Below are 100488 nucleotides of genomic sequence, written 5' to 3' on the forward strand. Positions count from 1 at the left end.
ATATAGATTTTTACCGTTGATAAAAAGCTCAGTTTTGTGTTGATTTTCCGGCTGCAATTTTGGTCGGAAATATATTTTTTAAATAAATTTTGAAATATCATTAACAGCTGTAAATTAGGCCTATGTGTAAATCACTATAATATTTAACCAAATTTTTATACTTAAACGAGCTTCAAATATGAGAGTATTTTACCTGTTAAAACAGGGGCTTTTGGTGCTGTTAGTTTTTTCAGCATTAATGGTAAAAGCACAAACCGGATCGGTGTCTGGTAAAGTGCTTGATGAAACCGGCCTGCCATTACCTGGCGCTTCTGTAGTTGTAAAAGGAACGACAAGAAGTACATCAACTGATGCGAATGGTAATTATAAACTAGGAGGTTTATCGGATGGTTCGATAACCTTATCTGCAAGTTTTGTCGGTTATCAAACCCTTGATAAAGCCGTAAGCATTTCAGCAAATGCTACTGTTAATTTTCAATTGGTACCCGATGCACAAAAACTGAACGAAGTTGTGGTGATCGGTTACGGTACTGCAGAAAAGAAAAACCTAACCGGATCTATTACCACCGTAAGTGCGAAAGATTTTCAAAAAGGCGCAATTACCACACCTGAGCAATTAATTCAGGGTAAGGTAGCAGGGGTGAACATCATCTCTAACAGCGGTCAACCTGGAGTAGGTAGCCAGATCCGTATCCGTGGTGGAGCATCATTGAATGCCAGTAACGATCCGTTAGTGGTAATTGATGGGGTGCCATTTAGTGGTAATACCATCGATAATGCGCCAAGTCCGTTATCGTTGATTAATCCGAACGATATAGAAACCTTTACCGTACTGAAAGACGCAAATGCAACCGCTATTTATGGTTCAAGGGCATCAAACGGGGTAATTTTAATCACCACTAAAAAAGGTGGTTCTGGTGCACCTGTAATTAACTTTAGTACCAATAACTCCATTGCAACAGTGGCCAGAAAAGTAGATGTACTGTCTGCTGATCAGGTTCGCGCCTATGTTAATGCGAATGGCAATGCGACACAAAAAGCCTTGTTGGGAACGGCAAATACCGATTGGCAGGATGCCATTTACCAGCGTGCATTTACCTCTGATAATAACCTGAGTATAGCAGGTTCGTTCAAAGGTGTGCCTTACCGTGTTTCAGCAGGTTACTTAGATCAGGATGGTTTATTGATTACCGATAAGTTAAAACGTGGAACAGGTTCAATTACTTTATCACCAAGATTGTTTAAAGATCATTTAAAGATCGATTTAAACTTAAAAGGATCGTTAACCGATTCGCATTTTGCAAATGCTGGTGCAATTAACTCAGCTATTCAGTTCGATCCAACACAGCCAATTTATGCAGACAATAAATACGGTAATTATTTTGAATGGACACAAGGTACAGGAAGTGCAATGGTTCCGAACCCAAATGCACCACGTAACCCTGTTGCATTAATCAGATTACAGGATAATAACGGTAATGCTGCACGGAGTGTAGGTAACGCTAAATTCGATTACTCATTTCACTTTTTACCAGAATTACACGCGAACCTAAATCTTGGTTACGATGTATCTAAAGGTTATGGTAGCATTGCTGTGCCAACTTACGCTGCTCAATCTGCAGCAACAAGCGGCTCATTTTCTAGGGCTTTAAAAACAGAAGCTGATAAATTTTCTGAGTTCTATTTAAATTATGCACATACCGTAGAAAGCATTAAAAGTAGATTTGATGTAACTGCTGGTTATGGTTATTATGATATTGCCACCACTGGTTATAACTTTACCAACTACACCGGGTTAGGTGTACCAATCGTTACCCCGGTTTTCCCATTTTCTGTAGAACGTAATAAAATGCTTTCTTACTACGGAAGATTTAACTATACTCTTGCTGATAAATACATCCTGTCGGCTACGATGCGTGCCGATGCTTCTTCAAAATTTGCTGAAAGCAATCGCTGGGGATATTTCCCTTCAGTGGGTTTTACCTGGAGAATTATCGGAGAAAATTTCCTTAAAGACAGCAAAGTGTTATCTGATCTGAAATTGAGATTAAGTTATGGCGAAACAGGTAATAAGGATGGTGCTGATATTGGTAACTACAATTACATCGCTAAATATTATGCCAGCAGCAATACAGGTCAATACCAGATTGGCAATACTTTTTACAATTATTATGCCCCGGCTGGATATGATCCTGATTTGAGATGGGAAACCACTACTACTTATAATGCAGGTTTAGATTATGGATTTTTAGGCGGAAGGTTATATGGTAGCATTGATGTGTATTATAAAAAAACTGCCGATTTATTAAGTAAGATTACCATTCCGGTAGGAACAAACTTTAGCAATGAACTGGTTACCAACGTAGGTAATATGGATGTTAAAGGTGCAGAAGTAAGCTTAAATTTTACGGCCGTTAAAACTGAAAATACCACCTGGGATTTTGGTGTAAATGCCTCTTACAATAAAAGAAAGGTAACCAATTTAACCCTGAACCCGAACTCTGGATTTAAAATCGATGCTGGTGATATCTCAGGCGGAACCGGTATCCACTTAAAATACAATGCGGTTAATCAGATTCCTCAATCCTATTTTGTGTACAAACAGGTTTATGATGCAGGCGGCAAACCATTAGAAGGTGTTTATCAGGATTTAAATGGTGATGGTACGATTACTACTGATGATCAGTATTTCTATAAATCACCGGATCCTCAATTTACTTTTGGTTTCAATACCTCATTTACCTACAAAAAATGGAGTGTTAATACGGTTTTAAGAGCCAGTTTAGGCAATTACGTTTATGATAACGTGAGTTCGAACTTTGGTATCAAATCAAACCTGTTAAGTTCGGTAGGTATCCTGAATAATGCCAGCAGTGATATATTGAATACTGGTTTTACCAATACGCAATACCTGAGCGATTACTATATCAAGAATGCATCCTTTCTGAAAATGGATAATTTAGGTTTAGCCTATAATATTGGCAAACTATCTAAAGATGGAACCGCAACGATGAGAATTTCGGCAAACTGCCAGAATGTTTTCGTTGTAACGAAATACAAAGGTCTTGATCCGGAATTAGCTACAGGTATCGATTATAACCTGTATCCACGACCAAGAACATACACGCTAGGTTTAAACGTTGGTTTTTAATAGAAGAAAATAAAATGAAAAGCTCATTTAAAATAATATTGGCATCGGCGGTTTTAGTGTTATCATTAAACGCATGCAAAAAAGACGCATTAAATCTAACACCAACCAACGATGTAACAGCAGATATTGCTTACGCTACGCCTGCAGGTTACAAACAACAGTTGGTGAGGTTATATGCAAATTATGGATTAACAAGTCCATCGGGTTCAGATAACAGTGATGTTGGGGGCTTAAACTCAGGTTTTGCAGATTTTTTAAGGTTATTCTGGACCTCGCAAGAATTGGTGACAGATGAAGCAGTGTGTAACTGGGGCGATACCGGTATTCCTGAATTAGATAATGCAACCTGGTCTACCGATAACCAGTTTTTAAGGGGGTTATACTCACGCAGTATTTCGCAAATTACCCTGGTTAACGATTATTTACGTCAAAGTACTGCCGATAAACTGGCTTCACGTAATATTACCGGAGCCGATGCAACTAATGTTGCACGTTATCGTGCAGAAGCCCGTTTCTTACGTGCCTATCAGTATTGGGTATTGTTAGATGCATTTGGAAATCCGCCATTTGTTACTGAAGCTGATGAAATTGGAAAGGTTAACCCTAAACAGATTCAGCGTGCAGCCTTGTTTGCTTATGTGGAATCAGAATTGAAAGCCATAGAAAGCGACCTTGCTGAACCACGTGCGAACGAGTATGGCCGTGCCGATAAAGGCGCAGATTGGGCATTGCTGGCCAGGTTGTATTTGAATGCGCAAGTTTATACCGGTACTGCAAAATACACTGAAGCGATTACCTATTCAAGTAAAGTTATTGCGGCCAGTTATACTTTAAATCCGAGTTATGCCAATCTGTTTAAAGCAGATAACAATATCGGAAACACCGAGAATATATTAACCATTAATTATGACGGTGTAAACGGAACCAATTACGGAGGTACCACTTTCCTGATCAACGCAGCAGTTTATGCATCAGCTGATGCTGCAGGTATGGTGGCAGGTGACTATGGTGTGCCAAATGGTGGTTGGGCCGGTAACCGTACCCGTCAGAATTTACCAGCCTTATTTCCTAATACTACAGGATCTATTGATAAACGTGGTGTTTTTGTTGGACCGAAAGCCACAATAGATGCCATTTCAGATCCTAATGATGGTTTAAAGGTAACCAAGTTTAAAAATGTAACTTCCGGCGGAACAACGCCTGCATCATTAAACGGAACATTCAGTTCTTTAGATTTTGCCCTTTTCCGTTTGGCAGAACAATATCTTATTTATGGAGAAGCAGTCGCCAGAGGCGGTTCGGGTGGTAATGTAACAGATGCTTTAACTTACGTGAATAGATTACGTCAAAGAGCTTATGGCAATGCAAGCGGTAATGTTAGCGCAGCAGCTTTAACAACTGATTTTTATTTAGATGAAAGAGGTCGCGAGTTGTATTGGGAAGGTCACCGTCGTACCGATTTAATCCGTTATGGCAAATTTACCGGCGCTACTTATTTATGGCCGTTTAAAGGTGGTGTAAAAGCTGGTACTAGTTTGCCTGCTTACCGTAATCTATATCCGATTCCGAATGCCGATTTAATTGCAAATCCGAATCTGGTTCAAAACACTGGTTATTAATCTCATAACATATGAAATCAATATTATTTAAATCCTTAGCGGTATGCTGTTTAGCGGTATCGCTTTGGTCTTGCAAAAAAGACGAAACGCAGACGGTTTCGAATGTAAGCCCTGCGGGTACACTTACTGCCTCGGCTACGAGCTTAAGCTTAGTACAGGCAAATGGAACAAAACCTGCGTTGACCTTAACATTTCCTGCATCAACCGTTACGGGTTACACGGTTCCGGTAACCTCTACCATTCAGTTTGATATTAAAGGAAAAAACTTTGCTTCGCCTAAAGAATATGTAATCAGTACAACTTCCTATTCGCCTACGGTAAACGATTTTAATACCATGATGTTAGCACTGGGTGCAACTATCGGTACACCGGCGCAGGTAGAAGTAAGGTTGAAATCAGGTGCTGCGGCAAATGCCATGACCTATTCTAATGTAATTACGTTAAGCGCTACCCCTTATTTAGCATCGGCATGGATTTATGTACCTGGCAATTATCAGGGCTGGAACCCTTCAACAGCTGATAGTTTGGTGTCCTTAACCAGCAATGGCATTTATACCGGAATCATCAAGTTTGATGGTAGTCCGTTTAAAATTACACCAGAAAAAAAATGGGATGTAGCTTATGGCGATGCAGGTGGTGGTACAATTAGTACCTCTGGAGGCGATATCAGTTCAGTATCTGCAGAATTCAAACTACTAACCGTTGACTTAAATAAGAAAACCTATACCATTGCAAAAGCCGACTACTGGTCTGTTATTGGTAGTGCAATTCCTGGCAGTAACTGGGCAGTAGATACCGATTTAAAATTTATTAATGATGGAAAAGGCACCTGGCAAGCGAAAATTGCTTTAACAGCCGGTGCTTTTAAATTCAGATTAAACCACGATTGGACAACCAGTATTGGCAACAATGGCGCTGATATCATGGTAACCGATGCCGGAACCTATACTTTAACCTTAACCGTTAATGCTGATGGTAAAACCGGATCATACACCATGGTTAAAAATTAATCATTAACTAAACTATTCCTGTAGAGATCGTTTGATCTCTGCAGGATTTTTAAAATCATTAAAAAGTTTTAGCATGATAAAATCGCTTACCTCAGCTACCTTTTCTTCCGTTATTGCCTCTCCCTTTAATGCTCAAACTAAAATCCACGCAAATGTGCCGGGATTAAAAAAAATATTCATTGTCCTGGTTGTACTGTTTAGCAGTATCAATCTCTTCGCCCAAAAGCTGGAGCGTGTAGAGCCCATGTTCTGGTACGTGGGGATGCATAATCCTAAATTACAGTTACTCGTGCACGGCGATAACATTGCCCAAACCACAGTAGCCTTAACTTATCCAGGCGTTAAGCTGGTTAAAGTAAATAAAGTAGAAAATCCCAATTATCTATTTCTCGATTTAACAATTGCCGCTACCGTAAAATCGGGTAGTTTTCCAATCAATTTTTCTGTAAATGGCAAAAAGATATTCAGTTACACTTACGAATTAAAAAACCGCGATAAAAGCGCGGGTAGAATTCAGGGCGTAACCAACAAAGATTTTATTTATCTGCTTATGCCCGATCGTTTTTCGAATGGCGATAAAAGCAACGATGTAGTTCAGGGTTTAACAGAAATGGCATTAAACCGCGATAGCATGTACTACCGTCATGGTGGCGATATACAAGGCGTAATTAACCACCTCGATTACCTGAAAGATTTGGGTGTAACTACAGTCTGGATGACTCCGGAGGTAGAAAACGATATGCCACAGGCTTCTTACCACGGCTACGCAGTAACTGATCACTATAAAATAGATCCCCGTTATGGCACAAATGCACTTTACAAAAAGTATGTAGAGATTGCCCATGCCAAAGGATTAAAAGTAATTAAAGATATTGTACACAACCACATTGGTACACAACATTGGTTTTATAAAGATTTACCAATGAAAAACTGGTTAAACCAATGGCCAAAATATACCCAAACGAGTTACCGCGATCAGACCGTGATGGATGTGCATGCCTCTACGGCAGATCGTAAACAGATGTTAGATGGTTGGTTTGTACCTTCAATGCCCGATTTAAATCAAACCAATCCTTATGTGCAGAACTACCTTACCCAAAATCACATTTGGTGGATTGAATATGCTGGTATTGATGGTTTGCGTTTGGATACTTACGGGTATAACGATCCCGTTTATATGGCCGATTGGGCTTTAAAAGTTCAGGCGGAATTCCCTCATCTATCTGTTTTTGGTGAAACGTTGGTGACTGCAGTGGCCAACCAGGCCTTTTTTACAGGAGGAAATACCGTTAACCGTGGTTTTGATACACACCTTCAAGGTATAACCGATGCCACTTTGAAAGATGCCATTTACGAAGGAATAAATGGCAAGAACGGTTGGGTTGACGGAATTAACCGTTTGTATGCCACATTAGCGCACGATTTTCTTTATAAAAATCCAAATACCAACTGCATCTTTTTGGATAACCATGATATGAGCCGCTTCTATTCGATGGTGGGCGAAGATTTAGATAAATATAAAATGGGAATGAGCATCCTGTTAACCATGCGCGGCATTCCTGAAATGTATTACGGAACAGAAATTTTAATGAAAAACTTTTCCAATCCCGATGGTTTAATCCGTTCTGATTTCCCTGGTGGATGGGAAGGCGATAAAAAAGATAAGTTCATCGCTAATGGCCGTACCAATAAAGAAAATGATGCCTTCAACTTTGTTAAAACCTTGGCAAATTTTCGCAAAAGCAGCGCAGCACTACAAACAGGTAAACTGATGCAATTTGTCCCTCAGGATGATATTTATGTTTATTTCCGCTACAATGCAGAACCAAAAGGAACAGTAATGGTTATAGTAAACAATATTGACAAAGAAAAAATAATAAATACCGATCGTTTTGCCGAAAGAACAAAAGGGATTACAGCCGCTAAAAATGTAATCACAGGTGAAAACATCGATTTTAAAAGCATTAAAGTGCCTGCTAAAACAACATTGGTTTTAGTATTAAATTAATTCCCGTCGACTTAAGTCGACGACTACAGATAAAAAATATGCTAGAAATACTCCCGACTTCGGACTCCGGACTTCCGACTAAAATCAAGGCTTGTCTTTTTGACCTCGATGGCGTCCTGGTTGACACCGCCGTTTATCACTACAAAGCCTGGAAACGTTTAGCCAACACCATGGGTTTCGATTTTACAGAAGAGCAGAACGAACAGTTGAAAGGTGTTAGTCGCGTAGAAAGTTTGAATAAGATTTTGGCCTGGGGTGGTATAGAAAAAACAGATAGCGAAAAGGATGAGCTTGCTGGCTTAAAAAATAGCTGGTATGTAGATATGATTACTAAAATGACACCTGCAGAAGTTCTACCTGGAACGGTTGATTTCTTAACGGCGATTCATAAAGCGGGTTACAAATTGGCTTTAGGCTCGGCAAGTAAAAACTCAGGAATTATTTTGGAGAAAACAGATCTTGCTCATTTCTTCGATAAGATTGTTGACGGAAACATGGTGACCAAATCAAAACCCGATCCGGAAGTATTTTTAAAAGGAGCCGAACTCTTAGGCTTCGCACCTGACGAATGTGTGGTTTTTGAAGATGCTGTTGCGGGTGTAGAGGCTGCAAAAAGAGGCGGAATGAAAGCCATCGGTATCGGCGAAAAAAGCGTGCTTACCCAGGCAGATGTAGTCGTAAGCGGATTAGACAAATTAACAGTTAAAGACCTAGAAGAATTGTAAAGGAGTAGCAAGTATTAAGTAGTAAGTATCAAGTAGTAAATTTATCTTGATACTCAATTCTAATTACTTGATACTAGTTACTCGCTACTTGACTAAATATGAAAAATTACATTAAAGCAGATGAGTGGAATATTATCGAAGAAGGCTTTGATCCACATTTAAATAAAATTTCCGAAAGTATTTTCAGCTTAGGTAATGGCCGTATGGGCCAGCGCGCCAATTTTGAAGAAACTTACACCGGAGAAACCTTACCTGGAAATTATGTTGCAGGTGTTTATTATCCAGATAAAACCCGTGTGGGCTGGTGGAAAAACGGGTATCCGGAATATTTTGCAAAAGTATTAAACGCAGCAAACTGGATAGGCATTGAAGTAAAACTAGATGGTGAAATCCTTGATCTGGCAACAGCTGAGGTAAGCGATTTTAAACGTGTGTTGAACATGCATGCCGGATACCTGGAGCGTACTTTTACGGCAAAATTAAAAAGTGGTAAAACCTTAAAAGTTAAATCAACCCGTTTTTGCAGCATCGCTGATGATGAAGTGGGTGCCATCCGTTATAGCATTACGCCGTTAAATTTCGATGGCAGATTAACATTAATGCCTTTTATTGATGGCGATGTTAAAAATCAGGACAGTAACTACGACGAAAAATTCTGGGATAAAGTTGCAGATGAAATTTCTGGAACAGAGGCTTACATTAAATTAAGAACTAAGAAAACTGAATTTGAGGTTTGTACCGGGAGTAATATTGAACTATATAAAAATGCGGAGAAATTAGCGATTAACCCAGAGGCGGTTCGCAAAGAGAAATTTGTGGGGCAAACTTTTTCTCTTGAGGTAAAAGCAAACGAAGAGATCAGTTTGGTCAAAATTGCGGCGAATTTATCTTCAGAAAATTATCCAAAAGAATCACTTCTAAAAGAAACAAAATCGATAATTGCCAAAGCATCTGCCAAAGGTTTTGATACTTTATTAAAAGAACAAACTGAAGCCTGGGCAAGCAAGTGGGAAGAAAGTGATATCATTATCGAAGGTGATGTTTCAGCCCAACAAGCCATTCGTTTCAATATTTTTCAGCTTTTTCAAACCTACACTGGTAAAGATGACCGCTTGAACATCGGTCCGAAAGGTTTTACTGGCGAAAAATATGGGGGCTCTACCTATTGGGATACAGAAGCCTATTGTGTGCCTTTTTACCTGGCAACAGCCCCACAGGAAGTAAGCAAAAACCTATTAGTTTATCGCCATAAACAATTGGGCAAGGCAATAGAAAATGCAGCGAAATTAGGCTTTAAAGATGGTGCCGCACTTTATCCAATGGTGACGATGAATGGTGAAGAATGCCATAACGAGTGGGAAATTACATTCGAAGAAATCCACCGGAATGGGGCCATCGCTTTTGCCATTTTCAATTATATCCGCTATACAGGCGATGAAAGTTATCTTTCTGATTTTGGTTTGGAAGTATTGATCGGTATTGCCCGTTTCTGGAAACAACGTGTTAACTGGAGCAACGATAAACAGCAATACGTAATGCTTGGCGTAACTGGTCCAAACGAATACGAGAACAATGTAAACAACAACTGGTACACCAATATTTTGGCTACCTGGTGTATGAAATATGCAACCGAAGCTGCCGAAATCGTGAAAACGCAGCAGCCAGAAAAATATAACAGTTTATTAAAAAGCTTAAATTTCGATCAAAAGGAATTTGCCGATTGGGCAGATATTATCGAAAAGATGTATTATCCGCAGGATGAAAAATTGGGTATTTTCTTACAACAGGATGGCTACCTCGATAAAGAACAAACTTTAGTTAAAGATCTGCCGGCGAGCGAACGTCCGATTAACCAGAAGTGGAGCTGGGACAGGATTTTACGTTCGTGTTTCATTAAACAGGCTGATGTTTTACAGGGATTATATTTCTTTGAAGAAGACTACGATCTGGATACTTTGAAACGCAATTTCGATTTTTATGAACCGCGTACCGTACACGAAAGCTCATTATCTCCTTGTGTACACAGTATTTTAGCGGCAAAATTAAATGACGAAGCACGCGCCTATGAATTTTATCTGCGTACTGCCCGTTTAGATCTGGATGATTATAACAACGATACCGAAGATGGTTTGCACATCACTTCGATGGCAGGAACCTGGATGAGTGTGGTAGAAGGTTTTGCAGGTATGCGTGTGCGTGAAGGTAAACTGCAGTTTAATCCTTTCTTGCCAGGCAAATGGAAATCTTTTTCGTTTACCATTGGTTTCAGAGGCGCTACCTTAAAGATCAATATTACCGAGAGCGGCATCAGCATCAAAAACAATGCAGCGGTTGATTTAGAAATCGGCATCAGAAACCAGCTTTATAAATTGGCGGGAAATACCGAAATTGAAGTGAATAACGCAGAATTGGTATGAGAAAGGTAGAGGGTTTAAAGGTGGAAGGTAGAGGGTTAAAATCACTCGGTTTAACTAAACGAGATAACAGTCCCGCGTTTCATTTGTCCCCCTCTAGAGGGGGTAGGGGGATGATTATATCACTTTCCCTTACCTTTGCAATTCTCTCACTATCATCCTTTGCACAAAAACAGTCTACAAAAATGAACGATAAGCAGATCGTTATTTACCAGTTATTGCCCCGTTTATTTGGGAATAAAAATACAACCAATACCCCTTACGGAACCATTGAACAAAATGGTTCTGGTAAGTTTAACGATATTACCGATAAAGCTTTAGACGGTATAAAAGAACTCCATGTAAACTATGTGTGGTATACCGGCGCATTGGCCCATGCAAGTTTAACCGATTATTCGGCCTATGGAATTAAACCTGATGACGCCGATGTGGTAAAGGGTAGAGCGGGATCTCCTTATGCCATCCGCGATTATTATGATGTAGATCCCGATCTGGCGGTTGATGTTAAAAACAGAATGAAGGAGTTTGAAGCACTGGTGAAAAGAACACATGCTAAAAACTTAAAAGTGCTGATCGATTTTGTTCCCAATCACGTAGCCAGAAGTTACCATTCTTATGCAAAACCAAAAGATGTAGTCGATTTTGGTGCCCAGGATGATGTAACCAAAGCTTTTAGCGCCAGCAACGATTTTTATTATAGCCCTGGTCAGCCTTTTGCATCGCCAACTGGTGGGGCAACACAAACACCGCTTTCGGTTTTGCAGGACGGTAAGTTTAATGAGAATCCGGCAAAAGCTACCGGTAACAATGTATTTTCACCACAGCCTAAATACGATGACTGGTACGAAACCATTAAATTGAATTATGGGGTAGATTATCAGAATGGCGAAAAACAATACTTCAATCCCATTCCTCCGGTTTGGTTAAAAATGCGCGATATTTTAACCTATTGGACCAACAAAGGCGTGGATGGTTTTAGATGTGATATGGCCGAAATGGTGCCTATTGCGTTTTGGAACTGGGTAATTCCACAAGTGAAAAAAGTGAATCCTGATTTGATTTTTCTGGGCGAAGCCTACAATCCAAAAGTTTACAAACAATATTTAGATGAAGGTAAATTCGATTACCTCTACGATAAAGTGGGTTTATACGATGGACTTAAAAAACTGATCAGAAATGAACCAACTGCAGATGTAGCGGCGATTAAACACGTGTGGCAGGTAGAGAGTGCTGGTTTTGGCAAACATATGTTGCGCTTTTTAGAAAATCACGATGAAGAACGTATTGCATCAGCAGGATTTGCAGGCAAGGCCGAGCTGGCTTTACCTGCAATGGTTGTTTCGGCAACATTAGGTGCTGGTCCGGTGATGCTTTATTTCGGGCAAGAGGTGGGTGAGCCCGGAAAAGGACAAGAGGGTTTTGGCGGAGATGATAACCGAACCACTATTTTTGATTATTGGGGTGTTCCAAGCCACCAGAAATGGATGAATAATGGCGCCTTTGATGGTAAAAAATTAAGTGAAAACGAGCAGAAATTACGCGCTTATTATCAACAGTTATTAAAAGTTACTTCATCGAGTGATGCCGTAATGAATGGTGAAATTTATGAGGTGCCGGTTACAGGTAATATGAATAATCGCATGTATGCTTTTATCCGTTACTCAGGTAAACAACGTTTATTGGTAGTGGCCAATTTTGATCGGACACAAACCTTAACCGCCAATATCGAAATCCCTGATCAGATTTTAAAAGTTAAACATTCATCTCCGGTTACAGATTTGTTAACAGACAGAAAATTAAATATCCCGGCCGGAACAAGCATACCCGTAAGCCTTGCACCCGTTAGTGCACAGGTGATTGAATTTTAACCAATTGCCATGCGTTAAGCGTCACGCGTTTGGCGGTAGAGAATGGTGTAGATGAAATATTTAAATTAATTTATTAACCGAATAGGACGCCATGCGCCCAGCGCTAAGCGCTTAAACTAAACAAAATGAGCTTAAAAACAATATTCGAGAACCCAAAATTAACACTTGTACAAATCATCAACATGAGTGTTGGTTTTTTTGGGATTCAATTCGGTTGGGATTTACAGCGTGCAAACATGGGGCGTATTTACGAAAACCTTGGTGCCAATCCCGATCAGGTTCCTTTATTGTTTTTGGCTGCGCCCTTAACCGGATTATTGGTGCAGCCGATTATTGGTTACCTGAGCGATCGTACCTGGCATCCAAAATGGGGTAGAAGAAGACCTTATTTTATGATTGGGGCCATTGTGAGCAGCATTGCTTTAATTTTTATGCCGCATAGCAGTGTGCTGTGGATGGCAGCTGGTTTGCTTTGGATCCTGGATGTTTTTGGGAACATTGCCATGGAACCTTTCCGTGCATTTGTGACCGATAAATTACCCGATAGTCAGGTGAACCGCGGTTTCATTATGCAAAGTATGATGATTGGTTTGGGTGGAAGTGTAGCTTCGGCCTTACCATGGATTATGAACAATGTATTCCACTTAACCAATACCGCCGAACAGGGAAGTATTCCTGAAAATGTAAAGTTCTCTTTTTATATAGGCGCTTTTTTCTTCTTTGCTGCCGTATTGTGGACGGTTTTTACCACCAAAGAATATCCTCCGCAAGATGTAGATTTTAAAGAAAAAGTAAAAGAAAGCAATAAAGGTTTTGGTGGTGGTGCAAGGGAAATTTTTCATGCCTTAAGGAACATGCCAAAAAGAATGCAGATTGTTTCTTTGGTTCAGTTTTTTACATGGCCAGGTTTGTTTTTAATGTGGTTTTATTATACCACAGCTGTTGCCGTGAACGTTTTTGGTGGGAAAGATGCTGCCGACCCGGTTTACGCACAAGGTGCCGATTTTGGCAGTTTAACCCTCGCTTATTATAGCGTAATTACTTTTCTGTTTGCTTTGGTATTGCCAAAAATTGCAGATGCGCTAGGGAGAAAAACCACACATGCTTTATGCTTAATTTGTGGGGCAATTGGTTTAATCAGTGTGGCCTGGGTTCATGATAAAAATATGCTGTATCTCTGTATGACAGGGGTTGGTATTGCCTGGGCCAGTATCCTTTCTATGCCTTACGCCATGTTAAGCGGTTCTTTACCTAAAGATAAAATCGGGATCTACATGGGTATTTTTAACTTTTTTATTGTGCTGCCCGAAATTATTGCTTCACTTGGTTTTGGCTGGTTAATGCGCAATGTACTTAATAACGACAGGCTTTTAGCTGTTCAATTGGGTGGTGGCTTAATGATTTTAGCCGCTGTAATCTGTTATGTATTTATCCGTGAACCCAAAAAAACGGATGAAGTTTTAGCTGCCAAACTTGGAGTAGAAGAAAATAGATCAGTATAGATATTCCATGGTCTGTGCCTCCCACAGACCATTTGATTGATGTCCGTGGTTTGTGTGCTCACAAACCATTAGCGGGTATTTCGGTTTGTGAGCGCACAGACCGATAGAAAGGTTCGTCATTGAGAGTAGGAACGACTGCCTGTCCCGACTTTTCGGGGAAGCAATCTTAAAGCGATCGTGGTAAGATTGCTTCGGGCCTCGCAATGACGTGAATTAATAAAACCCCTAACCAAATGAAAAAAATAATTTACCGTCTTGGTTCGTGTCTGCACGAAACAAAAAAAGCAAAAAAGATAGTCTATCTATTGCTATTGGTAACAGCGTTCAATACCGCCTGTAAAAAAACATCAACAGATAGCGGTTTGGATCCTTCGCCAACAAACCAAACAGCAGCTTTACCAGCGGGAGCCAAAGATGGGGTGGTATTTATCAATAACGGAACATCGGCTATTGTAACCCTATATGCACCGGGCAAAAAATCAGTTTCCCTCATTGGCGAATTTAACGATTGGTCTGCAGCAACAACACCAATGAAAAATACACCTGATGGCAGTTATTGGTGGGTTCAGGTAGATCATTTAAACCCGAATACAGAATATGCCTACCAGTTTTATGTAGATGGTAACTTAAAGGTTGCCGATCCTTATTGTGAGAAAATACTCGATCCGAACAATGATCAATACATTACTGCCGCGACCTATCCAAACTTAAAAGCCTATCCAGCAGGTAAAACCACAGGTATTGTAAGTGTCATGCAGGCAAATCAGCCAACTTACACCTGGAAAAATGCCAGTTTTGTCCGTCCGGCTAAAGATAACCTGGTCATTTACGAATTGCTCATCCGCGATTTTACCACCGAGCATAATTATACCTCAACCTTAGCCAAACTCGATTATTTAACCGCTTTGGGGATCAATGCCATAGAGCTGATGCCGGTAACCGAATTTGAAGGTAATTTAAGCTGGGGTTATAATCCGTCATTTTATTTTGCACCTGATAAATATTACGGTACCAAAACGGCCTTGCAAAATTTTATCGATGAATGCCATGGCCGTGGCATTGCCGTGATTATGGACATGGTATTGAACCATTCCTTTGGCCAATCGCCTATGGTGCAATTGTATTTCGATGGCTCAAAACCTACTGCAAATAGCCCATGGTTTAATGTTGAGGCTAAACATCCATTTAATGTAGGTTATGATTTTAACCACGAGCATTTAGCGACCAAAAAATTCTCGAAAGATGTGATGAAGTTTTGGATGCAGCAATATAAAATTGATGGTTTCCGTTTCGATCTTTCGAAAGGATTTACGCAAAAGCAATCAACTGATGATGGACAGTTTAGGTTATATGATGCTGGCCGGATTGCGACCTGGAAAGACTATAATGGCTATATCAAAAGTATTGATCCGAATTTCTACGTGATTTTAGAGCATTTTGCTGAAGAATCAGAAGAAAAGGTATTGGCCGATGACGGTATGATGCTGTGGAACAACATGAATTACAACATGAACGAGGCTACAATGGGCTGGTTAGATGGCTCTAATTTTCAATGGGGTTTTTATGCCAATCATGGTTTTACGAAGTCTGAAAATTTGGTTGGTTATGGTGAGAGTCACGATGAAGAGCGGTTGAATTTTAAAAACATCAGCTATGGTAATGCTTCGGGCAGTTATGTAATTAAAGGAAACTTGGCTACTTCGTTAAAAAGAGAAGAACTGGTTGCTGCTTTTCTATTTAGTATCCCCGGACCAAAAATGATCTGGCAGTTTGGTGAATTGGGTTATGATATCAGCATCGATTTTAATGGAAGAACAGGTGAAAAACCAATTAAATGGGATTATTATACCGATCCGAACCGTAAAGCTTTGTACGATGCCTATGCTAAATTGATCAGGTTGAAAAAGAATAACAGCATTTTTAATTCAACAAACTCAAGTTATAACCTGGCTGGTGGAATCAAGTATATTAAACTAATAGAGGGTGCAAATACGGTAGTGGTGGTTGGAAATTTTGATGTGGTAAGCCAGACGGCCAATATTGATTTTGGTTCATCGGGCATTTGGGTCGATGCGGTTGGAAGCAGTATTGACCTTTCATCAAATAGCTATAACAGAACTTTGGCCCCTGGTGAATATCATATTTTCAGCAAAACGGCTTTAAAATAATATTCAAACCTATCAGGTTTTCGAAACCTGATAGGTTTTTTTAATTGATCGAAATCTGTACGTAATAATCTTGTTGTTTTTAGTTAATATTGTGATAACAACTAACAATTTTAATGGATAACAAATTAGCGCATCACTTATTATGGGAACGATTACGGGTTGGCGATAAAGATGCGTTTTTTGATCTCTATGCGGCACTTTATTACCCGCTTGTAAATTTCGGGATCAGGGTTTGTGCCGATGCAGATACTTCCAGTGAAGCTACGGACCTTGTATTTACCACCATTTGGGAGAAACACGAAAGCCTAAGCCGTGTTGATCATGTTGAAGCCTATCTGCGTACCTTCCTTAAACGCAAACTGCTCAGGATTTTAGAAAGGAAGCGCAAAATTAACGATGCACTTTTTAATGCTGGCGCCGATGGTGAGTGGATGGAAATGAGTTACGAAGAGTTTATTGTTAAAGTACAAAGTGATGAACTGGTGCAACATCAGCTTAAAAATGCCCTCGAAAAACTGACCTTTCGCCAAAAACAGCTTATCCATTTGAAGTTTTTTGATGGATTAAGTTATGAACAGATCGCCGAGCAAAGTAATCAGACAATAAAAACAGCCTACAATACCATTTACGATGCGCTTAAAATCCTGAGAAAAGAATTTAATGCGTAAATCTCCGCATTTCGTCATCTCGATTGCAGCGCAGCGGAATGGAGAGATCTTTTGCAGTTAGTTCAATTCCTTTATAAACTTCTGATTTGGGCAGAAAATCTGCGTTAACGATAGGAGCGGCATCCTTTTGGTGATCCTGAGCCAGTTGAAGGAAAGCCAAAAGATACAGCGGATAGCGTGTTAAAACGCCCCAAAAATTAATAACTTAAATTTCTGAAGTCTTTCTATTCTCACAGTCTGCCAGTTTGAGATAGTGGTTTTTATATTTTGAAAACGAACATCCCTGTCTCCGTGGGTGCTATAGTCCCGATATACACTCCAATCTTTTTATTGCAAATAAACGTTATAGTTAAATATGGTTGTAAGCAATAAAAAGGATTTCCGTTTCTACCGCCTGCCTGCTGCAGGCAGGGGTTTAGGAACAACGGGCTGGTGCTACTTGGCGGCTTCCCGTGCAATTGCTTTCCAAAAAACATAAAAACTACTTAAACCTTGAGCGGATCAACTCCTTTGTGTTTCTTAAGCTGCATTCCTGCAAATTAAATTTCTTCATTTAATCTGCTTTCAGCGCATATATTCGGCTGTGTTAAAAAAAAGTTAAAATTTCCTTAGGAAAAAGTAAAGCTTTTGGGCACTGATATATAAAAGGCAAATTAGAATGGTTGATAGAAGTAAATTCAATGCAGAAGATTTTCTTGTCGATAGCACTTTTCAGCAATATTGCGCTGGAACCGACAAGCTTTGCATTGGATATTGGGAGAAGTACGTTAATGCCCACCCCGAGCAGGCTGCAGTAATTGCAGAAGCAAAAAAACTTTATCTGATATTGAGTGGCAATAAACGCCCCTTAACTAAACAGACGGAAAGTTTGAAGGAAAGTATGTTTCCTGAAGAAAAGGTAGTTAAACTGAACCGTTATTTATGGCTTAAAATTGCAGCCGCATTGGTTTTTGTGCTGGGCTCGGTTTTGGTTTACAATAGCTACTTTAATAACAGTAATACCAAAAACGTGGTGCAGGAGGTTTATACTTTTACTACAAAAAGTGGTGAACGTAAAAAAATTAAGCTTCAGGATGGAACATCGGTACTCTTAAACGCAAAAAGTTCTTTATCTGTTACCAAAGGTTTTAACGATCAGTGCAGAGAGGTGACCTTAACAGGCGAGGCTTTTTTTGATGTAGCCCATGATAAAAATAAACCTTTTAAAGTACATACAAGTGATTTTAACATCAATGTACTGGGTACTGCTTTTAATGTGAAAGCTTATCCTGATGAAACAACGTCAGAAGCCACTTTAATTCGTGGCTTAATTACCATGGAGGCGATAAATGGAAATGGCGGAACCATTACTTTAAAACCAAGTCAGAAAGTTACTTTTTACAAAAATGTTGCGCCGCAACAAAAAAGTAAATTGCTTAAGCCTACAGCCTTACAGCCCGAAATTACGATCAATCATTACACCAAGATTAAAGATAGCACCATTGTAGAAACCGCATGGACGCAGAACCGGATCGAAATATACGATCAGGATTTTGATGAGATTAAGAATGTTTTAGAAAAATGGTATAACGTAGAAATTAAGTTTACAGATCCTTCAATAGAAAAATACCGTTTTACGGCAACCATCACCAACGAAAGTATTGAAGAAGTTTTACACGCCTTAAAAGCAACTGAAAATAATTTTAAATATGAGATAAAAGGAAAACAGGTAACCATCTCGAAATAGGAAGATAAAAAGGACGGTGTTGGAGCACCGCCCTTAACAATTTCTCTTTTGATTAATTAATGGCAGTTTATGCGCAAACAGATTGCTGCCAAGAACTTTATGCAACCAAAAAAACAAAAATATGATTTATTATTACTTACTGCAAGGGCGCCCAAAATATAAAGCGCTTCTAAAATTCATTATGCTAATGAAACTAGCCTGTATTATGGTTTTCATTACCTGTCTTAATGTTTCGGCATCGGTTTTTTCTCAGGAAAAAATTTCTTTAGATGTTAAGAAAACAAAGCTAGCCAGGGTATTACAGATTATTGAGCAGCAAAGCAGTTACCATTTTGTTTACAGCTCTTCTTACGTTCCCGTAAATAAGGATGTAAGCATTACTGTAACCAATACTTTGGTTACTGACGTATTGGCTGCCATTTTAAACAGAACGAACCTGAAATATTCTGTTTCTGATGGTGGCTTGATTGTCATTAGCAAAAATAAAGAAGTCCCGATTTCGGGAACAGTTAAAGATGCACTTGGAGGTGCTTTACCTGGTGCAAGCGTTAGGGTTAAAGGAACAGGTATTGGTACTTCTACCGATGTAAACGGTAAATTTGCTTTAAATGCTCCTGAAAATGCTACGCTGGTTATTTCTTATGCTGGTTTTCAAACCAGGGAAATTGCTATCGGTTCACAAACCAATATCGATGTTGTACTCTCAGAAGATACCAAACAGCTTACTGATGTGGTGGTTACGGCTTTAGGCATCAAAAAAGAAAGAAGGGCCCTGGGTTATTCGGTAACACAGATTGGTGGTGAAACCTTAACACAGGCCCGCGAAAATAACATTACCAACTCTTTGGTGGGTAAAGTAGCAGGTTTGGATATCGCCGGTACTTCTGGAGGTGCAGGGGCAGCCACCAATGTGACTATCCGTGGTGTTTCCAGTTTAGGCCCATCAAGTCAGCCATTGTATGTGGTAAATGGTATTCCAATGGAAAGTGCACCGGTTGGTTTTGGAAGCACCATTGGTATTGGTAATAATGGAGGTCAATACGATAATGCACCAGATTTAGGCGATGCGATTAGCAACTTAAATCCTGATGATATTGAGAGTATTTCGGTATTGAAGGGCGCTGCAGCTTCTGCACTTTATGGTAATAGGGCCAAAGCAGGTGTAATTTTGATTACCACCAAAAGTGGAAAAGGGAACAATATTGAGTTTAGCAGTAATTATGTTGCCGAGCAGGTGATGGATAGAACCAACTGGCAATATATATACGGACAAGGTGTAAACGGCCAGAAACCAGCTACGCAACTGGCTGCTGCTTCTACCGGAAGTTCGAGCTGGGGTGCCAGGTTAGATGGTTCTAATGTGGTTCAGTTTGACGGGGTAAGCAGACCTTATTCTGCTCAGGAGGATAACATTGAAGATTTTTACAGAACAGGAGGAACTTTTACCAACACCCTGGCCTTAAACAAATCGTTTACGGGTGGAGTAATGCGCTTATCGGCAAGCGATTTAACCAATAGGTCGGTTGTACCTAACTCGGGTTTAAACAGACAAAATTTTACCCTCTCTGGTACTTTCGATCCAATCAAGAACCTGGTGATTGATGCCCGTTTCAACTATATTTTAGAACAGGCCAAAAACAGGCCGATGGTTTCAGATGGTGCAGGTAATGCCAATTATAATGCCGCATTTTTGCCAACTAGTGTAAATATTGAAACACTAAAGCCGGGTAAAAAACCTGATGGAACGGAGCTTTCATACAATACCGGTAATACCTATGCAACCAATCCCTGGTTTGCAGCTTATGATTTTATACACAATACCAAAAGAGAACGTTTATTAAGCTCTATCAGTGCAAAATATACCTTCGATAACGGATTGTTTTTACAGGCGCGTGCAGGTAGAGATTCTTACAACGATAATTACGTTGCGGTTACGCCGTCTGGTACAGCTTATGATGCTGACGGAGGTTACACCGAACAGATCAGTAAATTCTCCGATATCAATGTAGATGCATTAATTGGTAAATCTTTTAAAATAGATGATTTCTCCATTACCCCTAATTTTGGAGCAAGTTATCGTCGTACCAAAGGTTCAGGAACCACCAATACCGGCGGATCTTTCCAGATTTTTGGCGTTTATAATTTAGCCAATACCGGAGGTAAAGCAGTTGCTGTTTATCAGACCGATCAGGAAACTCAATCGGTTTATGGAACGTTAGAAGTAACCTATAAAGATATTTTATATTTAACAGGAAGCGCACGTAACGATTGGTTTTCTACATTGGCAACACCGGGAAGAGATAATAAATTAAATACGATTTATCCATCCATAAGTGGTTCATTCGTTTTCACCGAATTATGGAAACCTTCTTTCTTAAGCTTTGGTAAATTAAGGGCGGGTTATGCAAACGTTGGGCAGGCAACTACCCCTTTCCAAACACAGCTTTATTATAATTTACGTAGTGAAACCATTAATGGTAGCTCGCTCGGAAATATTGTAAATGCTGCAATCCCGAATGCTACTTTAAAAGCATCTAGTGCCAGTGAGCTGGAAGTTGGTACGGAAATGAGGTTTTTTGGCGATCGCCTTAGTGTAGATTTTACCTGGTACAATAAAAAATCGAAAGATGAAATCCTTGCTGTTCCTACTTCAACTACAACCGGTTATAACGGCGCATTTTTAAATATTGGTAAGTTGCAAAACCGTGGGGTTGAAGCCTTAGTGTCAGGCGTTGTTTTAAAAAATAAAGATTTCAGCTGGACCTCAACCATAAATGGTTCATATAACGATAACAAGGTAATTACATTGGCACCAGGTACCGCCTCGCAACCTTTGGCAACCTCCAGAAGTAATGTTGGTTTCTTACAAAACCTGGAAGGACTGGCTATTGCACAGATAATGGCTTACGATTATAAATATGATGCCAATGGCAATATTATAAAAGATACCAACGGTATTCCGGAAAGAGGAGACTTGAAACCTTATGGCTCAGCCTATAACAAGTGGACTGCTGGTTGGAACAACGAGTTTAACTATAAAGGCATTAACTTTTCATTCCTGATAGATGGTAAATGGGGCGGTAAAATTTTCTCTGCAACTGATTATTATGGTTATGTGTTTGGCTTGCACCAGGCTACGCTGGAAAACCGCGATGCTCTAGGCATAAATGCAGCAAATTATTACAGCACTTTCGCCAATAATGTATCAAAACAGTTTGTTCAGGATGCCAGTTTTATCAAATTCAGACAGGTTATTCTGGGTTATAATTTCCCTGGAAAACTGTTCAATAATAAGATTAAAGGTTTAAATGTGAGTTTTGTTGGTCGTAATTTATTCATCCTGATGAAGAAAACAGACAACATCGATCCCGAGTCGAGCTATAATGCAACCATTCCGGGTATGGAGCTGGGCGGAGTACCACCGGTGCGCACCTACGGTTTAAATTTAAGTGTTAAGTTATAATCCTTTAAACGAATTGAAAATGAAAACGATCATAAAATTATACGTACCACTTTTATTATCTGGATTAGCCCTGATAGCTGGTTGTACCAAAGACTTTGAAAAAATTAATACAGATCCAACCTCAGTTGGACAAGAGCAATACAATCCGAACTTTCTTTTATCTACAGCCCAGTTAAATTATACCGGAAGCATCGATTTTGCTTACGAAACCTGGCGGGGAAATTTAATCTATGCTTCTACCATGATGCAGGGCATGTCGTCGGTAATTGGTTATTGGGCAGGTGATAAATATATGCTTAATGAAGGTTACACAGCAGCTTATTGGGAGAAAGCTTATCCTGATCAGGTTAAATATGCTGCAGATTTAGTGGAGTTTACCAAAGGAAAAAACCAATATAATAACGTTTATCAGATGGGTAGAATCTGGAAAGCCCTGATTTTTGAGCGATTAACAGACTTATATGGCGATATACCTTATTTTGATGCAGGAAGAGGCTATTATACGGCAAATTTATATCCTAAATATGATGCACAACAAGCCATTTATACCGATCTGTTAAAAGAGGTTGATGAAGCGAGTACTGCCTTAAATGCCAGTGGTGATAAAGTAACAGGCGATCTTGTTTTCGCCGGCGACATTGCAAAGTGGAAACGTTTTGGAAATAGTTTGATGTTACGTATGGCCATGAGGTTAACCAAGGCTGATGCTACTCTGGCCCAGACCTACATCAATAAAGCAGTTGGTAAAACCATGACAGGCGATGCAGATAATGCTTTATTTAAACATGATAGCAATGGTGCCCGTGTAACACAGAACAGAAATGCACAGGTTTTATTGGGCGATGGTGGTCAGGAGAATTATTACACCAGGTGGAGCAGTACCTTCATCAATTATTTAAAAACAAATAACGACCCACGTTTAGGCAAGGTAGCGGTAACCAAGTTATATTTAACGGATGGGACCAAGGATCAGAACCCTGCTTTCGTTACGAATCCTGCGGTGCAAAAAGGAATGCCTAATGGTAAAGATTTAAGTGGTATTGCAGGAAGAGATGTTCGTCAGGATCCTTCTTACACTGATTTTACAGATTATTCTTCTCCAAATCCAGGTATGTTAAAAAGAGATGGCAACACTTTTATCCTCACCTATGCCGAAACAGAACTGCTATGGGCAGAGGCGGCACAACGTTATGGTATTGGTGGTTCGGCAGCTACACATTATAATGCTGGTGTAACTTCTGCAATGACCTATCTTTCTCAATATGATGCATCAATGGCTATAAGTGGAACCGATGCTGCGGCTTATTTAACCGCCCATCCATATGTAGCGGCCAATGGTTTAGAGATGATTGGCACCCAATACTGGGCGCATACCATTACCATGCTCGATTTTTATGAAGCCTGGTCGAACTGGAGAAGAACAGGTATCCCTGCGCTGGTACCTATTGTATATCCGAACACCAACACGGGCGGTTCAATTCCACGTCGTTTTCCTTACCCACTTTTCGAAGGGGTTACCAATGCCGTAAACTATAAAGCGGCATCAGCAGCTGTTCCGGGAGGCGATAAGCTGGTGGGAAAAGTATGGTGGGATAAATAAAATAATTAATATCATCCCGATTTTTACCAGCCGATATTGCATTTTGCAATGTCGGCTTTTTTTATGGTCTGTATTTTAGGCCCATCCATTTGCGATAATGATCAACTTGTTAAAGTTCTATATTCATCAAACGTTTGCGCGAAACTTGCTTGAGCGTATCAAAAAGTTTAGTTTATCTTTAACTCACATGAGCACCATCTTCAGCATTAAAACTGTGATCTGCTCAACAGAATAAGCTAAACGCTAATAATATTAATTCAGTATTTACACATGAAAAGCATGCTATTTACGGTTGGTTTCATTATCACCGCTCAAAGTCTTTTATTCGGTCAAACCGACAGCACGGTTATTAAATCAGTGCCTAATATTAAAGAACTAAAAGCCGGCGATAAGAAAGTTGTTTTCCCCGAAAGCCCGAAAGGTTATTCGCTGGTATTCAAAGGAAGTAACCGCACCCCGATTATCGATGAATCTGGAAGCATAACCACGCCTTTGGTGGCAACAAATGTCAACTTGTACTTCCAGCTGGTTAGTCAGGTAAGCGATTCGATAAAATATGATGTATCCAGGCAGGTTGTTGTTCCAGGCAAATTCTCTGATTCGGGTGTTAACCCACAACCCTTTGTAATTCCTGCCTTGCGCGAATGGCATGGCGGCAAGGGTGAGTTATTTTTAACGGCCACCAGCAGAATTGTTTTAAATGCAGCGAATGAAAAACAATTGCAAAACGCTGCCAATATTTTAAAACAAGAACTGAAAGATCAGTTAGGTTTTAACCTGTTAATTGTGAAAGGTAAGCCTAAAAAGGGAGATGTTTTTTTAACCTTAAACGCAAATGATAAAAGCATTGGCGAAGAAGGTTATTACTTTGATACAGATGAATATGTTACCATCAGTGCAGTAAAATATCAAGGATTATTCTGGGGAACGAGAACTTTATTACAGTTATTGGAGCAGAAAAATGCCATTCCAAAAGGATTAGCAAGAGATTATCCAGAGTTTAAAGTCCGCGGATTTGTACTCGATGTAGGCCGTAAGTTCTTTAGCCTTCAGTTTTTAAGAGATTATGTGAAATTCATGTCGTATTACAAATTGAACGATTTTCAGATTCATTTGAATGATAATGGCTTTAAAAAATATTTCAACGATAACTGGGCCGATACCTATTCGGCTTTCCGTTTAGAAAATACAACCTATCCGGGGTTAACCGCAAAAGACGGTTCCTATACCAAAAAGGAATTTATAGCATTACAACAACTGGCCGATCAGTATGCTGTTCGCATTATTCCAGAAATTGATGCACCAGCACATGCACTGGCCTTTACCAAAGTGGTTCCCGAAATTGGCAGTAAAGCATATGGTATGGACCATCTCGATCTCCATAATCCACTTAGTTATACGGTTATGGAAAATGTGTTTAAAGAATATATTTCTGGTAGCACACCCGTGTTTACCGGTAAAGCAGTTCACATTGGTACCGATGAATATGCTAAAAAAGATGCCGAAGTTTTTAGGGCTTTTACCGATCGCATGATTAAATACGTAGAAGGTTTTGGGAAAGATGTAAGGCTTTGGGGAGCGTTAACCCATGCAAAGGGTACTACTCCTGTTAAAGTAGAAAATGTGGTGATGAATACCTGGTACAATGGTTATGCAAATCCTATTGAAATGAAGAAACTGGGCTATAAGCAAATTAGTACGCCTGATGGATGGTTGTATATTGTACCGGCAGCGGGCTACTACTACGATTACCTGAATATTAAAAATCTTTATAATAAATGGACGCCTTCGATGATTGGAAACGTTCAGTTCCCATCAGGCGATCCGACCATATTAGGTGGTTCTTTTGCCGTATGGAATGATATTGTAGGCAACGGAATTACAGAGAAGGATGTACACGACAGGGTATTCCCGGCAATGCAGGTGTTAGCACAAAAAATGTGGGGAGGCAGTAATACCACTTTAAAGTTCGATGATTTTAATGTGTTGAGCAAAAAGATAGGAGAAGGACCCTCGTTAAATATAAGTGGAAAGTTATCTAAAAACGATGTGCCATTTACAGCTCAATTTAATTTTGATAAAAAGGATAATCAGATCAAAACCACTGGCGCGGCATATGCAGAAGGATATGCAAAAAATGCGTTATCATTTTCAGGAAAGGATAGTTACGCCAGGTTGCCTTACACTGAAATAGGATATAACTATACGGTTTCTTTTTGGGTAAATCCTGCAAATAACAATGCAGATGGTGCAGTGTTATTCAAATCGCCTAATGCAACTGTAAAATTAAAACAAACAGGTACCGGTAAACTTGGCTTTTCAAGGGAGGGTTATGATATCGATTTCGGATATGTTTTACCTGAAAATAGCTGGACCCACGTAGTGATAACCGGAACCAATAAGGGTACTAGTCTTTATGTAAATGGCAAACTTGAAAAACGCTTGTACGATAACTGGATCACGTTTACGGATAAAGACAAAACGAAAGTACGTAAATCGGAAACTTTGTTTTTTCCGCTTCAAACCGTAGGTGGATTTAAAGGGAAGATAGATGAATTACAGGTTTGGAACAAGGTATTATCAGATGAAGAGATCCTGGCCTTAAAATGATAAAAAAGAATTAAACAATACCCGTCTCGATTAAATTAGTTTTTACCAGCCGATACCGCATTTGCGGTATCGGCTTTTTTGTTCTGCATATTTCGGATAACATTTTAGGCAAACGTTTGTGCTGTACCAATTTCCGGCTTTATTTTCTGATGCTTAAACCCTATCTAAACTGTAATATTAAACAGTCGCAGGTGTTTGATTTGGTTGTATTTTTTGATTTTGTATCCTCTTATTAATCAAACGTTTGCGCGTTGATTCGGAAAAATATCTTCGCTGCAAACCATTATCTTTAATTAACAGGCTGCGATATCACCACGTAATTTAATGTTTGTTCATTTTAACTACCTTGGTAAGATTGTAGTTGTATTTTCTGGCGCAATACACAAATGATTTTTAATTAATATTTAACCAATTTAAACCAAAGAAAATGAAAAAAACAATTGCTTTACTAGTCGCTACCTTAGCTTTTACCGTTTGTCTGTTTAGTAGTTTTACGCCCGAAAAAGTAGCCCTTGCTCCAAAAAAGGTGATGCGTAGAGGTGTAGTTACGGTTACTAAAAATTTTACCACCAGTAATGGACTGGCTGCTGTGGCAACACTTCAGTATACTACAGGTCAGGTATATAACAGCATCACCGTAACCATACAGGGAGAAGGTAACGTTCCGTTAACTTCGGTATCACATTCCTCAGGCCCGATTTATGCCGATACTTTTGAAGGTTACAAAGCCGGATCTTATTATGAATATTTTGTAGATGTATTGGTTACCGGAAACCAAACTATAGGCTGGCAAATTGCAGATGCAAGCGCCGAAGCGGTTGTTATTTAAATTGTAAGCCTAAATAAAGAGTCTACTGCTTCATAGCAGCAGTTTTTTGCAGAACCGGCATTGCCAAAAGCAGTGCTGGTTTTTTTATGGTAACATTTCTAATGCGCTTTTTGATAAACGCCACAATAGTTTGATATTTAGGAACCAAACCAAAACGATGAAATTCAGATTTATACTTGCTACATTTTTAAGCGTAAGCGCTTTTGCCTATGCACAACAGGGGCCAAGAAAAAGCCAATCTAAAGAAACTGTAACCACCACCCAGGTTACCGTTAAAGACGAGCCAAAATCTTCGGCAAACGAAAGAACCATTAAAGTGGAGAGCTCGGTAGTTACCAATCACGCGGTAACCATTGATGGTAAATCCGTTCCGTATAAGGCTACAACAGGTACGCTGCCCGTTTGGGATGAAGACGGAAAACCGATTGCAGGTTTGTTTTATACTTATTACGAACGCAGCGATGTGCAAAATCGTGATAAGCGACCTTTAGTCATCTCTTTTAACGGTGGCCCGGGCTCGGCTTCAGTGTGGATGCATATTGCCTATACGGGTCCTGTGGTTTTGAATATTGATGATGAAGGTTATCCTGTACAACCTTATGGTTATAAAGAAAATCCATATTCTATTTTAGATGTTGCCGATATTATCTACATCGATCCGGTTAACACCGGCTATTCGAGAGCAGTAAGTAAAGATATTCCCACCAATAAGTTTTTTGGGGTGCGTGCCGATATCAAATACCTGGCCGAGTGGATCAATACTTTTGTAACGCGCAACAACCGATGGGCCTCTCCAAAATTTTTAATTGGCGAAAGTTATGGTACCACACGTGTTTCGGGCTTGGCTTTAGAGCTGCAGAACAGCCAGTGGATGTATTTAAATGGTGTGGTATTGGTTTCGCCAACCGAACTCGGTATTGAACGGAGCGGTCCTGTTGATGCGGCTTTGCGTTTGCCGTATTTTGCTGCTACAGCCTGGTACCATAAAGCTTTGGCCGCCGATTTACAAGCTAAAGATTTAACGGCGATGCTTCCGGAAGTGGAAAGTTTTACCATTAATGAATTGATCCCCGCTATTTCGCAGGGTGGAATGTTGAGCGCCGATAAAAAGAAAGCCATTGCCGTGAAAATGGCCCGTTACGCTGGGCTTTCAGAAAAAGTGATATTAGATTATAACCTCAATGTACCAACCGATTTCTTTTGGAAAGAATTGTTGAGGGATAAAGGTTTTACGGTGGGCAGGTTAGATTCGCGCTACCGTGGTATCGACAAAATGAGTGCCGGCGAAGGACCGGATTATAATGCAGAACTAACTTCCTGGCTGCATTCATTTACGCCAGCCATCAATATGTACATCCGTAATGAGCTGAATTATAAAACCGATTTGAAATACAATATGTTTGGCTCAGTTTATCCATGGGATCAAACTGGCAATCAAACCGGCGATAACCTCCGTCAGGCCATGGCACAGAATCCATATCTGCATTTATTGGTGCAATCGGGTTATTACGACGGGGCCTGCGATTATTTCAACGCGAAATACAGCATGTGGCAGTTAGATGCTGCGGGTAAGTTGCAGGATAGAATGAAATGGGAAGGTTACCGTAGCGGCCATATGATGTACCTACGTAAGGATGACCTGAAAACGGCTAATAACCATATCCGTGAGTTTATTAAAAAAGCATTACCAAAGCCTGGCGAAGCCGCTAAGTTCTAAGATTTTAGAGTTGACAACTTTTAATAGCAATGTGTATAGGAAGTTGTCAACTCTCTTAGCCAAAGCTCTTACCTAAGAGACTCTTTTTTTTGGAGCGCAGAGGCAGTACAATAATTAACGTTCGTCCTGCTTTGCGCTTCGATCTTTTTTGCCCTTTCACTTCGTCCAGGCTGACAAAAAAGGATCTCCGCTTCAATCAGGGCTAGATGGGTTGGGCCGGGGGCACGGAAAACCCTCATCGATGCAAGAACAGGTGTAATCTAAACCTGACAGCCGCGATAGCCCAGATTTAAGCACGGTCTGTTGTTTTTATGGTGTGCTTGCTTATTTCACAGGTTTCATCTGGGCTAAAGCAAATGGCAGGACTGTTCTAACCGAAGCGCTACAGGAATTGCTTTCCAAACCCTAATTTAAAGTGTATAAATTCTTTTAATGTGTCAACACTTTTTGATTAATTTGAAGCGCAGCTGCAGCATAAATATTATCGTTTGTCCTGCTTTGCGCTCCGATCTTTTTTGCAGTTCCACTCTGCTCAGGCTGACAAAAAAGGATCTCCGCTTCAATCAGGGCTAGATGGGTTGGGCAGTGGCATGGAAAACCCTCATCGGTGCAAAAACAGGTGTAATCTAAACCTGATCGTACGGATGCCGATTTTTCGTCGGCAGTAGGAAGAGCAGGACGGAACCTAACCCAATAACCACTGAAACTGCTTTCCAAAAAAAATAAATCATATATATAGCGTTCTTTTATCGGCCTTGCTAAAGCGATTTATTCCCTCCAAAAATGCAAACGAAAAACTGTTGGTTACAAACTAAAAATAATTACTTATTTTTGTGGTTCAATTATGCAGCAAATAAAAACATCATTCGATTTTGAAAAACCTATTGCCGATTTAGTTCAGCAGATAGAAAAGGTTAAGCAAGTTGCCGAAAAAACTAAGGTAGATATGTCTGCCACGTTAGACGAGCTTGATGGTAAATTAGATGAAACTACCAATAACTTATATAAAAATTTAACCGGTTGGAACAAGGTTCAGATGAGCCGTCACCCTGATCGCCCGCAAACCCTTGATTATATCAATATGATCTGTGATGATTTTATTGAAATGCATGGCGATAGAACGGTTAAAGATGATAAGGCAATTATTGGCGGTTTTGCTTCTATAAATGGTCAAACGGTAATGGTTATCGGTCACCAGAAAGGTAAAAATACCAAAGAGCGTCAGTTTCGCAATTTCGGTATGGCCAACCCTGAAGGTTATCGTAAAGCATTACGTTTAATGCGCTTGGCAGAAAAATTTAATAAACCGGTTGTTTCTTTTATCGATACGATGGGTGCTTACCCTGGTTTAGAGGCAGAAGAACGCGGACAGGGTGAGGCGATTGCCAGAAACTTACTGGAAATGTCTATTCTACGAGTACCCATTATCTGTATCGTTGTAGGCGAAGGTGCTTCCGGAGGTGCTTTAGGTATCGGTATCGGCGATAAGGTTTATATGTTAGAACACACTTGGTACTCGGTAATTTCTCCTGAATCTTGTTCATCTATTTTATGGAGAAGCTGGGATTTTAAAGAGAAAGCTGCTGAATGTTTGAAATTAACTTCTGATGATATGTTTGGCAACAAGCTAATCGATGGCATTATTCCAGAACCGCTTGGAGGTGCACACCAGGATCCGGAGTTAATGGGCCGAACTTTAAAAGATTACCTTGTTAAAGATTTAGCGGCATTGGGTAAATTAAAAACGGATAAACTGATTGAACAAAGAATTGAAAAATTCTGTGCAATGGGTGTAGTAAACGAATAATCATTAACTAAAATAAATTTGAATCCTGTTTGGCCATGCTGAACAGGATTTTTTTTGTTACTGAAATCCATCTATAAACACCACATATATTTAGCCCCGTCATGCTGAATTTATTTCAGCATCTATCAATGCGGTAAAGACCCTGAAATAAATTCAGGGTGACGTATCTCGCGATATCTTAAACCTATCAGGTTTTTAAAACCTGATAGGTTTGGTCAACAAAAAAGCAGCTACAAATTAATGCAGCTGCTTTGTAAGTTATTGTTCAGATTCGTTTACTGTTGCGGTCCCTGTTGTGGGAAGAACATCGACAAACGACTTTCTAAACTGTTAAATGTTTTCTGCAGCTTATCGCTCAATTTATCCTGACCTGCAGCTTTACTGGTTTTAATCATTCTGTCCAGGTAGTATAATCCGGTTTGAATGTTCTGCGAGCCGGTTAAACCTTTTGATTGTGAAATATCAGCCAGGTAGTTTAATTCCTTGTTGATATAATCGCCAGATTTGTCTAAAATATCATTGGCTCGGGCAGTTTCGCCTAGTTTATATAAGTTTTCAGCCATGTAGAATTTCACTACAACTGTACGGATGCCGAAGAATTTATCAGGCATTACCGCAAAATATTTATCGACTACTTTTTTGGCATCAGCAATTTTACCTTCTTTAATTAAGCTGTTGGTTAAGCTACTGAAGATATTAGTGAAAATGAAAGTATCGTCTGATGATTGCGGATCTAAATATTTAGCGGTTTTCATATTTCCCCACTTAAATTTAGTCATCACATTATTATACAGAACAGGCGTATTCAATTGCTCTGGTCTATCTTCCGATGCCGTAGTGTCGGCTTTAAGCGGCAATAAACGCATTGCTAAACCTTCGCTGTATAAATACTTATCTAAGCCATTATATTGCTCAGAAGGCACGGTAGAAGCAAAATAAATCGGGCGTTTCCAGTTGTTATGTGCCAGGATATCGAACATAGCCAAAGTTCCTTTAGTTACATAACCCTTATTAAACTTCCAATCCATTGTGGTTGTGATTTTTGAAGCATCGGCTGCAGGTACTGTTCCTGTACTGATTACTTGCTGTGGATCTACCGTAATTTTAAGGTTTTTAGTTGGCAGGAAGTTAGATTTTGATCCATCCTGCATCGGTACTTTATCGCTCTCATCGTTTGATAACAATAAATCAACTACGTTTTTAAGCTCAATACTACCTGCAATTTTGTAATCATCGTATGGCATTACATCCCTTTCGCCCTGTACATACTGCTCAGGTTTCATCGAAATTGGCAATGGAGCCGATTCATTTTGTTTTTGTCTCAGGCCATTGATGTACCAATCTGTATCGAATAAACTTAAGTTTACGATACGTACATCAGGACGAACATTTTCTACCTCCTGGATATACCAAAGTGGGTAGGTATCATTATCGCCGTAAGTAAATAAGATGGCATTTGGCGCACAAGATTGTAAATAATCTAAAGCAATATCGTGTGGAACCAGTTTCGTAGAACGGTCATGGTCATCCCATCCCTGCTCGGCCATAATTACCGGTGCAGCTAATAATCCAATCACCGTGGCACCAATGGCACCGGCAGTTGGGGTTAGTTTTTTAAACAGCCATTCTTTAATGGCGAGTGCACCAAGTCCGATCCATATCGCAAAGGCATAGAACGATCCAACATAAGCATAATCCCTTTCGCGGGGCTCTAATGGCTTCTGATTTAAGTATAATACAATGGCAATACCCGTGAAGAAGAATAATAAGGCCACTACTCCGGCATCTTTCTGGTTGCGTTTGAAATGCCACAGGGCACCAATAACACCTAAAATTAATGGTAGAAAGAAGAAGCGGTTATATGCTTTATTATCAACTGTTGAAGGCGGCAGATTGGTTTGGTTACCTCTCAACATGGCATCAATTGGTTTAATGCCGCTAATCCAGGTGCCCTCATGTCCGCTACCCTGACCTTGCTCATCATTCTGACGGCCGGCAAAATTCCACATGAAATAACGCATGTACATGTAGCCAATCTGATAGCTAAACAAGAAACCGACGTTATCCACCAGATTAGGGTTTTTAGAATCGTCTAAGCGCATCCATTCTTTATAAAAAGCGGCATGTTTAGGGTCATCGCTATACATACGTGGCAACAAAGTATTGTTGTTATACTCGTAGTCGGTTTTTTTACCCGCTACCTCGTACTTGTCTTTTCCTTTTCTCCAGATGGTTTTACCTTCAGTTACACCTACTCTTTCAGAGTTATAATTCGGGCCATAACCCAATGGCCTGTCGCCATATTGCTCACGGTTTAGGTAACTTAAGAAAGAGAAAGCATCTTTAGGTGCGCTGTTATTTAAGTTCGGGTCTGCCTTTGCCCTGATGATGATCATCGAGAAAGATGCATAACCGAAAATGATTAATACGGTAGAGATTAAACCTAAGTTTAATAATTTCTTTTGGTGTTGGATCGAATAGCGGATTCCCCAAACCAGGGCGCCGATTAATAAAATGGCGAAGAATAAAACACCCGTTCCAAAACCCAGACCTAATGTATTTACAAAGAATAAATCGAAATAAGCACCGAATGAAACCAGGTATTGGATAATACCATATTGGATTACCGCTAAGATTAAAATACCAACAACAAGGGTTTTGATAATTCCGGTTGGGGTTGCTTTATCGGTTCTTTTGAAATAATAAATGAAAGCAAGTGCCGGGATGGTTAACAAGTTTAACAAGTGGATACCAATTGATAAACCCATAATATAGGCAATAAACAATAACCAGCGATCGGCACGTGGCTCATCGGCATGTGCTTCCCATTTAAGGATAGCCCAGAATACAATCGCCGTGAATAATGATGATTGTGCATAAACCTCCGATTCTACTGCCGAAAACCAAAAACTATCAGAGAAAGTATAAGCCAGCGCACCAACGGCACCTGCACCCATAATACTGATTAATTTGCCGGTCGTTAATTCCTCACCAGCTTTCAACACTGTTTTTTTAGCCAATGCGGTGATGGTCCAAAATAAGAATAAGATAGTTGCCCCGCTCGAAACAGCCGAACCTACATTCATCCAGTAAGCGATTTTGGTCAAATCTCCAGCTGCAAAAATGGAGAAGAAACGTTGGATCATTAAGAATAGAGGCGCACCAGGCTGGTGAACCACCTGCATTCTAAATGCCGATGCGATAAATTCACCGCAATCCCAAAAACTGGCAGAAGGCTCTAAGGTTAAAACGTAAGTTAGTGTAGCAATTAAAAAGCAGATCCAGCCTACTATATTATTAACTTTTGAATAATTCATTGGTTTGTTTAATGATATTAAAAATTGTTTTCACATAAAAATGCTGCCGAAATTAACTATTCTAGTCGATAAAACAGGTAAATTTTTGGATTGATTTAACAATTTTTAACGGCTTAAGGCCTTTAACATAAAGGATTTTAATTTATATGGGAAGCAAAAACCCATAAGCAGAAAGATGAAATCTGCCTATGGGTTAAAATTTAGTATGTTTTTTGCTTAGCCTGCTGCAAAAGGGGTAAACCTTGTAATCAGGTTGTTGTATTGTTTTTCCAGGCTTTTGCTCAGCCCCACCTGTTTAAATACCTCGGTTAATTTTACCATTTGTCCTAAATAGCCTAGATAAAAACGCACATCCTGCTCTGATGATAGCTGGTTTTTGCTTTCTGAAACATCAGCCAGGTGGGTCAATTCCTTACCTACATAATCGGCCGTTTTTTTGATCATGGCATTTGCACGGTTTAAATCATTTAAACGATATAGACTTTCGGTGAAATAATAAGTGCTCATTACCTGGCGCATACTGTAAAATTTAGCTGGAATCACCTCGTAATATTTGTCAGCCACTTTTTTGCTCTCGGTAATTTTACCTTCGTTTATTAAACCAGTTAATAAACCGTTAAACATATTGGAGAACATGGTGACATCATCAGCAGACTGCCTGTCTAAATGATTGGCATTTTTAATGTTGCCGAAGCCATACACGTTCATTAGGTTGTTGTACATCGGTTTTAGGTTAACCCGGTCAAAATCCTGTGTGATTGCGGTATCTGGTTTTAAGGGGAGTAACCTTTTGTTGAGGCCTTCTGAATAGAGGTATTTGTTAAGCCCGATGTATTGCTCATTTGGCATGGCGCCGCTGAAATAAATCGGTCGTTCCCAGTTATTATGTGTTAAAATATCAAATAAAGCTAAGGTGCCTTTGGTTACAAAATTAGAATTGTAGGTCCATTCCATGCTGCTTGCAATTTTGCCTGCATCTTCTTTGGGTACAGTGCCGGTATCTAAAACCTGTTGCGGACTTACGGCCATTTTAAGGTTTTTGGTAGGCAGTACGTTGTATTTGGATCCATCCGTCATGGTTACCTTATCTTCATCATGATCGGATAGGAGCACGTCTAAAATTTCCTGTAACTCGATATGTTGCGCAATCTTATAATCCTGATAGTACATGATATCCCTTGTACCTTCAACATATTGCTCGTGTTTTAAGGTAATGGGTAGGGGAGCCGATTCATTTTGTTTTTTCCGCATCCCATCGATGTACCAATCGGCTGTAAATAAACTTAAATTTACCACCCGCACATCCGGACGGATATTTTCTACCTCTTGTGCATACCACACCGGATAGGTATCATTATCACCATAGGTGAATAAGATGGCGTTAGGGGCGCAGGATTTTAGATAATTAACCGACATATCCCGCGCCAGGTGACTGTCAGAGCGGTCATGATCATCCCAGCCCTGATTGGCCATAATTATCGGAGCACCCAATAAAGCAATAACCGAAGCAAAAACACTCGCCCGCAGTGGCGTTAATTTTTGGAAAACCCAATCCTTTAACCCAAATACACCTAAACCTATCCAAATGGCAAAAGCATAAAACGACCCTACGTAGGCATAATCCCTTTCGCGTGGCTCCACAGGAACAGAGTTAAGGTAAACTACAATAGCCACACCGGTAAAAACAAAGAGTAGACCGATAATGCCCGCATCTTTCTGGTTTCGCTTAAAATGCCAGACAGCACCAATTAAACCGATAATTAATGGCAGGAAGAAAAATCTATTGTATGCTTTATTTTCTACAATGGAAGGTGGCAGATTTTGTTGACTACCAAGCCTGATGGCATCCAACGGTTTTACACCACTAAGCCAATTACCATCTTTTCCGCCAAACTGCCCATCTTCATTATCCTGCCTGCCAACAAAATTCCACATAAAATAACGCATGTACATTTGCCCGGTCTGGAAAGAGAACATGTATTTTAGGTTATCCATTAAGGTAGGTTTGTGCTCATCATCAAAACCCATATAACTTTTGTAAAAGTTAATGTGTTCGGGTTTATCACTGTACATGCGGGGCAGCAAAGTTTTATCGGCAAAAACATATGCCGATTTTGTGCCCGCAAGTTCATATTTCTTGTCGCCTTTACGGATAATTTTGCCGGTCTCTTTAATGTCGGTTTTTTCTGAATTGTAGTTCTCCCCGTAAAATAGTGGCCTGTCGCCATACTGGTCGCGACCAACATACCTCGAAAAAGAATATACATTATCTACATTATAGTTGTTTAGGTTTGGTTTTGCCTGCGCCCTGATAATAAGCAGTGCGAAAGAGCTGTATCCGAAAAGTAGTAAAACAGTAAATAACATGGCCAGGTTTAAAACCCGTTTATTTTTCAGGATGGAATAACGGATACCATAAACCAAACTCCCAATAAGAAGTACGGTGAAGAACAGTATGCCTGTTCCAAAGCCTAAACCCATGGTGTTTACAAAAAAGTAGTCGAAATTTGCCGCAAAAGATATAACATACTGAATGATACCAAATTGCACCACCGCCAGTACAGCAATCGAAATCATAAATACTTTTAAAACGCTTTGCCAATTGGGTGACGGGTTCTTTTTAAAATAATAAACAAATATTAAGGCAGGTATGGTAAGCAGGTTTAAAATGTGTACACCAATAGAAATCCCCATGATGTAAGCCACAAAAAGTAACCAACGTTCTGACTTTGGTTCATCAGCCTGCGATTCCCATTTTAATATGCCCCAAAATACAATCGCACTACAAAGCGACGACATGGCGTAAACCTCTGCTTCTACGGCCGAAAACCAAAAGCTATCAGAAAAGGCATAAGCTAAAGCCCCAACAAAACCTGCACCCATAATACCGATGATTTTTTGGTTGGTAATTTCTTCTCCTTTTTTAATAATCGTTTTCCTGGCCAGTGCTGTAATGGTCCAGAATAAAAAGAGAATGGTACCTGCACTTGCCAGCGCCGAAGAGATATTAACAAAATAGGCTACTTTGGTTTTATCGCCAAAAGCAAGCGCCGAAAATAACCTTTGGATCATGGAGACTATTGGAGCACCTGGCTGGTGAACCACCTCCATTCGGAAGGCTGAAGAAATAAATTCGCCACAGTCCCAGAAACTTACAGATTGATCTAAAGTTAAGATGTACGTGAGCGCGGCAACGATAAAACAGAGCCAGCCTCCAATGGTGTTGATCCTTGAGTAATTCATAGTTTAATTTTAGTCTTTGATAATAAATGATTTAAGTGGTTCGTAGTAAAAAAAGTCGCATAAAAAAAGAAAATGTTGCACGCTATATGATGATTTTTTTATCTTTGCATCGCAAACAGGAACAGCAGGAAAGAAATTAAAAATATTTTAAAATCACTCTTGCATATTTAAAATAAGGTTCCTACATTTGCATTCCCTTTCGAGGAGAATATCCTTGAGAAGTTTTTGTCCGATAGTATAAGGGTAGTACAACGGTTTTTGGTACCGTTTGTCTTGGTTCGAATCCAGGTCGGACAACGAAAATTTAACGTCGGATCATGTTTTAAATAGACATGATCCGATTTTTTTTAACCGTAAACTACACGAACCCATGCCATTGCAGTTTAACCCGGTAAAACTTTTTTCCGGAACAGGTTCTAGGGGATTATCACTTAAGATTGCCGAACATTACGGCAAGCCACTTGGTAGCGTAACCATTCACAAATTCAGTGATGGAGAGTTTCAGCCTTCCTTTGATGAGTCAATTCGTGGTAGTGATGTTTTTCTAATCCAGTCTACTTATCAGCCCAGCGATAATTTAATGGAACTTTTGTTAATGGTTGATGCTGCTAAAAGAGCATCGGCACATTATATTACAGCAGTAGTTCCTTATTATGGTTTAGCCCGTCAGGATAGAAAAGATAAACCGCGTGTAGCAATCGGTGCCAAATTGGTGGCGAACTTATTAAAATCAGCAGGTATCCACCGCATTATGACGATGGATTTGCATGCTGCACAGATACAGGGTTTCTTCGATATTCCGGTTGATCACTTAGATGGATCGGTAATCTTTGTACCTTATATCAAAAGCTTAGGCTTAAAAAACTTAACTATTGCATCGCCAGATATGGGCGGTTCGTACAGGGCACGTACTTTTGCCAAGTTTTTTAATGCTGAGGTAATTATTTGCGATAAACGCCGTAAACGTGCCAACGAAATCGAATCAATGTCGATTATTGGTGATGTGACCGGACAGGATGTGGTATTGATCGATGATATTTGCGATACTGCCGGAACCTTATCAAAAGCTGCGGCTTTGATTATGGAAAACGGTGCAGCAAGTGTAAGAGCGGTTTGTACACATGCGGTATTATCAGGCAAAGCAATTGAAACGGTAGAAAATTCGGTATTAACCGAATTAATCGTAACGGATACCATTCCATTAAAACAGGAAAGTCCAAAAATCAGGGTGCTAAGTACAGCCGGTTTATTTGCGAGGGCAATTGCCAATGTAAACGAGCATGGTTCGATTAGTGATCTGTTTAGAGTATAAATAAGGTTGAAGGTAGAGGGTTAAAGGCTTAAGGTCTTGATACTCGACACTTAATACTGATTACTAATAAATAAGGCGGTAGGTAGAGGGTTAAAGGCTTAAGGTCTTGATACTCGATACTTAATACTAACTACTAATAAATAAGGTGAAAGGTAAAGGGTTAAAGGCTTAAGGTCTTGATACCCGATACTTAAACTTGATACTAATAATTAAATAAAAATAAAATGAAAACAATCGCAATTAGCGGTTCTCCAAGAGAGAACGTAGGGAAACGCGATGCCAAGGAACTTCGTTACGAAGGTAAAGTTCCGGCGGTATTGTATGGTGGAAAAGAGCAACAACACTTCGCTGTAGTTATTGCTGACTTAAGAGATGTTATTTATACCCCGGATGTAAACTTTGTGGAGATTGATGTGAACGGTACTAAAACTAAAGCTATCGTAAAAGACACTCAATTTCACCCACTTACCGACGTATTAATGCACATCGATTTTCTTCAGTTATTCGACGAGAAAGAAATCGTTATGGAGATCCCGGTTAAATTAACAGGAACTTCTCCAGGTGTTAAAATGGGGGGTAAATTAATCCAGAAATTACGTAAACTACGTGTTAAAGCATTACCAGCTGATATGCCACAAAACGTAGAAGTAAGCTTAGAGAAATTAGAAGTAGGTAGTTTATTCCGTGTTCGTGACCTTAAAGGTGATAAATACGTAATCACTAACACTCCTGAAGATACTATCGTTTCTGTTGCAATGTCTAGAGCATTAAAACAAGCAGAAACTGAAGCTGCTAAAGGTAAAAAATAATCAGGATTCTTAGGGTTTCTTGATTTCAAGATGAAGCGTTTCGATTTAGTTCGGAACGCTTTTTTTATTTACACCAGGATTAATCCGCTATCCGCCTCACGCTATCCGTTACAACCTGTCTGGAAATGAATGAATTAATTCGTAGTATAGACTCCCGACTTCGGACTCCGGACTTCGGACTTTTTTTTATCTTTGCGCCATGAAATATCTTATAGTTGGCTTAGGAAATATCGGACCAGATTATGCGCACACCCGGCATAACATTGGTTTTGATATTGCTGATGAACTGGTTAAAAATTTAGATGGAAGTTTCGAGAATATCCGCCTGGCTTATTATTCGGAAGTGAGCTTTAAAGGACGTAAACTCCACGTTATTAAACCAACCACTTTTATGAACTTAAGTGGTAAAGCGGTAAACTATTGGATGAAAGAGCTAAAAATAGCACCAGAAAATGTTTTGGTTATTGTTGACGACCTTGCATTACCGCTGGGTAAGCTAAGGTTAAAGCTGCAGGGCTCCAGCGCTGGCCATAATGGTTTAAAAAGCATCGAAGAGGTTTGTGGCGGACAAAACTACGCGCGTCTCCGCTTTGGCATTGGCAGCGATTATCCGAAAGGCAGGCAGGTCGATTTCGTTTTGGGTTTGTTTGATAAGAATGAACAATTGGAGCTTCCTGCATTGATTGATAAGAGCGTTGAGCTGATTAAAAGTTATGTAACCGTTGGGCCTGCCCACACCATGACGGCTTTTAATAAGTAATGGTTAATTGGTTAACTGTTCTTGCTGTCATCCTGAATGCAGCAAGGAATCTTTTATGACGAAGGAATTCCCTCGAGGGATAAAACAAATTTAACCTTATATGTTCCTCATTGCCTTATGTGGTAATAAGTGGCAAGGTTCCGTTAGAAAGGATAATTTGGAAAGCAATTGCAGAGGCTCTTTTTATTGTTCGTCCTGCTTTTCATTGCAAGTCCTCACCCGATAAAGGATCGGGCTCCGGGCTTTCCATTTCAATCAGGTTTATAGGGCAGTGTCTTTGCTGCTGTTAAAGATTGAATCGCATGGTTTTATAGATGTTCTTTTCTGCACCATGTAATTTCAAATAGTATTGCTGGCCGCGCCACCTAAACCCGATTACAGCGAACATCCCGATTTTAAGCACTGTTTTTTTTGCTTTTTATGGTGTGCTTGCTTGTTTCACAGGTTTCATCGGGATAAAGCGTAAAGCGGGGCCATCTCATCAAAAAAATAGCTGCCCCTGATTTTCAGAAAAACAATGATTATTAGAATAGCTCGTCTATCGTTAGGCGCGCAACCCAATACAGAAATAGATTTGTCATGTTGAGCCTGTCGAAGGATCTGCTATAATACATCGCAAAGCGTTTCGACAGGCTCAACATGACAGATCCGAACAGATATCAATCTTTTGAAACTGCCTTAAAGACCGATTGATGAATATTCAATAAACAAAAAAAGACCATCTTTCGATGATCTTTTCCTAAATATGTTTTAGTTAATGATTATTTAACTTTTTCCTGAGCTCTTGCAATGTAAGCATCAATTAATTGTGCTTCTGCGCTCTCCGGATATTGAGTTTTTACTTTAGTATAAGCTTCAACAGCACCTTTGAAATCATTTTGGCTTTCGTTAACCAAACCTAATTTCTTTAGGAACATTGGTGAAGTAAATTTACTTGCTTTATCTGCCGCTTTTTTATAGTAAGTAGCTGCTTGTTTGTAGTCTTTCAATTCGCTGTAAGCATCACCTAATAAACCTAAAGCCAATGGATCTGCAACCGGGCTGCCAGTAGCGCTATATTTACCTAATGATTCAATCGCTTGTTTGTACTCGCCTTTACGCAAATAAATACCACCCAAATAAAGGTTCGCTAAGTTTGCCGATTTTGTGTTATCGTATTCTTTAGCAATCTGCTCTAAGCCTGGGTAGCCACCTTCGCCTTTAACCGCTTTGTTCGATAATGAATCTACGCCAACAAATTGCTCTGCTTTGTACATTTTGCTAGCGGCTTCTTCAGCACGACCTTTTAAATACACGCCTTGATACCAAAGATATATTAAAACTAATAAAACTACAGCACCTGCAATAAACAGTAAGCTCTTATTATTCTCTTGTAAAAATGAACCTTTTTTAGTTGGTTGAATTGTCTGGTTATCTGTTGTAGACATGTTTGTTTAAAAAATTTAAGATTGCAAAAATACATTTTTCAATCAAAGTATCAATCTTTATTTTGAAGTATTTGATTAAACATTAGTTATTTAGGCGTGCAGATTGTAAAATCGTGATGAACATTAGCGTAACAAGCTAATTAATGTATTAAACCAGGTTTGGTTATCACTAAAAATACCGGTGTGGTTAATCACCAAATAGATCGTTTGACTTTCAGAGCGGCTCAACGTTGATCTAATTCGGATGGGTTGCCAGAATGCGCCGAAGTTTTTGGCCGAGGAAGCCGGAAATAAATCGTCGAAGCCCATATAAACCTCTTCTATATGGGATAATGGGAGTTCTAATTGTTCATCCCCGGTAATAAAAAGGCCGTTAGAGGCCAGCAGGATATTGCCCTCGTGATTATGAATTGGCTTTAAAAACGAAAATAAACCTGCTATTTTTTTAATCCAGCCTGAGCTTTTCTCATTGGTAAGTTCATGATCGTAAGACCACAGAACATTCCCTTCTAACATTTTTTGTGCAACCATCTAATTTTCCTTGCTATGAAAGTACAATTTTTTTAAGTGTTATTAACGTTTATTTTAAACAATGGGTGTTAAGAGGCTAAAAAACGGTAAATTTGTGACATATTTATGTGGTTAAAAAATATTACCCTTCTAAATTTTAAGAACTATACCGATGCAGATCTCCATTTCTCGGAAACTGTGAACGTTTTTACGGGTAATAATGGCTCAGGTAAAACGAATATGCTCGATGCCATTCACTATCTCTGTCTATGTAAAAGTTACTTTAACCCCATCGATAGCCAGCAGATTAAAACCAATGAAGAGGTTTTTATGATCCAGGGCGATTTTGACCGCAATGAAAAAAATGAAAAAATTTCCTGCGGTGTAAAACGTAATCAGAAAAAACAGTTCAAACGCAATAAAAAAGAATACGAGAAACTGGCCGATCATGTTGGGCTTTTTCCGGTGGTGATGGTTTCGCCTTATGATGTAAACCTGATTATGGAAGGCAGCGAGGAACGGAGAAAGTTTATTGATAATGTGATTTCGCAAACCGATGCACATTACCTCGATCAGCTGATTACCTATAACCGCATTCTGTTAAACCGGAATGCTTTGCTAAAACAGATTGCGATTACCAGAAAGTACGATCCTACGCTGCTCGAAATTTTGGACGAACAACTGGTTTTTGCCGGCAATAAGATATTCGCTATCCGTAAAGCGTTTATGGATGAGTTTATTCCGCTGTTTAACCAATATTATACCTACCTTACCGAAAACAAGGAAATTGTTGAGCTGAATTATCAGTCGCAATTAAATGAGGCTACTTTCGAAGAACTGTTAAAAAAATCAGTAGAAAAAGACCGTGTACTGGAGCGGACCACAACCGGTATCCATAAAGATGAACTGGCTTTTGTGATCAGCGATATGCCTTTAAAGAAGTTTGGCTCACAGGGTCAGCAAAAATCATTTTTAATTGCTTTGAAGATTGCTCAATACGCTTACCTTGCCAAAAACAAAGGATTTAAGCCTTTGCTTTTGCTGGATGATATTTTTGATAAGCTGGATGATAACCGCGTTCAAAAACTTATGCAAATGGTTTCCCACCATGATTTTGGGCAGATATTTATTACAGATACAGGAAGAGAAAGAGTAAAATCAATTTTTGAAAAAATAGAAGTTGATGTAACTTTGTTCGAAGTAGATAACGGAACTATACAAAATGCGTAAACCCAATGATGTTACTGTAAAAGATGCCATCAGCAAAATGCTGGATGTATACCGTTTGCGCCGTAAATTCGACGAAACTTCCATCTTGTCTATCTGGCCGGAAATTATGGGCACCGCTATAGCCAACAGGACCAAACAGATTTACATCCACGATAAAAAACTATTTTTACGTATCGAATCTTCAGTCATTAAAAATGAATTGGTGATGGTACGCCAGGGCATTATCCAGAAACTGAATGAACATGCCGGTAGTGTGGTCATCACCGAAATGATTTTTTTATAGGTATAAAGACCTGTAGGATTAATATATCATTGTCATCCGGAGGGATAATTATTCTATAAAAACCAATATAAATTGATTTTTTTGCAGATAGGCTTCGAGGTAGCGTCATTCCCAACTCGATTAGGAATCGTAATGCAAGTGCACTAAGATTCCCGCCTGTGTGGGAATGACGATCAGGTCATTAAAATCCTGTCAAAGGTAACTTGTCGATGGACCTGCTTAAATGTAGTTTCAAGTGCTTTGACGACCTGTGCCGATTCATCGGCAGGCGCTATGTGACAGGTAGAAAAATTAACCCCTTCCTCCAAATACCTTCGATAAAATCCAGATGAGCAGTGCAACCACTACCACTACAATAATAATACCCGACCAAACGCCGGCTTTAAATATACCTTCTACGAGTTCACAACTGCTTAAGGTGCTGCATAAAAATGCGATCAGTGCTAAAGGGAATGCTCTTTTCATATTCATGTTAATTTGTAATAGCTAACATCGAATAAGAGAGAAAGTTTTGGTAAACGTCAAGATTCGTCCTGCCGAACTTGTTTCAGCATCCCAATTTGCTAACATCTAATTGCACATTTATGGCTATAGCCGTTCGGTAATAAACCCGACAAAGCGGCATAGCCCGCATCCCGATATTTCATCGGGAGAGGACTATAAGCGGTGGCAGGGCTACACTGGCCACCTAGCATTAACATTGTTTTCCAAAAAAAAAGCCTGCTCAATAAATAAGCAGGCATCTTCACTATAATTTTTAAAGATTGTTATTTTCCGTTCACTTTTAACAATTCCACCTCGAAAATTAAAGTGCTGTATGGCGGAATATCCTGTCCTGCGCCACGTTCGCCGTAAGCCAGGTTGTAAGGAATAAAGAATTTATATTTCGAACCCGCAGGCATTAACTGTACGCCTTCTGTCCAGCCTTTAATTACCTGGTTTAAAGGAAAGGAAATCGGTTCACCTCTGTCGTAAGAGCTGTCGAATTGTTTTCCGTTTAATAATGTTCCTTTATAATGAACCAGTACCGAATCGGTTGCCAATGGTTTAACGCCAGAGCCAGCCGTTAAAACCTCGTATTGTAAACCGCTTGCAGTTGTTTGTACACCTGCACGTTTTTTGTTCTGTTCTAAGAAATCTTGTCCTTCTTTCATAATTGGTGCGTATTTAATTTTATTTGCGGCTTCTTCAGCTTTGTTTTTTACTGATGATGCCTTGGCTAATGCCTCGTTAATACATTGTTGTGCCTGTTGTTGCGTTAAAATAACCTTACCTCCTGTAAAGGCATCTTTTAGTCCTTTTAACAGTACTTCGTAATTTAGGGTAGAAAGGCCGGTTGTTTTTAAACCTGCGCCGATGGAAGTACCAAAAGCATAACTGGTAGAATCTAAGGTAGATTTTAAACCTGCAGTAGTGCTTGATGTTTTACTTGCAGCTGTGGTCGGTTTTTGGGCAACAGGTTTCTTTGCTGTTGTTTTGGTTTGTGCATAAGATGCAACAGCGATACCGGATAGACATACCGCTAAAAAAATTCTTTTCATTGATTATTTTATGTGTAATTAATTCCAACAGGTTTAAAATGGTGGATGATATTTTAAGGCCGAAAGATACAAAATAGATAAAACAATAAAACCCCGAATGTTCGGGGTTTTATTGTAAGTTTTTTGTGTTGGGAACTAGAAACGTTCGTCTGCTTTGAAGAAGAAGTTACCTTCAATTTCTGCATTCTCATCAGAATCTGAACCGTGAACCGCATTTGCATCGATTGATTTTGCATATTTCTGACGGATAGTACCTTCTGCAGCCTCAGCCGGGTTAGTCGCACCGATCAGTTTTCTGAAATCTTCAATGGCGTTGTCTTTTTCTAAAATAGCAGCAACAATAGGTCCTGAAGACATAAAGCTTACTAAATCTTTGTAAAAAGGACGCTCAGCGTGAACAGCATAAAACTGACCAGCAGTTTCGTCTGTAAGTTTAGTATATTTTAATGCGATGATTTTGAAACCTGCATTAGTAATGTCGTTAATGATTGATCCGATATGGCCGTTTGCTACTGCATCAGGCTTAATCATGGTAAAAGTTCTGTTAGTGCTCATTGTGTTTTTGATATCAAATTTTTTGCAAAAATACGTTTTAATTGATGAATAATCAATAAACATTGTTTTTCAGTCGCGAATCGAGGTTAGTAATGGATAATTAGGCTTAAAATGGCTAACTGAGCTTTTTTATGCTGTATAATCCTGTTAATCTCCATCTCTTTTAAAACTATGATCCTACTAATCCTAAAATCCTTTAATCCTAATCTAAATTTACTTAGCTTTGCAGCGCAAAAAATATATGCTTACACTAACTGAATTAAAAACATTATTGGCTACGCCACAACGAATTGTGATCACTACGCATCACAAACCCGACGGCGATGCGATGGGTTCATCTTTAGGTTTATATGGATATTTAATTCAAAAGGGCCATCATGTTAAGGTAGTCACACCCACAGATTATCCTACCTTTTTGCATTGGATGCCTAATAATGGCGATGTTATTATTTTTACGGAGCAGCAAGAAGAAGCAGCCAGGTTAGTGGATGAAGCTTCGGTTATTTTCTGCCTTGATTTTAATACCCTAAGCCGCATTAATGAGTTAGGCGAATTGGTTAGGGCAGCGGGCGCAAAAAAAATCATGATCGATCATCACCTCGAACCTGAGGATTTTGATGATTACCGTCACTGGGATATCAATGCCTGTGCTGCTGCGCAGTTGGTTTACGATTTTATTGTTAACCAATTGGAAGATAAAGCTGGGATCAATAAAGATGTTGCTGCTTGTTTGTATACCGGTATTATGACCGATTCGGGATCTTTTCGTTTCCCATCCGCAACAGCGGAGGTTTATCGTATTGCAGCAGATTTGATCGATCTGGGTGCAGAGCATTGGAAAATCCATCAATTGGTATACGATAACGCGAGCGAAAATCGTTTACGCTTTTTGGGTTATTGCCTGTCAAACAAGTTAGAGGTAATCAGAGAATACAATACGGCCATTATTTCAGTTACCAAAGAAGAACTGGCACAATACCATAGCGCAACCGGCGATACGGAGGGCGTGGTGAACTATGCTTTATCAATTAACGGGATCCGTTTAGCCGCATTAATTGTTGAGCGTCCGGATAAGGTTAAATTATCGGTGAGATCAACAGGCGATTTTCCAGCCAACGAAATCTGTAAAAAGTATTTTAATGGCGGTGGGCACAGAAATGCAGCAGGTGGTGCAGCAGAAAAACCTTTAGCTGATGTAATAACCGAATTTAAATCGATATTAGCAGAATATAAAGAACAATTGATTGCTTAGAAACAAGAAATAAAAACAATAAAAACTTAAAAAAGTCAAATTAAATAAATGAAAAAGGGAATTATTATTCTAGCAGCAGCCACTTTAGGTTTAGCGGCATGTAACAAAGAGAAAAAGGGAGCTGGTGGGTTATTGTATACCATCCACCACTCTGCAGGTAACGAGAAAATTAAAGAAGGCGATATCGTTAAAATGAATTTTATTCAGAAAAACGATAAAGATTCAGTTTTATCAAGCACTTTCGATAGCGAAACTCCTGCAGTATTTCCTGCACAGAAAAAAATGTATGCTGGTGATATGAACGATGTTTTAACATTGTTTGGAGAAGGCGATAGCGCTACTTTTAAAGTAAACTTAGATACTATGGCACTTCATAGTAAACAACCTAAGCCAGAGCAGTTCAAAAATGATAAATACATCACTTTTACAGTAAAAATCGAAAAAGTATTCAAGAAAAAAACTGGCGAAGCTGATTCTACTTTTAACAAAAGAGCACAGGAATATTTCCAGGCTGATTATAAAGCTACTACAGAAAAAAGAAAAGCTGCTGAACCTGCTAAACTTAAAGCATATTTAGAAGATACTAAACTGGCTACCAAAACTACTGCAAGTGGATTACATTACATTATAGAACAAGCAGGTAGTGCAGAAAAACCAGCTTTAGGCGATACTGTATTAATTGATTATACTGGTAGAGTAACTAAAAAAGGTAAAGATGATAAATACAAAATCTTCGATACAAGTGATGAGAAACTGGCTAAAGCAGAAAACGAATTTAAGCCAGGTAAACCTTACGGTCCTCAAAAAATGCCAGTTGGCGGTACAATCCCAGGATTTACTGAAGCTTTACAGTTAATTGGTAAAGGTGGTAAAATTAAAGTGATTATCCCTTCTAACTTAGGTTATGGAGAGCAAGGTGCACCACAAGTAGGTATTATGCCTTTCAGCCCAATTGCTTTCGATTTAGAAATCAAAGATATTATCAAAGGAAAACCAGCTCCAGCGGCTCCAGTTGCTCCGGTAGTTAAAAAATAATTTCTTAACCAATATTTTAAAATCCTGCTTATTTATTTAGGCAGGATTTTTTTTTGCCCGTATTTTTTTGATACTGAACCAGGAAATAAAACATTTCAAAGATTTATAAAAACTTATTATAACCTATCTTTGTAGTGATCTAATAAAATAGCAGGTATTTTGAAAAAGGATAGTCCAGCTGTTTTTAAATAAATAAAACTTAAATGAAGAACAGAATTATTATTCTCTTGGCAGCAGCATTAGGCCTGTCTGCCTGTAACAAATTCGAAAAGGGTGAAGGAGATATGACTTACAAGATCTATAAAAGTGATGGTAAGCCAAAAATTCAGGATGGCGATTATGTAAAGTTAAACGGCGTTCAAACGGTTGAAACCAATACTAATCCCGATTCGGTAATGGTAAATACCTATGATAATGAACGCCCTGCTTTCTTTGCCATTAGTAAATCGATGTTTAAAGGCGATTTAGCCTCGGGCTTAAAACTGCTTGGCGAAGGAGATAGTGCTGTTTTTAAATTGAACCTGGATTCGATGGAGAAATATTCAGGTCAGCCTAAACCAAAAGGACTAAAATCAAACATTGCTTCTTTTACGATTAAAATTGAGAAGGTGTTGCACAAAGGGAAAGATCCCGATTCGATTTTCGAAGCGAAGAAACGACTTTTCTTTGAATCGGAATACAAAGCACTAAATGAAAAAAATAAAGTAGTAGAGCCTGCTAAAATTGCCAAATATATTGCCGAGAACGATTTAAAGGTAACTACTGCGCCATCTGGATTGCAATATGTGATTTCTGCTCCGGGAAACTCGGAAAGAGCAACTTTAACCGATACGGTATTAATGGACTACACGGGCCAGTTTACCAACAAAAAATCGAACGGAACATTGAACGTTTTTGATACTTCGAATGCTAAAATTGCAAAAGAAGCCGGGATTTTCTCTGAAAGTGTTCAATATGTGCCACGTAGCTTACCCTTAGGCCAATTGCCACAAGGCGTTATCCAGGGTATTCAGCTTATTGGTGTTGGCGGTAAAATCAAAATGATTTTGCCATCAAGACTGGGTTTTGGTGAAAATGGCGGCGGACCAATTAATCCATTTACCCCACTGGTATTTGATGTAGAACTGAAAGGCATTATTAAACCAAATGTAGCAGTACCGCTAGCGAAGTAAAATATTTACCATCACAAAAAAAAGCGCAAGGATCAGTAAATTATCATACTGGGCTTGCGCTTTTTTTATATTAAGAAATTGATAATTATAGTAGCAAAATAAAATTTTTGTTTAAATTAGATTAACAAAACAATTAATCATCCCTATTATCACTATGCGCTCAAACAGTACTACGATGTTTCTGGGCCTGAAATTAATGCTGTTTAGCATATTTTTCAATCTTTTTATAAAGGATGGATATTGTAGACAGGTAATGGCTTTATATCATTACCCAAAGTGCCGTAAAAATAACCACCGTATTTCCAAATCGCTTCACTCAACCGCTATGCAAAGGCAGGATGTTAATTTATTGGAAAATACTGAAAACAAATTGCTACTTACCTTAGTTAAAAACATAAAATTTAAAGCTTTTGATAGGATATTGGGTAGATTTTGAAAGAAGTTAAACTTAATTTAAAATCTCTTCAAATTTTTTGCCCAAAATGCTGGTGAAAAAGGATTAACGTTTTAAAACTAAACTTTATGGAAAAGATCAAGGTCTTTTTAATTCACGATTATGATGCATTAATGGATAGTGTTGAATCCATTCTGAGTGATTCTGAAAGTATTGTTGTTGTTGGTAAGGCCAATTCTGCCGCGCTTGCCGAGCGATTGATTAGAACTAAAACGCCAGATATTGTGGTTGCCGATGTTAGTGTTTGCGAGAAGATCGGAGCTGATTTAACTAAATTGATTAAAAGAGAATTTCCGAAAATTAAAGTTATTGTGCTTTCTATGCAGGATGATTTTATCAATATTTCGAAAATGATCAAGTCGGGGGCGACCGGTTATTTATTAAAAAATGTAAAGTTTCAAGAATTGCATAAAGCCATTAATAAAGTGATGCTTGGCGAAACTTATATACAAAATTCCATTACAGCTAAATTTATTAATGGTTACCAGCGGGAAAATCATACTGAAGAAGTAAATATTTTGTCGCCGCGTGAAATAGAGGTTATCAGGTTGATTGCTAAAGAATATACTTCGGCAGATATTGGCCGGATGCTGTTTATTTCTGAGCATACCGTAGAAACCCATCGTAAAAACATCTGGCGCAAAACCGGTGTAAAATCAATTGTTGGTTTACTGAATTTTGCGCACGAACATCAGCTGATTTAATTATAAAACAGACCTCACAGGTTACAGCAACCTGCGAGATCCGTTCGCATTTTTAAGCTTGTGCTTCCAGATACTGGGCATAACAATAGCCTTCTTCGCCATCGTTGGTGCGAACCAGCCACCATAAATCGTTGCTTCTGTTTACGAGGGTAATTACCTCGCCATGGGCAGCTTTACCTACAATGGGTTGATCCGTTCCCGGGCCGTTACGGATATTTAAATTACTGCTCTGCGTAATCACTTTGGCATGGGTAACGGCGGCATCAATAGCCACATTTACATTCAGAACCAGATCGCCAGACGTAAAGTTTGGATCAATCTGATTATAAACTTCCCAAAGGTGATCTTTAGTTGCGCCATCGGCAGCAGTCCCGTCGATGTATAAAATCCCGTCCTGTTCCCTTACTGCTAAATCTGCTATGCCTGCCGCAGTTGCTGCGTCAGTTAATGCTTTGTATTTATCTGCTAATGCCATGGTCGGTTTTATTTAACGGTTAATTTATTATCGATTTTTTTAGGGTTTAATGCACTCAAATGTTGCATCAAAGTAATTAACGAGGCCTTTTTAATTTCGCCTGTCAGGAGAATCACACCATCTTTAACTTCGGCTTTTACCGTCGGAAAATCTTTGGTAGCGTCAGCAACATTTTTAATTAAAACGGGGTCTTCGGCAATTACGACAGGCAAATCTGCTGGTTTAACCGTTAAGTTGTTGATTACAGATTTCACGCCTTTTTCTGCCTTTGCAATTTCTTCTGCTTTGGTTTTTGTAGCTTCATCGTCAACCTGTCCCGTTAAAGTTACTTCGCCTTTAGTAACAGCCACGGTAATACCTGCTGCTTCTTTCGCTTGAATTGCAGCCTGGATTGCCGCATCTTTTGGTTTACAGCCTACAAAAAATAGTGTAGTTGCAATAACCATGCTTAGTAATAATTTAGTTGTTTTCATCCTTTTGGTTTTATATTGATATTATTTGATAATACAATGCTTAGAAATTAAAATAATTTCCGCTTTACCGGTGGGATGATTTCGATAAAGCTAATATATGAAATGCGTTTAACTAGAAAGTGAAATCTATTAATTATTTATAAAAAAGGCGCTGGATATAAAAAGACCTCACAGGTTTTCAAACTTGCAAGGTCTATAGGTTGTACTAAATCCAGTCTTTAAATGGCTTTACCGTTAAATTGGAATTGTAATATTTTTCTTCTTCGGTAACTTCTTTGCTTACCCAATCCGGGACGTCGAATATTTCGTCTTCACTTTCAAGTTCAATTTCGGCAACAATCAAGCCTTTGTTATCACCTAAAAATACATCTATCTCCCAAACTTTACCGTTAACCGTAATTTCATAGCGTGTTTTCGAAAGTTCAGATGAAGCGAAATTATCCAATAATTCTGTGGCCTCAGCAACCGGGATTTCATATTCATATTCCATCCTGGTGGCACCAATCGTTTGGCCTTTTATCGTTAAAAAACCTGTGGTTTCGGTTGCCCTTACGCGCACCGTTTTGTCTTTATCGCTCAGTAAATAACCTTGTCTAAAAAGTTTTCCTGCTGGTTTGCTTAGGTTATCCCACTTCTGCTGATTGATCAAAAATTTACGTTCTATTTCTTTACCCATTAAGTTTTCTTCTTTGATCAATTCTTTTTTAGTTTTTCATAAACCTGTTCAAGGTCATCTTTTGCCGTAGTATATTTAAAATATTGCGGCATATATAGAATAGAATTATAGTATATCTTCTGGCCCTCTTCTTTTCCTTTTAATTGAGTTGTGGCTACAAATTGCACCATAAGCGTATTATACAAATTATTAACATGAACAACATTGTAATGTTCTGGTTTATCATACCCAGTCCATTCGAAATCATCGTAGCCAAAATCTTTATAGTGGAAATATGGTTTATTGTTGAAAGTCGGCATCTTATTATAAAATTCTAAGATTTTAGCATTATTCTTCATCATACTAAGAACTTTAAAGCGTTTTCCGATTAGTTCATCTACTATGCTTAAGAAAAATATTCCCTTTTCAGCGTTGTTTTTTAAGCCAAAACTTTCAATATCAATATTTATATCGCTCAGGTCATGATTATTAAACAACATTGCTATACCACCATGTAAGCGGTAATAATAGTTGTCCAACAATAGTTTTTCATCAATTTTGGTGTTTAATGTTTCATTGGCTATAGTTAAAGAAGGCCTGTCCGTTTTGGTTTTGCCGCTGTTATTGTAGTGTATCTCCCGAAGCACGTACCACATCATCAATTCATCATTGTCAGGTCGTTTTAAATGTGCCAAGATTTCTTTTCTGCCTTTACCAACTTCCAGTAATACATCGACAAGATGAGATAACTTTGGTGTTCGTAATGATTCAATTGACTTTGCAAATTCATCACCTGTTGCATTTACATTTGCCGAATAGATTTCTGAAATGGCAACAAGATTTGTTAAATCTTTAGCTTCCAGTTTTATTTGGGCACTGCCGAAAATGCTAAAAAAGCTTAAGATCAATGTGAGCGTTATTTTCATTTTAATTGGATTTTTATCTCGCCCTTTTCTGTAAATCAGCAATAGGGATACTAATCAGTCTTCCAATCGGTTGTTTCCCGCGATAAGTGATTACACGTAACATACTGGCATCTTTTGGCACCTGTAGTGCGGCTGTGTATTTCGGGTAAAAGCGGTCGGGAGTAGAGTTGTCAAAGCTGTAATAAATGTCTAAACCGTCTATTTCCGGGGTTAATTCAACCATTAATTGTTTGTCGGCACTGCGTTTTACCGTAAAAATTGGATCGTAAATGGCAGGTGAATATTTAATCTCAGCAAAATCTAATCTTTTGAAATGCTGTTGCGTACGATCAACAAAATTGGTCCAGTTTTTCTTTTCAATCGGACTCCATATGGATTCAGCAATAGCAAATGCACGTGGATAAACCATATATTCTACCTGGCGGAAGGTAAATACCTGTTCTGTCCAAAGATTGGCCTGTGCACCAATAACATATTGTGCGTTTACGCCCGCCGGAACAGGATTAAACTGATAGGCTTTATTTAACCTGAGCGAAGCATAAACTTTTGGCTCGGTAATGGCATCAGCCTGCATATAATCTAAATAAGCAAAATCAGTCGGGCTCATTACCACGTTGTGTTTTTCGTTCGCCGCCTCAATACCATATTTCATCCCCCTCCAGCTCATTACGGCTGCTGTTGGCGATACACCTCCTTCAAGAATTTCGTCCCAACCCATAAACTTTTTGCCTTTTGAAATGACAATTTGCTCTACCCGTTTTTCAAAATAGGCCTGTACCTGAGGTATGGTTTTTAAACCTTCGCGTTGCATCAAAGCTTTAACCTGGTCATTCTTTTCCCAGAAATTATGCGGGGCTTCGTCGCCACCCATATGAATGTATCCGAAAGGGAAAAGTTTAGCCACCTGGGTAAGTACCGAGTCTAAGAACACATAAACTTTCTCATTTGCCGGGCAAAGGGTATTATCAACCAAAGCTGTTGGCGGTGCACCACGGCTCCAATCCATTATTTTCTCGCCTGAGCGAACTTTATAATTAACGGCGTCAGGCGTGCACGATAATTCCGGGTAAGAGGCGATAACAGCTAAACTATGCCCCGGAACATCGATTTCCGGTAATATGTTTACAAAACGTTCTTGTGCATACTGAACAAGCTCTTTAATATCTTCCTGGGTATAAAAACCACCATAGGTGCGGGGCTCATCAGCAGCAGGGGGGATGAAATCGCCGAAAGTTCCGGTTTTCTTAACGCTCCAGGCACCTATTTCAGTTAATTTAGGTAAGCCTTTAATTTCAATTCTCCAACCTTCATCATCTACTAGGTGCAAATGCAGGAGGTTAAATTTATAACGTACCATATCGTCGATAAACTGCTTTACCTCCTGTTTAGTGAAAAAGTGACGGGCAACATCGAACATTAAACCCCTCCAGCCCAATTTTGGATAATCTACAACATCAACACAAGGTGCTTTCCATTTGATGCCGCTTACCTGTTCTTTACTTTCTATCTCGGCCGGGAAAAGCTGAAGTAGCGATTGGACACCATAAAAAATACCTGCAGGCTGATTGGCGGTGATGACCACCTGGGTTGGATTAACATTTAATTTGTAACCTTCTTTACCCAGTTGCGCATCTTCCTGCGTGTTTAAGATCAGTTTGATTGTAGGATGGCTCGAATTGCTTACAGTGCTTACGAATTTGCCTGTAGCTGTAGTAATCCGGTCAGAAAGGTATGCGATTGATTGTTTTAATTCTCCACTTTTAAGCGTCTGGATCGTTACATTTTCAGGCAAGGTGAAAGTACCTGCCTTTTTCATTAAAGATACCGGCTCTGGTATAATGGCAATTGGTGTTGGTGACACTGCGCTTTCAGCATCGCCGATTTCAGTTTCTGTAACAATAGATTGAGCGAAAGTATTGGCTGCGAAAAAACAGCAGGAGATAATCAGGAATAATTTTTTCATTAAAATAATTAAAACGGGTTAACCGGATAAGTATAATCCGCAATTTATTAAAAAAGATTTTAATTGAGTAAATTTCAGCATAGAGAAATGAGCAGAGGGAGTAGAAGACTAACTACAGCGCTGTGGGATTGATTAAAGCCATTCATTGCCCTTTTCTTCTCATTAATATGGTTTGGACAACGCTGTACAAAACTCTGGTATTCCAATCATCTAGGTAGCTGTAACCTTTATTGATAATTGATGGGGCTTGTTTCGAAAAGATAGCAAAATAGGTTTGGTAATCTCTGGTGCCTACATCAATCCAGGACAACGACTTTTCTTCTTCTTTAATAAAGTTTACGGATTTAATTTTAATGCCAAATTCATCAAATCCCACATTAGCCAAAGTAAACGGTGTTTTTTGTTCGAAAAGTGCCAGATATTGATCAACTAAGCCATCGAAATAGCTTCGCCACAATTGGTTTAATATTTCGATATATTGGTTAAACAATGGAATTTTATTTATGCCATAATAAGAACCAAAGCTTATTTTGATCATTTCGCTATCTCCGTTCTTAATAAATAGCTGGTACTTTCTCCCAACGGTAAATTCAAATCCTCTGATCCATTTAATACCAAAACGATATTGTATTGGCTCTTCTTTTGATAGGTCGATTGCTATAGGTAATGCTAATTTTTGATTGCCGAACTCAATTGATTGGGATTTAAATAACAGTGTTTTTGGCTGCCGGTCAAAATAACCTTTTTTTATTAACCAGGTATTTACATGATTTTTCGGAATGCTCATGTTTCTAAATTTTTTGCTGTTATACTATTATGGGAGTTGAAAACTACTTTTTATACAGCGTATCTGCCAATTTAATGGCCTGATCGATATTCTGTCTTAAATTTAAAATAGACTTTTGGTTTGGCAGGTTTTCTTTCTGGTATTTTTTGATCAGTGGGAATGTTCTGGAGATTTTTAAAGCCAGCTCAAGGTCGTTTAAAGAAACCATTCTGGTATTTACCGTTTTAACCAGTTCTCGATGCGATGAAACCTTGTTGTTATATTCTTCGAGATTTTTGGCTATCAGTGCGGTTAAACTTTTTCTTAATAGAGAATCTTTGATCTCTTTTACATGGTAATTGGCAGAAGTGAAGTAATCGTGGTTTTTTCCCTCATAAATATCAAACTTCTTTAGCGAATCAGTTTTTCCATCCCTGATTTCATTGACACTTTCATCTAATTTCTTTAGCGCAGAATCTTTACTTACCGCATCGGCATATAAACTTTCTATTAAATCGCTACTACCTCTTTTAGAAATGATGTTGTACGATTTGTCGTCCTGCAGTGCAGCAGGTGTTTCTTTATTATCGGTTTGTTTTTCTGCATCCCTGCACGAAAATGCCGTGCAGAGCATAATGCCGTAAATAATATTTTTTTTCATGGAGCGCTAATATATTAGTAATACTTAATGATACAAATAACAGTTTATTTATAAAAACTGTGTTAACCATGCCCTGGCTTTCTCATCATCAGTAAAAGATTTAATCGGGATAGGTGGGTTTTGAAATTTAAACAGGATCTTCATAATCAATTGTGCTAAACCAGGTTTCGACACCATGGCCATCGCGGTATAAATCTGAGGCAACTGCTCAGTAGAAAACTTTCGTGTTTCTTTGTCCGGAACAGGAGAATTTTTTAAGTAAATTAACAATGGAACCTTTTTGTTATTGGTAATTTTCTTCACCAGTGCCACATTGGCCGAAATATTTTCTACTGTACGTAAAATACTTTTACTGTAAGAAATCAGTATCCCATCATCTGTCAATAAATAATCGGCAATTTCGCCTTCGATAAGTTGTTTGTCGCTGTCGTTTTCCATTTATTACCTCCTTAAATGATAGCCCTTTGGTTTGGTAAAAGCCCTTATGCCCTGATGGGATAGGGTCGCGCCAATACCCGAATATTTTCTTCCACTCCAGGGTAGGGCTGCGCTTACCCGATCGCAGCAATTCCAGTAACCCGAACCGGCATCTAACTGGGCCAATATTTTTTCGGCCCTTTCCTGGCTGGCAGTATAAACCGATGCTGTTAAACCATAATCTGTATCTTTCATCATCTTTAAAGCTTCGGCATCATCTTTCACTTTCATGATGCCGATAATTGGTCCGAAACTTTCTTCCTGCATCACCAGCATATCATTGGTAACATCGGTTAACACGGTTGGTTCAAAATAATAACCCTTTCCCTCAACAGCTTTACCGCCTGTTAATAATTTTGCACCTTTATTTAAGGCATCTTTAACCTGATTTTCCAATACCGAAATTTGTTCTTTCCGTGTTAAGGCACCAATGTATACACCCTCGGCGGTGGGTATGCCGGTTTTCCAGCTTTTAACCTCGGTAACGAAAGCGTTGCAATAATCATCGTAGTTTTTCTCCTGCACATAAATACGTTCTACAGCACAGCAGCTTTGTCCGTTATTGTAAAAAGCACCATCGGCAGTACCAATAGCCGCCGCAGCAACATCGGTTACATCGTCGGTAATGTACAATGGATCTTTTCCACCTAATTCCAATTGACAGGGAACCATTTTTGCCGCTACTTTTTCGTAGATCAATTTCCCGGTTTTGTAGGATCCTGTGAAGAAATAACCATTAAAGTCCATGTTTAATAAAGCTGATCCTGTTTCTTTTGCGCCAATGGCGATATGGAAGACATCATCAGGTACACCTGCTTTTTTTAATAACTTTTCAATCTCGATGCCGGTTAAAGTAGCATATTCGGATGGTTTATACATTACGGTATTGCCACTGAGTAAAGCTGGAATGAATACATTTACACCAACCAGATAAGGGTAGTTCCACGCTGAGATATTACAAACTACACCTAATGGTTCGTATTTAATGATTTCTTTGATCCCTGGTTCATCTGTCATTACTTCATCGGCCAGGTATTTTTCGGCATTGGCCAACATCCATTTGATGCGGGCCCTTGCACCATTAATTTCGTTGCGCGATTGCTGTAGCGGTTTACCCACTTCGGAGGTTAACACTGAGGCGAGCTTTTCTATTTCAACTTCCAGTAAATCACTAAAATGAGTGATCACAGCAATCCTTTCCTGAAGGGTTTTACCTGCCCATTGTGGCTGTGCTTTTTGTAAAGCATCAAATTTTAGCTGAAGTGTGGATAAATTATCCTCTTCTAAACTGGTGATGATTTCTGCTGTTGCTGGGTTGATGATTTGCATCTTTTATGTGATTTGCAGATTAAAGTGATTACACAGAATTAACTTTAATTTATTTGTTTTGGATCTTGAAATCCAATCATCCGTTAATCCTAATTGAATTTATAAATGCATCGTGTATGTTTTTGCTAAAAGGGCCCTGCTGGTTTTTTAACCTTTCGGGATGCCATTGTACAAATAACAAAAATGATTTTCCTTCGGGCTCTATCCGCTCCATGGCTTCAGTAACACCATCTGGCGAGATTGCACTCACCACCAGGCCTTTCCCTGTTTTATCAGTACTTTGGTGGTGGTTACTGTTTACTAAGCCTTTATCGGTATTTACGATCTGGTTTAGCCACGAGGAAGGATTGACCATAATTTCATGATAGCGGTCTGATTTATCGTGCATTTTGGAATGATCAAATTTTCCCCAGGTTGGAATATCAGGGATCAAAGTCCCTCCAAAAAATACATTGCCTACCTGCATACCGCGGCAAATGCCCAAAACGGGAACAGAATGGGCTTCAGTATAGGTTAGAACCTTAAATTCAAACTCATCACGTTTCTCATCAATATCATCCTCATAACAGTAAGGATAATATTCGGGATGGTTGTAAAAGCGGGGGTGAACGTCTTCACCACCGGTTAAAACAATGCCATCACATTTTTTGATTTCTTCGAAATTGTTGAGCTTGTACCCGAGCTGGATTACCTCCACACTTTTGTTGTAAGACAAAACCCAATCGCGATAGATGTCGAATTTGCTACAGTCACTAACTCCAATTATTATTTTATCAGACATATTAATTAATTACACTGATTTATCTTCTTTTTCCTTCGGAATGATTACACCGATTCTTTTAATCCTGATCTATAGTGCAGTTAAATACAATTGTTTAAAATCTGCCCTGCTTACCGGTTTAGGATTGTTCGGATGTGCAAAATCTGCAAAGGCTAAATCGGCAAGTGTTTCGATGTGTTCATTTTTAACGCCAATATCACTCAATTTATGCGGAATATTCACCTTTGTGTTTAAATCGAACAGATATTTTACAACAGCTTCGCCATTTTCATCTTTAAGGTCTAACGTTCGGGCAATTTTTTTAAAACGGTCTTCAAAACCTGCAATATTAAACTGCATGCCATAAGGAATATTCACTGCATTGGCCAAACCATGATGGGTATCTAACAATGACGAAAGCGGATGCGCCAGTGAATGCACTACGCCCAAACCTTTTTGAAAGGCGATGGCGCCCATCATCGAAGCCATTAACATTTTACTGCGGCTCTCTAAATCAGGATTGTTGGTTGCCCGTTCCAAAGCATCTTTGATCAATGAAATGCCCTCCAGTGCGATTCCATCACACATGGGGTGGAAATTTTTGGCCAGATAAGCTTCCATGTTATGCGTCAGCGCATCCATACCTGTTGCGGCAGTGATAAAGGGCGGTAAATCCATGGTTAACTCTGGGTCTGCAAATACAATCTGCGCCATTAATTTTGGCGAGAACAGGATTTTTTTCTGATGGGTTTCATCATCGGCAATAATGGCACTGCGGCCTACCTCGCTTCCGGTACCCGACGTGGTTGGGATGGTGATGAAATGTGGAACATCGTTCGTTACATAAATATCGCCACCAATTAAATCATCATATTTGAATAAGTCTTCGCGGTGGTTAACGCGGAGTACAATTGCGCGGGCAACATCTAAAGCAGCACCACCGCCAATCCCAATAATACTATCGCGGTTGGTGGCATCCCAAACTTCGGTTCCTTTGTAAACATCGCTCTTTACGGGGTTTTTGTGGATGTCGCTAAAAACTTCTACAGCAATACCCTTTGCCTTTAAATCTTCAGCAATTCTTTTGAAAAACGGAAGTTGTGCGATGGTAGGGTCGGTAACAATTAATGGCGCCTTTAAATTGTGCTCGCTTAAATAGGCCGGCAATTCTTTTACCGCCCCTGCACCAAAACGGATGGTTGTAGGGAAATTAAACTGATGGATTTTATCAAATATCATGACAATTAATTTATCTTTTGTTTCTCAAGTTTACGTCATGCTGAATTTATTTCAGCATCTATTCTGCAAAAGATTCTGAACCAAGTTCAGAATGACGACTATTAATGTTCAGCATGACGGTTCTACTAAATAATCTCTAAATACCTTTTCAGCTCCCAATCGGTTACCACTTTGGCATATTGTTTACATTCCCATTCGCGGGTCATGGTAAAATGATCAACGAAATCTTTGCCCAATAATGTTGCGGCTAAGTCAGAATTTTTCATCTTTTGTGTCGCCTCGAATAAATTTCGCGATAACACGCCATTCGATAGATCTGTATATCCATTTCCCTTCGTGGCGGCTTGGTTCAATTTAAGTTTGTTTTTAACGCCAAACATTCCGGCAGCTAAACAAGCCGAGAGCGCCAGATATGGATTGGTATCTGAACCCACAATCCGGGTTTCTAAACGAGAAGCCTTTTTGCTCCCCGGTAGTGCGCGTAAGGCGGTTGTGCGGTTATCAATTCCCCAGGTTACTGTAGTGGGTGCCCATGCACCTTCAACTAAACGTTTGTAACTGTTTATGGTAGGGGCAATCATAGGTAACAGGTATGGGAGACAGTGCAGCTGACCAGCGATATAACTTTTCATTGTATCGCTCATTTGAGCTGCATCTTTTTCATCGTAGAATAAGTTGGTTTTTTTGTCCGCATCCCACAAGCTTTGATGCACATGACCACTACATCCTGGTAAATTTTCGCTTATTTTAGCCATAAATGTGGCGAGGATACCATGTTTATAAGCGATTTCTTTTACGGCGGTTTTAAATAATATCGCCTGATCGGCAGCTTGTAAAGCCGGAGCATATTTGATGGCTGCTTCGTAAACCCCCGGTCCGGTTTCAGTATGTAAACCTTCAATCGGGATATCGAATTTGTTCAGCAGATCGAACAGATCGCTCATAAACTCATTTCGGTAGGTGCTTCTTAAAATGGAATAGCCAAACATACCCGGACTTAAAGGTTTTAAATTGGCAAAACCTTTCTCGTGGATGCTTTCTGGTGTTTCCGAAAAATTAAACCATTCAAACTCCTGTGCAAATAATGGAGAGAAGCCTTCGTTTTCACATTCGGTAATCACTTTTTTTAGCAACTGCCTCGGACATACAGCATTTGGCTGATCCTGATCGTTAATAAAATCGCCCAAAAAGAAGGGTACCTCATTTTCCCAGGGAATTTTTCGGAAGGTAGTCAGGTCGATTTTAACCTGTGCATCGGGATAGCCAGTATGCCAGCCTGTATATTTTCCGTTTTCGTAAGCCACATCACCCGCATCCCAACCAAAGGTAACGTCACAAAAACCCAGGCGGCCTTCAACCAGTGATGCAAATTTTTCGGCAGCTACATATTTTCCCCTTAAAATACCGTCGATATCGGCAACCGCTAATTTTACTTTTCCAGAGGGATGATTTTTAACGTAATCCAGAATTTCTTTGCTCGTACTCATTAATCTGCCTTTTTAAAGATTTTGTATAGAAGAAATATGCCTAAAACAATGCCCGAATAAATTAAACCTAATTTAAGATTATAAATCAGCATTGCGATGAAAGAAACGCATGAAATAATCAGGGCAATGATGGGAAACAACGGATAAACAGGGGTTTTGAAAGGTCTTGCCATTTCAGGTTTATTTTTCCGCAGTACCATAACCGAAATCATGGAAATGATGTATAAGGTTAATGCGCCAAAAACAGAAATGATAATAATTTCTGCAGTTTTACCTGATAAAAGCGCAATGATACCAATTACCATATTGCCAATTAATGCATTTGCAGGGGTTTGAAATTTTGGTGAGATTTTACCTAAAATAGCTGGAATGCTTTTCACCCGTCCCATCTCGTAAGTAGAGCGTCCTGCAGACAAAACCAAGCCATGGAAGGAGGCCACCAAGCCAAATAAGCCCACGGTAATCAGTAAGTGATACATCAGGTGATTATCGCCTGTGATCATCGAAAGTGCAAGCGGTAGAGGCGAATCAGAGGTTTCGCCCGATTTACCATTTTTATATACAATGGCTTCCCAGCCGCCAATACCAATGGTGGAAATAAAAACAAGCACACATAAAACAACCAACGTAAATATGCCCCAGCCAAAACCTTTACTGATATCGCGCTGCGGATTTTTGGTTTCTTCAGCTACATTTGCAACGCCTTCTATACCCAGAAAAAACCAGATGGCAAATGGAATAGCGGCAAAAACACCACTCCAGCCATTTGGGAAATTATTGTGGATCAGGTTTTCTGCATGAAATTTAGGTAGGGTAATTCCAGAGAACAAAAGCAGTTCGCCAACGGCCAAAACGGTAATAATCACTTCGAACGAAGCAGCAGCTTTTACGCCATATACATTTAGGGCAGTAAAGATAAAGTAGACCGCAATTGCACTGGTAAGAATGGGGACCTGTGGAAAGAAAGCATTAAAATAAGCACCAATGGCAAAGGCAATGGCAGGTGGCGCAAATATAAATTCGACCATTTGGGCAATACCTGCAATAAAACCGATGTTTTTACCCAGGGCGGTATTGGCATAATCGAAAACACCACCGGCTTTTGGTATTGCACAGGCGAGTTCGGCATAGCTGAAACTAAAAGTAACATACATTACCATAATGGCAACCGTAGCGATGGCCATACCCAGTGTGCCGCCTTTTTCAAGACCTAAGTTCCAACCGAAATACATCCCCGAAATCACATATCCTACACCAAGCCCCCACAGCATAAAGGGCGTAAGGGTTTTCTTTAAGCTATCTTTTTGTTCCATTGACAGGATGATAAGATTAAAATAGGTTTATATTAATTGCTCGAAAATGATAAACTATTAGCCTCGGTATCTGGTGTTTAAAGTAGTAATTATTTTCGAATCATTTCACTACCACTGGCAATTGCTGCAATAATTTATTGTTATTTTTTTTGCAGCGCTTTTAACCGTTTACCAGTTTTGTTATATTGCGTAACCAAACAATATTTTTATGCACGAAAACGCTCTCCAGCCATCTGCAAATTTTAAAAAGATGGCGGCCAAGTCTGTACAGGCTATTTGGCTATTTGTATTAACCTACCTTATATTAGTTTCTGCAGCCGTTGGTTTAACGGTACTTTCTGCAATTGCAGGCCTTATGCTAATTGCAGCCAAACCAATGTTTCTTACGATTATGCTGGGTGGCGGCTTGATCTGCTTTGGTGTGTTAATTTTAATTTTCCTGGTAAAGTTTATATTCAAGATTAACAAAATAGACCGTTCTCATTTAACGCAGGTTACAAAAGCAGAACAGCCTGAGCTTTTTAAAATGATTGATGAAATTGTGGCTGAAGTAGGTACTGATTTTCCTAAAAAGGTTTACTTTTCTTCTGAAGTTAATGCATCTGTATTCTATGATTCCAGTTTCTGGAGCATGTTTCTTCCGGTAAGAAAAAACCTGCATATTGGCTTAGGACTTATGAATACCATATCAATTGATGAGCTAAAGGCGATTCTTGCGCATGAGTTTGGTCATTTTTCACAAAAAAGTATGCGTACCGGGAGTTATGTGTACAATGTTAATCAAGTAATCTACAATACACTCTACGAAAACGAAGGTTATGGTAATTTTGCACAAAAGTTAGCGGGTATAAGCAATTACTTCGCCATTTTTGTTGTTTTAGCTGGTAAGATAATTAGTGGAATCCAGTTCATCCTAAAGAAGATTTATGATGTTGTTAACCTGAATCATTTGGCACTCTCCAGAGAAATGGAATTCCATGCGGATACAGTGGCTGCAAGTGTTGCTGGCTCTGATGCTTTAATTACAGCTCTTCACCGCTTACACCTCGCCGACCATTCTTTAAACAACGTGTTTAATTATTATAACGATAAAATAAAGGATAAGGAAAAAACCAATAACATTTTTCCGCAGCAAAAATTTGTAATGGATTTTTATGCCGGTCTTCAACATATCAAAACAGAACACAATCTTCCAATTGTATCAGATGAACATTACAACAAATTCAACAAAAGTAAACTCGTTCTGAAAGATCAATGGTCTTCACATCCAAGTACCGCAGATCGGGTAGCACATCTCCGACAATTGAATTTCCCGTTGAAGAGTTATGGGGCCGGTATAGCAATAGATTTATTGGTGAATAAAGATGCGGTTCTTGAAGAGGTCACAAAAAAACTCTTCGATGCAATAGATTATGGTGATTCTCCTATAGTTTCAGACGCAGGCAAGTTTGAAGAAGATTTTTTTGAAAATCAGCGGGAAAATGCTTTTCATCAGTTATACAATGGCTATTTTGATTTCAGAAACCCGCTAAATGAGCTGGATTCAGATGCCTTTGAAAAACCGGAATTCTCCATTCAGGTACAGGCCAGTGATTTTTTTAGTGATGAAAATTTAAGTTTGATATATCTTCAGGATGGTATTAACGACGATTTAAATATACTAAAACAGATCGAGGATAAGACTTTTGAAGTTAAAACCTTTGATTATGACGGAAAAAGGTACACACGAGAGGATTGTTCGGAGTTGATTAAACGTTTAGAAAGTGAATCTAAAGAATTGGATGATCAGTTGAAAAAATTAGATCAACGGATTTTTGAATATTATTTATGCCTTGCCTACGAGCAAGGACGAAATGAGGAATTTGTAAATTTTTACGGTCATTACAAAACCATTCATTCACTTTTAGAAAGTCAGACTAAATGCCATAATAAAATCAGTCAGGTTACTTCCTTTATGCATATGCGCACAGCGGTTGAAACCATTGAACAACAGATGTACCTGGTTAAGGATGAAGAAATAATCTTTAAAGAAGAATTTTTAAAGTTACTGACAAACCCTTTATATGATGAACAGATCTCTGTGGAAGAGAAAGAACTGATTGAAAAATTTATGGCCTCAGATTATAAGTATTTTGCAGGCGGCAGCTATTTTAATTTCCAGGTAGACGAACTTTTTGAATCGATCCAGTTATTTGCAAAGATTATTAACGTTACAAATTTTAAATCAAAAAAGAAATTGCTTGATTTTCAGGTCGAATTAGAAAATATGAATCTGAGCAAAACTGATAAGCTACTTGTGGGTTAATCTATGCTTAAATAAAAAAGCCAGTAATTAATTTTACTGGCTTAAATGCTTATTCCGAATCGCGGTTCTTATTCGCAATCTGGCTGTCTCTCGTATTCTTCTGCACCGTAATGGCGCCAAACAGCGAGAGTAAAAAGGCAAAGGCATAAAATCCTTTTTCGCTGGGCAGCAGCGTAGCATTCCACAAACCAATTACCAGTAAGGTGATGGTTAATAAGGTAGAAAACCAACTGATGCCATAATAAATTTCAGTAACCGGAATTCCTTCCAATTTATCGCGAACAGCTTTTTGTAAAGAGATTACGGCAAAAAGGCCAAACATCAATACGGTAAAATAATATCCTTTTTCATTGAGAAGCATATCAGAACGCCACAAGCCTACAATAAAGCCGATCATTCCGATACCTAATGCAAGCCAGGCAGCAGCCACGAATGCATTCGATGGTTTTTGATTCATTGTTTTGAGATTTAATTTAATTCAATAGACAACGCTAAAGATTGGCAAAAGGTATAAAAATTAAAAGATAGTATTTTAAATTATTTTGGAAAACGAACACCTTAGCGTGTAATGAACCAAACAAAATCCAGGTCTTTTGCATTGTAGCTGTATAATCTTATCTTAGTTATATGCGAACATTGCTTACCTCTGCCCAAATGCGCAGTGCCGATCAGTTTACCATTGCCAATAAACCCATTGCATCCATCGATCTGATGGAAAAGGCTGCACGTGCTTTTGTTCAGCATTTTTTAAGAAACGAATTCGATACTAATAAAAGTGTTGCCATTTTTTGTGGCAAGGGAAATAATGGTGGAGATGGACTGGCCATTGCCCACTTGCTTATTGCTAATGGATATGAAAATATAAAAGTTTACATCATCAATTTCAGTAAAAAACAAAGCGACGATTTTGCCATCAACCTGCAACGGATTGAGGAAACACGCTGCAAAAAAACAATCATTAACCAGGCTTCCGATCTAAAGAATCTGAAAGCCGATTTAATTATCGACGCCATTTTAGGATCTGGTTTAAATAAACCTTTAAGCGGAGAATTTGAACAGCTGGTGCAGGCCATTAACAAGTTGAATAAAAAAGTATATGCAGTTGATGTACCCACCGGTTTTTTTGCCGAAGGTAAGCTGCCTAAACATTACAATGGTATAAAAGCCTATAAAACAATTTGTTTCCAACGGCCGAAGATTAGTTTTTTCTTCCCTGAGTCGGCCCTGGCAACTGAAAAATATGAGGTGGTTGATATTGATCTGGATGAGGCTTTTATCCAAAAACAGGATTCCGACTTTTATTTGGTGGAAGAAAGTGATATCGAAAACATCCTGCAGCCCCGAAAATTGTTTAGCCATAAAGGCACCTATGGCCACGCACTAATTATCGCAGGAAATACCAATACCATGGGTGCGGCTTTGCTTTCTTCGATGGCCTGTTTGCATGCGGGTGCCGGATTAACTACGGCCTGTATCCCATCAAGTGGATTAATCGCTTTAAATACCTCCTTGCCAGAAGTAATGGCGCTGCCAAGAGATGAATACACGAGAATAGAAAACCCAAAGAAATATCAGGCAATCGCTATTGGTCCGGGTTTAGCTACCGGGCCTGAAAATGAAAAACTGCTCGAAAGCCTGATTTTGGCCAACCAGGCCATGATCATTGATGCAGATGCTGTAAATATTTTGGGCGAACGGCCTGATCTCATCGATAAGCTAGCCGCAAATACCATTATTACCCCACACATGAAAGAGTTCGATCGCTTATTCGGTGAGCACGACAGCTGGTGGGACAGGGTGCAAACAGCTAAAGAACAAGCCCAAAAGCTTAAGATGGTGATCGTGCTTAAAAATCAATATACTTTTATTTGCTTGCCAACAGGTAAGGTGCTCATCAATCCCACTGGTAATCCAGCAATGGCGCAAGGGGGAATGGGCGATATTCTTACTGGTATTATTGCAGGCTTTATTGCGCAGCAATATTCGGCCACAGATGCTGCTGTTTTAGCTTGCTACATTCATGGAAAAACAGGCGATTATTTAGCGCACGAACACTTTGTAGTTACGGCCTCACAGGTTGCTGAGAGGGTGTCAAAAGAGATTAAATTGCTCATTTCCAAATAGTTTTTGCCGTGTAGTTAACCACAATTGTGGAAAAAAAAGCGGAAATAATCTACTATGCTTCTAGTTTATAATTTATAGCTTAAAGGAATTTAAAATAACAGATATCTTAAAAACGGAAAACTAATTATTATGGCACAAAAAGAGTATACGCTGAATGAATTAATTCAGGAATCGGCAGAAAACCCAAATGAAAACGATTTTTTCGAATTAGAAAAACCCGCCATGCTGGAGGTAAATCTAAAAAATCAAAAAATATTGGCTAAAGCGGGTTCGATGGTGGCTTACATTGGAAATATAGACTTTAAAAGAGAAGGACTATTGAGCAAAGGTTTAGGCGGTTTATTAAAAAAAGCCATATCTGGTGAAGGGACTTCGCTGATGCACGCCACAGGTACAGGCAAACTATATCTGGCCGATGAAGGCAAAAAAGTAAAGATCATCAAGCTCCAAAATGAAGCCGTTTTTGTAAACGGTAATGATGTGCTGGCTTTAGAAGAGAATATCAAAAACGAAATAAAAATGCTCAAAAGCATTGCAGGTATGATGAGCGGTGGTTTATTTCAGGTTAAATTATCGGGCAGCGGTTATATTGCCATTACCACCCATGGCGAACCTATTTTGCTAAGGGTTACGGGTAATCAACCCGTGTATACCGATCCTAATGCTACGGTGGCCTGGTCTGAAAACTTAACGCCAAACATTAAAACCAATTTAACTTTTGGTTCTTTTATCGGAAGAGGCAGTGGCGAATCTTTCCAATTAGAGTTTTTTGGTGAGGGATGGGTATTGGTACAACCTTACGAAGAAGTGAAGTACGCCGCGAAATCTTAATCGCCGAATCGTCATCTCGACTGCAGTGGAGAGATCTTTGTGATAAGGTCTCTCTGCATGTGTTAATCATATATTGTGCTTCTTTCAAAGAATATTTATTCGCTTTTTTGGAAAGCACGTCCAGAAGCATTTAGGCAACGATAGTCCTGCCATCCGCTTTATCCCGACTTTACGTCGGGATGTTCGCTATTGTCAGGTTTAAATGGCGCGGCCATTCATGCTATTATGGGCTGCAGGGCGTAAAACTATTGCCTACAAAGGGCATTCTAAAGGCCAAAATCCACAGCCCATTGTTCCTAAACCCCTGCCTGCAGCAGGCAGGCGGTAGTAACGGAAATCCTTTTTATTGCTTAAAATGGATTAGACTAAACATATAGCCTGACGTATTGAATTTGCAATAAAAAGATTGGAGTGTATAACGGGACTGCAGTACCTACAGAGCCTGGAACGCTCGTTTTCAGATTAAGCTTAAATAACCTGGATAACTAGTTATTTTTCTGGAAAGCAATTGCAGAAGCATTTAGGCAATTGCCTTAAAGGCTATCCTCTTATTTGCAAGCGGCAATCGGTTTTGGTGCGGTCGTATGTGGAAGTAAAGTATGCGGCGAAATCTTAATATAGTAGCATCGTCATTCCCAACTTGATTGGGAATCGTAATGCAATAGGCTTTAAGATTCCCGCCTGCGCGGGAATGACGGTGTACTGCTTGCAAAAAAAAAATCCCAGCATTTCTCAATGTCAGGATTTAATATTTTGATTAAATAATTTCTACTTAAACACCACCCATTACGGTAAGTTTATCCATTGTTGGATTAACACTTCCGCCCATAGGCTCTATCGTAACTGCAAATGCCTGTGCTTCCTGAATGGCCTGCATTTTTACCAATGCCTCGTTATTGGTCGAATCAGTTTTGCCAAATACGCCTAAACTTACCGGTTTTCCATTTACCAAAGCCCAAAGCTGATATTGATGTGCTGCATCGGTTTTTGGTAAATCCATGGCCACGTAGTTAATCAGCACACTTTTATCTTTCTTGTTCCAGTAAACTTTCATTTTCGAGGTTGGGCTAAAAGCCTGACCAGCCATTCTGATGGTTGCCCATTCTTTACTATCGGCCATTGCAGCCATATTACCTAGGCCCTGGTTTTCAAACTCTAACTTGCTCACTACGCCAGCAAATTTTTGTTTATCCAGATTCAAACTCGCAATTTGATCATGTGCGGCATTTAACTTGTTGTAGGTAATAAACAATGCCGCGGTACTAACTACCAATAAAGCTATACAGGCAACTAAGGCGTAACGCAAAGTTCTTACTTTGGCATCACTTCCATCTAAACGTATAATTCTTGGTTCTTCTGTATAAATTGGTTCGGGTTGAACATTCACCTGCTCTCCAACTTCACTTAAACCCAACTTTTCGAATAATCTTGTTTCTACATCTGCAGATGGTTCTACAGCATTTTGCATAGCATATTGTTCCATAGCTTGCTCAATAGCAGCTATTTCATCTCTTACCTCAGGGTGTTGAGATGCCATTTCCTCAACCTGCAACGCTTCTTCAGGTGATAAATCACCTAAAACGTACAGTTCAAGTACTCCAGATTCGATATATGCTTTTAAATTTTCCACGCTCAATTAAAATTCCTTCTCAATTCAATAATAGCCAAACGGATCCGGGTTTTCACCGTACCTAATGGCAGATCTAACTTTTCTGCGGCTTCCACATGGGTGAAACCCTTGTAATAAACTAAATCAAGAACTGCTTGTAAATCCGGTTTAAGGTTGTCTACAAGTTGCTTAACTCCAAGGATATCAGGATTAAACGTAACCTTGTTTTGTTCATCAACGAAACTTACGTTATTTTCTATATCTTGGTTTTTGAGTGAATTCTTAAAATCTTTAGAACGTAGTTTATCGATTGATAAATTGCGGGCAATGTTCATCATCCACGTAAACAAACGTCCTTTGGTATTGTCATAGTGTGCAGCAGACTGCCAAATTTTTACAAAAGTTTCTTGTAGTACATCTTCAGCAAGCTCAGTGTGTGTGATAATCCGCGAAATAACGCCATAAAGCGCTGACGAATACATGCTGTACAGTGTTTTTAGAACCGCGGGATCTTTCGATTGCAGTGCTTGAACAAGTTCAGGCTCAGTTAGGGTTAATTTTTTTAATGCAGTCACTATTGGTTACTAAGATACAGTACAGAACAGTAAAAGCAAAAAAATGTTTTATAAATGCATTCCGTTAAGGAATAAATCAATAAAACATTTTAATTCACTGCTTAAATAAGTGAATTATGCAATTCCCTCAATCGGGAAAAGGTGTTTCTCTGCATGATAAGATGAACGTACCAGCGGACCACTTTCTACATATTTCAAGCCTTTTGCTAAACCAGCTTCTTTATACATGGCAAAGGTATCAGGGTGGATCCAATCTACAACCGGATGGTGGTTGCGCGTAGGTTGTAAGTACTGTCCTAAAGTTAAAATGTGAACACCATTGGCAACCAAATCGTCCATGGCTTCGAAAATATCTTCTTCGGTTTCGCCCAATCCAAGCATAATGCCTGTTTTTGTTCTTAGGCCAAATTCTGAAATTCTTTTTAGCGCTTCTAAACTTCTGTCGTATTTAGCCTGGATGCGTACTTGTTTGGTTAAACGCTTAACCGTTTCCATATTGTGCGAAACCACTTCTGGTCTTTCTTCTAATACGCGGTATAAATTATCCCACTGACCTTTAAAATCGGGGATTAAGGTTTCTAAAGTGGTAATCGGGCTTTCTCTGCGGATGGCCTGTAAGGTTTCTGCCCAGATGATTGAGCCGCCATCTTTTAAATCATCACGATCTACCGAAGTAATTACACAATGTTTAACGCCCATTAACCTTACCGAATCGGCAATTCGGTTAGGCTCATCAACATCAACCGCTAAAGGGCGGCCGGTTGCCACTGCACAGAAAGAACAGCTGCGCGTACAGATGTTTCCTAAAATCATGAATGTTGCCGTACCTGCACCCCAACATTCGCCCATATTAGGACAATTGCCACTTTCGCAAATGGTATGGAGCTTGTGTGTATCGACTAAACTGCGAACCTGTGCATATTCTTTGCCCACGGGTAATTTAACACGTAACCAATCTGGTTTACGTTTTACTTCAGTCACAGCAGGTACTACCGGTAAATCAATCATGCCACAAAGTTAATGAATAGGATTGAAATGTTACAATATTGAAATGTTTGAGGGTTGTAATAATTGATGGGTTAATTGTTTAAAATGGTTAATCGGTTAACTGTGGTTAACTTAAATAGCCGGCGCAGGCCCTTTTTAGCGGTCTAAAGGTCTGTTTCAAATGCGACCTGCCGTTTATTTTCTTTAAAGCCAACGCGTTCGTAAAACTTATGACTTTCGGTGCGTTTGGTGTTACACCTTACCTTTAGTTTTTTTACCTGATGCGCTTTCGCCCAAAGGTTAACATGCTCAATCAGTTGCTTTCCGATTTTTAAGTTTCGGTAGGTTTCATCCACAATCAGGCCGCCAATTTCGACAAACGGATCGGATTCTATTCTTAAGGTATAAAAACCGTGGATCCAGCCTGCTACTTTGTCGTCAATTAAAGCAACAAATGCACAGTTGGTATTGCTGTTATTCGCGATGAGTTTGATTCTGGCCGACGTTTGCCTGATGTCACTGTCGTAACCCAATTGTGTAGATAGTTTGGCAACACCTTCGGCATCTTTTTCCGAAATTTCTCTGATCTGAACCATTTATTGATGTTTGATAGGTAAAGCTAAAATAAGGATTTAAAATTAGCACAGGTTTTACAAGCCAAAAGCACTGCAATAACCAACCTAAACCCTATTGAAGCGGCAGCCTGAGCCCACTTCGGCGAAGCTACAGCGGAAAGAGGGGCTGCCCTAACCGATGAGCAGCAATTACCTTTTTAAATGTTAAAGAAAACTGTAAGCTGGTAACAGACTGTATTAAATCATTTAAAGGCCTTTCGACAGGCTCAGGATGACAAACTATAGGATAGTAATTGCCTTTTAAAATGTTAGCTAAAAATCATAACCGTAACATTGCAACTTTTAACGTTTTAACTTTCTAACTAAATCTTACATTTGCAATATGAATACTGGCTTACAGCTTTATAATACGCTTTCGCGCAAAAAAGAACTTTTTCAACCCTTAAATGCACCCAATGTTGGGATGTATGTTTGCGGTCCTACTGTTTATAGTGATGTGCACCTGGGGAATTGCCGCACATTTATTTCTTTCGATTTAATTTTCAGGTACCTTAAATATGCTGGTTATAAAGTGCGTTATGTACGTAATATTACCGATGCCGGCCATCTGGAAGGAGACCGGGATGAGGGTGACGATAAGTTTGCGAAACGTGCCAAATTAGAGCAGCTTGAGCCGATGGAAATTGTACAGAAGTATACTTTAGGTTTCCATGATGTATTGCGCATGTTCAACACGCTGCCGCCAAGTATCGAACCTACGGCTACGGGCCATATTATTGAGCAGATCGAAATGATCAAAATAATTATAGCCAACGGTTATGGTTATGAAGTTGATGGCAACGTATATTTTGATGTAGAAAAATATAGTAAGGAATATAATTATACCATTTTAACCAACCGCAATCTCGAAGATATGCTGAACAATACCCGCGAACTGGGTGGGCAGGATGAGAAACATGGTCGGTTAGATTTTGCGCTTTGGATAAAAGCAAAACCAGAAACCCTGATGCAATGGCAATCGCCATGGGGTATGGGCTTTCCGGGCTGGCACATTGAATGTTCGGCCATGAGTGCTAAATATTTAGGAGCCGAATTTGATATTCATGGTGGTGGAATGGATTTGGCGGCAACGCACCATACCAACGAAATTGCACAGTCTGAGGCTTGCAGCCATAAACAACCTGCCCGTTACTGGATGCATACCAATATGCTCACGGTAAACGGTACGCGGATGTCTAAATCGGCGGGAAATGGTTTTCTTCCTTTAGAGTTATTTACTGGCGATCACCCTTTACTGAAAAAAGGCTTTAGCCCGATGACGGTTAAGTTTTTCATGCTGCAGGCACATTACCGCAGTACTTTAGATTTCTCGAATGAAGCTTTGGATGCTTCGGAAAAAGGATTCCGCCGCTTAATGGCTGCTATTGGTTTGTTAGATAAATTAACTGCTGCTGAACAGAGTGATTTTGATATCGATGCACTGAAAGAAAAATGCATCCATGCGATGAACGACGATTTTAACAGTCCGATTCTAATTGCCGAATTGTTTGAAGCGGTAAGAATTATCAATACTGTTTACGATGGTAAGGCTAAAATCTCTGCAGAAGCTTTAGAAAAGTTAAAGCAATTGATTAACGATTTCGTATTCGATATATTAGGGCTTAAAGATGAAGATGCCGGCGGTAATGATTTAAACGGCGTTTTGGACATGGTAATTAATTTGAGGACGGAAGCAAAAGCAAATAAAGATTATGCAACCTCTGATCGTATCCGTATTGGTTTACAGGAGTTGGGGATCCAGCTTAAGGATGGTAAAGAAGGTACTACCTGGAGTAAGGCGTAGTTAGTACTGGAGTAAGGTGATTATAAGCCTCTTCAAAGGGCCACGGAATTAAGCGCTAGGAAAATACATTTGTGAATTTTATTTTTAAGTACAGATCCATTCCCCCTTCAAAAGGGCAAGGGGGATGAAAAATGGATAAGATACGCTTATGAACAACAACTATAATCCTAAACTAAAAACTTTTGCCAGGGCTCATCGAAATGATAGTACCAAAGCAGAGATAAGAATGTGGTGCGAATTGTTGAGGAATAAAAAAATGCTGGGATATTCTTTTTTAAGACAGCGGCCGATCGCGAATTATATTGCAGATTTTTTCTCAAAGGATTTAAAGTTGGTTATCGAGGTTGATGGACTTAGTCATGAGCGGGAAGGCCAATTTGAAAAAGATCGAGCGCGTGAAAACGTTTTGAAAGCATTGGGTTTTCAGGTGCTGAGGTTTAGAGATGATGAGGTAATGAACGATATCGAGAATGTGAATAGGACAATTCAGCATTTTATTGCAGAATGGGAGCAAGATCATACTCGGGCTCGTTGAAAGGGAAGATTTTTTCATAGGGTCATCCCCCAGCCCCCTTCAAAGGGGGAATGGACTATTTCCTAGCAATTAATTCGTCCCCCTTTGAAGGGGGCAAGGGGGATGAAATAGTAAGAATACCAATACCTAACCCATTACACTACTTCAAACAATTTTCCGTTAGATTAAACAATGAATAAAAAACTTTTAATACTGCCTTTATTCGCATTAATCGCTTTTCAGGCATGTCAGAATAAAACAAACCAAAATGCTGATGAAAGCGGGGAAAAACCACTGCTTTTAGCCTCTCCGGATTTTAATGCCGATAGTGCTTATGCCTATACCAAAGCACAGGTAGATTTTGGGCCAAGGATTCCAGGGACGCAAGCACACCAGAAATGTGCAGCTTATCTGGTGGCAAAATTAAAATCGTTCGGTGCTGAGGTAAGTATCCAGGGCGAGCGAACGCAAACTTATGATGGGAAAAGCTTTCAGCTGAAAAACATTGTTGCTGCCTTTCAGCCAGGTCAAAAGAAAAGGGTTTTAATTACGGCACATTGGGATGCCCGTCCGTTTTCTGACCAGGATACCGATCCTGCAAACCATGCTAAACCTTTCGATGCCGCCAACGATGGAGCCAGCGGGGTAGCGGTAATTTTGGAAATGGCTCGTCAGATCCAGCAAAAACAGCCAGGTGTTGGTGTCGATTTCGTGTTGTGGGATTTAGAAGATTATGGTAAAGCCAATGATGAAACACCAGACGAAACTACCTGGTGTTTAGGCTCTCAGTACTGGGCTAAAAAAGCTATTGCGTCAGGATATAAGGCTTTGTATGGCATTAACCTCGATATGGTTGGTGGCGGTAGTGCACAGTTTACGCAGGATGAAATCTCCCGTCAGGCTGCTCCAAACATTGTGAATCAGGTTTGGGATATTGGCAATGAAATTGGCTATGCTTCTTACTTTACGAAAATTCCAAGCGGAAAATTGGTGGACGATCATTTTTGGATGAACAAAGCCGGTATTCCTTCTATTGATATTATCCATTATAGTGATAACAGTGGCTTTTATATCAATTGGCACACACAGTTGGATAACTTAGCCAATATTGATAAAAATACTTTGAAGGCTACCGGACAAACGGTTTTAGAAACTATTTACAGAGAAAAATAATTAGCCTTAATGTGTAATTGTTAATTACTTTTAAGACCATAGATCAAAGAAAATTTTATATTCGCCAAACATATTATCTTAATTAATAATGAAACAATTATTTTCAACTGCAATAGCTTCGCTTTTAGCCTTAGGTGCTTTTGCCCAAAAAAGCGACGGTACAACCAAATCTTTAGTAAATGCTGAGAAGGATTTTGCTAAGTCAATTGCCAAAAATGGAGATAAAGAAGCTTTTATAGACTATTCATCAACGAGCACTTTAGTGTTCAGGCCAAATCCGGTTAATGCCAAAACTTTTTACGCGGGTAAAGCCAATGCTGAAAACGATGTAACATGGACACCAAACCTGGCCAAAGTATCACGTAGCGGCGATTTAGGTTTTACTACCGGGCCATATGAAGTTGGAACTTCAGAGAAAAAATACGGTCAATACTTATCGATCTGGAAACCAGAAAACGGCAGATGGAAATTAGCCATTGATTTAGGAACAGAAAGTAATAAACCTTTAGCTAAAGTGAGCCCACAGTTTATTGAACCGAAAGATCATGTGGCACCAAAGTTCTTAAATGAAAAAGAAATCAAGGCTGGTAAAGAAATTATCTTAACTACTGAGAAAACATTAAATACTTTGTTAAAAACACATGGAATTGCAGCGTTTGGAGGTTTTTTAACCAACGATGCACGTTTACTTTTCCCGGGCAACGAAGCCATTGACGGAAAAGGAAAAATTATTACATTCTATAACGGAATGATCAGCAAAATTAATTTGAAAACAACAGGCGTAGATAAGGCAATCGGCAGCGATTTGGCTTATACCTATGGTGTTGCAACGATTGATTACAAGGCCGATTTACGCGAAAGTTTTAACTATGTTTTCGTTTATGAAAAGGGAGCTGACGCAAGCTGGAACTTAATTGTACAAGCCTTTGTACCAGCAGAAAGATAAATAACAAATGTGAATTAAAGAGGGCTCTCCATAAAAAGAAGCCCTTTTTTTATTTCTTTACTTGCAGTTAAGGCCTAATTTAGCCCCGATTGAAACGGCATCCTTGTAGCGCAGCGGAAAGGATATAGTGGAAAGCGGGGACAAGCATTAAATAAAAGCACTGTTTTTGCGCTCCAAAAATTATTACCACAAATAAAACTATACATTTTACGTTTAAAATTCATGCATAAAAAAGTACTTCTATTATCTGCTCTCGCTTTACTGGTCTTTAACGTTTCGGCTCAAAAGAAAAAATTCGATGTACAGGGTAAAGCTGGTGCACGCGGTATTATGCCCGAAAATACCATCGAGGGTATGTTAAAAGCGATCGATTTAGGCGTAACCACTTTAGAAATGGATGCTGTGATTTCGAAAGATAAACAAGTGGTGCTTTCGCAGGAGCCCTACTTCAATAACGAGATTTCTTTACAACCCAACGGGAAGCCGATTACACTCAAAGATCAGAAGAATTATAACATCTACAAGATGGATTATGAGGAGATTAAAAAGTTTGATGTAGGCAGCAAAGTTCACAGCCGCTTTCCCGGACAGATGAAGTTTAAAGCTTACAAACCGCTGCTTTCTGAGACAATAGATTCGGTAGAGGCTTATGTTAAAGAACACAAACTCGCTAAACCTGTATATAGTATCGAAACAAAAACAATTAAAAAGGGCGACAATGAATTTCATCCGGAGCCTGCAGAATTTGTAGAGTTGATTATGGATGTTATTAATTCGAAAAAACTTGCCAAAAGAGTGATTATCGAATCGTTTGATATGCGTACGCTGCAATACCTGCACGAGAAATACCCAAAAATACAAACCTCATTATTGATTGATGAAAAAGAGCCTTTTGAGGATTATATTGAGAAATTAGGATTTAAACCAACCATTTATAGTCCTTACTCGGTTCTGGTAGGTAAAGGTTTGGTAGATCGCTGCCACGAAATGGGCATCAAAATTATCCCCTGGACGGTTAATACGGTAAAGGAGGTGAATTATTTTATGAGTCTGGGTGTAGATGGCATCATTACGGATTTTCCCAACATTATGGGCCAGCTTAAATAATGAATATAACTGGTATAAAAAAAGCGTCCTGATTTTACATTGGGACGCTTTTTTTATGCTTTATAACCGGGAAGCTCCTAGTGGTGTGCTTCTGGTTTTTCGTGCGCTGCTTCAGTTTTTTCATGGTGAGCAGATGCTTCTTCGTGGTTAAAGATTGGCCTGGTGAAATAAACAACCAATAATAAAACCAGAATCCATGCCGTTAATGGTAAAGCCCAAATGCCTTTTGTTTGCTGAACCGGTGCGTGTGAATCGTGAGCTGACATATCGAATATTTTTGATTTAAAGATTTATGCTTTGTAATTGTGCGGTAAAGATAGTAACAAAATTAAAATAACAAGGGTAATTTGGCGAATAGTATTTTAAGATCGCCCAGGCTTTAAAAAGGATAAAAGGCAGCGCCTTTTATCCCTGTAAATCGTAAATCATTGTTTTTGTGCTATTCATTTTGCTCTTGATACGGTTTTGATGCTCCAGAATCGTGCTTTGCTCATCCTGAACGGCGTTAAACAGTTCTGCTTTTTTAAAATGGTTTGCTGCTTCTGCAAAATTTTGCTGTTGCTCGGCATGCAAACCTAAACATTCGTAAATGTGCGCTTCGCAAACACCAGGTACAAGCAAAGCCTTTTCGGCAACCTGTTTTACCAGTTTATGCATTTTAAGCGTGATAACAAGTTCCAGATAGGGTTTGTAAACCTCAGGAAAATCGGCATCCAGCTCAATACAACGTTTGTAATAATAACCTGCGGTTTTATAATCTTTAAAATGGTTTTGATAAATATCGCCCAGCTGAAAATAAGCTCTTGCATAATCAGGGTCGAAAACAATAATTTCGTTAAAATACTGAAGTGCTTTGGGTAATTCGCCCCAGTGCAATTCTTCAATGGCCTGCAGATATTTTTCTTCTACAGTGGTATAAATGTCCATAACGGATATAATTAATTTTGATAAGCGGTTAAATGCCGATCAAATGCGTACTAAATTGATTTTTTAAATATGGGTTTTAGGGTATTTAAACTTAAAACCGCACTAAGGGTTGGGAAGGAAATTTAAGTCAATACCCAAGCCCTTTATGCCACAAGACGGGCTAAAGTTTAGTTGTTGGATATGTAGTTGACGTAGCATTTCTGTAAATTTTGATGCAAAGATATTTATTTCCAGCGAATTGCAAATTTTAAAATAAAATTTTTAATGGATTACATGTGCGAAATAGACGATGCAATAACTCAGTACGCAGAACAGGTTATTATAATTTAACGAATGGAAGAGATTTTCTAAACGTTGCTGTGTATCGATAATTTTGGCTGCTATTAACCAGAAAAGCAATGAAATGCCAATATCAAAAAAATCAAAATAGCCATTGGTAATGCGGAATAACTGAAACAATTCGAGTGCTACAACAAATACAAGTGGAATGAAAACACAATTAATGCGCTTTTTGAAAAGATCAAAATAAAATTCCTTTGAGGTTAAGGTGATGCAGAAAACCCATAAACCTTCAGGAAGTGAATAAATGATGTATTTGTTTAATGGCAAGCTTGCGGTAATGATGAGTTTGAGGTGCTGATAGGTTTTGAAAGAAACCAACTGAATAATCACCTGGTTCACCAGCGTTTTATCTGTCCGGTAAAACACATATATAAACAAGCTGACGATCAGCGCCAATAATATATACCAATAGTGCTTTTTCAAGATTTGGTGAAAATTAGAATTTTAAAATAGGAGAGTGGTTTTAAAGCGATTTCTTTTTCAAGTTTAAACCGATTTATCGCCTTAATATTCTCTATGTAAAATAATGATTTTAAATGAAATAAGCCAGAACCTAAATTGAATATACGATCTACATGTTTTAACCAATTGTTTGGGGTGAAGTGATTTAATATTAAGAGTTTTCCGCCTGGTTTTAAAACATGGTGGCATTGCATGAGTAAGTTTTCTGGCTGATCTGCAACAGCAATAATATGCGATAACACCACATAATCGAAGCTATCCGCCGCAAATTCGAGTTGTTCTCCATTCATCTGAAATAATTCAATTTCGCCACTTGAATTTTTTTTAGCGGCGTTGAGCATCGATGTAGAAATTTCTATGCCGGTAATTTTGTGATTTTTATAGAGCGGGAAATGCGAGCCGTTTCCCACACCGATTTCGAGCAGATTCCCATAGGGCAGTTGATTAATCTCATCGAAAAATTTTTTCTTTTGCGGTTTAAGAAAAATATCGACCAGTGGATATAAAAAAGAAAACCGGTTATAGAAATTGGTTTGAGCGCTCAAATTTTTAGTGTTAAGAATTAAATTGAATTAAAGCATTTTTAATCTGCCGCCTATGCCTTAAAATATGAACGATGGCATGCTCTAACATTTGTTCTACATCGTATTGCTGTCCCCACTTTGTATTTATCTTTTTGGTTTGATCGAACTCTTCCATGGTGATATCGGGGTTTCTGATGAAAAAGTCCTCATTATATTTAAGCGCTTCCCGAAGTCTTGAGATATAAGGAGCCACCTGATCAAACTGCAGTCGTGCTGGCCTTGTTGTTTGCAATCCGATGGCATTTTCGATATACACCGCATAACTGAACATGGCAGCGGTTACATGTGTCAAAATAGTTTGAATGGAAATACAATCGGTATTTGAACTTTCTGGCTCGATGGTTTTAATCAGTTGATGCGGGCTAATTGGTTCGATTACTGCAATAAGTTCGTCAATCGCCTTTTTATATTCATCCATCAGTGCGGCTATAGCACCGGTAAGTTTATTGGCACCCATCATAAAACAAATATAATTGTTTGGGATGAATTTTGTGTTGCGAGGCTCTTTGTCGGTCTGGATTTACAATCCGGATCTTTTGTATTTATAATCCACTAATAAAAGGATTGCAAATCCTTAGTTCATGAGTCAGAATTGAAAATCCTGACTAACAAAGTTTAAGTTAACAGATCGATTATTCCAATGTAGAGTGGTAAAGGAATCATTGCGGTAATCACAATGAATTCTTTTTTTGACCGGCCTTTACTCACCAGGGTGATGATCAAGAAAGTGACAAAGTAGATAAAAGTGAGAGATAGGATGCCTACAATCATACCAAAATCGGGCATGCCGCATCTTAGCTTTGTACTTACCGGCTGGGTATGAAAAAATATGAAAGTATATATCCAGCTAACGATATAAAGAACTAAGAATATTAATGAAATTATCCTTCGCCATATAAATGCAAGGATGGGATTTACGATTTCCATGTACCTCTTTTATTCTTAATGCCCGGAATGTAAAAAGGTAATCTTTGTTGGTCTGGATTTGCAATCCAGATCTTTTGTATTGTGGATTTATAATCCAAAATAAAAGGATTACAAATCCTTAGTTCATGGATATACTTTCTAGAGTTGACAACTTTAATAGCAAGCAGGCAAGAATTTGTCAACTCATTAATCTTTTTAACATGAGCCCAATTAATATTTTCTTTAATTTGTCCTTAAAGCATATGCAAGGCTAGGCGTTACGTCATGCTGAACTTGTTTCAGCATCTTTTTAGGCAGGCAAGACCCTGAATAAATTACCTTCGGTGAGCTCGCTAAGGCTCGGTTCAGGGTGACGATTCTGGTAGGTCGGGATTAGAAATTCCGATCAGCTATTACAATAAATCTTTAATAATTTTCTCGATCGATAAACCTTCAGCTTCGGCGCGATAGTTACGCACAATACGGTGGCGTAAAATAGGCTCAGCAACGGCTTTAACATCTTCGATATCCGGCGAGTATTTTCCACTTACTGCGGCATGGCATTTTGCACCCAGCACTAAAAACTGAGAGGCACGTGGCCCGGCACCCCAGCTGATGTATTTGTTAATGGCATCAGTTGCAAATTCACTGTTTGGACGGGTTTTAGCTGCTAATTTTACGGCATATTCTAAAACGTTATCGGTGATCGGAATATCGCGGATTAGTTTCTGGAAATATTGGATATCATCTGCATGGATAATTTTCTGCAGTTGAACGGTTTTATTGCTGGTGGTGTTTTTAACGATGTTCAATTCATCTGCAAAGGCAGGATAGTTTAATTGAATGTTGAACATGAAACGATCTAACTGAGCTTCGGGTAGGGGGTATGTTCCTTCCTGCTCAATAGGATTTTGGGTAGCCAAAACGAAAAAGGGTTTTGGTAAAATATGGGTCTGTCCAGCTGCGGTAACCGATTTCTCCTGCATAGCTTCTAACAAAGCAGCCTGGGTTTTTGGTGGGGTACGGTTAATCTCATCAGCCAGGATAATATTAGAAAAAACAGGCCCTTTTATAAATTTAAAGTGCCTGTCTTCTCCTAAAATCTCTGCGCCAATAATGTCGCTTGGCATTAAATCTGGTGTAAACTGGATCCGGTTAAAATCGAGGTCTAAAACTGAAGCTACTGTTTGTACAAGTAAAGTTTTGGCTAATCCTGGTACGCCAACCAACAGACAGTGTCCGTTACTAAAAATGGCGATTAAAACAGATTTTATGATGTCATCTTGTCCAACTACTACTTTGCTTATTTCGGCTTTAATGTTGTTGAAAGATTGATGAAGTGCATCAACAGCTTCTACTTCGTTCTTATACTGCATTGGTGTTATTTTGCGGCTGTGGTTTTAGTCCAGATTTTTAATTCATCACAGGTGTTAAATTCGTCGTCGATTTTAATGTAAGTGCTTTCGCGACGTTTTTCAAACCATTCGCTTAAAGTACGATTAATTTTATCACTTTGTGCGGCATCTCTGATTTTTGGGAAATCTTGCGCTAAGTTTGCTTTATGCGGAGGTATTTTAGATTTTAAATATAAAATGCGGTAACCTTGTTTTCCATCAGCTGCAGTAAATAAATCTGGTTTAGAAATACCGCCAATTTTCATGCTGTCGATTACCAAAAATACTGAAGGATCTAATTTATCAACCGGAATAAAGGTACTTCTTGCCTGAACGTTTTCGGCATTAAGCATCATACCACCATTGTATTTACTCTCTTTATTATCAGAATAAAGATTTGCAGCAGCAGCGAAACTTAATTTTTTACCAATAATGTTGTTGTAAATACTATCTGCATGCAATTTTAAACGGGTTAAACTTTCAGGTGTAGTTTTAGGCATAATTAAAATATGTCTAACGTGTACCTGCTCACCTCTACGCTCTAAAACCTGTAAAAAGTGGAAACCATAATCTGTTTCGAACACAGGCGAAATTTCTCCTGCTTTTAACTTAAATGCCCAGGCCGTAAATTCTTTAACCATGGTGTTTCTGTCGATAAAACCATAATCACCACCATCGGCAGCAGAACCCGGATCTTCAGAATAAGTTTTTGCTAAAACACCCATATCCTCACCACTTTTAACCCTTAAACGAAGGGCTTCAATTTTATCGCGGAATTTCTGTTTTTCTGCTCTGGTTAACTGTGGGTTTAAAATCACCTCACCAACTTCAACCTCAGTATTAAATTCAGGGATGCTATCACCTAAAGATTTGAAATATTTTTCAACCTCCATTGGCGTAACATTGATGTTTTCGGTGATTTTTTGCTGCATTTTCTGTGCAATCAACTCATCTTTTACTGATGGCCTGATTTCATCTTTGTATTGCAGAACCGATTTGTTTAAGAATTGCTCTAAACGCTCTTGTCCACCGGCACGTTGCATACTGTAACGCATACGCTTGTTTACCTCATCATCAACAGCACCATCTTCTACCATTACCGAATCGATTTCGGCTTGTTGTTTAAGCAGTTTCTGGGTTAAGGTTTGTTGTAATATTTTGCACTTAATATCATTATTGGGCTGGTTTCCCTGATAAAGATATTGCGTGTATTGTTGGTTTAAATCTGATAGCAGGATAATATTATTTCCTACAACAGCAGCAACTTTATCTACAGTGTGCTTTTGTGCGAAACTGTTTAGAAACAGGCAAATTAAAGCGGTTGCTACTAAAAAAACTTTCTTCATTCTATTTGTTATATTTTGCAAATTTAATACTTATGGTCAAAAAAAATCAGGCTTATAACCTGGCCAGCTTTTTCAGCTCGTTTTCATTGATTTTGATCTGATATTTTTGTTTCAGGCCTTTTAGCCATTTTTCCTCTAAACTCAGTTGGTAATCGGCAATTACCTCTCCTCTAACTTCGCTTAAAGGTTTATTGTAATTTTGTTGGTTTTTGCTGTAAAATTCATTTATCGCCTGTTCGTCTTCCTGTGCCTTGTTCCATATTTTTTGTTCAGAAACATTAAACATCAAAACCCCTTCACGGTATTCATTCAATAAGAAATCGTGATCTTTGCTACTCACCCCAACTTTTTTATGTGTGGCCAGTGCATCTTCATAGGTTTTAATTTCTTCCTGGTAACTGGCATTTTTATCCAATCCCATCTCCCGGGCATCTAAAACTTTAAGCTTAAAATTTATGTACAAGTTTAAATAGGCTTGTAAAGTATCGTAGGCCGCACTAACGCTGCCGTTATGGCTTTTTTTGTATGCCCACATAAATTCTTTGGCACTTATTGTTTTACCATTTACCACAGCAACGTTTTGTGCAAACGAAATGCTATAAATAAAGCTGAAAATAAATAAGCAGTAAGCTTTCCTCACGCAGAGCACTCTATAAATTTTAAGGGATAAAAGTAACAATTAGCGACGCTATTATAAGATATTTAACTAATTTTAACAGAAATTATTATCCAACAAAAATACGAATGGAAAACCAGGTTACCAACAATGCGAATGCTTTACGTTTATTTTTTACCGAAGAGGTTTTCCTGGTAAAGGATGAAAGCGTAGAAATTCTGCCTTTACGTAATCCAGAGCCAGTTTTGGCTGTCGAAAATGTTTCCCTTAATGAAGTAAAAGAACCAGTTTTAAAACCGGAAATAACACAAATTCCTGGGATTAATGCTACAAATGTGCCAAAAGTTTATCCGCAAGCGCCTGAAATTCCGCATATTGTGGCCGAACCAGCACCCGAAAAAACGTTTAAATTTTTAGGTGGAAATAAAAAATCGGTACTGATTTTGGTGAATGATAACCAGAACGATGTAAGTACCGAACAGGGTAGGGAACTGCTGCGGAAAATTGTAAAGGCGGTAGATTTGGGTACACCGGATTTTGCCATTTTAAACTATGCAAATTACAGTGGAACTGATTATGCAGAACTGCACCGGTTTTTTAAACCAGCCATTATGTTATCTTTTGGCGTAGCGATTGCAGATTTGAGACTAAACCTTACCTGGCAGAATGAAATCATCATTCATGAAACAACTAAAATAGTTTTCGCCCCTAATCTCCATCAGCTGGATAGTGATTTAACGGCTAAAAAAACGCTTTGGGGCCACCTCCAGAAAATTAAATAAGTCTGTAACAACGTAACGCCCGATCTTTCAAACCTACACCCTACACCCTACACCCTACACCCTACACCCTACACCCTACACCCTACACCTTAAACCTTTTACCCTTGTTACAATGAAAAAACTTGTATTTGCCACTAATAATCAACATAAAACCGAAGAAATACGCTCAGCGCTTGAAGGTAAATATGAAGTGTTAAATCTGGAAGATATTGGTTGTTTGGTTGATATCCCCGAGACGGCTGATACCTTTAAAGGAAATGCAACCTTAAAGAGCAGTTATGTGGTTGAACATTTTGGTTTAGATTGCTTTGCCGACGACAGTGGTTTAGAGGTTGATGCCTTGAATAACGAACCCGGCGTTTATTCTGCCCGATATTCGGGAAGCCGCGATAGTTTAGAAAATATTCAATTGGTTTTGGCTAAGCTTGAGGGAAACTCCAACAGAAAAGCGAGGTTTAAAACGGTAATCTCTTTAATGCAGGATGGTAAAAACCATATTTTTGAAGGTTTAATTGAGGGGACCATCAGAACAGCATTATCCGGTTCAAAAGGTTTTGGTTATGATCCTATTTTTCAGCCGGATGGTTATGATATTACCTTTGCTGAAATGGACATGGCCGAGAAGAATAAAATCAGCCACCGTGCCATTGCACTTAAAAAGATGATGAATTTTTTGAAGGAAGAGTTATAGAAATCTTTTTTTCTTCTTGCTGCTTTGCCGATTGTCTATAAAAGTTACGATTTCTAAAGTGTTGCTTTTTGGTTTAATTCGGTACACAACTGATATGTGTGGGATGATAAAACCTATATGTGTATTCTTTGTTTTATAGGTTTTTCTAGAAATTAATGGTTCCTCAGACAGGGTATCGAGATAGGCAAATACCCTTATAATAAATTTTTTTACTTCTACTTCTGTCCAATTTTCTTTTAGATAATCAATATTTTTTTGGAAAGTTTCGCCAGCTTTTTTAGACCAAATAATATCCATTAAACACTAAACCTTTTTTTAGCCTCTTCATGGCTAAAACTTTCACCCCGATCTAGTTGGTTTATTCCTTCCAGGACATCATCTTGTTGGCTGCTGTTTAATCCATCAAACCAATCAAAATCTCTTGCAGTAATCAGTGATTTAATATCTCTGATTAAACTTTCATCATCAGAATTAATGATCTGTTGAAGTACACTTAGTTTTTCTGATTGTAAATCCATGAATAAATTTAGCCATTAATTTAGTGAATAGCAAAAACTACATTTTACCAGCCACCTTTTTCACCTGAACAGAATCTTTTTTCGTTTGAACTGAATCCTTTTTTGGTAAAATAGGTTTGATGCCAAAATTGGCCGTATCTGCCGGTTTAGCTTGTGGCAATTTCTTATCCACGTTTAAACTGTCTTTTCCCAAGGTGATTTTCGGTTTAACCGCAGGTGCTGTTGTTGATGGTTTAGTTGCCGGATTTGTCGTTTTAGTGCCAGCTACGGTTTTACCCGCAACTGCCTTTGCCTTTACTTTGGGCTTTGCTTTGCCCGAAGAGCCAATGGCATCTTTCTTCGATTTTGGACGTTCGGTAGGTTTCCACGAAAAACCTTTTAATACATGATCTTTTGCAATCGTGTTTTCTGGATTTAAGGCTCCTTCTATTCCCTTGATATAAACAATTTCCTCAATGGCATTTTCCTTATCCTTAAAGATGAACTTTATCCTGCTACTCAAGGTTTGGTTCATTTCTTTATACACCTTTGTGCTATCATCCTGGGTATAATAAATACTTTCGGCGTTGCCATCCACATAGAGGTTCTTAAATTTCCCATTCGTAAAGAAGCCCGTCATTAACCTTCCTTTTATTTGGTTAAACCTTAACGAATCTTTTGGTGTATTAACTAAAAATGCATTTCTAAATGCCTGTAGATTATTCAGTTTTTTATTCTTGAACTGCACAAATATAGTGTCGCCAACCTGTTGAGAGCCTTCCGACCAGATGATCGGATTACTATAGCAACGTAAAGTAGAATCGGCACTGGTATAAAACAGACTATCGGTTTTCGCTTGTATGTTCGTTTTAAAAATCTTAACGCCGTGGTAAGCCTTGATAATACGGGTTTGAACGGTATCTGCCGGATTAAACTTGGCGGTATCAGTCTTTGCACCGGTTTTTAAATTTCCCAGAACTTTGGTTAAACTGTCTTTGGCGCCCGATTTTGTTATTTTCTTTTGCAGACTATCAATTTTCGTTTTTGAAATATCCTTTACAATTGGAGCAGCCTTATCGGTGATTTTCTTTTGCAGACTATCGACTTTAGTTTTCGATACATCTTTTACTATCGAATTGGCTTTTTCAGCCAGCTTTTTCAGGCTATCCGTTTTAATTTTAGGCAGGTTTTTGATAATGGAATCGGCTTTGTTCTTTAGAAGATTATTTTTCTGCAAACTATCAGGGTTAAGCCCGGGCAGATCTTTGCCAAGCGAATCTACTTTCGATTTTAAGCTGTCAATACTTTTATCCTTCAGGTTTAACGGATCTTCTGTCGTAGCATCACCCTTATTCTTTTTCTTCCTGTCAGCTCTGCTTATTTTTGTGGTATTGCGTTTATTCCTATCTTCTTTTGGAATACTCTGACTTTCTGGTTTCTCCTTTGCTTCAGTTTTTTCTTTTTTCTCGCCAGTTTCTTCATCATCCTCTCCAACCTGGTTATCTGCTTTGATGGAAATTTTGGGCACTAATTTTAAGGTTTTTTGCAATACCATCTGGGTTTCTAAGGTATCGGCGCCCAACCATAAACTGTCCGGTCTTTTTTTATTTTTCACCATTACCGAATCTTCGGTACCTATTCCTAAATAGGCATTTCGGGTAACCAAAGTCCGCTGATCTAGTTTATAGTAATAACCCAAATCGCCGAACATTTTCATTTTATCTTTCGTATCCGAAAAAACAATGTTTTTTACAGCTTTGCCAATGCCTTTCTTCCCGTAATAATACAAACTATCGCCTTTTAAAGATCTTGTACCTTGTGTATAAAGATTTTTCTTGCCAAAAAAGGCATCTTCTGTCATGGTGTTATACTGACCATTTTCGGTGTAAAGGTTATCGTCCTTTCCTTTGATGTTGGTTGGCCCGTAAAAAAAAGTCCATTTACTTTGTGTATTGTAGCTCATGGTATCCGATTTTATAGTCGACTGTGGTGTAACCACAACTACATCATATTTAAAATAGGCATCGTTTGAGTTGCTAAAATAATAGCCGTTTTTACTGGTCAGTGTAACTTCCTTATTTACAATTTTACCTCCGCTGGTGTAAGTTCCGATCTTGCTGAGGGTGTTATAATCTAAAATATTGGTGGTTAAAATCGATGTTGGATCGATCATTTTTACATTTCCGGTTAAATGCGCATGTTTTTTGTTTCCATCATACTCCAGTTGATCAGAATAAATATCAGTGGTAAGCTGGTTGATATGTACATTTTTAAAAGCTTCGAAATAGTTCCGTTCACTATAAAATACAGCGCTATCACAGGTTAAAGTTGCGTTGTCCTGTTGGAAAACCGGGTTACGCAAGTAGCTGATTTTTTTCTTGGTATCTCCGGTTATTTTGGAAAATGAAACGATTTTAATCTTCGAAGCGGGTTGCTGACCGAATAAAAATACCGGACTGATTAGCAGGAATAAAAAGACAAATAGTTTTTGCACACTACAAAGTTAGTTTTTTGTTCCGAACGTTCGGAATACCAGTTAAAATTAAATATTTTTGATGGATGTTACCCGTAAAACAATTTCAGGATTTTATTGAACAGCAACAGCTGTTTGTTCGGGCTAACAGGATTCTTTTGGCCGTAAGCGGAGGAAAAGATTCGGTATTAATGTTGCATTTGTTTAAAGCAATAGGCATTGATATTGGTGTGGCACATTGTAATTTTAATTTAAGGGCTGATGAAGCACAACGTGATGAAAGTTTTGTTGCGCTGTTAGCCAAAAATTTGGGATTACCTTTCTATGTAACGCATTTTGACACCAAAAAATATGCGGCCGAAAATAAAATTTCTACCCAGATGGCAGCACGCGATTTGCGTTATCACTGGTTTGAGGAAATCAGGCGTAAAGAGGGCTACGATTATATTGCGCTGGCCCAACACCAGAACGATGCGGTTGAAACCGTACTGATTAACCTTACGCGTGGTACCGGGATAAGTGGATTGCATGGCATTTTGCCAAAACGTGATTTATTGATCAGGCCTTTATTGTTTTTAAACCGACAACAAATTGATGAAATGGTACGGGCAAATCACCTCGATTTTGTAGAAGACAGTTCGAACGCCAGTACAAATTATACACGGAATAAAATCAGATTACAGGTTGTACCGCACTTGCAGGAAATTAACCCAAATCTCGAAAAAACATTTGCAGAGAACATTGCTCGTTTTGCAGAAATTGAGACTTTTTTAAATATACAGGTTCAAAAGCTTGAAAGTAAAATTTTAAATAAACGGACTGATGGAATTTATATTCCTCTAGAAGAGGTTTCGAAATTGAACCCACAAAAACTGTTGCTTTACGAGCTACTTAAGCCTTTTAATTTTGGTGAAAATGTGGTGCAGGAAATTTTAGACAGTTTAAAGGCTTTAAGTGGCACCCATTTTTTTAGCAGCACACATCAAGCCATCATCAACAGGAGTGATCTGGTTATTGTTGAAAAAAATACATCGGTTACGGCGAATCAGTTTATCCATCCAACAACAGAAAACATTGCTTTTGCCAATGATGAAATTTCATTGAAGTTTACAGAAGAATTGAAATTCGAAACGAATTTGAACAAAGCTTTTGTTAATGCCGATAAATTAATTTTTCCATTGGTGCTGAGGAATTGGCAAAACGGAGATAAGTTTATCCCATTGGGTATGCGAAACCCCAAAAAAGTGAGCGATTATTTTATCGACGAGAAAGTTCCCCTACATTTGAAAAGCGTTACACCCATTTTGGTTAACGGAAATGGCGAAATTGTCTGGATTGCGGGTATGCGCCAGGATAACCGATATAAATTAACTACTGCAACAAAAAAAGTTGCTATATTCGAACTCAAAATTAAATAAGTGGAAAGCAAATACGCCTATATCGAAAAACAATACATCGGCCGTGATTATGTTCGTATTTTCATTAGGCTGATTATGGCTGCATTTTGTTTTGCCGCCTACGTTTATGAGCGCGATCGCGACAATACGCAAGACCTATTCCTCGTGGTAGGTTTTGGGATTATCGGCGTTTCTATGCTTTTGCTTTTCCTGATTCAGTACAAAATTGTGGTCGATAATGGCAGCATGATCCTGGATGGCCTTTGGACAACCAAGCGCGTTAAGATTGATCTGAACAGCATTGTTGATGTGCGTAAGGCAACCTATAGTCGTTATTTTTTCAATAATCCGGTTTATAACCTGCATACAAAAGGTACAATCCGCTTTTATTCGTCGGGTAAGGATGCGGTTGTTTTAACCGATCGCGATGGTCTGGAATATTTTATCGGTACCCAAAGACCTAACGAACTTTTCCTTGTGATAAAAGAGGAAATGAGAAACCTAAAATAATTATTTAGGCAGAAATTTCCTCAATTTTCCTCATCTTATATTCTAGTGATTTCTATGTTACCTGTTATTAAAGGTTACATGAGGTTTTTTGATTTGGCATTTTAATTGAAAGTTCGCTGATGTAATGGAGGATGTTTTAGCCGCAGATTCGCAGATTAAATAAACTTATATTTATGGGAGATTCATATAGTGATATTGATTATCCTTTTCAGGAAGAATGTTATTTGTTAATTGGAATTACGATGGAAATACATCGTATTTTGGGGAAAGGGTTTTCAGAAATTGTCTACAAAGATGCGCTAGAATTCGAACTTAGGAATAGAAATATCAAGTACGAAAGAGAGAAAGAATTTTCTGTAAATTACAAAGGAACTATACTTAAACATAAATTTTATGCTGATTTTGTTGTCGATGATAAAGTTATTATCGAGGTGAAATCTAAATCTGAGTTGATAAATGAACATTATGCGCAAGTTTTGAATTATCTCGCTATATCAAAACTAGGAATAGGTTTGTTAATTAATTTTAATGAAAAATCTTTGCAGTACAAAAGAATCATTAGAAGCTATTAAGCTTCAATTTTCGAATTGAAATTAATCTGCTAATCTGCGGCAATTGTTCTCGAAAAGCTATCTGTTTTTATTGCAATAAGCCGACACGCAATATAGATTAAAATCGGGTACATTTGCGGTAACAACAATACATGTACAATGAAGATAGGAATTGTTTGCTACCCCACTTTTGGCGGTAGTGGAGTAGTTGCAACAGAACTTGGTAAGGCACTTGCTAACGAGGGTCATCAGGTTCACTTTATCACATATAGTCAGCCTGCCAGGCTGGATTTCTTTTCGGCTAATCTGTTTTATCATGAAGTTTCGGTAAGAGATTATCCACTCTTCGATTATGCCCCTTACGAATCGGCTTTGGCCAGTAAACTGGTAGATGTTGTCCGTTTCGAACAGCTTGATGTGTTACATGTTCATTACGCTATTCCACATGCTTCTGCAGCGTTTATGGCGAAGCAGATTCTGGCCAGCTATGGTATCAATATCCCTGTGGTAACTACTTTGCACGGTACCGATATTACTTTGGTAGGTAAAGATCCAACTTATAAACCTGTGGTTACCTTTTCTATTAATCAAAGCGATGGCGTAACTACAGTGTCGGAAGATTTAAAAGAAGATACCTATAACCATTTCGAGATTACAAAAGAAATTAAGGTAATCCCAAATTTTATAGATTTTTCGCGATTCAGTTTACAGGCAAAAGGGCATTTCAAAAAAGCAATTGCGCCGAATAACGAACGTATTTTAATTCACACCAGTAATTTCAGGAAAGTGAAACGTACCGCTGATGTGATCCGGATTTTCGAAAAAGTACAGGCTGTAATTCCTTCCAAATTGTTAATGGTAGGTGATGGACCTGAACGTGCTTACGATGAGCAATTATGCCGGTCATTGAATATTTGCGAAAATGTAAGGTTTTTAGGTAAGCAGGATGCGGTAGAAGAAATCCTATCGGTTTCAGATCTCTTCTTAATGCCGTCAGAATCTGAAAGCTTCGGTTTAGCAGCATTAGAAGCAATGGCCTGTAAAGTGCCTGCAATTACCACCAATGCCGGCGGTTTACCCGAGCTTAACGTTGATGGTTTTTGTGGCTACATGAGCAACGTTGGAGATGTAGACGCGATGGCCGCCCATGCCATTGAAATATTAAAAGATGATGAAACCCTGAATCGTTTCAAAGAAAATGCTTTTGCAAGGGCACAAGATTTTGACCTGAAAAAGATCCTCCCGGTTTATGTTAATTATTATAAGGAAGTAATCGAAAATTCGTTACAAGCTAAATATCAAAATTAGGCTTAAAATCAAGGGTTAGAAAAAAATTATTTGGCCATTCGATATAAATCGGATGGCTTTTTTGCGATATACATCAAGATAAATTGATTTGTAGATTTGATATTTTTCTTGCAGAGCATGAGATGTATATTTGATTCTTAAATATAAATCTATGCTTCATAATTTTTTTAAAAATATCTTTAAGAAAAAGTCATCTATTAAGCTTACCAAAAGCCAATACTGGAAAAAATTTGAACTCGTTGAGTTATTTGATGATTTATTCAAAGCGGAAAGATTGTTAAAAGATTTAATTCAAAGAAATATAGGTGGTGTTGAATTACAAAAATTTACTGATCTCTTTGTTGAAGAACTTTATTATATCCATGGTGATAATGTCCCTGACTTTACAAGTATTATGAATCTGTTTAGGCCTAATGGAGAATGGGATTCTTTTCAATTTTTGAAAGAATATAAGCTGGGAATAGAAATTTATAGTAGATCAAGTAGATGGAAGCGAAACCAGGGCTTTAAAGTGGGGTGCAAAGTATCATTAGAAGGCGAATTTGGTGTTGTATTAAACACTAACAATGGATATTGCGGATTAATTTGCTGGGATAGTGATGTTGAAGATGATACTGAAGATTGGAGGGGGATGTTCGAATCTTTTCAGGATATTGGCGGAGAGATAATTGATCCAGATTATAAATTCAAATTTATCAATGATGACGGCTCAAAAAAAAAGAGCTATTGAGAACACCTTAAAAAAGAAATACTTAGCAAAAGTAAACTTTCTCAAAATCAAATGATTATAAATCGTATCTTTGCGGCTTGAAACGGTTTGGCAGATAAAGATTCCTAAAATCATTTCAACAAAAAATAAAAAGAGGTTATCCCAAATGAAGAAAATAGTTGATTACAGAAAGCTTTTGAGCGTAGATAAAAATGCTGAGTTAAAAGAGCTTAAATCTGTGTACCGGACATTGATGAAAGATTGTCACCCTGATAAATTTCAGCAGGAAGAAGAGAAATTAGATGCAGAAGCCAGAAGTAAAGAAATTATCGAAGCTTACCATTTCCTGGTAAGTATTGCGCCAGAAACACGCGAACAGAATATCGAAACGTATACGCAAACAACAACATTATCGAATATTCAGGATTTCGAATACAAACAACAGGTTTTAAATATCCAGTTTTTTGATGGTAGTGCTTACGAATATTTCGATGTGCCAAAAGCAATCTACGTGAAATTGGTTAATGCCGATTCTCCGGGTCGTTTTGCCCGCAGACACATTTTTAACGAATTCCCTTACCGTAATGTTGCAAGGGTTGCAGAACCAGCATAAAATTGCTAAATACAATATTAGAATGGTCCCGGTGAAAATCGGGACCATTTTTTTGTTTTTTCGGGTCGTCATACAGATTTGTTTTAGCATCTATCATGCTATAAGATCCTGAGTTAAACTCAGGACGACGATCGGTTGGCAGGATTTTAATCTTGTTTAATCTATTCTTCACTGCTTCATGCTATTCTTGACTGCGTCATACTGAACTTGTTTCAGTATCTATCATGCTATGAAAGATCCTGAGATGAACTCAGGGACGATCGGTTGGCAGGATTTTAATCTTGTTTAATTTATTCTTCACTGCTTCATGCTATTCTTGACTGCGTCATACTGAACTTGTTTCAGTATCTATCATGCTAGGGAAGATCCTGAGATGAACTCAGGATGACGATCACGCAGGATTTAATCTTGGTTAATTTGTTCTTTACTGCGTCATGCTATTCTTGGTTGCGTCATACTGAACTTGTTTCAGTATCTATCATGCTAGGAAAGTCCGGAGTTAAACTGAGGACAGGAATCTTCTTTATTCAATGGTATTGAACAAATCGTCCCAATTAGGATTGCTTTGGTTAGTTAAATTTATCTTCCATGCCCTCCGCCAGTTTTTCAATTGCTTTTCTTTCGCAATGGCTTCCTCAATAGAATCGAACTGCTCATAATAAACGAGTCTATTACAATTGTATTTAGCTGTAAATGAATTAGGATGCTCCTTTTCTTTGTGCTCTACTATTCTGAAATATAAATCTGATGTTACGCCAATGTACAAAACTGTATGGGTATGATTCGTTAATATGTAAACGCAGCCACATCGTTCCATAACTTCTTTTGTTCTGTTTGATGCCGTAAAGATGCTGAAATAAATTAAGCATGACGACCGTGTAAGGGAACGGAACTTAATTTATTTACATGTTCTGTCATACTGAACGTGTTTCAGTCTACCACGTTAAGCTCAAATGTTCCGACCATTTTAATTCCTTCGGCAATAGCTGATTGCTGAATTCTAGATGAATCACCCTTCTTTTTTGGTTGTTTGTTGTTCTGTTCGAACTGTGTAAAAGAAGCGGTTTCATAATCATCACGCTGCCACTTGTTACATTGCAGCTCAGCTCTTTTTCTATGCTCCAGTCAATATTCTCCGGACGGTAAATGCCCTTGCTATGAGAGTTTGAAATTACTTTAAGTGCGCCGTTTTCTTCGTTGGTGTCGTCGAGATGAATGCGGATAGTAAAATTACTCTCCAGGATATTAAGCGGAGGTTGAACGGCAAACTGATTATGTTTCCTGGTGTAAGGTCCAAAGCCTGCTATTTCAGCCTTTTGATCAACTGAAATGGTTAAATCCTGGTGGTAGGATACAAACCAGTTTGAAGTTTCGGGTTTATCAAAATATATCGATTTAACAAGAAAATAATCTTCGCCAAAAATTTCTCTTATAATCTTTTTTAAGTTGTTGTTGAAGATTAAGCCAGTGCTGGCTGGAACTTCTTTTAAAAACTGACGTATCGCGAAAAGATCTTCCGATTTTCTAAAGGTTTCTTTAGTTGGATCTGTTTTGTCAATCGCCGCTAAGATATCTTCAATTTCCTGATCTGTAAATACATCATCTATCACCGAAAATCCTAATTCCTGAATTTCTCTTTCCTTCACCGCTAAATCCATCATCTCAATTATTCAGCATGGGTTTAAAGCGGTTATCCTTATTTCTTAAGTCCAGGCCACCTTCATAAACAGATTTTAGATTAACCAGATAGAAACTCCAGCCGTTGTGACAACCTAACCGAATGTTTCTTTTTGCCTGATCATTTAAAGGGATATTTTTTTGAGTCAACTCCACAATGGTGTATTCAAACTCTTCTCTAAGTTTAATATCAACCAAACATTCGCCAGCAAAAGTAAACTGAAGTTCATCTTTGCCATTGGCTTGGGTAATGCTGCCGGTTTCAATATCATCATACAGATACCAGATCCATTTGTATCGATCGCCCTTCAATACGTTTTGCGTTTTGTTGAGCAATACATTATTCTCGTCAGAAAATTCCGCCTCACTTAAAAACCATTTCTCAATTTCGTTGGCCTGTGTCCAGGCGTTATACAGGTCTTCAAGTTTTGCTTTAACGGCAATCCTGAGCGTGAATTTTGTCCAATCGAAGTTTTCCATTGGCTTAATTTTAGGTGATTAATTAAAAACCAAACAAACTGGCGCACCAACATCAATACGTTTACCGCTATCGCTTAATTTGCCTGTGGTTTTATTTCGCTTAAAAATAACGATGTTATTCGTGTATTGATGACCGATTAATAGAAATTTTCCGGTCGGATCGATGGTGAAGTTTCTTGGTCCTTTACCCAGTGTACTTACCGTTTCGATAAATTTCAATTTTCCTGTAGGCAGAACTGAAAAAGCAGAAATGCTATTGGCATCTCCACGGTTGGTTTCGTAAAGAAATTTTCCGTCAGCTGAAACATGGATATCAGCAGCATCAACTTTTCCAGTGAAATCTTTTGATGTAGTGCCAATCTCCTGGATTTTAGTTAAACTTCCGTTCGAATAAGCGAAAGCAGTTATACTCCCGTTAAATTCGTGCGCTAAATAGGCAAATTTTCCATTCGGGCTAAAAGTGATGTGCCTCGGGCCAGTACCTGCATTGGTTTTAATAACTGACTTAACGGTCAGAATATTTTCTTTTGCGGCAGGTTTGTAGTTGTAGATATAAATCCGATCTTCACCCAAATCGTTAACAATTAGGTGTTTATAATCTGGTGTGAATTTAACCATGTGTACGTGTGCGCTTTCTTGTCTGCCTTTTGGGTCGATACTTTTTCCGGTATGCTCGATGGTTTGTAAAGCTTCGGTTAAAGCCCCATCTGCTTTTCGTGAAAATATGGCCAAACTGCCGCCGCTATAATTGGCTACGATTACATTTTTGGCATCAACAGTAATAAAACATGGATCAGCGCCATGGCTATCTACCTTATTTAAAAAAGTTAAAGCGCCGCTTGCTGCGTTGTATTTAAAAGCACTTACGGTGCTGGTAGCCCCGGTTTCATTCACCACATAAACAAATTTCTGATCAGGAGAAACGGCCAGGTAACTCGGATTGGCCGTGTTTTTTGTAATGCTTTTTATCGTTGTGGCTGCAGTTGAAGCATTAAAATTATAGGTATATATCCCCTCGCTTTTTCCAGGTGCGGTATATGTACCAACAATGAGATTGTAATTAGCTTTTTGCGCAAATGTTAATGTTGACAATATAGAGAGTAGGAATAATGAACTAATTTTTTTCATGAAAAACGATATTGATTTTAGCAAATATGGGGAATTAAAATTTAATTCGCCACGGAGGCACAGAAGCGCCGAGAAATTTATTTATCGTTGTAGCGAGGCTCGTATTTGTAATGTGCAATACGTGACGATGCAATCGTCATGCTCAGTCATCCTCGTTTCAAACGAGGACGATAATGCTGAAGAACTAAAACAAAAAAGGCAACCATTAATGGATTCTAAATAATGGTCCTCATTCCCGCGCAGGCGGGAATCTTAATGTAGTCTACACGCCCTACCAAGGCATTACGATTCCCAATCAAGTTGGGAATGACGATACCTCGTATCCTGTTATATCCACTCCAACATTTTTCGGAAAAAAATGCTTGCTCACGATGAGATCTTGTTAGCAAGTAACAAAAAAGGCAACCATTGGTTGCCTCTTAAATTCTATTTTATTAAATGTTTAATCTGGATCAGTTCATGATCTTCAAGATAGCGCCATCTGCCACGAGGTAGGTCTTTCTTGGTTAAATTGCCATATACCACACGATCTAGTTTTTCTACATTGTAACCCAGGTGTTCGAAAATACGGCGAACAATTCTGTTTTTACCGCTGTGAATCTGGATGCCGATTTCTTTTTTGGTACCACCTGCCACATAAGAAATGTTATCAGGTTTAATCAATCCATCTTCCAGTTCTAAACCAAAAGCAATTTTGTTTAAATCGCCTTGTGATAAAGCCTTATCTAACTCAACATTATAAATTTTGGTGATACCGTTTTTAGGATGTGATAATTTATCCGCTAAATCACCATCGTTTGTCATTAATAATAAACCTGTGGTGTTGCGGTCTAAACGACCAACCGGATAAATACGCTCACGGCTTGCTTTGTCAACCAATTGCATTACTGTCCGGCGTTCCTGCGGATCGTCGGTAGTGGTGATGTAATCTTTTGGTTTGTTTAATAAAACGTAAACTTTTTTCTCGCGTTTCAATAACTCTCCGTTGTAACGCACTAAATCTTTTGCCGGGTCAACTTTATGCCCTAATTCGGTAATGGCTTCTCCGTTTACGGTAATAATGCCGGCAGCAATTAACTCATCGGCCTTACGGCGAGAGCAGATGCCTGCATTTGAAATATATCTGTTCAGGCGAATTAAGCCTTTATCTTCATTTGTTTTGCGGCCCTGGGTAATTACAGTCCGCTCCGGGCGGTTAAATTCTGTATCTCTTGGTTGGGCTTCCTCACGTTTTCTAAACGGACGGGTATCGCCTTCTCTCGGCTCTCTAGGCTTTACATCTCTTGAACTTCCAGCACTTGGCTTGAAATCATCTGATTTGCCCCTTGATTTGTACTCTTTGTAACCACCTTCTCTAGGTTTGAAATCTCTCGGTCCGCCATCTTTCGATTTGAAATCACGGTCGCCTGTTCTTGGCTTGTAATCTCTCGGTCCGCCTTCTCTGGATTTAAAGTCGCGGTCGCCAGTTCTCGGTTTAAAATCTCTCGAATCTCCATCCTTAGATTTGAAATCGCGTTCTCCTGTTCTTGGCTTATAATCTCTTGCACCACCTTCTCTTGGTTTAAAATCTCTGTCTCCTGTTCTTGGTTTGTAATCTCTCGCTCCGCCATCTCTCGATTTAAAATCACGGTCTCCGGTTCTTGGTTTATAATCTCTCGATCCACCTTCTCTGGATTTGAAGCTGCGGTCTTCTGATTTTGAGTTGTTATCTTTTGATTTAAATTCGCGGTCTCCAAATTTGAATCCTTTCGACTCTCCATCTTTCGATTTAAAATCACGGTCTCCTGTTCTTGGCCTGAAGTCTTTTTTGTCTCCGAAAGATTTTGATTTGAAATCTTTACCGTCTGCGCTTCTGGGTTTGAAGCCCTCTTTTGAATCGGATGATTTTTTGAATTTGCTGTCTTTGTCGTCTGATCTTCTTCTGTCAGACCCGGCCGAACTACTTCTGCCTTCTGTTTTTCGACTGCCTGGTTTGGACTTGTCATCCCGACTGTTCCTGTTGTTTTTATTTATCATGATACGCTTTTAACCACATTAAAAATGCGGGTTGCAAATTTATGAAAAATTGATGAACATAACAATTTTCAGAGCGGAAAAATTAGATAAAAAAATAGCCTCTAAAATAGAAAAATTCGCCTGAAAATCAAAATTTAAAATCCACGTTTAAAGTACTTTAAGGGCTGATTTTGGAGGGTATTTTTGTAACTGTTTGATAATGTGCTTATTATTTTTTACCTTTGCCAACGTTTTTATATAAGTTCACCAAAAAAAGGAGGAAAATGTTAAAGAAACACATCGTACCATTTGCGGTAGTGGCAACACTATTTATCTTGGCAAAAGTGTTCGCTTACCAAATGCCCTTAGCACAAAAAAGTCTTTTAAAAGAAGAAAAATTAAACACTACAATACCCAAATCTGATAGCCTGGAAGTTGAAAGCGCGCAAAAGCCGCTATCTTTAATGGCACAGTTAAATTTTGCAGAAGAAACCCTGCCCTTAGGCGATAAAAAGGTAGAACGCAAAATGAAAAAAATCCTTGCAGCACACAGTTACGGAAATACACAAACCAATCAATTGCATGCGAAAGCAGCAAAATGGTTTCCGGTAATTGAGCCTATTCTCGCTGCGTACGGAATTCCCAACGATTTTAAGTATTTGGCCCTGGTCGAATCTGGAATGGCGGAAGGAGTTTCTCCAAAAGGTGCAGCCGGAATCTGGCAGTTTATGCCTGGCACAGCCCGTACCTACGGATTAAGAGTAAACGGAAATGTTGATGAACGCTATAATCTGCGCAAATCGACAATTGCTGCCTGCAAATACATTAAAGAAATGTATAAAGGTTTAGAAAGCTGGACCTTGGTAGCTGCGGCTTACAATGTTGGCGACGGACGCCTGCGCAAGCAGATCAATAATCAAAATCAGGATAATTACTACAAAATGAAGCTGAACCGTGAAACGGGTGGCTATGTTTATAAAGTGATTTCTATGAAACAGATTATGGAGCACCCGAAACGTTACGGTTACGAAAAACCGAGATTATTATTGGCCTACAACGCCGAGTAATATAATTAAGATAAAGACAAGCATTTGGTAAGGCGTCCCGGTTTTAAATCGGGACGCTTTTTTTTTGGAAACTGATCACACAGATTGTCGGATTACATAGATTTGTTTTTTTACTAAACGCTAACCACTAATTTTTTTTAGAGCTATAGATTGATAGGAGAATTTTTCATGCATCACGCTAACTAATGAACCAATGACCAATGAACTAATGACCAATGAACCAATAAATATTTAGCCGCGGAGGCACGGATCAACACGAAATAGTTTTACCATATGAGGAATAGAAGGTCATTTAAGTGTATGTGTGTCTAGATGCATTGGTCATTTATTATATGCTTTTCATTATTATCAAACACAAAATATCAAATCAGTGTTTTTCCTAAACCCTAAACCCTAAACCCTAAACCCTAAACCCTAAACCCTAAACCCTA

General features: G+C 38.8%; 86 protein-coding genes. 43 read left to right on the forward strand and 43 right to left on the reverse strand.

The window, feature by feature from the left end:
- Window positions 1–178: 178 nt before the first annotated feature.
- From AC07YT_RS18200 to AC07YT_RS18275, 16 genes are all read left to right on the forward strand, one after another.
- Window positions 179–3151 carry a SusC/RagA family TonB-linked outer membrane protein gene (locus AC07YT_RS18200; RefSeq protein ID WP_086549066.1) on the forward strand — a complete coding sequence of 991 codons (2973 nt, stop codon included), beginning with the start codon at window positions 179–181 and terminating at the stop codon, window positions 3149–3151.
- 14 nt (window positions 3152–3165) lie between these two features.
- Window positions 3166–4770 carry a RagB/SusD family nutrient uptake outer membrane protein gene (locus tag AC07YT_RS18205; protein WP_086549067.1) on the forward strand — a complete coding sequence of 535 codons (1605 nt, stop codon included), beginning with the start codon at window positions 3166–3168 and terminating at the stop codon, window positions 4768–4770.
- An 11-nt stretch (window positions 4771–4781) separates the two neighbouring features.
- Window positions 4782–5780: a SusE domain-containing protein gene (locus AC07YT_RS18210; RefSeq protein ID WP_086549068.1), complete on the forward strand. Its 999-nt coding sequence runs from the start codon at window positions 4782–4784 to the stop codon at window positions 5778–5780.
- A gap of 73 nt (window positions 5781–5853) precedes the next feature.
- Window positions 5854–7788, forward strand: a complete 1935-nt coding sequence (locus AC07YT_RS18215; RefSeq protein WP_086549069.1) for a glycoside hydrolase family 13 protein — start codon at window positions 5854–5856, stop codon at window positions 7786–7788.
- 38 nt (window positions 7789–7826) lie between these two features.
- Window positions 7827–8513 carry a beta-phosphoglucomutase gene (pgmB, locus tag AC07YT_RS18220; protein WP_086549070.1) on the forward strand — a complete coding sequence of 229 codons (687 nt, stop codon included), beginning with the start codon at window positions 7827–7829 and terminating at the stop codon, window positions 8511–8513.
- 98 nt (window positions 8514–8611) lie between these two features.
- Window positions 8612–10930 (forward strand): glycoside hydrolase family 65 protein, encoded by a 2319-nt coding sequence (locus AC07YT_RS18225; protein WP_086549071.1) that lies wholly within the window; start codon window positions 8612–8614, stop codon window positions 10928–10930.
- A 182-nt stretch (window positions 10931–11112) separates the two neighbouring features.
- On the forward strand, window positions 11113–12795 hold the full coding sequence (locus AC07YT_RS18230; RefSeq protein ID WP_494945447.1) for an alpha-amylase family protein: 1683 nt from the start codon (window positions 11113–11115) through the stop codon (window positions 12793–12795).
- A gap of 125 nt (window positions 12796–12920) precedes the next feature.
- A complete protein-coding gene (locus tag AC07YT_RS18235) occupies window positions 12921–14297 on the forward strand; it encodes an MFS transporter (RefSeq protein WP_086549073.1) in 1377 nt (458 codons plus the stop codon).
- Between the two features lie 233 nt (window positions 14298–14530).
- Window positions 14531–16465, forward strand: a complete 1935-nt coding sequence (locus AC07YT_RS18240) for an alpha-amylase family glycosyl hydrolase (protein ID WP_086549074.1) — start codon at window positions 14531–14533, stop codon at window positions 16463–16465.
- Window positions 16466–16578: 113 nt separating this feature from the next.
- Entirely contained in the window at window positions 16579–17133 is a 555-nt protein-coding gene (locus AC07YT_RS18245) for an RNA polymerase sigma factor (protein WP_086549075.1), read from the forward strand.
- 658 nt (window positions 17134–17791) lie between these two features.
- A complete protein-coding gene (locus AC07YT_RS18250) occupies window positions 17792–18859 on the forward strand; it encodes a FecR family protein (RefSeq protein ID WP_086549076.1) in 1068 nt (355 codons plus the stop codon).
- 187 nt (window positions 18860–19046) lie between these two features.
- On the forward strand, window positions 19047–22322 hold the full coding sequence (locus AC07YT_RS18255) for a SusC/RagA family TonB-linked outer membrane protein (RefSeq protein WP_494945448.1): 3276 nt from the start codon (window positions 19047–19049) through the stop codon (window positions 22320–22322).
- 19 nt (window positions 22323–22341) lie between these two features.
- The gene (locus AC07YT_RS18260; protein ID WP_086549499.1) at window positions 22342–23922 is read left to right on the forward strand and encodes a SusD/RagB family nutrient-binding outer membrane lipoprotein; all 1581 of its coding nucleotides are present in this window, start codon (window positions 22342–22344) and stop codon (window positions 23920–23922) included.
- Between the two features lie 270 nt (window positions 23923–24192).
- A complete protein-coding gene (locus AC07YT_RS18265; protein ID WP_494945449.1) occupies window positions 24193–26532 on the forward strand; it encodes a glycoside hydrolase family 20 protein in 2340 nt (779 codons plus the stop codon).
- 427 nt (window positions 26533–26959) lie between these two features.
- The gene (locus AC07YT_RS18270; protein ID WP_086549078.1) at window positions 26960–27361 is read left to right on the forward strand and encodes a hypothetical protein; all 402 of its coding nucleotides are present in this window, start codon (window positions 26960–26962) and stop codon (window positions 27359–27361) included.
- A 157-nt stretch (window positions 27362–27518) separates the two neighbouring features.
- Window positions 27519–29078, forward strand: coding sequence for a S10 family peptidase (locus AC07YT_RS18275; RefSeq protein WP_086549079.1), 1560 nt, complete (start codon window positions 27519–27521; stop codon window positions 29076–29078).
- Window positions 29079–29507: 429 nt separating this feature from the next.
- Here AC07YT_RS18275 and AC07YT_RS18280 read toward each other — a convergent pair whose 3' ends face one another.
- Complete coding sequence (locus tag AC07YT_RS18280) at window positions 29508–29795, reverse strand: hypothetical protein (protein ID WP_086549080.1); 288 nt, start codon at window positions 29793–29795, stop codon at window positions 29508–29510.
- Window positions 29796–29922: 127 nt separating this feature from the next.
- Here AC07YT_RS18280 and AC07YT_RS18285 point away from each other — a divergent pair, with 127 nt between their 5' ends.
- Window positions 29923–30885, forward strand: coding sequence for an acetyl-CoA carboxylase carboxyltransferase subunit alpha (locus AC07YT_RS18285; RefSeq protein ID WP_086549081.1), 963 nt, complete (start codon window positions 29923–29925; stop codon window positions 30883–30885).
- A 275-nt stretch (window positions 30886–31160) separates the two neighbouring features.
- On the opposite strand, the gene AC07YT_RS18290 is transcribed toward AC07YT_RS18285, so the two are convergent.
- Together AC07YT_RS18290 and AC07YT_RS18295 are read right to left on the reverse strand one after the other, a co-directional pair.
- Window positions 31161–34202, reverse strand: a complete 3042-nt coding sequence (locus AC07YT_RS18290; RefSeq protein WP_086549082.1) for a DUF2723 domain-containing protein — start codon at window positions 34200–34202, stop codon at window positions 31161–31163.
- A gap of 216 nt (window positions 34203–34418) precedes the next feature.
- Complete coding sequence (locus AC07YT_RS18295) at window positions 34419–37445, reverse strand: glycosyltransferase family 117 protein (protein WP_086549083.1); 3027 nt, start codon at window positions 37443–37445, stop codon at window positions 34419–34421.
- A 370-nt stretch (window positions 37446–37815) separates the two neighbouring features.
- Between AC07YT_RS18295 and AC07YT_RS18300 the strand changes: the two genes are divergently transcribed.
- The 3 genes from AC07YT_RS18300 to pth all read left to right on the forward strand — a co-directional run bounded on the left by AC07YT_RS18300 (window position 37816) and on the right by pth (window position 40326).
- A complete protein-coding gene (locus AC07YT_RS18300) occupies window positions 37816–38757 on the forward strand; it encodes a ribose-phosphate pyrophosphokinase (RefSeq protein WP_086549084.1) in 942 nt (313 codons plus the stop codon).
- Between the two features lie 224 nt (window positions 38758–38981).
- Window positions 38982–39566, forward strand: a complete 585-nt coding sequence (locus AC07YT_RS18305) for a 50S ribosomal protein L25/general stress protein Ctc (RefSeq protein WP_086549085.1) — start codon at window positions 38982–38984, stop codon at window positions 39564–39566.
- A gap of 199 nt (window positions 39567–39765) precedes the next feature.
- Window positions 39766–40326: an aminoacyl-tRNA hydrolase gene (gene pth, locus AC07YT_RS18310; RefSeq protein ID WP_029278331.1), complete on the forward strand. Its 561-nt coding sequence runs from the start codon at window positions 39766–39768 to the stop codon at window positions 40324–40326.
- A gap of 761 nt (window positions 40327–41087) precedes the next feature.
- On the opposite strand, the gene AC07YT_RS18315 is transcribed toward pth, so the two are convergent.
- Both AC07YT_RS18315 and AC07YT_RS18320 read right to left on the reverse strand, forming a co-directional pair.
- Window positions 41088–41753 (reverse strand): tetratricopeptide repeat protein, encoded by a 666-nt coding sequence (locus AC07YT_RS18315; protein ID WP_086549086.1) that lies wholly within the window; start codon window positions 41751–41753, stop codon window positions 41088–41090.
- Between the two features lie 123 nt (window positions 41754–41876).
- Window positions 41877–42284, reverse strand: coding sequence for a hypothetical protein (locus AC07YT_RS18320; RefSeq protein WP_086549087.1), 408 nt, complete (start codon window positions 42282–42284; stop codon window positions 41877–41879).
- Window positions 42285–42389: 105 nt separating this feature from the next.
- On the opposite strand from AC07YT_RS18320, the gene recF reads away from it, so the two are divergent.
- Together recF and AC07YT_RS18330 are read left to right on the forward strand one after the other, a co-directional pair.
- A complete protein-coding gene (recF, locus tag AC07YT_RS18325; RefSeq protein ID WP_086549088.1) occupies window positions 42390–43493 on the forward strand; it encodes a DNA replication/repair protein RecF in 1104 nt (367 codons plus the stop codon).
- Window positions 43486–43776 (forward strand): DciA family protein, encoded by a 291-nt coding sequence (locus AC07YT_RS18330; protein WP_086549089.1) that lies wholly within the window; start codon window positions 43486–43488, stop codon window positions 43774–43776. The genes recF and AC07YT_RS18330 overlap by 8 nt, the downstream gene beginning before the upstream one ends.
- Before the next feature lie 291 nt (window positions 43777–44067).
- On the opposite strand, the gene AC07YT_RS18335 is transcribed toward AC07YT_RS18330, so the two are convergent.
- From AC07YT_RS18335 to AC07YT_RS18345, 3 genes are all read right to left on the reverse strand, one after another.
- Window positions 44068–44241: a hypothetical protein gene (locus tag AC07YT_RS18335; RefSeq protein WP_494945450.1), complete on the reverse strand. Its 174-nt coding sequence runs from the start codon at window positions 44239–44241 to the stop codon at window positions 44068–44070.
- A gap of 302 nt (window positions 44242–44543) precedes the next feature.
- On the reverse strand, window positions 44544–45317 hold the full coding sequence (bamJ, locus tag AC07YT_RS18340) for a BamJ family beta-barrel-assembly machinery protein (protein WP_086549091.1): 774 nt from the start codon (window positions 45315–45317) through the stop codon (window positions 44544–44546).
- Window positions 45318–45452: 135 nt separating this feature from the next.
- The gene (locus tag AC07YT_RS18345) at window positions 45453–45872 is read right to left on the reverse strand and encodes a nucleoside-diphosphate kinase (RefSeq protein ID WP_025144153.1); all 420 of its coding nucleotides are present in this window, start codon (window positions 45870–45872) and stop codon (window positions 45453–45455) included.
- 241 nt (window positions 45873–46113) lie between these two features.
- Between AC07YT_RS18345 and AC07YT_RS18350 the strand changes: the two genes are divergently transcribed.
- The 4 genes from AC07YT_RS18350 to AC07YT_RS18365 all read left to right on the forward strand — a co-directional run bounded on the left by AC07YT_RS18350 (window position 46114) and on the right by AC07YT_RS18365 (window position 50489).
- Window positions 46114–47124 (forward strand): DHH family phosphoesterase, encoded by a 1011-nt coding sequence (locus tag AC07YT_RS18350; protein ID WP_086549092.1) that lies wholly within the window; start codon window positions 46114–46116, stop codon window positions 47122–47124.
- A gap of 48 nt (window positions 47125–47172) precedes the next feature.
- Window positions 47173–48159, forward strand: a complete 987-nt coding sequence (locus tag AC07YT_RS18355) for an FKBP-type peptidyl-prolyl cis-trans isomerase (protein WP_086549093.1) — start codon at window positions 47173–47175, stop codon at window positions 48157–48159.
- 203 nt (window positions 48160–48362) lie between these two features.
- Window positions 48363–49331, forward strand: coding sequence for an FKBP-type peptidyl-prolyl cis-trans isomerase (locus tag AC07YT_RS18360; protein ID WP_086549094.1), 969 nt, complete (start codon window positions 48363–48365; stop codon window positions 49329–49331).
- Window positions 49332–49853: 522 nt separating this feature from the next.
- A complete protein-coding gene (locus AC07YT_RS18365) occupies window positions 49854–50489 on the forward strand; it encodes a response regulator (RefSeq protein ID WP_086549096.1) in 636 nt (211 codons plus the stop codon).
- 52 nt (window positions 50490–50541) lie between these two features.
- Here AC07YT_RS18365 and AC07YT_RS18370 read toward each other — a convergent pair whose 3' ends face one another.
- The 13 genes from AC07YT_RS18370 to eat all read right to left on the reverse strand — a co-directional run bounded on the left by AC07YT_RS18370 (window position 50542) and on the right by eat (window position 63013).
- Window positions 50542–50964: an SH3 domain-containing protein gene (locus tag AC07YT_RS18370; RefSeq protein WP_086549097.1), complete on the reverse strand. Its 423-nt coding sequence runs from the start codon at window positions 50962–50964 to the stop codon at window positions 50542–50544.
- A gap of 8 nt (window positions 50965–50972) precedes the next feature.
- Window positions 50973–51437, reverse strand: a complete 465-nt coding sequence (locus tag AC07YT_RS18375) for a BON domain-containing protein (RefSeq protein ID WP_494945451.1) — start codon at window positions 51435–51437, stop codon at window positions 50973–50975.
- Window positions 51438–51642: 205 nt separating this feature from the next.
- Window positions 51643–52134 carry a CYTH domain-containing protein gene (locus AC07YT_RS18380; protein WP_494945452.1) on the reverse strand — a complete coding sequence of 164 codons (492 nt, stop codon included), beginning with the start codon at window positions 52132–52134 and terminating at the stop codon, window positions 51643–51645.
- Complete coding sequence (locus AC07YT_RS18385; RefSeq protein ID WP_086549098.1) at window positions 52131–53018, reverse strand: hypothetical protein; 888 nt, start codon at window positions 53016–53018, stop codon at window positions 52131–52133. The genes AC07YT_RS18380 and AC07YT_RS18385 overlap by 4 nt, the downstream gene beginning before the upstream one ends.
- 13 nt (window positions 53019–53031) lie before the next feature.
- Window positions 53032–54981: a beta-N-acetylhexosaminidase gene (locus AC07YT_RS18390; RefSeq protein WP_086549099.1), complete on the reverse strand. Its 1950-nt coding sequence runs from the start codon at window positions 54979–54981 to the stop codon at window positions 53032–53034.
- A 142-nt stretch (window positions 54982–55123) separates the two neighbouring features.
- The gene (locus AC07YT_RS18395) at window positions 55124–55768 is read right to left on the reverse strand and encodes a hypothetical protein (RefSeq protein ID WP_086549100.1); all 645 of its coding nucleotides are present in this window, start codon (window positions 55766–55768) and stop codon (window positions 55124–55126) included.
- A gap of 43 nt (window positions 55769–55811) precedes the next feature.
- Entirely contained in the window at window positions 55812–56408 is a 597-nt protein-coding gene (locus tag AC07YT_RS18400; RefSeq protein ID WP_086549101.1) for a hypothetical protein, read from the reverse strand.
- Window positions 56409–56456: 48 nt separating this feature from the next.
- The gene (locus tag AC07YT_RS18405; protein ID WP_086549102.1) at window positions 56457–56846 is read right to left on the reverse strand and encodes a SpoIIAA family protein; all 390 of its coding nucleotides are present in this window, start codon (window positions 56844–56846) and stop codon (window positions 56457–56459) included.
- A gap of 3 nt (window positions 56847–56849) precedes the next feature.
- Complete coding sequence (locus AC07YT_RS18410; protein WP_086549103.1) at window positions 56850–58214, reverse strand: aldehyde dehydrogenase family protein; 1365 nt, start codon at window positions 58212–58214, stop codon at window positions 56850–56852.
- A 76-nt stretch (window positions 58215–58290) separates the two neighbouring features.
- Complete coding sequence (locus AC07YT_RS18415; protein WP_086549104.1) at window positions 58291–58995, reverse strand: gamma-glutamyl-gamma-aminobutyrate hydrolase family protein; 705 nt, start codon at window positions 58993–58995, stop codon at window positions 58291–58293.
- Window positions 58996–59064: 69 nt separating this feature from the next.
- Window positions 59065–60213 (reverse strand): iron-containing alcohol dehydrogenase, encoded by a 1149-nt coding sequence (locus AC07YT_RS18420; protein ID WP_086549105.1) that lies wholly within the window; start codon window positions 60211–60213, stop codon window positions 59065–59067.
- A 125-nt stretch (window positions 60214–60338) separates the two neighbouring features.
- Window positions 60339–61700 carry a glutamine synthetase family protein gene (locus tag AC07YT_RS18425; protein WP_086549106.1) on the reverse strand — a complete coding sequence of 454 codons (1362 nt, stop codon included), beginning with the start codon at window positions 61698–61700 and terminating at the stop codon, window positions 60339–60341.
- On the reverse strand, window positions 61700–63013 hold the full coding sequence (eat, locus tag AC07YT_RS18430) for an ethanolamine permease (RefSeq protein ID WP_086549107.1): 1314 nt from the start codon (window positions 63011–63013) through the stop codon (window positions 61700–61702). The genes AC07YT_RS18425 and eat overlap by 1 nt, the downstream gene beginning before the upstream one ends.
- Window positions 63014–63221: 208 nt before the next feature.
- On the opposite strand from eat, the gene AC07YT_RS18435 reads away from it, so the two are divergent.
- Entirely contained in the window at window positions 63222–65318 is a 2097-nt protein-coding gene (locus AC07YT_RS18435) for a M48 family metalloprotease (protein WP_086549108.1), read from the forward strand.
- A gap of 49 nt (window positions 65319–65367) precedes the next feature.
- Here the strand turns inward: AC07YT_RS18435 and yiaA are convergent, their stop codons facing one another.
- Window positions 65368–65775 carry an inner membrane protein YiaA gene (gene yiaA, locus AC07YT_RS18440; RefSeq protein WP_086549109.1) on the reverse strand — a complete coding sequence of 136 codons (408 nt, stop codon included), beginning with the start codon at window positions 65773–65775 and terminating at the stop codon, window positions 65368–65370.
- A 170-nt stretch (window positions 65776–65945) separates the two neighbouring features.
- Between yiaA and AC07YT_RS18445 the strand changes: the two genes are divergently transcribed.
- Window positions 65946–67442, forward strand: coding sequence for an NAD(P)H-hydrate dehydratase (locus AC07YT_RS18445; protein ID WP_494945453.1), 1497 nt, complete (start codon window positions 65946–65948; stop codon window positions 67440–67442).
- A 129-nt stretch (window positions 67443–67571) separates the two neighbouring features.
- Window positions 67572–68273 carry an AIM24 family protein gene (locus AC07YT_RS18450; protein ID WP_086549110.1) on the forward strand — a complete coding sequence of 234 codons (702 nt, stop codon included), beginning with the start codon at window positions 67572–67574 and terminating at the stop codon, window positions 68271–68273.
- A 772-nt stretch (window positions 68274–69045) separates the two neighbouring features.
- Here AC07YT_RS18450 and AC07YT_RS18455 read toward each other — a convergent pair.
- The 4 genes from AC07YT_RS18455 to AC07YT_RS18470 form a co-directional block, all read right to left on the reverse strand.
- A complete protein-coding gene (locus tag AC07YT_RS18455) occupies window positions 69046–69903 on the reverse strand; it encodes an anti-sigma factor (protein ID WP_086549111.1) in 858 nt (285 codons plus the stop codon).
- Between the two features lie 2 nt (window positions 69904–69905).
- Window positions 69906–70457, reverse strand: a complete 552-nt coding sequence (locus AC07YT_RS18460; protein WP_057931209.1) for an RNA polymerase sigma factor — start codon at window positions 70455–70457, stop codon at window positions 69906–69908.
- A gap of 114 nt (window positions 70458–70571) precedes the next feature.
- A complete protein-coding gene (gene lipA, locus AC07YT_RS18465) occupies window positions 70572–71465 on the reverse strand; it encodes a lipoyl synthase (protein ID WP_029278501.1) in 894 nt (297 codons plus the stop codon).
- A 143-nt stretch (window positions 71466–71608) separates the two neighbouring features.
- On the reverse strand, window positions 71609–72040 hold the full coding sequence (locus tag AC07YT_RS18470) for a GNAT family N-acetyltransferase (protein WP_086549112.1): 432 nt from the start codon (window positions 72038–72040) through the stop codon (window positions 71609–71611).
- Window positions 72041–72401: 361 nt separating this feature from the next.
- Between AC07YT_RS18470 and cysS the strand changes: the two genes are divergently transcribed.
- The 5 genes from cysS to AC07YT_RS18495 all read left to right on the forward strand — a co-directional run bounded on the left by cysS (window position 72402) and on the right by AC07YT_RS18495 (window position 77602).
- The gene (gene cysS / locus AC07YT_RS18475; protein ID WP_086549113.1) at window positions 72402–73862 is read left to right on the forward strand and encodes a cysteine--tRNA ligase; all 1461 of its coding nucleotides are present in this window, start codon (window positions 72402–72404) and stop codon (window positions 73860–73862) included.
- Window positions 73863–74010: 148 nt separating this feature from the next.
- Window positions 74011–74397 carry an endonuclease domain-containing protein gene (locus AC07YT_RS18480; protein WP_086549114.1) on the forward strand — a complete coding sequence of 129 codons (387 nt, stop codon included), beginning with the start codon at window positions 74011–74013 and terminating at the stop codon, window positions 74395–74397.
- Between the two features lie 171 nt (window positions 74398–74568).
- Window positions 74569–75549 carry a M28 family peptidase gene (locus tag AC07YT_RS18485; RefSeq protein ID WP_086549115.1) on the forward strand — a complete coding sequence of 327 codons (981 nt, stop codon included), beginning with the start codon at window positions 74569–74571 and terminating at the stop codon, window positions 75547–75549.
- Window positions 75550–75637: 88 nt separating this feature from the next.
- Window positions 75638–76495 (forward strand): nuclear transport factor 2 family protein, encoded by an 858-nt coding sequence (locus tag AC07YT_RS18490; protein ID WP_086549116.1) that lies wholly within the window; start codon window positions 75638–75640, stop codon window positions 76493–76495.
- Window positions 76496–76717: 222 nt separating this feature from the next.
- Window positions 76718–77602 (forward strand): glycerophosphodiester phosphodiesterase family protein, encoded by an 885-nt coding sequence (locus AC07YT_RS18495; protein ID WP_086549117.1) that lies wholly within the window; start codon window positions 76718–76720, stop codon window positions 77600–77602.
- Window positions 77603–77679: 77 nt separating this feature from the next.
- Here AC07YT_RS18495 and AC07YT_RS18500 read toward each other — a convergent pair whose 3' ends face one another.
- From AC07YT_RS18500 to AC07YT_RS18540, 9 genes are all read right to left on the reverse strand, one after another.
- Window positions 77680–77868, reverse strand: a complete 189-nt coding sequence (locus AC07YT_RS18500; protein WP_086549118.1) for a hypothetical protein — start codon at window positions 77866–77868, stop codon at window positions 77680–77682.
- Window positions 77869–78007: 139 nt separating this feature from the next.
- Window positions 78008–78529 (reverse strand): hypothetical protein, encoded by a 522-nt coding sequence (locus AC07YT_RS18505; protein WP_086549119.1) that lies wholly within the window; start codon window positions 78527–78529, stop codon window positions 78008–78010.
- 261 nt (window positions 78530–78790) lie between these two features.
- Complete coding sequence (locus AC07YT_RS18510) at window positions 78791–79294, reverse strand: hypothetical protein (protein WP_494945454.1); 504 nt, start codon at window positions 79292–79294, stop codon at window positions 78791–78793.
- Window positions 79291–79878, reverse strand: coding sequence for a class I SAM-dependent methyltransferase (locus AC07YT_RS18515; protein WP_086549120.1), 588 nt, complete (start codon window positions 79876–79878; stop codon window positions 79291–79293). The genes AC07YT_RS18510 and AC07YT_RS18515 overlap by 4 nt, the downstream gene beginning before the upstream one ends.
- Window positions 79879–79888: 10 nt before the next feature.
- On the reverse strand, window positions 79889–80377 hold the full coding sequence (locus AC07YT_RS18520; protein WP_494945455.1) for a DinB family protein: 489 nt from the start codon (window positions 80375–80377) through the stop codon (window positions 79889–79891).
- A 155-nt stretch (window positions 80378–80532) separates the two neighbouring features.
- The gene (locus AC07YT_RS18525; RefSeq protein ID WP_494945456.1) at window positions 80533–80703 is read right to left on the reverse strand and encodes a hypothetical protein; all 171 of its coding nucleotides are present in this window, start codon (window positions 80701–80703) and stop codon (window positions 80533–80535) included.
- 533 nt (window positions 80704–81236) lie between these two features.
- Window positions 81237–82199: an AAA family ATPase gene (locus AC07YT_RS18530; RefSeq protein ID WP_086549122.1), complete on the reverse strand. Its 963-nt coding sequence runs from the start codon at window positions 82197–82199 to the stop codon at window positions 81237–81239.
- 5 nt (window positions 82200–82204) lie between these two features.
- On the reverse strand, window positions 82205–83563 hold the full coding sequence (locus AC07YT_RS18535; RefSeq protein WP_086549123.1) for a peptidylprolyl isomerase: 1359 nt from the start codon (window positions 83561–83563) through the stop codon (window positions 82205–82207).
- Window positions 83564–83615: 52 nt separating this feature from the next.
- Complete coding sequence (locus tag AC07YT_RS18540) at window positions 83616–84203, reverse strand: hypothetical protein (RefSeq protein ID WP_494945457.1); 588 nt, start codon at window positions 84201–84203, stop codon at window positions 83616–83618.
- Window positions 84204–84307: 104 nt separating this feature from the next.
- On the opposite strand from AC07YT_RS18540, the gene AC07YT_RS18545 reads away from it, so the two are divergent.
- Window positions 84308–84961 (forward strand): hypothetical protein, encoded by a 654-nt coding sequence (locus AC07YT_RS18545; RefSeq protein WP_086549125.1) that lies wholly within the window; start codon window positions 84308–84310, stop codon window positions 84959–84961.
- Window positions 84962–85073: 112 nt separating this feature from the next.
- The gene (locus tag AC07YT_RS18550; protein WP_086549126.1) at window positions 85074–85652 is read left to right on the forward strand and encodes a non-canonical purine NTP diphosphatase; all 579 of its coding nucleotides are present in this window, start codon (window positions 85074–85076) and stop codon (window positions 85650–85652) included.
- Here AC07YT_RS18550 and AC07YT_RS18555 read toward each other — a convergent pair.
- Genes AC07YT_RS18555 through AC07YT_RS18565 form a run of 3 tightly spaced genes read right to left on the reverse strand, consistent with a single transcriptional unit; the run spans window position 85647 to window position 88643 of the window.
- Window positions 85647–85949, reverse strand: coding sequence for a type II toxin-antitoxin system RelE/ParE family toxin (locus AC07YT_RS18555; protein WP_086549127.1), 303 nt, complete (start codon window positions 85947–85949; stop codon window positions 85647–85649). The genes AC07YT_RS18550 and AC07YT_RS18555 overlap by 6 nt on opposite strands.
- Window positions 85949–86170 (reverse strand): hypothetical protein, encoded by a 222-nt coding sequence (locus AC07YT_RS18560; RefSeq protein ID WP_086549128.1) that lies wholly within the window; start codon window positions 86168–86170, stop codon window positions 85949–85951. Before AC07YT_RS18560 ends, AC07YT_RS18555 begins: the two co-directional genes overlap by 1 nt.
- 37 nt (window positions 86171–86207) lie before the next feature.
- Complete coding sequence (locus tag AC07YT_RS18565; protein ID WP_086549129.1) at window positions 86208–88643, reverse strand: OstA-like protein; 2436 nt, start codon at window positions 88641–88643, stop codon at window positions 86208–86210.
- A 65-nt stretch (window positions 88644–88708) separates the two neighbouring features.
- Between AC07YT_RS18565 and tilS the strand changes: the two genes are divergently transcribed.
- The 6 genes from tilS (at window position 88709) to AC07YT_RS18595 (ending at window position 93710) form a co-directional block, all read left to right on the forward strand.
- Window positions 88709–90040, forward strand: coding sequence for a tRNA lysidine(34) synthetase TilS (gene tilS, locus AC07YT_RS18570; protein ID WP_086549130.1), 1332 nt, complete (start codon window positions 88709–88711; stop codon window positions 90038–90040).
- Entirely contained in the window at window positions 90041–90529 is a 489-nt protein-coding gene (locus AC07YT_RS18575; RefSeq protein WP_029282618.1) for a hypothetical protein, read from the forward strand.
- 173 nt (window positions 90530–90702) lie between these two features.
- On the forward strand, window positions 90703–91101 hold the full coding sequence (locus AC07YT_RS18580) for a GxxExxY protein (protein WP_086549131.1): 399 nt from the start codon (window positions 90703–90705) through the stop codon (window positions 91099–91101).
- 138 nt (window positions 91102–91239) lie between these two features.
- Window positions 91240–92388: an N-acetyl-alpha-D-glucosaminyl L-malate synthase BshA gene (bshA, locus tag AC07YT_RS18585; protein WP_086549132.1), complete on the forward strand. Its 1149-nt coding sequence runs from the start codon at window positions 91240–91242 to the stop codon at window positions 92386–92388.
- Between the two features lie 151 nt (window positions 92389–92539).
- Window positions 92540–93118 carry a hypothetical protein gene (locus tag AC07YT_RS18590; RefSeq protein ID WP_494945458.1) on the forward strand — a complete coding sequence of 193 codons (579 nt, stop codon included), beginning with the start codon at window positions 92540–92542 and terminating at the stop codon, window positions 93116–93118.
- A gap of 145 nt (window positions 93119–93263) precedes the next feature.
- Window positions 93264–93710 (forward strand): KTSC domain-containing protein, encoded by a 447-nt coding sequence (locus AC07YT_RS18595; protein ID WP_029279950.1) that lies wholly within the window; start codon window positions 93264–93266, stop codon window positions 93708–93710.
- Window positions 93711–94233: 523 nt separating this feature from the next.
- On the opposite strand, the gene AC07YT_RS18600 is transcribed toward AC07YT_RS18595, so the two are convergent.
- The 5 genes from AC07YT_RS18600 to AC07YT_RS18620 form a co-directional block, all read right to left on the reverse strand.
- The gene (locus AC07YT_RS18600; protein ID WP_086549133.1) at window positions 94234–94527 is read right to left on the reverse strand and encodes a GIY-YIG nuclease family protein; all 294 of its coding nucleotides are present in this window, start codon (window positions 94525–94527) and stop codon (window positions 94234–94236) included.
- Between the two features lie 118 nt (window positions 94528–94645).
- A complete protein-coding gene (locus tag AC07YT_RS18605; RefSeq protein WP_494945459.1) occupies window positions 94646–95371 on the reverse strand; it encodes a phytanoyl-CoA dioxygenase family protein in 726 nt (241 codons plus the stop codon).
- A 1-nt stretch (window position 95372) separates the two neighbouring features.
- The gene (locus AC07YT_RS18610; protein ID WP_086549134.1) at window positions 95373–95867 is read right to left on the reverse strand and encodes an SRPBCC family protein; all 495 of its coding nucleotides are present in this window, start codon (window positions 95865–95867) and stop codon (window positions 95373–95375) included.
- Between the two features lie 18 nt (window positions 95868–95885).
- Complete coding sequence (locus tag AC07YT_RS18615) at window positions 95886–96995, reverse strand: lactonase family protein (RefSeq protein WP_086549135.1); 1110 nt, start codon at window positions 96993–96995, stop codon at window positions 95886–95888.
- Window positions 96996–97421: 426 nt separating this feature from the next.
- Window positions 97422–99011 carry a pseudouridine synthase gene (locus AC07YT_RS18620; RefSeq protein WP_494945460.1) on the reverse strand — a complete coding sequence of 530 codons (1590 nt, stop codon included), beginning with the start codon at window positions 99009–99011 and terminating at the stop codon, window positions 97422–97424.
- 263 nt (window positions 99012–99274) lie between these two features.
- Here AC07YT_RS18620 and AC07YT_RS18625 point away from each other — a divergent pair, with 263 nt between their 5' ends.
- Entirely contained in the window at window positions 99275–100057 is a 783-nt protein-coding gene (locus AC07YT_RS18625; protein ID WP_086549138.1) for a lytic transglycosylase domain-containing protein, read from the forward strand.
- Window positions 100058–100488: the final 431 nt, after the last annotated feature.

The sequence above is a fragment of the Pedobacter sp. GW460-11-11-14-TSB4 genome (assembly GCF_059423705.1).

Excerpts from the sequence above, each read along its gene's own strand:
- AC07YT_RS18600 (WP_086549133.1), bottom strand. The coding sequence starts at position 94,527 with ATGGAACGATGTGGCTGCGTTTACATATTAACGAATCATACCCATACA.
- AC07YT_RS18355 (WP_086549093.1), top strand. The coding sequence starts at position 47,173 with ATGAAAAAGGGAATTATTATTCTAGCAGCAGCCACTTTAGGTTTAGCG.
- AC07YT_RS18625 (WP_086549138.1), top strand. The coding sequence starts at position 99,275 with ATGTTAAAGAAACACATCGTACCATTTGCGGTAGTGGCAACACTATTT.
- AC07YT_RS18350 (WP_086549092.1), top strand. The coding sequence starts at position 46,114 with ATGCTTACACTAACTGAATTAAAAACATTATTGGCTACGCCACAACGA.
- AC07YT_RS18225 (WP_086549071.1), top strand. The coding sequence starts at position 8,612 with ATGAAAAATTACATTAAAGCAGATGAGTGGAATATTATCGAAGAAGGC.
- AC07YT_RS18250 (WP_086549076.1), top strand. The coding sequence starts at position 17,792 with ATGGTTGATAGAAGTAAATTCAATGCAGAAGATTTTCTTGTCGATAGC.
- AC07YT_RS18425 (WP_086549106.1), bottom strand. The coding sequence starts at position 61,700 with ATGAGTACGAGCAAAGAAATTCTGGATTACGTTAAAAATCATCCCTCT.
- AC07YT_RS18605 (WP_494945459.1), bottom strand. The coding sequence starts at position 95,371 with ATGATGGATTTAGCGGTGAAGGAAAGAGAAATTCAGGAATTAGGATTT.
- AC07YT_RS18410 (WP_086549103.1), bottom strand. The coding sequence starts at position 58,214 with ATGCAAATCATCAACCCAGCAACAGCAGAAATCATCACCAGTTTAGAA.
- AC07YT_RS18405 (WP_086549102.1), bottom strand. The coding sequence starts at position 56,846 with ATGGAAAACGACAGCGACAAACAACTTATCGAAGGCGAAATTGCCGAT.
- AC07YT_RS18230 (WP_494945447.1), top strand. The coding sequence starts at position 11,113 with ATGAACGATAAGCAGATCGTTATTTACCAGTTATTGCCCCGTTTATTT.
- pgmB (WP_086549070.1), top strand. The coding sequence starts at position 7,827 with ATGCTAGAAATACTCCCGACTTCGGACTCCGGACTTCCGACTAAAATC.
- AC07YT_RS18200 (WP_086549066.1), top strand. The coding sequence starts at position 179 with ATGAGAGTATTTTACCTGTTAAAACAGGGGCTTTTGGTGCTGTTAGTT.
- AC07YT_RS18610 (WP_086549134.1), bottom strand. The coding sequence starts at position 95,867 with ATGGAAAACTTCGATTGGACAAAATTCACGCTCAGGATTGCCGTTAAA.
- AC07YT_RS18490 (WP_086549116.1), top strand. The coding sequence starts at position 75,638 with ATGAAACAATTATTTTCAACTGCAATAGCTTCGCTTTTAGCCTTAGGT.
- AC07YT_RS18330 (WP_086549089.1), top strand. The coding sequence starts at position 43,486 with ATGCGTAAACCCAATGATGTTACTGTAAAAGATGCCATCAGCAAAATG.
- AC07YT_RS18385 (WP_086549098.1), bottom strand. The coding sequence starts at position 53,018 with ATGAAAATAACGCTCACATTGATCTTAAGCTTTTTTAGCATTTTCGGC.
- AC07YT_RS18360 (WP_086549094.1), top strand. The coding sequence starts at position 48,363 with ATGAAGAACAGAATTATTATTCTCTTGGCAGCAGCATTAGGCCTGTCT.
- AC07YT_RS18285 (WP_086549081.1), top strand. The coding sequence starts at position 29,923 with ATGCAGCAAATAAAAACATCATTCGATTTTGAAAAACCTATTGCCGAT.
- AC07YT_RS18345 (WP_025144153.1), bottom strand. The coding sequence starts at position 45,872 with ATGAGCACTAACAGAACTTTTACCATGATTAAGCCTGATGCAGTAGCA.
- AC07YT_RS18505 (WP_086549119.1), bottom strand. The coding sequence starts at position 78,529 with ATGGACATTTATACCACTGTAGAAGAAAAATATCTGCAGGCCATTGAA.
- AC07YT_RS18315 (WP_086549086.1), bottom strand. The coding sequence starts at position 41,753 with ATGTCTACAACAGATAACCAGACAATTCAACCAACTAAAAAAGGTTCA.
- eat (WP_086549107.1), bottom strand. The coding sequence starts at position 63,013 with ATGGAACAAAAAGATAGCTTAAAGAAAACCCTTACGCCCTTTATGCTG.
- AC07YT_RS18545 (WP_086549125.1), top strand. The coding sequence starts at position 84,308 with ATGGAAAACCAGGTTACCAACAATGCGAATGCTTTACGTTTATTTTTT.
- AC07YT_RS18595 (WP_029279950.1), top strand. The coding sequence starts at position 93,264 with ATGAAGAAAATAGTTGATTACAGAAAGCTTTTGAGCGTAGATAAAAAT.
- AC07YT_RS18520 (WP_494945455.1), bottom strand. The coding sequence starts at position 80,377 with ATGATGGGTGCCAATAAACTTACCGGTGCTATAGCCGCACTGATGGAT.
- AC07YT_RS18365 (WP_086549096.1), top strand. The coding sequence starts at position 49,854 with ATGGAAAAGATCAAGGTCTTTTTAATTCACGATTATGATGCATTAATG.
- AC07YT_RS18300 (WP_086549084.1), top strand. The coding sequence starts at position 37,816 with ATGCCATTGCAGTTTAACCCGGTAAAACTTTTTTCCGGAACAGGTTCT.
- AC07YT_RS18620 (WP_494945460.1), bottom strand. The coding sequence starts at position 99,011 with ATGATAAATAAAAACAACAGGAACAGTCGGGATGACAAGTCCAAACCA.
- AC07YT_RS18555 (WP_086549127.1), bottom strand. The coding sequence starts at position 85,949 with ATGGATATTATTTGGTCTAAAAAAGCTGGCGAAACTTTCCAAAAAAAT.
- AC07YT_RS18615 (WP_086549135.1), bottom strand. The coding sequence starts at position 96,995 with ATGAAAAAAATTAGTTCATTATTCCTACTCTCTATATTGTCAACATTA.
- AC07YT_RS18255 (WP_494945448.1), top strand. The coding sequence starts at position 19,047 with ATGAAACTAGCCTGTATTATGGTTTTCATTACCTGTCTTAATGTTTCG.
- AC07YT_RS18580 (WP_086549131.1), top strand. The coding sequence starts at position 90,703 with ATGGGAGATTCATATAGTGATATTGATTATCCTTTTCAGGAAGAATGT.
- AC07YT_RS18260 (WP_086549499.1), top strand. The coding sequence starts at position 22,342 with ATGAAAACGATCATAAAATTATACGTACCACTTTTATTATCTGGATTA.
- yiaA (WP_086549109.1), bottom strand. The coding sequence starts at position 65,775 with ATGAATCAAAAACCATCGAATGCATTCGTGGCTGCTGCCTGGCTTGCA.
- cysS (WP_086549113.1), top strand. The coding sequence starts at position 72,402 with ATGAATACTGGCTTACAGCTTTATAATACGCTTTCGCGCAAAAAAGAA.
- pth (WP_029278331.1), top strand. The coding sequence starts at position 39,766 with ATGAAATATCTTATAGTTGGCTTAGGAAATATCGGACCAGATTATGCG.
- AC07YT_RS18500 (WP_086549118.1), bottom strand. The coding sequence starts at position 77,868 with ATGTCAGCTCACGATTCACACGCACCGGTTCAGCAAACAAAAGGCATT.
- AC07YT_RS18470 (WP_086549112.1), bottom strand. The coding sequence starts at position 72,040 with ATGGTTCAGATCAGAGAAATTTCGGAAAAAGATGCCGAAGGTGTTGCC.
- AC07YT_RS18435 (WP_086549108.1), top strand. The coding sequence starts at position 63,222 with ATGCACGAAAACGCTCTCCAGCCATCTGCAAATTTTAAAAAGATGGCG.
- AC07YT_RS18375 (WP_494945451.1), bottom strand. The coding sequence starts at position 51,437 with ATGAAAACAACTAAATTATTACTAAGCATGGTTATTGCAACTACACTA.
- AC07YT_RS18560 (WP_086549128.1), bottom strand. The coding sequence starts at position 86,170 with ATGGATTTACAATCAGAAAAACTAAGTGTACTTCAACAGATCATTAAT.
- bamJ (WP_086549091.1), bottom strand. The coding sequence starts at position 45,317 with ATGAAAAGAATTTTTTTAGCGGTATGTCTATCCGGTATCGCTGTTGCA.
- AC07YT_RS18420 (WP_086549105.1), bottom strand. The coding sequence starts at position 60,213 with ATGATATTTGATAAAATCCATCAGTTTAATTTCCCTACAACCATCCGT.
- AC07YT_RS18495 (WP_086549117.1), top strand. The coding sequence starts at position 76,718 with ATGCATAAAAAAGTACTTCTATTATCTGCTCTCGCTTTACTGGTCTTT.
- AC07YT_RS18400 (WP_086549101.1), bottom strand. The coding sequence starts at position 56,408 with ATGAAAAAAAATATTATTTACGGCATTATGCTCTGCACGGCATTTTCG.
- AC07YT_RS18370 (WP_086549097.1), bottom strand. The coding sequence starts at position 50,964 with ATGGCATTAGCAGATAAATACAAAGCATTAACTGACGCAGCAACTGCG.
- AC07YT_RS18415 (WP_086549104.1), bottom strand. The coding sequence starts at position 58,995 with ATGTCTGATAAAATAATAATTGGAGTTAGTGACTGTAGCAAATTCGAC.
- AC07YT_RS18590 (WP_494945458.1), top strand. The coding sequence starts at position 92,540 with ATGCTTCATAATTTTTTTAAAAATATCTTTAAGAAAAAGTCATCTATT.
- lipA (WP_029278501.1), bottom strand. The coding sequence starts at position 71,465 with ATGATTGATTTACCGGTAGTACCTGCTGTGACTGAAGTAAAACGTAAA.
- AC07YT_RS18485 (WP_086549115.1), top strand. The coding sequence starts at position 74,569 with ATGAATAAAAAACTTTTAATACTGCCTTTATTCGCATTAATCGCTTTT.
- recF (WP_086549088.1), top strand. The coding sequence starts at position 42,390 with ATGTGGTTAAAAAATATTACCCTTCTAAATTTTAAGAACTATACCGAT.
- bshA (WP_086549132.1), top strand. The coding sequence starts at position 91,240 with ATGAAGATAGGAATTGTTTGCTACCCCACTTTTGGCGGTAGTGGAGTA.
- AC07YT_RS18450 (WP_086549110.1), top strand. The coding sequence starts at position 67,572 with ATGGCACAAAAAGAGTATACGCTGAATGAATTAATTCAGGAATCGGCA.
- AC07YT_RS18215 (WP_086549069.1), top strand. The coding sequence starts at position 5,854 with ATGATAAAATCGCTTACCTCAGCTACCTTTTCTTCCGTTATTGCCTCT.
- tilS (WP_086549130.1), top strand. The coding sequence starts at position 88,709 with ATGTTACCCGTAAAACAATTTCAGGATTTTATTGAACAGCAACAGCTG.
- AC07YT_RS18530 (WP_086549122.1), bottom strand. The coding sequence starts at position 82,199 with ATGCAGTATAAGAACGAAGTAGAAGCTGTTGATGCACTTCATCAATCT.
- AC07YT_RS18235 (WP_086549073.1), top strand. The coding sequence starts at position 12,921 with ATGAGCTTAAAAACAATATTCGAGAACCCAAAATTAACACTTGTACAA.
- AC07YT_RS18245 (WP_086549075.1), top strand. The coding sequence starts at position 16,579 with ATGGATAACAAATTAGCGCATCACTTATTATGGGAACGATTACGGGTT.
- AC07YT_RS18295 (WP_086549083.1), bottom strand. The coding sequence starts at position 37,445 with ATGAATTACTCAAGGATCAACACCATTGGAGGCTGGCTCTGTTTTATC.
- AC07YT_RS18275 (WP_086549079.1), top strand. The coding sequence starts at position 27,519 with ATGAAATTCAGATTTATACTTGCTACATTTTTAAGCGTAAGCGCTTTT.
- AC07YT_RS18210 (WP_086549068.1), top strand. The coding sequence starts at position 4,782 with ATGAAATCAATATTATTTAAATCCTTAGCGGTATGCTGTTTAGCGGTA.
- AC07YT_RS18550 (WP_086549126.1), top strand. The coding sequence starts at position 85,074 with ATGAAAAAACTTGTATTTGCCACTAATAATCAACATAAAACCGAAGAA.
- AC07YT_RS18205 (WP_086549067.1), top strand. The coding sequence starts at position 3,166 with ATGAAAAGCTCATTTAAAATAATATTGGCATCGGCGGTTTTAGTGTTA.
- AC07YT_RS18445 (WP_494945453.1), top strand. The coding sequence starts at position 65,946 with ATGCGAACATTGCTTACCTCTGCCCAAATGCGCAGTGCCGATCAGTTT.
- AC07YT_RS18335 (WP_494945450.1), bottom strand. The coding sequence starts at position 44,241 with ATGAAAAGAGCATTCCCTTTAGCACTGATCGCATTTTTATGCAGCACC.
- AC07YT_RS18395 (WP_086549100.1), bottom strand. The coding sequence starts at position 55,768 with ATGAGCATTCCGAAAAATCATGTAAATACCTGGTTAATAAAAAAAGGT.
- AC07YT_RS18240 (WP_086549074.1), top strand. The coding sequence starts at position 14,531 with ATGAAAAAAATAATTTACCGTCTTGGTTCGTGTCTGCACGAAACAAAA.
- AC07YT_RS18265 (WP_494945449.1), top strand. The coding sequence starts at position 24,193 with ATGAAAAGCATGCTATTTACGGTTGGTTTCATTATCACCGCTCAAAGT.
- AC07YT_RS18270 (WP_086549078.1), top strand. The coding sequence starts at position 26,960 with ATGAAAAAAACAATTGCTTTACTAGTCGCTACCTTAGCTTTTACCGTT.
- AC07YT_RS18535 (WP_086549123.1), bottom strand. The coding sequence starts at position 83,563 with ATGAAGAAAGTTTTTTTAGTAGCAACCGCTTTAATTTGCCTGTTTCTA.
- AC07YT_RS18305 (WP_086549085.1), top strand. The coding sequence starts at position 38,982 with ATGAAAACAATCGCAATTAGCGGTTCTCCAAGAGAGAACGTAGGGAAA.
- AC07YT_RS18320 (WP_086549087.1), bottom strand. The coding sequence starts at position 42,284 with ATGGTTGCACAAAAAATGTTAGAAGGGAATGTTCTGTGGTCTTACGAT.
- AC07YT_RS18480 (WP_086549114.1), top strand. The coding sequence starts at position 74,011 with ATGAACAACAACTATAATCCTAAACTAAAAACTTTTGCCAGGGCTCAT.
- AC07YT_RS18390 (WP_086549099.1), bottom strand. The coding sequence starts at position 54,981 with ATGAAAAAATTATTCCTGATTATCTCCTGCTGTTTTTTCGCAGCCAAT.
- AC07YT_RS18525 (WP_494945456.1), bottom strand. The coding sequence starts at position 80,703 with ATGCCCGATTTTGGTATGATTGTAGGCATCCTATCTCTCACTTTTATC.
- AC07YT_RS18290 (WP_086549082.1), bottom strand. The coding sequence starts at position 34,202 with ATGAATTATTCAAAAGTTAATAATATAGTAGGCTGGATCTGCTTTTTA.